Below are 115,343 nucleotides of genomic sequence, written 5' to 3'. Positions count from 1 at the left end.
GGGCGGACGCTGGCCGTCGCGACGACCGAGCCGGGGCTCCAGCTGTACACGGGCGACCACTTCGACGAGACGCTGCCGTTCGCGCCCGGCTCCGGGATCGCCCTGGAGACCCAGCACTTCCCGGACTCCCCCAACCGGCCCCAGTTCCCGTCGACGGAGCTGAGGCCGGGTGAGGTGTTCAGGTCGGAGACGGTGTACGGGTTCGGCACCCGCGCCTGAACCGCCGGGCCCGGAACCCGCGCCCCCTGCAACGGCCCCCGGCGAATCCGGTCAGAGCACGACCCTCGTGCTCACGCGGCGGTCCGCGACCGAGCGACCCGCCTCGACCTCGTACGCGCCCGGCCGGTGCGCCCAGGCGCCGGCGTTCTCGTCCCAGATCTCGAAGGCGCGCCGCGGCAGCGCGAGGGCGACCTCGGCGCTCTCGCCGGGCGCCGCCTCGACGCCCGCGAAGCCGGCCAGCCAGCGGGCCGGGCGGGCGGGGTCGGCCTGTTCGGGCGCCAGATACACCTGGACGACCTCACGGCCCGTGCGCTCCCCGGTGTTGCGAACCCGGACCACGGCCGTCGCGCCCTCGTCCCGCACCTCGATCGACTCGTACCTCCACTCGGTGTAGCCGAGGCCGTGGCCGAAGGCGTACGACGGGGTGGCGCCCGACCTCTCCCAGGCGCGGTAGCCGATGAACACGCCCTCGGTGTAGGCGAGTCGGCCGTCGGTGGGGGCGACCTCGGTGACGGGTGCGTCCTCGAACGCACCCCAGGTGGTGGGCAGCCGGCCGCCGGGCTCCTCGGCTCCGGTGAGGACGTCGGCGAGTGCGTCGCCGCCCTCCTGGCCGGGGAACCAGCTCAGGAGCACGGCCGCGACGTCCTCGCGCCACGGGAGTTCCACCGGGGAGCCGGAGTTCACGACCACGACGGTGTTCGGGTTGGCGGCGGCAACGGCGCGGACGAGGTCGTCCTGACGGCCCGGCAGGCGCAGGTCCTTGCGGTCGAATCCCTCGGACTCGACACGTTCGGTGGTGGCCACCACGACGACCGCGGTGTCGGCGGCCCGCGCGGCCTCGACGGCTTCGGCGATCAGCTCGTCGGGGTCGCGCTGCGGCTCGCGGTGGACGAGTGAGAACGCGACGGCCTGGAGCGGGGCGCCCGCGGGCTTGAAGACGGCGTAGCGCAGGGATACGTCGACGGGCTCGCCGGCGACGAGGTCGACGTCGCCGCGGCCGACGGGGCTGCCGAAGAACGCCGCGAACGGGTCGGCGGCGGAGGCGAGCGGCTGCTCCCCGTCGAAGACGGTCCGTCCGGCGACGGCGAGGGTGAAGCCGCCGATGCCCTGGGTGCCGAAGGTGTGCGGTCCGGACGCGCGCGGGGTGAAGGTGCCGGTGATCTCGACGGTGTGCAGGGTGTCGTGGGTGACGCCGTCGGGCAGGTCGGCGCCGATCCACTGGATGCGGCCACCGGGCACGGAAGCGGTGCCGATGAGGTCGCCTGCGGCGTCCAGGCAGCGGGCGCGCAGCTCGAACCCGGCGCCCGCGGCGGCGAGTTCCTCGTTCGGGTCGGCACCGACGGCGTAGGTGAGCGCGCCCTCGGGGAGCGCGGCGGTCAGTCCGTCGAGGGGGGAGACGACGTGGGCGGGGAAGACGGTGGCCGAGCCGCCGCCGAGGACGCGGGCATCACGGGCGGCGGAGCCGATGAGGGCGACGCTGCCCGAACGCAGCGGAAGCGCACCGGAGTTGCTGACGAGGACGAAGGCGCGGCGGGCGATCTCGCGGGCGAGCGCCTCGCCGTCGATCTCTGCCGGGGCCTCGGTGACCACGGGCTCGGCGCCTTCGAGGATGCCGACGCGGGCGGCGAGGCGCAGCACGTTGCGCACGGCCTCGTCGACGGTGGACTCCTCGACCTCGCCGGCGCGGACGGCGGCGGCGAGCGCCGGGCCGTAGACGGTGCGCGGGCCGGGCATCGCGACGTCGAGGCCGCCCTCGATGTCACCGGTGGTGGAGCGGGCGGCCATCCAGTCGGAGACGTTGAAGCCGTCGAAGCCCCATTCGCCGCGCAGCACCTCGTTCACGAGGTAGCGGTGTTCGGTCATCGTCGTGCCGTTGACCGTGTTGTAGGCGGTCATGATGCCCCAGGGGTGGGCGTTCTCGACGATGGCCTCGAAGGGGGCGAGGTAGAGCTCGCGCAGGGCGCGGGCGGAGACGATGTTGTCGACGGTGAAGCGTTCGGTCTCGGCGTCGTTGGCGACGAAGTGCTTGACGGTGGTGCCGACGCCGCCGGACTGCACGCCGCGTACATAGCCGGTGCCGATCGCGCCGGTCAGGTACGGGTCCTCGCTGTAGGCCTCGAAGTGCCGGCCCCCGACGGGCGAGCGGTGCAGGTTGACGGTCGGGGCGAGCAGCACGTGGACGCCCTTGCGGCGGGCCTCCTGGGCGAGCAACTGCCCGGCCCTGCGTGCGAGTTCAGGGTCCCAGGTGGCGGCGAGCGCGGTCGGTGACGGCAGGGCGATCGAGGGGTCGTCGGCGGTCCAGCGGATGCCGCGGACACCTACGGGGCCGTCCGACATCACGAGGGAGGCGAGGCCGATGCCGGGGACGGCGGGCAGCGACCACATGTCCTGCCCGCCGAGGAGGCCCGTCTTGGTGTCGAGGTCGAGCTTGCCGAGCGCGGCCTCGACGACCGCCTCGCGCGCCTGGTCCTGCTGGGTGTCCGCCACGACGGCGCCTCCTCATTGAAGTCCGGCCCTTGCCCGCCATCCTGCACCCGCTACCTGTAAGCCGGTAGATTTCGTTATGTCGCCGTTATAAACGATGTCGTACGGTGACGGCATGGGTACGAGAACCGCCAGGAGCGAGGAACGGCGCGCGGAGATCCTCCGTGCCGCCCTGGAGGTGATCGCCGAGCGCGGGTACCGCGGCGCGACGCTGGGGGCGGTGGCCGAGCGCGTCGGGCTCACGCAGCAGGGGCTGCTGCACTACTTCCGCACCAAGGAGGCGCTGCTCGTCGCGGTCCTGGAGGAGCGCGACCAGTGGGACGCGGTGCCGGACGGCCGATGGCGGCTCGACCTGCTCGCCTCTCTGGTCGAGTACAACGCGATGCGGCCCGGCATCGTGCAGACGTTCTCCGCGCTGCTCGGCGAGAGCGTCACGGAGGACCACCCGGCGCGCCCCTACTTCACCCAGCGGTACGGGAACGTGCGGGAGAACATGGCCGCGGTGCTGCGCACCGAGTACGGGGAGCGGCTGCCGGGCGGCCTCACGCCCGAGCGGGCGGCGCCGCTGCTCGTGGCGGTGATGGACGGGCTGCAGTATCAGTGGCTGCTGGACCCCGAGTCGGTGGACATGCCGGGCGCGTTCCGCGACTTCCTGGCGCTCGTCGAGGGGGACGCGGGGGACCCGGGCCCCGGCTGAACTCAACTCGCTTGTGCGCGGCGGCTACTGGTTCCAGGCAACCGCGAGCGTCTTGCTCACCACACACACCAGGGCGAAAGCGATGGCCCAGCCGACCGCCCCGCTCAGCAGGAGCGCGGCCACGCCCGCCCCGAACCACACCAGCTCGAAGGCGACCCGGCCGGCGCCCCGTGTCTTGTACGACGCCTTCTGGGACCCGAACAGCGCCCACAGCGTGATCATCACCGCGATGGCACCGAGGCCGAGCAGCCAGGCGAGCGGCGCCGACACGTCGCGGGTGAACCCCCAGCGGCCGACGGCCCCGAGGGCGGCCAGTTCGATCAGGAAGAGCACACCCAGATTCGCCGTCTTCATGGGCGCAGTATGGCCCGGCCTACCGCTCGCGGATACGGGTGACGGCCCGCGCGATGTCCTCGTGGGCGAGGGCCGGGTCCGCCGCGACCTCCTTGAAGTGGCCCAACACGGCTTCCATCGCGGGGAGTTCGGTGGTTCCGGTGGCCAGGGCGATGTCCTTGACGGCGAGGTCCGAACCGAAGTGCACCCCCTGCGCGAAGGCGCGGGCGACGGCTCCGCCGAGGGGTCCCGCGGCGAGGGCGCCCTTCGCGACGTCCTCGGGCAGGCCCAGCGCGTCCGCGAGCGCCATGGCCTCGGCGACCAGGCCGACGCTGCCGATGACCGCGGTGTTGACGACGAGTTTGAGGGCGGCGCCGGAGCCGGGCGCGCCGGTGCGGGTGACCGTCCCGAGGTGCGCGAGTACGCCTTCGATCCGGTCCGCGTCGCCGCCCGCGAGGATGCCGAGCTCGCCTGCCTCCGCCTTGTCGGTGCTGCCCATGACCGGGGCGTCGACGAGGGTCACCCCGTCACCGAGGCGCGCCGCCAGCCGGCGTACGGCGTCGGGCCCGATGGTCGACATCTCCGCCCAGTACGTGCCGGGACGCAGCTCGGGCACGATGGCGTCGGCGACCTCGGACACGGCGTCCGGGGTGGCGAGCATCGTGATCACCACGTCCGCGTCGCGCACGGCGTCGGCGGGGCTGTCGGCGAGTACGGCGCCCCGTTCGACGAGCGGGGCGGCTTTCGCCGGGGTGCGGTTCCAGACGGTCAGCGGGTGTCCGGCGTCGAGGAGATGGCGGGCCATGGGCGCGCCCATGTGACCGAGGCCGAGGAAGGCGATCTTTTCCATGGTCCGACGCTAGCCCGCGTCCGGGGTCCCCGGCGTCAGTACGTGGCCGGCTCCCCGGGCTCCGGTGCCGGTTCCGGGGTCGTCTCGCCGAGCAGGTCCCGGGCCATCAGGGTCGCGCCCGCCACCGCTCCCGGCATCAGGAACACCGCGACGACCGGCACCAGGAACGCGAGGGCGAGTGGCGTGCCGAAGCCCCAGGCGAGGCCCTTGCGGGAGCGCAACAGGGCGAGGCGCTCGCGGAATTCGACGCTGCGGCGCTGGAGCGCGACCGCGGCGAGTTCCTCGGTGAGGAAGAAGCCGGTGACGAAGAAGCCGATCACCGGGACGACGGTCTGGCCGACGAACGGGATGAACCCGAGGCCGAAGAGCAGGATGCCCCAGAGCGCGGCGCGGACCAGCACCCGCAGGCTGTCGCGGGCGGAGATCCACAGCTCGCGCCAGAGCGGGAGGCCCGACTCGGGGGCGTGGCCGCCTTCGGCGAGGTCGACCTTCTCCGACAGGGACTCGTAGAAGGGCTGGCCGATCAGGAGAGTGACGGCGGTGAAGGTGAGGACGGCGAGCAGCAGGACGAGGGCGAAGAGCACGGCCGTGAGGAAGCCGCGGAACAGGCCGGCCCACGGCGACGTCCAGTCGTCGGCGAAGGGGGTCGCCCAGGTGACGAAGTCGTCGCCCCACAGGGCCAGGCAGACCAGTGCGGCCGCGTACAGGACCAGGGTGATCAGGCCGGGCAGGAGACCCATGCCGAACTGCTTGCCGTGCTGGGAGACCCAGCGCTGGCCCTTCATCAAGTAGCCGAAGCCCGCACCGAGATCACGCATGGGCACCACCCTATGGGACCGGCCCGCACCCCTTGTGCGGGGTACGGGCCGGGACCGGGTCGCACCCGTCAGACGGAGAGCGTGACCGTGATGTTGCCGCGGGTGGCCTTGGAGTACGGGCACACCTGGTGGGCCTTCTCGACCAGGGACTTGGCGGTGGCCTCGTCCACGTTCGGGATCTTGGCGGAGATCTCGACGATGAGGCCGAAGCCCTCGTCGTTCTTGCCGATGCCCACGTGCGCGGTGACGGTCGAGCCGGAGATGTCGGCGTTCTCCTGGCGGGCGACCACGGCGAGCGCGCCCTGGAAGCAGGCGCTGTAGCCGGCGGCGAACAGCTGCTCCGGGTTGGTGCCGGCGCCGCTGCCGCCCTGCTCCTTGGGCGGGTTCACGACGACGTCGAGCTTGCCGTCGTCCGTGGAGACGCGGCCGTCACGGCCGTTCTCCGCGGTGGCTACGGCGGTGTAGACGACGTCCGACTGCTGGATGGGCATCCCGTACTCCCTCATTCGATCTCGCTTGATCCGGTAGGCGGAAAGAGATTACCGAATCCCGGAAGGAACGAGGGTGACCGGGGTCACTCCCCCAGCTTGACGATCATCTTTCCGATGTTGTCGCCGCGCAGAACCCCGAGGAACGCCTCCAGGTTGTTCTCGATGCCCTCGACGACGGTCTCGCGGTACTTGAGCTCGCCGGAGCGGATCCAGGCGCCGACCTGCTGCACGAACTGCGGCTGCAGGTCGTAGTGGTCGCCGACCAGGAAGCCCTCGATGCGGCCGCGGGTCTGGATCAGGCGCGCCAGGTTGCGCGGCCCCGGGGCGGCCTCGGTGTTGTTGTAGACCGAGATCGCGCCGCAGATCGCGATGCGTCCGTCGCGGTTGAGCTGGCCGATCGCCGCTTCGAGGTGGTCGCCGCCGACATTGTCGAAGTAGACGTCGATACCGTCGGGGGCCGCCTTCTTGAGCTGCTCGAAGACGGAGCCGTCCTTGTAGTTGAAGGCGGCGTCGAAGCCGTACTCCTCGACGAGGAGCTTGACCTTCTCGGCCGAGCCCGCCGAGCCGACGACGCGGCCCGCGCCGAGGAGCTTGGCGATCTGGCCGACCTGGCTGCCGACGGCACCGGCCGCGCCGGAGACGAAGACCGTGTCGCCCTCCTTGAAGGACAGGGTGCGCAGGAGACCCGCGTACGCCGTCAGGCCCGTCATGCCGAGGACACCGAGGTACGTCGACAGGGGCGCGGCCTGAGGGTCGACCTTCACGGCCTGCTTGGCGTCGAAGGTGGCGTACTCGCGCCAGCCGTTGAAGTGCAGCACATGGTCACCGACGGCCACACCCTCGTCGTTCGAGGCGACGACCACGCCGACCGCGCCGCCCTGCATCGCCGTGCCGAGCTCGTACGGGGCGACGTACGACTTGGCGGCGCTCATGCGGCCGCGCATGTACGGGTCCACGGACACGTACAGGTTCTTGACGAGCACCTGGCCGGGGCCGGGCTGGGCGATCTCCACCTCGCTGAGCTGGAAGTCCTCGGGCTTGGGCCAGCCGACCGGGCGGCTGGTCAGCTGCCACTCGCGGCTCGTGGCGGGGATCTGGGGGGTGTCGACAGACATGACGGGGGCCTCCTGATTGCTTCACTTACTGAAACAACCATGCTCCTCGATATTTCATAGTGTCAAGTAAATGGGTACTCTGGAGTACATGGCCGCAAGCAGCTCCGCCCCGGACCCCGTGACAACCGACCTCGGTACAGCCGATCTCGGTACAGCCGATCCCGTGACAGCCGACCTGGTCGAGCTGATCGGCACCCTGGTCTCGCGGCACTACAAGGAGTACGAGCAGGCCGCCTCGGGCCAGGGGCTCACCACGGCGCAGGCGCGGGTCCTCGACCTGCTCTCCCGCGAGCCGATGCCCATGCGGCGCATAGCCCAGCAGGTGAACTGCGAGCCGTCGAACATCACCGGGCTCATCGACCGCCTGGAGACACGCGGCCTCGTCGAGCGCCGCCCCGACCCGGCCGACCGGCGCGTGAAGCTGGCCGCGCCGACGGAAGAGGGCGTGCGGATGGCGCGCGGCGTGCAGGGGAACCTGGGCTTCGCGCGCGGCGCCATCGCCGCGCTGACCGGCGACGAGCGGGAATCCCTGCGCAGACTTCTCGCCAAGATGATGGACACCGACGCCACGGCCTGACGCCGGCCGCACAGCGCGCAGCCCTTGGACACACACCCCGAAGGCGCGCGTGCCCGTAAGCGCACATCCCGAAGGCGCACATCCCGAAGGCGCACGCCCCGTAAGCGCACGCCCCGTAAGCGCACGCCCCCGTAAGCCCAACAGGGCGCAAACCCTTAGGTGCACCACCACAGGAAGCGGTCGCACGTCTCCGTCGGGGCGGGCTGCGGCGGGGGCGGTGTCGTGGTGGGGCCGGGAGCGGGCGTACCGGGGCCGGTCGGCGTGCGCGGGGTCGAAGTGGCGGCCGGCGCGGAGGGGTCGCCGCCCGCCGCCTCGCCCTTCGCCTCCCCCGTCTCCTTGTCCTTGTCCTTGTCGTTCTTCGCGTCCTCGGACTCCGACGCGGACGCGGAGGGGGACGCCGAGGCGGCGCTCGACGCCTGCGGGTCCGCCGCGGCGGACCCGGTCGGGGACCCGGCCGCCGAGGAAGCGGCGGCCTCGGCCTCATGGTCGGCGGCCTCCTCGGCGGACGTGGACGCGCCCTGCGCGTCGCCGTCCGCCGACGACTCGGTGCCGAGCTCCGCGAAGCTGAGGCCGCCCGCGGCGAGCGCGAGCCCCGCGGCGGCGATCACGATCTTGTTGCGCCGGCGCCGGTGGGCCCTGCGGGCACCGCGTTCACGGCGTTCCCTGCGGGAGCGGCGGGTGTGCGTGGGTTCGTCGACGGAAGGGGTGCCGGCGCTCTCGGCCGACTCCTGTGCCGCGAGCGCCTCCGCGTGCGCGCGGCACGCTTCGGCGGGCGTGCCGCACCCAGGGCAGGCGAGGGCGCCGTTGAGGTGCCTTCGGCACGCGTGGCAGTAATCCATGACGCATGGAGGCTAGGCGCCGCACAGGTAACGGAAAAAGCCGGGGCTGTGAATGTTCTGTGCAGGGCCGCGTGTTCCGAAGAATTGACCCGCCATACGGCTTCTGCGCACGGCGTACCGGGCCGTCCACTGCGCGAACCATTGACACTCCACACGCACCTCCTTACTGTCACGCCAAGATTTCGAACGCATGACGAAATATCGAACGTCGCAGGGGGCAACTGCCGTGCGCATCACGGGAATCAGCACACACGTGGTCGGGACGCCTTGGCGCAACCTGACCTACGTCCAGGTGCACACCGACGAGGGGATCACCGGGGTCGGCGAGACCCGGATGCTGGGCCACACCGACGCGCTCGTCGGCTACCTGAAGGAGGCTCAGGCCAACCACATCGTCGGCTCGGACCCCTTCGCGACCGAGGACCTCGTACGGCGCATGAAGTACGGCGACTACGGGCGGGCCGGAGAGATCGTGATGTCCGGCATCGCGGTCGTCGAGATGGCCTGCTGGGACATCAAGGGCAAGGCGCTCGGGGTGCCGGTGTGGCAGCTGCTCGGCGGCAAGGTGACGGACCGGGTCAAGGCGTACGCGAACGGCTGGTACACCACCGAGCGCACCCCGGAGGCGTACCACAAGGCGGCGCGGGCCGTGATGGAGCGCGGGTACAAGGCGCTGAAGATCGACCCGTTCGGGACGGGGCACTACGAGCTGGACCACGAACAGAGCCTGTACGCCGTGTCGTTGATCGAGGCGGTACGCGACGCGATCGGGCCGGACGCCGAGCTGATGCTGGAGATGCACGGCCGCTTCTCGCCCTCCACCGCGATCCGGCTCGCGCGCGACCTCGCCCCCTTCAGGCCCGCGTGGCTGGAGGAGCCGGTGCCGCCGGAGAACCTCAAGGCGCTGGAGAAGGTGGCAGCGAAGGTGGACATCCCGGTCGCCACGGGTGAGCGGATCCATGACCGGACCGAGTTCCGCGAGCTGTTCGAGAGCCAGGCCGCGGACATCATCCAGCCGGACGTCGGCCACATCGGCGGCATCTGGGAGACGCGGAAGCTGGCGGCGACGGCGGAGTCCCACTACGTGCTGGTCGCCCCGCACAACGTGGGCGGTCCCGTGCTGACCGCGGCCTCGCTCCAAGTCGGGTTCTCCACACCGAACTTCAAGGTTCTGGAGCACTTCAACGACTTCGCGGACGCGGCCATCAAGAAGGTCGTGAAGGGTGCGCCGCAGGTCGACCCGGAGACCGGGTGCTTCGAGCTGTCGCACGCGCCGGGACTCGGGGTGGAGCTGGACGTGGACGCGGCGGCCGAATTCCCGCAGCAGCAGGCGCGGTTCGACCTGTGGGCGGAGGGCTGGGAGCAGCGCCGCCCGCAGGGGACGTGATGAGCGTCGCGGTCGTCGTCGAGGCACCGGGCGCGTTCCGGATCGTCCCGCACGAGCCGACGCCGCCGGGGGCGGGTGAGGCGCTGGTCCGCGTCCACGCCGTGGGCATCTGCGGCAGCGACCGCGAGGTGTACCAGGGCAACCGGCCCGAGGGATACGTGCGGTACCCGCTCACTCCGGGGCACGAGTGGTCCGGCACGGTCGAGGCCGTCGGGCCGGGTGCGCCCGAGTCGCTCGTCGGCAGGAAGATCGTCGGCGAGGGCTTCCGCAACTGCCAGGTCTGCGACCGCTGCCATGCCGGCGAGACGACGCTGTGCGCGGCGGGATACGAGGAGACCGGGTTCACACGGCCCGGCGCCATGGCCGCCACGCTCACCCTGCCCGCCCGGCTCCTGCACGTCCTGCCGGACGACGCCGACCTGACGGCGGCCGCGCTGCTCGAACCCGCGGCCTGCGTCGCCGCGGCCGCGCTCAAGGCGGACGCGCGGCCGGGCGAACGGGTCGCCGTCGTCGGCGCGGGCACCCTCGGCATGCTCGCCGTGCAGTTCCTCGCGGCGGGCTCCCCCGCAGAGCTCCTCACCGTCGACACCCGGCCCGAACGGGCCGCCCTCGCCGGGCAGTTCGGCGCGACGGACTTCCGTACGCCCGACCAGGAGCTGCCCGGCGGCTTCGACGTGGTGATCGAGACCGCCGGGTCCGTGGACTCGGCCCGCACCGCGGCCTCGCTGCTGCGGCGCGGGGGCCGGCTCGTCCTCACCGGGCTCCCGGCGTCCGGCGCGGCGGGGCTCGATCCGACCGGCCTCGTCGTGCGGCAGCTGGACGTGCGGACCGTGTTCGGGGCGCCGCCCGCCGCGTGGGCGCATGCCGTGCGGGTCTTCGGCGCGGGGCTGCTTGATCCGTCGCCGCTGGTGACGCACGAGCTGCCACTGGATCAGTTCCCGTACGGCATCGAGCTGGTGGGATCCGGGGACCCCGAGGTGGGCAAGGTGCTGCTGCTCCCCCAGAGCCTCCCGTAAGCCCTGGCTCCTGCCTCCCGGCACGTTCCGGGCGTACCCACTCCCACCGATCCGAACTTGGTTCGAAATACCGAACAACACCGAACGTGAAGGACTGCCCGTGACCGACTCCCCCTCTCCCCGCCGCCCCGGCGAACCCGCCCTCGCGGCCCTGGGCCTGTCCGCCCCCTCCACCGCCGAAGCCGACACCTCCCCGCACGCCTTCCCCGACGGCGGCACCTGGCGCACCGAGATCCCCTCCGTCGAGGGGCCCGAGGCGCTGGCCGTCGTACTCAAGGAGGCCTCGCGCCTCGACGTGCCGGTCCACCGGATCAGCCAGGGCAGCGGCGTGTGGATGCTCACCGACGCCGAGATCACCGAGATGGTCGAGTCGGCCGCCGAGCGGGACATCGAACTGTGCCTGTTCACCGGGCCGCGCGGCACCTGGGACACCGGCGCCTCCGTGCGCACCGACTCGCACGGCGCGGGCCTGCGCGCCCGCGGCCACGACGCCGTCGCCGGATGCGTGGAAGACGCCGTCCGGGCCACGGAGTTGGGCGTGAAGTGCCTGCTCGTCGCCGACGAGGGCGTGCTGTGGACGCTGCACCGGGCCCGCGAGCAGGGGGTGATCCCCGGTGACACCACGCTCAAGGTCTCCGCGCTCATCGGCCCGGTCAACCCGGCCTCGTACGCCGTCTTCGAACGGCTCGGCGCCGACTCGCTCAACGTGCCGAGCGACCTCACCCTCGCCCACCTCACCGAGATCCGCCGGGTCTCCGCCGCGCCCATGGACCTGTACGTCGAGGCGCCGGACGACCTCGGCGGCTATGTGCGGATGTACGAGATCGCGGAGCTGATCCGCCGCGGGGCGCCGCTGTACCTGAAGTTCGGGCTCGCGAAGGCCCCCGCCATCTACCCGTACGGCGCCCACCTGCGCGACGTCACTCTCGACACCGCCCGTGAGCGCGTGCGCCGCGGCCGGCTCGCGCTCGACCTGCTGGCCCGGCACGGCGCGGACGGCGGCATGTCGCCGCTCGGCTCGCGGCTGCCGGGCGCTCTCGACCGTTTCCCGCTGACCGTCTCCCACTGAATTCCCCGCCGGCGTTTCCCGCTGACGATTCCGCTCCCCCGACGCGACCGACAAGGACTGATGACCATGCGCAACCGCAGAAGTGCCGTTTCCGCCGTGGCGGGAGCCGCCGCTCTCGCCCTCGCCCTGACCGCCTGCGGGCAGAGCAGTGAGGGCGGCAGCAAGGAAGCGAAGGACAAGAAGGAGATGACCGTCGGCATCGCCATGCCGACCAAGTCGTCCGAGCGCTGGATAGCCGACGGCAAGAACATGGTCGCCACGCTGCACAAGGCCGGCTACAAGACGACCCTCCAGTACGGCGAGGACGACGTCGACCAGCAGGTCCAGCAGCTCGAGGGCATGATCACGCAGGGCGTGGACGCGCTGGTTATCGCGGCGATCAACGGCGACGCGCTCTCCAACGTGCTCAAGGAGGCCCATGACGCGAACATCCCCGTCATCTCCTACGACCGCCTCCTGCTCAACTCCCCCTACGTCGACTACTACGCCTCCTTCGACAACGAGAAGGTCGGCCGACTCCAGGGCACGTACATCACCGAGAAGCTGGGTCTGAAGGACGGCTCCAAGAAGGGGCCCTTCAACATCGAGCTGTTCGCGGGCTCGAACGACGACAACAACACCAAGTACTTCTTCAACGGCGCGATGAAGGTGCTCCAGCCCTACATCGACAAGAAGCAGCTCGTGGTCAGGTCCGGCCAGACGGCGCTCAACAAGGTCACGACGCTGCGCTGGGACGGCGGCACCGCGCAGAAGCGCATGGACGACCTGCTCACGTCGTCGTACTCCTCGGCCAAGGTGGATGCCGTCCTCTCCCCGTACGACGGCATCTCGATCGGCATCCTGTCCGCCCTCAAGTCCGACGACTACGGCTCCGCGAGCAAGCCGCTGCCCGTCGTCACCGGGCAGGACGCCGAGGTCGCCTCGGTGAAGTCGATCGTCGCGGGCCAGCAGACCCAGACCGTCTACAAGGACACCCGGGAGCTCGCCAAGGTCGCCTCCAGCATGGTCGACGCGGTGCTGAAGGGGAAGAAGCCGCAGGTCAACGACACCACTTCGTACAACAACGGCAAGAAGGTCGTGCCGTCCTATCTGCTCCAGCCGGTGAGCGTCGACAAGAGCAACTACCAGAAGGAGCTCATCGACACCGGCTACATCAAGGCGAGCGACCTCAAGTAGCCCGCCCACACACCACCGGTTCACACGGAGCAGAAAGGCACGACCATGGCGGGACCCGTCCTGGAGATGCGCTCGATCGTCAAGACCTTCCCCGGCGTCAAGGCGCTCGCGGACGTCTCCCTGAGCGTCCGCGCGGGCGAGGTCCACGCCGTCTGCGGGGAGAACGGCGCCGGGAAGTCGACGCTGATGAAGGTCCTCAGCGGCGTTCACCCGCACGGCAGTTACGAGGGGGAGATCCTCTTCGAGGGCGAGCCGTGCCGGTTCAAGGACATCGGGGCGAGCGAGAAGCGCGGCATCGTGATCATCCACCAGGAGCTCGCCCTGGTGCCGTACCTCTCGCTCGCCGAGAACATCTTCCTCGGCAACGAGCACGCCACGCGGGGCGTGATCAGCTGGGGCGAGACCCTCAAGCACGCCACGGCCCTGCTGCGGCGGGTCGGTCTGGACGAGCACCCGCAGACCCGCGTCGCCGACATCGGCGTCGGGAAGCAGCAGCTGGTCGAGATCGCCAAGGCCCTGTCGAAGGAGGTGAAGCTGCTCATCCTCGACGAGCCGACGGCCGCGCTCAATGACGAGGACAGCGGCAAACTCCTGGATCTGATCCTGGAGTTGAAGGGCCAGGGCATCACCTCGATCATCATCTCGCACAAGCTCAACGAGATCGCCCGGGTCGCTGACTCGGTGACGGTCATCCGCGACGGGCACTCCATCGAGACGCTGGACGTGAAGGCCGCGGAGACGACCGAGGAGCGGATCATCCGCGCCATGGTCGGCCGCGACCTCGACCACCGCTTCCCGGAGCGCACCCCGCACCCGCAGGACCCCACCGCGGCGCCGGCCCTGGAGATCCGCGACTGGACCGTCTTCCACCCCATCGACCAGCAGCGCAAGGTCGTCGACTCGGTGTCCCTGAACGTGCGCCGCGGGGAGATCGTCGGCATCGCGGGGCTGATGGGCGCGGGCCGCACGGAACTCGCGATGAGCGTGTTCGGGCGGGCCTACGGGAAGTACGCGGGCGGCAGTGTCCTCAAGGACGGCACCGAGATCCGCACCCGCACCGTCCCCGAGGCGGTCGGGCACGGCATCGCGTACGTCACCGAGGACCGCAAGCACTACGGCCTCAACCTCATCGACTCCATCAACCGCAACATCTCGCTGAGCGCGCTGCGCAAGGTCGCCCGGCGCGGGGTCGTCGACGAGCACGAGGAGCGGAAGGTCTCCGAGGGCTTCCGGAAGTCCATGAACATCAAGGCCCCCAACGTCTTTGAACCCGTGGGCCGGCTCTCCGGCGGCAACCAGCAGAAGGTCGTCCTCAGCAAGTGGATCTTCGCGGGGCCCGATGTGCTGATCCTCGACGAGCCGACCCGCGGCATCGACGTGGGCGCGAAGTACGAGATCTACACGGTGATCGACCAACTGGCCGCCGAGGGCAAGGCCGTTGTCTTCATCTCCTCCGAACTGCCCGAGCTGCTCGGCATGTGCGACCGGATCTACACGATGTCGGCCGGACGGCTCACCGGTGAGGTCCCGCGAGCGGAGGCCACCCAGGAAGTGCTGATGCGGCACATGACCAAGGACAAGAGGTAGGACCGATGAGCACGAACCTGAAGGCCGGGTCGCCGTCCGGCGCCGCGGCCCCGGAGGAATCCGGAGACACCGGGCACGCGACCGGCCTCGGCCGGCTGATCATCGACGGCATGCGCCGCAACATGCGGCAGTACGGGATGCTCTTCGCCCTCGGCCTGATCGTGATCCTTTTCGAGGTCTGGACGGGCGGCGACCTGCTGCTGCCGCGCAACGTCTCGAACCTGGTGCTGCAGAACAGCTACATCCTGATCCTGGCAATCGGCATGATGATCGTCATCATCGCGGGCCACATCGACCTGTCGGTCGGCTCCATCACCGCGTTCACGGGGGCGCTCGCCGCGGTGCTCATGGTCACGCACCACTGGTCGTGGCCGGTGGCCGCCCTCGCGGTCCTCGCCGTCGGTGCCCTCGCCGGGGCCATGCAGGGCTTCTTCATCGCCTACCTCGGCATACCGTCGTTCATCGTGACCCTGGCGGGCATGCTGCTCTTCCGCGGTCTGACGGAGATCTTCCTCAAGGGGCAGACGCTCGGCCCGTTCCCCGAAGGGCTGCAGAAGGTCGCCAACGGTTTCCTGCCCGAGGTCGGCCCCCACACCAACTACCACAACCTCACCCTGCTCCTCGGCCTGGGCCTCATCGCCCTCGTCGTGTGGCAGGAGGTGCGCGACCGCAAGCGCCAGCAGGAGTACGCGCTCGACGTGCTGCCCGCGAAGCTGTTCGCGCTGAAGCTCACCGCGCTGGTCGCCGCCGTCCTCGTCTTCACCCTGCTGCTCGCCAGCTACAAGGGCGCGCCCGTGGTGCTGATCGTCCTGGCCGTGCTCCTCGTCGCCTTCGGCTATGTGATGCGCAACGCGGTGATCGGCCGCCATGTGTACGCGATCGGCGGCAACCTGCCGGCGGCGAAGCTCTCCGGCGTCCGGGACAAGAAGGTCACCTTCGCGGTCTTCCTCAACATGGGGATGCTGGCGGCGCTCGCGGGCCTGGTCTTCGCGGCCCGCTTCAACGCCGCGTCGCCGAAGGCGGGCGTCAACTTCGAACTCGAGGCGATCGCCGCCTCGTTCATCGGCGGCGCGTCGATGAGCGGCGGTGTCGGCACGGTGCTCGGCGCGATCATCGGCGGCACGGTCCTCGGCGTCCTGAACAACGGCATGAACCTCGTCGGCGTCGGCACCGACTGGCAGCAGGTCATCAAGGGCCTGGTCCTGCTCGCGGCGGTCGGCTTCGACGTGTGGAACAAGCGCAAGGTCGGTTCGTAAATCTTCCAGGAGGCCCTCCTTGGAGCTCAGCAGACGCTCCTTCACCGCCCTCACGGGGGCGGCCGCCCTCGGCGGGGCACTCGCCGGCCCGTCCGGCACGGCCCAGGCGGCCGTGCCGGACGCACGGCCCGCGCCACCGGTGGCCGACGGCACCGCGCACACCGTCGCCTTCGACAAGTACTCCATGATCATCGACGGCCGCCGCACGGCCCTGTGGTCGGGCGAGGTCCACCCCTTCCGGCTGCCGAGCCCGTCCCTGTGGCGGGACGTCCTGCAGAAGCTGCGCGCCCACGGCTACAACAGCGTGAGCATCTACGTGGCGTGGAACTACCACTCCCCCGCGCCCGGTTCGTACGACTTCACCGGCGTGCGGGACCTCGACCTGTTCCTGCGCACGGCCGCCGAGTGCGGGCTGTACGTCATCTTCCGCCCCGGCCCGTACATCAACGCCGAGGTCGACGCGGGCGGCTTCCCCGGCTGGCTCACCACCACCGCGGGGACGGCCCGCACCTCCGACCCGACCTATCTGGGGCACGTCGACGAGTGGCTGACGGCCGTGGACGAGATCGCGGCCCGGCACCTGTACACCAAGGGCGAGGGCACGGTCGTGCTCTACCAGTTGGAGAACGAGTACGCCTCGAACGTCACGAGCGCGGCGGGCCGCGACTACATGACTCACCTCCACGCCAAGGTGCGCGCCGACGGCATCGACGTCCCCCTCTTCCACAACGACAAGGGCCGCAACGGCTACTGGGTCCCCGGCTCCTTCCCCACCGGCGGCGAGAGCGGCCGCTACATGTACGCCTTCGACGGCTACCCCTCGCCCTCCGGGAACCCTCCGGACTGGGGGTACTTCGGTACCGGCGGCGCGAAGGGCGGCTCCACGGCGAGCCCGGACACCGCCGGATTCCTGGCCGAGTTCGGCGGCGGCTGGTTCGATCCGTGGGGCGGCGGCGAGTTCGCGGGCAAGGGCTACGAGGAGGCGCGCAGGACGCGCGACGCCGCGTACGAGCGCAGGTTCTACCTCACCAACCTCGCCAACGGGATCAAGGTCCACAACGTCTACATGACGTTCGGCGGCACCTCATGGGGCTGGCTGCCGGCGCCCGTCGTCTACACGTCGTACGACTACGGGGCAGCCCTCGACGAGGCTCGCGGCATCACGTCCAAGCTGGTCCCGATGCACCAGATCGGTCAACTCCTCGCCACGGTGCCGGACTTGACGCAGCTGGACCGGGCCGCCGACACGGCCGCCGGGGACGACCGGATCAAGGTCTACCACCTGGTGAACCCCGAGTCGGGCGCGCACGTCTACGTCCTGCGCAACGACACGACAGCCGAGGTGACGTCGACCCTCGACGTCACCCACGACGGGGGCTCCACGACCGTGGACGTCACGGTCGGCGCGCGCGACGCCAAGCTCCTCGCGACCGGGATCGCCGTCGGCCGGCGGCGGCTGCGGTACTCCACCGCGCAGCCCATGCTCCAGCTCGGCGCCGCTCGCCACGACATCGCCGTCCTCACGGGCCGGGCGGGCGAGGCGACGGTGACGGCCCTGGAGTGCACGGGCGAGCCGAAGGTCACGGTCCTCGACGGGGTCGCCACGTCCGCGTACGACAGCGGGAGCGGTGTGCTGCGCGTGAGCGGCACGCTCGGCGGGCTGACGCGTGTGCTGGTCGAGGGCGGCGGTGCGGAGACGCCGTTGCTCCTGTTGCTCGCCGACGACGAGGCCACCGCTCGCCTGTGGCGCCATGACACACCCTCCGGTCCTGTCCTGGTGCGCGGGCCCGCCCTGCTGCGCACCGCCGCCCTGCACGGCGCGAGCGTCCACCTCGAGGGCGACACCGTCGAAGCGGCCGACCTGGAGGTGTGGGCGCCGCGCGGGATCGGCCGGGTGACGTGGAACGAAGCGCCCGTGGCCATGCGCCCGACGCCCAGTGGCAGCCTGCTGGCCAGGGCGCGCCTCGCCGGGGTGCCCGACGTCGCACTGCCCGCGCTCACCGGCTGGCGCCGCCGCGGCGAGAACCCGGAGGCGGACCCCGCCTTCGACGACTCGGACTGGCAGGTCGCCGACAGGACGTCCTCCCACAGCACGACGCCCGTGCCCGCCGGCCGGCCCGTGCTCTTCGCGGACGACTACGGGTTCCACTACGGCGACGTCTGGTACCGCGCGGCCTTCGACGACGCGAGCGGCGCCGAGTCGGTGTCCCTGGCGTACACCACTGGGACGCAGGGGCTGCTGATGGCGTGGCTGGACGGGGAGCCGCTGGGCACGCACCGGATGCCCGTCCCGGACAAGTCGCAGAGCACGCAGGGCACCTGGACGGCCACCGCCACCCTCACGGTGCCCGCGTCGCTGCGCACCCCCGGCCGGCACACCCTGTCCGTGCTGGTGCGTCGGATGCAGCACGACGAGGACGGCGGGGCGCGCGACTCCCACAAGGCGGCGCGCGGCCTGACGGCGGTGACGTTCACGGGCGCGGCCCCGGCCCTGACCTGGCGCATCCAGGGCGAGAAGGCGCCTGATCCCGTGCGCGGTCCGCTCAACAACGGCGGCCTGTACGGGGAGCGGCACGGGTGGCACCTGCCGGACTTCCGGGACGACGACTGGCATCCGGCCACGCTGCCGTCACCGGCGGACGGACAGCAGCAGGGAGTCACCTGGTACCGCACCGGCTTCCGGCTCGGCATCGACCACGACGTCGACGCCGCCGTCGGCCTCACCTTCACCGACGACGTGAGCCGCGCCTATCGCGTCCAGATCTTCCTCAACGGCTGGAACATGGGCCAGTACATCAACGACGTAGGGCCGCAGCACACCTTCGCCCTGCCGAACGGGGTGCTGCGCACAAGGGGACGCAACACACTCGCCCTGGCCGTCCTGTCCGACGGGACCACACCGACCGGGCCGGGCGAGGTGAAGCTGACGCTCATGCGGAGCGCCGCGGGAGGGGTGCGGGTGGAGCCGGTGGAGTCGCCGGGCGCCGCTCGCTGACGCATCCTCACGCGCAGGCGAAAGCGGGCCGGTCCACGGGGGGTCGGCCCGCTTTCGCGTGCGCGCGTCAGGCCAGTCGGATCACGTTCCAGGACAGGGGCTCCAGGGTGGCCGTGAGGGTGCCGTCCGCCAGGGCCGTGCCGGTCACCGGGTGCGGGGTGACCCGTTCCGGCTCCGTTCGCGTGTTGCGGGCCTCCGGGTCGGCGTCGGCGAGGACGCTGTGCTCGACGACCGACGTCAGGTCGAGCCCGTTCAGGGCGACTTCGAGGGGCAGGGACTCGCCCTGGCTGCGGTTGACCGCGAAGACCGTGACCGTGCCGTCCTCGGCGCGCACCGCCGTCGCGTGCAGCAGATCGGCGGTGCCGTGCCGCTTCGTGTCGTAAGTGGGCGAGTCCACGCGGACGTCGAGGACCTGGCCGCGCCCGTACGCCGACGCGGCGGCGAACGGGAAGAACGTCGTCTGCCGCCAGGCCGGGCCGCCGGGCTCCGTCATGATCGGCGCGATGACGTTGACGAGCTGAGCGAGGCAGGCGACGGTGACGCGGTCCGCGTGGCGCAGGAGCGCGATGAGCAGCGAGCCGAAGACCACGGCGTCGGTGACGGAGTAGACGTCCTCCAGGAGCCGGGGCGCCTCGGGCCAGTCCAGGGCCGAGACCTCGGCGTTCGTCCGGGACATGTACCAGACGTTCCACTCGTCGAAGGACAGGTTGATCCGCTTCTTCGACTTGAGGCGGGCACCGATGTGGTCGCAGGTCGCCACTACGTTCTCGATGAACGACTCCATGTCGACGGCGGACGCCAGGAACGAGTCGCGGTCGCCGTCGTGCTCCTCGTAATAGGCGTGCAGCGAGATGTGGTCGACGAGGTCGTACGTCTCCGCGAGGACGGTCGCCTCCCACTCGGCGAAGGTCTCCATGCCCTGCCCCGACGAGCCGCACGCGACGAGCTGGACCCCGGGGTCGATCTGACGCATGGCGCGCGCGGTCTCGGCGGCCAGCCTGCCGTACTCCTGTGCGGTCTTGTGGCCGGTCTGCCAGGGCCCGTCCATCTCGTTGCCCAGGCACCACAGGCGGATCCCGAAAGGGTCCTTGTCGCCGTGGGAGGCGCGCAGGTCGGACAGGGCGGTGCCGGAGGGGTGGTTGGCGTACTCCTGGAGTTCGAGGGCCTCGGCGACGCCTCGGGTGCCGAGGTTCACGGCCATCATGGGTTCGGCCTGGGGGCCGATCTTCTTCAGGAACGCGATGTACTCGGACAGGCCGAAGCGGTTCGTCTCCGTGGAGCGCCAGGCGAGGTCGAGGCGGCGGGGCCGCTCGTCCACCGGGCCCACCGAGTCCTCCCACTTGTAGCCGGAGACGAAGTTGCCGCCGGGGTAGCGGATCGTGGTGACGCCGAGCTCGCGGACGAGTGCGAGGACGTCGGTGCGCAGGCCCGCCTCGTCGGCGGCCGGGTGGCCGGGCTCGTGGATCCCGGTGTAGACGCAGCGGCCGAGGTGCTCGACGAAGGACCCGAACAGGCGCGGGTCCACCTCACCGACGGTGAAGGCGGGGTCGAGGGTGAAGCGTGCGGTGTGCATGGGTTCCTTCCCTTACTGGCCGGCCAGGCCCGTGTGGGCCACGCCGCTGACGATCTGGCGCTGGAAGAAGACGAAGACGACGATCAGGGGCAGGCCCGCCATGAGGCCGCCGGCCATCAGCTGGGCCCACTGGATGCCGTACGAGTTCATGACGGTCGCGATGCCGTTCGGCATGGTCATCAGGTCGGGGTTGTTGGTGACCATGTACGGCCACAGGAAGTTGTTCCACGACGCGATGAAGGTGAAGATGCCCACCGCCGCGAGCGAGGGCCGGGCGAGCGGCACGACGATGGTGAAGAAGACCCGCCAGCGTCCGGCGCCGTCGATGAACGCGGCCTCCTCCAGCTCCTTGGGGATGCCCTGGAAGAACTTGTAGAGGATGTAGACCATCGCGGCCGGCGCGCACTGCGGCAGGATCATGCCCCAGTACGTGTCGACCATCCCCATCTCCTGGACGGTGGTGAACAGGGGCACGCCGAGGACCGCCGGGGAGACCATGAGCCCGGCCATGACGACGCCCATCAAGACGTTCTTGCCGCGGAACTCGGTGCGGGCGAATCCGTAGCCGGCGAGGGCGCTCACCGTCAGCACGATCGCGGTCACACAGACCGACACCACAAGAGAGTTGACGAACCAGTCGGTGATGTTGCCGGTCTCGAAGAGCGCCTTCCACGCCTGGCCGGTCCACTCCTTCGGCAGCCAGTGCGGCGGCACCTCGACGGCCTCGGTCTCCGACTTCAGCGAGGTGAACAGGGCCCAGGCGAGCGGCGCCAGGAAGACGGCGGAGACGGCGACGCCGAGGAGGGTGAGCACGATCTGGCTGGGCGTCCAGGCTTTGCGCGTACGGGACTTGATGCGTATCTGCGCGGCGTCGGTGGTCATCGCGCGCCCTCCTCACGGTTGCGCAGCAGCCACATCCGCGCGAGGGCGACGGCCGCGATGATCACGAAGAAGATGATGGAGATGGCGGAGGCGTAGCCCACGCGGTAGCTGGTGAAGCCCTGTTCGAGGGTGAACTGCACGAAGGTGCGCGTCGATTCCTCCGGACCCGGCCCGAAGTCCTGCATCACGACTGCCTGGTCGAAGACCTGGAGTGAGGCGAGGATCTGGAGGGCGATGACGAGGCCCGTGATATTGCGCAGCATCGGCAGGGTGATGTGGAGCATGCGGTGCCAGGCGTTGGCGCCGTCCAGCTTCGCGGCCTCGTAGAGGTGCGCGGGGATGCCCTGGAGCGCGGCGAGGTAGAGCAGGAAGCTGAAGCCGACCGTCCACCACAGGGTCGTGATGACGACGGCGAGCATCGCGTACGACTTGTCGGTCAGCCAGGGGGTGTCGATGCCGAAGACGTGGTTGACCATGCCCGTACCGGGGTTGAACAGCCACTGCCACAGGTTGCCCGCGACGGTGGAGGGCAGCAGGAACGGCAGGAAGAAGCACAGCCGCCACAGCCATGTGCCGCGCTCTATGTGGTGGGCCAGCATCGCGAGCAGGAAGGCGAGGACCGTGATGCAGGGCACGACGAGCAGCGTGAAGAAGGCGCTGTGGCCGAGCGAGTCCCACATCAGCGGGTCGTGGAGGGCCTCGCGGTAGTTGTCGAGGCCGATGAAGCCCGCGCTGTCGCCGGAGATGTTGGCGTCCGTGAGGCTGAGGTAGACGCCACGCAGCAGCGGCCAGATCACGAAGAGCGCGAACAGTGCGAGGAACGGGGCGACGAACCAGCCGCCGTGCTGGAAGCCCTGCTTCCTGCCGACGGTGGCGGCGCCCGCCGCGGCGGCCTGCGCGCGCGGTGGTGCGATGACGGTCTCGGCGCTGGTCGTCATGCGGCCGCACCTCCTTGCGCTGCGGTCTTGCCGTCCATGGGGTTCTTCATGGCGAGGAGCTGGGCGAGCACGCCCTTCATGCGGCGGGCGACGGCCTGAGGCCTGGCGGAGCCCAGAGTCGAGGAGACGACGATCGGGCCGATGCGCTGGGCGAGGATGCCGGTGGACCCGGCGAACCACACCTTCGGCTCGTTCGCCTGGTGGTCCATCGCGGAGACGTACTCGTTCTGCGGGCTCAGCTTCTTGTACGCGGCCGTGGACAGGGTCGGCGTGTACGCGGGGATGTGGCCGCCGGCCGCCCACTGCCGGGCGTGCTTGACGACGTACGCGGCGAGTTGGTGCGCGCCCTCGTTGGTGGCGCCACCGCGGCCGGCCTGGTGCGGCAGCACGAAGGAGTGCGACTCGGCGTGGGTGGCCTGCTTGCCGAAGACGGGCGGCAGCGGGGTCGCGCCGTACTCCAGCTTCGCGCCGGAGAAGACCGGCACGGACCAGTTGCCCTCCCAGGTGAAGGGGGTGCCGTTGACGAACTGCTCGGCGCCGACGGACCCCATGCCCGGGTTGGCGTACCCGTCGGCGACGTGCTGACGCAGGAACTCCAGGACCTGGGTGGCCTTGTCGGTGTCGAAGGTGACCTCGGTGTTGTCGGCGTTGAACCAGGTGCCGCCGAGCTGGGTGTAGAAGGCGACGAAGAACCACCACTGGAAGTTCTGGTCGTTGACCCACAGGCCGATGGTCTGAAGCCCCTTCCTGGTGGCCTTCTTGGCCTCCTTCAGCATGTCGAACCACTCGTCGGTGGACGTGACCGGGACGAGCCTGCCGTCGTCGCCGATCAGGCCCGTCTTCTTCAGGACGTCCTTGCGGTAGAAGCAGAGCTGGACGTGGATGTCGAGCGGGAGGGCGTAGAGCTTGCCGCCGATGACGGCGCGCTTCCACAGCGCGGGGTTGAAGTCGGCTTCCTTCACGCCGTACTTGGCGAGCAGGCCGACGTCCCACGGGTCCAGGAGACGGCCGGGCGAGAACCCGGTGACCCGGCCCAGGTGCATCACGCCGAGGTCCGGTGCGCGGTTGCCCGCCGCGGCCATGGCGAGCTTGGTGTAGAAGGGGCTGCCCCACTGGAGGGTCGAGTCCTTCACGTCGATGCCGGGGTGCTCCTTACGGAACGCGTCCAGCATCGCGATCATGTTGTAGCCGTCGCCGCCGCTGAAGAGGTTCCAGTAGCGCACGCGCGTGCTCGCGCTGGAGGCGAGCGCGTCGGCCCCCGTGCCCAGCGCCGCGAATCCGAAGCTGCCCGCCACCGTCAACCCGCCGATTCCGGCCAGGAGTTGCCTGCGGTTCAGGCCAGGTCGTCCCATTCCCTGCCCTTACTGTTCGATATATCGAATGATGCTCGTAACTTCGAACGGGACCGTAGATTCGGGACGCAGCGACGTCAATGGGTTGCGCAACACAAAGGTGCGGGACCCCCACCCGCGTGGGGGGTCCCGCACCTTCGAAACGCTCGCTCCGGGCTCAGCCCTCGAACGCGGGTTGCGCCAGACCGCGGCCCATGTCGCGCAGGACGAGCAGTGAACCGGCGTACGGGGACGGGGCGTCGAGGCCGACGCGCGCCGACGTGACGTACAGGTCGGTGAGGTCCGCGCCGCCGAAGGCGCAGGCAGTGGGGCGCTTCACCGGCAGCTCCACGACGCGGTCGAGCGCGCCGGACGGGGTGTAGCGGCGCAGCGCCGAGCCGTCCCAGAGGGCGACCCACACACAGCCGTCGGCGTCGACGGTCAGCCCGTCGGGGTGACCCGCACCCTCCTCGACGACCGCGAACTCCCGCCGCCCGACGACCCGTTGGTCCTCGACGTCAAAGACATCGATACGCCGTGTCGGGGTGTCGACGTAGTACATGAGCGTGCCGTCGGGGCTCCAGCCGGTGCCGTTGCTGACCGTGACGTCGCCAAGGATCTCGGTGGTGGTCCCGTCGGGCGCGATCCGCAGGAGGTTGCCGCCGCCCGGCGTCTCGTCGTACGCCATGCTGCCCGCCCAGAGCGAGCCGTCGGGGGCGACGGCGGCGTCGTTGCCGCGCCGGCCCGGCACGGGGTCCCGGTGCAGCCAGCGGAAGTCCTTGCCGCCTGGCCCGTACAGGCCGATGCCGTCACGGAGGTTGACGACGAGTCCCGCGCCGCCGGCCCGCGGTTTGGCAGCGCCCACGTGCTGCTCGGTGGCCATGACCGTGCGGCGGCCGGTCGCGGGTTCGTACGTGTGGACCCGGCTGCCGAGGATGTCGACCCAGATCAGCCGGCCGGCCGCCGCGTCCCAGGTGGGCCCCTCCCCGAGCGTGGCCTCCGCGCGGACGGCCACCTCGGGCCTCATCGGCCGGCCCCCCGGTACCCGAGCCGCTCCGACAGGTCGGCGGCGCCCTTCACGGCGAGCTGCGCCAGCTCGTCCTCGCGCGACTCGCTCCAGCGGATCATCGGCACCGACACCGAGAGAGCCGCGACGACCCGTCCGGAGCGGTCGCGCACGGGGGCGGCGACGCAGCTGACGTCCGGATTGGACTCGCGGCTCTCGACGGCGACACCGCGCTCCCGGATACCGGCGAGGGCCTCGCGCAGGACGGCCGGGTCGTTGATGCTGTTCTCCGTCATCGCCATCAGCTCGGCGTCGTCGGGGACGCGGGCCGCCAGCTCGGGCTGCGGCAGCGAGGCGAGGAGCATCTTGCCGACGGAGGTGCAGTGCGCGGGCAGCCGGCGCCCCGCGGCGGAGACCATCCGCACGGCGTGGGTACTGTCGACCTTCGCGATGTAGATGACGTCGGTGCCCTCGAGGATCGCCACGTGCACGGTCTCGTCGCAGGTCTCGGCGACCTCGCGGGCCACCTGCTGGCCTTCGGCGGCGAGGTCGAGCTGCTCCGCGTACCGGCTGCCGAGCTGGTAGGGGCGCACGCCCAGACGGTAGCGGCCGGGCTCGCCCGGGACGGGCACCAGGTAGGAGCGGGCGGTCAGCGTCGTGACCAGTTCGTGCACGGTGGTGCGCGGCAGCTGGAGCTTGCGGACGATGTCCGGGGCGGACAGGGTGCCGTCCCCGTCCAGGAACAGCTCGAGTATGTCGAGAGCCCGGGTCACGGCGGGTACGAGACGCCCCACGGCCGGCCCCCTCTCTATGTTCGAAATTTCAACAGCCGGTCGGTATCGCGAACATAGGCTACTCACAGCGGCATGGGGCGGGCAATGGACCCGGGGGCGCCGCGGATCCCGGCGGCGGCCTTGCGACGGGGCTCGTACGCCCCGGACGCGTGGCGGGCAGGCCGGTCACGGCCCCCCGTGCAGATCCCTCAACCGCCGTGCCCGCAGCACCAGTTCCAGCTCGAAGCGGCGGTCCGGGTCGTCGATCTCGTCGCCCCACAGCTCGCGGATCTGGCGCAGCCGGTAGCGGACGGTCTGCGGGTGGACGCCGAGGCGGGCGGCCACTTCGGGTGCGCCGCCGCGTGTCTCCAGCCACGCGAGGAGGGTGTCGGCGAGGCGGCGTGCGTGCGTGGGGCCGCAGTGGCCGAGGGGCGCGAGCGCACGGCGCGACAGGTCGTCGATGAGCTCCTCGGGCTGGAGGAGCACGAGGGCCTGGGTGTGTTCGGTGCAGTGGAGCACCTCTCCCGCCGGGAGCAGCCCGCGCTCCACGAGCCGGACCGCGGCCTCGGCCCAGCGCAGGGACTTCGCCGCGTCGGACAGCGGCACCGGCGGGCCGATCGCGCCCGACCAGCCGGTCATGGCGCGGCGCAGGAGTTCGGGGCGGCCCGCCGCGTCGGGGTCGGGCACGACCATGCGGGGCTGCTCGGTCTCCATGTCGAGGAGCACGCCCTGTCCGACGGCGGGTGCGACCGCCTCGCGCGCGGGGCGCAGGAGGACTCCGACACAGACCCGGCCGGGCAGGGGCCAGCCGATGCGGGCGGCCCGCTCGGCGAGGGCCCGCGCGGGGTCGGGCGGGGCGGCGGCGCCCCGTCCCGTGCGGTCGGCGTGGTCGGCCTGTTCGGTGAGCAGCAGGTCGATGAGTTTGCGCTGGAGGCGCAGGCGTTCGCCCGCCTGCCGGGCGGCGGCCTCGGCGTAGCCGCGTACGGACTGGTCGACGAGGCCGTCGAGGTACTCGAATCCCGACTCGGCGAGTTCGTACATGGCGGGCGGCGGGATGAGGGCCCGCTGGCCGAGTTCGGCGAGGCGACGCCAGGCCAGGCGTACGCCGAGCCGGTACATGGCCTGGAGGGAGTCGAGGCTGCGGCCGTGCAGGCTCTGGCCGCGGCCGAACTCCTGGAAGACGGCCGGATGGGAGCGCGGCCGGTCCTCCGCGTCGGCGAGCTGGAGCTGCACGAAGCCCTCGATGGCCCTGCGGATGCCGACGAGTGCCATGGGTTCGCCGGACTCGTCGAGCACGAGGGGTAAGTGGGGGTATTCGCGGCGGATCTCCCGCAGGATGTCCTCCGCGAGGGCGGGTGCCTCGGCCATGGCGAGCCCGGCGAACCGTTTCACCTGGAGTCGGGGCACATCGCGCCAGGCCGAGCGCTCGGGCCGCACGGTGCTGTGGGCGGCGGGGCCGCCGGACGGAACGGGGGTCACCGCTCAGCGCTCCCCGTCCGGCGTCTCGTACGTCACGAGCGGCACGTTCGGCTGGTCCGGAGTGGCGTTCAGGAGGGCGACGACGCCGAGGGAGGCGCCGAGGGCGAGCACGGCGCCTGCCGCGACGGTCAGGGCGGCGGCGAGCAGTCTGTTCATCGCAGGGTCAGCCTCTCGTTCGGAGGTCGAATCCCCACCCTGTGCGCAGTCCCTGCCGGGCCCCGTTCCGGCAAGTGCCCAGTCTCTGCAATGCATTGACACTCCGTCAAGGGTGCGCCTACGGTTCCCGGCCCAAAGCCGCGTTGCGCCCGCACCAGACCTCCCTCCCCCACCCCAGGAGTGCCGGATGCGTCGTACAGCCTCACCATTTTCCCTGCTCGCACTGGGTCTCGGCGCGTTCCTGCTCGCCCTGGCCCCGCTGCTCGCGTGGTACATCGAGCCGCGCGCCGAACGCACCCCGGTCGACGTCGACACGACGACCGTCTTCACCGGAAACGGAAGCTACTTCGACACCGGCGCGGTGAAGACCGTGCGGGGCAGGAGGATCACCGTCACGCGCCAGGTGCGCGGCGATGTGGCCGCGTCCGAGAAGAGCGGCCGGGCGGTGTGGGACGTGTCCACGTCCGTCGACACCGACGCGACGCTGCCCGCGGCGGACCCGCACGACGCGCTCCAGTGGACCGTGGAGCGCTGGGTCACCGACCGCAGGACCAACGCGCCCGTGCACTGCTGCGGCGAGCAGCCGTCCTTCGAGGGGGAGGCCTACCTCAAGTTCCCCTTCGACGTGCAGAAGCGTGCCTACCGCTGGTGGGACAGCACGCTCGGCGCGACGGTCACGCTCTCGTACCGGGGCACGAAAAAGGTCCAGGGCTACGAGGGCTACCGCTTCACCGGCACGGTCCCCGCCACGAGGACCGGGTCGCGTCTGGTCCCCGGGACGATCGTGGGACAGCCGAAGCGGAATCAGGTGCTGGCCGAGGAGTGGTACGCGAACCACGGCATCGAGCTGGTCGTGGACAAGAAGACGGGCCGGATCGTCTACGCGGCGATCGGCCCGCGCAAGACGCTGCGCGCACCCGGATCGGCGAAGGACGCGGTGGTGCTCCTGGACAGCGGGCGCATCGCGTTCACCCCGGCCACGCAGCGGCAGCAGGTCGCTCTCGCCGACGACGACAGCGGCCGGCTCCACCTCCTCGGCACGACGCTCCCGCTCGCGGCGGGCGCGTCCGGCCTGGTGCTCGCGGCACTGGGTGCCGTGTTCGTCGTACGGGGCAGGGGCGGACGGGGCGGTTCGGGCGGGAGGGAGCCGTCGAATCCCGATTCGTCCCCAACAGTGCTGGAACCCTCCACGATGTGATGAGACGTCAGCTCCGGAAAGCTGAGAATTTGTCACCTCGGTGAGTAGCCGCATCGAACAGCTCGGCGAAAACTGTCCCACCCCACCCCCCGCACAGTTCATGCACGGCCCCCGCACAGCCCCGGCACAGCTCCTCCGTGACCGCCCTCCCCGGCACCCCGTTCCGCAGCCTGAGCCAGCCCCGTAAGGCCCCGTGCACAAGGCCACGCGTACAAGGCCACGCGCACAAAGCCCCGCGCACGTCCCCCCACACCGTTCCGCACCCCGAGACGAGTTGGAGCACCCATGCCCCAGCACGTGCCCACCCCCCTGCGCACGCCCCACCCGGGCGAGGCGCGTCCCCACCCGGCGCTTCCCCCACCGCCGCGCCGGATCGCCTTCCTCGCCCGCCGCGACCTCGGCAATCCGGCCGCGGGCGGCTCCGAACTCCTCGTCGACCGACTGGCCGACGGGCTGACCCTGCTGGGCCACGAGGTGACGCTCCTGTGCGGCGGGCCCGCCGCGTTCCGCGACTACCGCGTCGTGTCGGCGGGCGGCGACCTCGGCCACTACCTGCGGGCACGCTCCGCGTTCGCCCGCCAGGTCGGCGACTGCGACCTGCTCGTGGAGGTGTGCAACGGCATGCCCTACCTGGCGCCGCTGTGGCACCGCGGTCCGACGCTGCGCCTGGTCAACCACGTCCACACCGACCTGTGGCGCATGCGCTTCGGCGGGCCGCTGGCGCCGGCCGCGCGGCTCGGGCGGAAGCTGGAGCACTGGGCGCTGTCCGGCGCCGAGCGCCGCGGCCTGATAGTGGCGGTCTCCCCGTCGACGGCGACCGCGCTGCGGGCGATCGGCGTCGAGCGGGAGCGCATCCGCGTCGTCCACAACGGTGTGGAGGAGCCGGGCCCGCGCGCGGACCGCTCCCGCGAGCCGCTCTTCCTCGCCATGGGCCGGCTCGTCGAGTACAAGCGGATCGATCTGCTGCTGCGGCTGTGGGAGCGGGTGCGGCCGGTCACCGGCGGCCGGCTCCTGATCATCGGCGACGGGCCCGAGCGGGAGCGGCTGGAACAACTCGCGGGCGAGGGTGTCGAGTTCAGAGGGCATGTCTCGGAGGCCGAGAAGAACCGGCTGCTGTGCGAGGCGTGGCTGCTGCTGCACCCCTCCGCCGTGGAGGGGTGGGGACTGGTCGTGACGGAGGCGGCCGCGCGCGGGACCCCGGCGATCGGCTTCGACGTGCCGGGCCTGCGCGACTCTGTGGAGGACGGCGTCACGGGTCTCCTCGCGCGCGGCGAGTCGTCGTTCGCGGCGGCCTGGTGCGCGCTGGCCCTGTCCGGGCAGCGACGGAGGCTGATGGGCAAGGCCGCCGAGGAACGCGCCGCGACCTTCCGCTGGGCGCACACGGTGCGCCAGTTCAGAGCCGTGGCCGCCGAGGCGGTGCGGAGCCCCGCGCCATGACGCACCCGACATGGACGTCCCCGCCCGACCCGTCGCTGCGCCGCTCACTCGCCCTGTTCCGCGCGTTCCTGCGCGAACAGCAGGACCCCGAGGCCTGCTACTCGCTGCTGGCCCGCGACGCCGCCGACCAGGTCGAGGCGGTCTGCGGCGACCTACGCGGAAGAGTCGTCGTCGATGTGGGCGGCGGGTCCGGCTACTTCACGCGGGAGTTCCGGCGGCGCGGCGCGCACGGCTTCCTCTTCGAGCCCGACGCAAGTGAGTTGGGCGAGCGGCCCTCCGCTCCCGCGGTCGTCGCGGACGGCTATCTGCTGCCGCTCGCGGAGGGCGCGGCCGACGTCACGTTCTCCTCGAACGTCCTGGAACACGTCGATGACCCGCAGACATTTCTCAGCGAGCTGGTCCGGGTGACGCGGCCCGGCGGGATCGTCTATCTCTCGTTCACCAACTGGCTCTCCCCATGGGGCGGTCACGAGTGGGCGCCCTGGCACTACCTGGGCGCCGACCGGGCCCGCGCCCGCTACCAGCGGCGCACGGGCAGGCCGCCCAAGCACACGCTCGGCGAGAACCTCTTCGCGCATCACATCGGCCCGACGCTGCGCCAGGTCAGGGCCCGTGACGACATCACCGTCGTCTCCGCGCGCTCCCGCTACTGGCCGTTCCTCGCGGCGACCGTCGCGAAGGTGCCGGGGGTGCGCGAGTTCGCCACCTGGAACCTCCTCCTCATCCTCCGGCGGTGTTCTCCATGACGAGCACGGTCCAGGCACCGCCCCCGGCGGCGGCCCGCCCCGCCCCCGCCCGGCCAGGACACGGGCCGGGGCCGCGCTCGCGGCGCTGGCTGCTGGCCTTCTGGGCCACGCTGTTCGTGCTGTTCGTGGCGGTGTCGCCCGGACGCATGACGTTCGACACGAAGCTGGGCGTCGCGCTCGACCCGTGGAAGTTCCTCACGGACCTGGGCGACCTGTGGCACGACCGGGCTGGCTTCGGCGGGATCTTCGACCAGTACGTGGGCTACTCGTTCCCGATGCTGCCCTACTACGGGCTCGCGCGGCTGACGCACCTGCCGGTGTGGCTGGCCGAGCGGCTGTGGCTGTCGATCATCGTGACCGTGGCGTTCTGGGGCGCCCTGCGCCTCGCGGAACGCCTGAACATCGGCAGCCCGCGAACCCGGCTGCTCGGCGCGGTGGCGTACGCGCTGTGGCCGGCGTTCACGATCGTCGTCGGCTCGACGTCCGCGGCCGCCCTGCCGGGCGCGTTCCTGCCGTGGGTGCTGCTGCCGCTCACGAACGACCGCACGAGCGCGCGCGTCGCGGCGACGCGCTCGGCGCTCCTCATCCCCTTCATGGGCGGGGTGAACGCGGCGGCCACCCTCGCCTCCCTCCTCCCGGTGGGCCTCTACCTCCTGTCCCGCCCGCCGGGCCCGCGCCGCCGCAAGCTGATCGCGTGGTGGACCCCGTCGGTGATCCTCGCGACGGCCTGGTGGATCCTGCCGCTGCTCCTCCTGGGCTTCTACGGCGAGAACTTCCTTCCGTACGTGGAGACTTCACAGACCACGACGGGCACCATGTCGGCCGCCGAATCCCTGCGCGGCGCCGGGAACTGGGTGGCGTATCTGCACTTCGGCGAGGCCTGGCTGCCGGCCGGCTGGACGGTCGCGACGGCGGCCGTGACCGTCGTCGGCTCGGCGCTCGCGGCGGCCTGCGGGCTCGCGGGGCTCGCCCGCCGCGATCTGCCGGAACGCCGCTGGCTCGTCCTGACGGTCCTCACGGTCGCGCTGATCACGCTCGCGGGCTACGGCGGCGCGCTCGGCGCACCCTTCCACTCCACGGTGCAGTCCTGGCTGAACGGCGGCCTGGTCCCGTTCCGCAACATCTACAAGTTCCAGACCGGCCTCGGGCTCGCCCTGGCCTTCGGGCTGATGCACGTGACGGCGGTCGCGGCCGATCCGCGCGGCGCCCGCCCCCTGCGCCACCGCCGGTACGCACCCCTCCTGGCGGCGCTGCTGATCCTGCCGGGACTCGCCTGGCCGTACCTCAACGGCTCGATCCTGCAACCCGGTTCGTTCCGGTCCCTGCCCGCGTACTGGGACACGACCGCCCATTGGCTGAAGAAGCACTCGTCCGACTCCCGCGCCCTCGTCGTGCCCGCCACCGCACACGGCATCTACACCTGGGGCTCCCCCATCGACCAGCCCCTCGACGTCCTCGCCGACTCGCGCTGGGCACAGCGCGACTACGTCTCGTTCGGCACACCCGGCAACCGCCGCGCCCTCGACGCCGTCGAGCAGGCCCTGACCACCGGCGGTGAAGTCCCCGGCCTCCAGGACTACTTGAGCCGGGCGGGCCTGCACTATGTCGTCGTACGCAACGACCTCGATCCCGACCAGCTGGGCTACGTACCGACTGCGACCGTCAAGCGCACCCTGGAGGAGTCCGGGTACCGGCGCGTCACCGGTTTCGGGCCCGTCACGACCGGCGGGCGCATCGCCGAGGGCACCCCGCTCCAGGTCGAAGGGCTCTATCCGCGCCAACGCGCCGTGGAGATCTACGCGCCCGGCTCCGCGCGGCGCCCCGGCCAGGCCGCCCTGCTGCCGGTCTCCGGCACCGCGGAGGTCAGCGGCGGCCCCGAGGCGCTCCTGCCGCTGTCCGCGGACCCGGCGATGCGCGGCCGGCCCACCGTCCTGACCGGCGACAACCACCCCGGTATCGGTACGCCCGCGCTGCGCACGGCCGGTGACGGCCTGCGCCGCGCGGACACCCGGTTCGGTCTTGTTGACTCCAACACCTCTTACACGTACACGCCGACCGAGCGGAACTCCCCTGACAGCACGCAGGACCCGGGAGCGAAGCCGCGCCAGATCCTGCCGAGTGAGGGGGTACGCCATCAGACGACCGCCGTGCTGCGCGGCGCCGCGCGGGTCACGGCGTCGTCGAGCGGGAACTGGCTGTTCCACCTGCCGCAGTACGACCCGGTGAACGCGTTCGACGGCGACCCGGACACGGCGTGGGCGGAGGGCACCCCGGGCACGCCCGACGGCCAGTGGCTGCGGATCGCGTTCTCCGCGAAGACACCCGTGCCCGGCACACTTCAGGTGACTCCCCTGCCGCAGGAGGGGGTACGGGCCGCGCCGACCCGGATCCGCGTACAGACGGAGACCGGCTCGGCCACCTCGGCCCTTCAGGCCAACGGCAGGCGTCAGACCGTCAAGGCGCCTGCGGGAAAAAGCAGTTGGATGCGGATCACGATCCTGGACGCGCAGGCCAGGCACACGGGTCTCGCGGGCGCGGGCTTCTCGGACGTCGACATCCCCGGAGTCCGGGTGACCCGGCTCCTTCGGCTGCCCCAGGACTCCACGGACGCGCAGCAGTTCAGCTTCCACGCGACGACGGAGGAGCCTAACCTCGGTCGCCGGTTCACGACCGCCGAAGGCGGCACGTACACCCTCAGGGCGAGCGCGCGGCCCGCGCCGGGCGACGCGCTCGACAAGCTCCTCTACGACGTGGCGCCCGACCAGCGCCGCCGCATCACGGCCACCGCGGACTCCACGTCCGCACTCGGCGGCGACCTGTCGGCACGCAACCTCACAGACGGCGACCTGACCACGGCGTGGATCGCGGGCGAGAGGCCCACCATCCATCTGCGCTGGCCGGACAAGCAGCCGGTGGGAGAGGTCGTACTCGCCGCCGCGGGCGGCCTGTCCACCCGGCCCGAGAAGATCGGGATCAGTTCGCCGGACGGGGCCGCGGTGGCGGGCGTCGACGAGAACGGCGTGGCCCGCTTCGACCCGATCACCACGGACCGCCTGGACATCACCGTCACCGCGACGGCGCCCCTCACCGTCCACAACCCCGTGGCGGACGCCGATCTGCAACTGCCGGTGGGGCTGACGGAGGCGTACCTCCCGGCGCTCGACCAGTACCGCACCCCGCGGCCGTCCCCCACCCGCACGTTCGCGCTGCCCTGCGGCAAGGGCCCCGAGGTCACCGTCGACGGGACGCGGTACGCGACGCGCGCGAAGGGGACGGTCAGGGACCTGGTGGAACGCCGCCCGATCGACGTGACGCTGTGCGGCGCCGCACGCGAGCTCGACCTCCCCGCCGGCACCCACACCCTGGAGGCACCACAGGACAAGAGCCCCCTGCGGCTCACCGACACCACCCTCACCCGCACCGACGCACCGTCCACCACCCCACCGGCCGGCCGCGACCTGCGCATCCGTGACTGGCAGGGCAACCGCAAGGAAGCGACCGTCGGCTCCGGCCCCGCCACCTATCTGACGACGTACGAGAACGTGAACGACGGCTGGACGGCGACCCTCGACGGCAAGGAACTGACGCCGTTGCGTCTGGACGGCTGGCAACAGGGCTTCCTCGTCCCGCAGGGCGCGGGCGGCACCGTGAAGCTGAGTTACGAGCCCGCGCAGACGTACGAGGCGGGGCTGTTCGGCGGGGCCGTGGGCGTGCTCGCGCTGGCCGGGATCACCCTGTTCCGGCGGCGCGCCACGACTACAGACGTGACGCCGCCCGCCCCGCCGCCCGGACTGCTCCTCGGCACGGTGGCGCTCACACTCGTCGGCCTGGCGATCGCGGGCCCGCTCGCGCTGCTCGTCCCGGCGCTCGCGCTCGTGGCATGGCGGCGGCACACGCTCCTCGTCCCCATCGCCTTCCTGGCGATGGCGGGTGCCGGGGTGGCCGCCGCGGTGGGGGCCGGTGAGCCGTCCCGCTCGTCCGCGGGCGCGTTCGGCCCCGTGGCCCAACTCCTCGCACTGGCCGCCCTGTTCGCGGCACTGGCGACCACCCGCAGACCGCCGGACACCGCGGCCGGCCCGTCGCAGGAAGGCGAAGCATGAGCGTTCCGGCCCCGCCCGCGCCGCGGCGCGTCCCGTTTCCCGTGGTCGACGAGGTCTCCCGGCACTGTCTCCAGGACGAGGAGCCGGAGACCGTCCACATCGAGGTCCACCTGCCGGGCGCACCGGACCCCGCCCGCCTGAAGGCCGCGTTCGCCGAGGCGCTGAGCCGCCATCCGCGCATCCTGATGCGGGAGGCGGCGGGCCCCTGGTACCGGCGGCGCTACGAGTGGGAGCTGACCCGTGGCCCCGATGTGGACGTGGTCGCCTTCCCGCCGCCGGGGCCGGACGCGCTCAAGGACGCGAGGACGCGGGCGCTGACGCACGCCCCGCCGCTGACCGCGTCGCCACCGATCCGTCTGGAGGTGGTGCGGGAGCGGGAAGCGGGTCCCGCGGTCCTCTTCCTCACCATCAACCACACCGCTCTGGACGGCCCGGCCTGTCTGCGCGTACTCGCGACGGCGGCCGAGATCTACGGGGGCCACGACAACGGCCCCGGCGCGCCTCCGCCACACAGGGCGCCGCCCGGGGCGCCGGGGCCCACCCTGCGCGGGCCCTCGCCGTGGACCCCGCCCGCCCGCGTCGCCCCCGGCACCCCCGATCCTTCGCCCGCCCTCCCGCCCGAACTCTCACCCGGAAACGGACTCCTCGTCGCGGACCTGCCCGTGCCGAAAAGGCCCGCCGACGCTCCGTACACCGTCAACGACCAGCTCATGGCCGCCACCGCCCTGATGATCAACCACTGGAACAGGGAGCACGGCGCGCGCCCGCGCCCCCTGCGCATCACGATGCCGGTGGACGACCGGCCCCGGGGCGCGGACATGCCCATCGGCAACGGCACCCGGCTCGTCGAAGTCACCTTCGAACCACAGGAATTGGCGCCTACGGGCATCCCGCTCCTGCTGCACCGCACCTCGGTCCGCACCCGCGCGCTCAAGGCCCTCGACCGGCCCCAGCTCGGCCACGGCGCCGCCCTCCTCACCGCTCCGCTCGCCCCGGTCGCCTGGCGCGCCGCGGTCACGCGCGGGCTGCGCAGGGCCGCCGCTCCCTGGACGTCGACCACGCTGCTCAGCAACATCGGCCGCGTCCCCTACCCGCTCGACTTCGGCGACGCGGGCCGCGCCCACGCCGTCTGGTTCTCGGCCCCCGCGCGCATGCCGCGCGGCCTGACCGTGACGACCGCGTCCACGGCGGGCCGGCTGCACCTCGCCCTGCGCTGGTCGCGCACGCTGCTCGGACCGGGCGACGGCGACCGGCTGCGGGACCTGTTCGAGCACTACCTGCACGCGACGCAGGAGGCGACGCCATGACCACCACGTCCGCCCCGCCGGGTCTGCGGGATTTCTACGAGGACCCGGCGACCCCGGTCGCCTCCGGCGTACAGCGCTCCCACCGCCAGGCCCGCGCGCTCGCCGCCGCCCTCGGCAGGCCCGCGCCCCTCCCCGCCACGGTCGTCGACATCGGCTGCGGCGACGGGCAGGCCGCGGCCACCGCGGCGCCGCTCCTCGCGGGCCACCGCATCGTCGGCGTCGACTGGTCGCAGGACGCCCTCAAGCGGGCCAGAACCCGCATCCCGGACGTCGTGCGGGGTGAACTCACCGCGAGCGGGCTGCCGTTCGCGGCGGGATCCGCCGACGCCGTCCTGTTCAGCGAGGTGATCGAGCACCTCGTCGACCCCGATGCCGCGCTGGACGAGATCCGCCGGATCCTGCGCACGGGCGGCCATCTCATGCTGTCCACGCCGAACCTCGCCGCCTGGTACAACCGGGCGCTGCTGCTCGCCGGTGTGCAGCCCGTCTTCTCCGAGGTCAGCCTGCGCGCGGTGCACGGCCGTCCGGGCAGCGAGGTCGTGGGCCATCTGCGGCTGTACACGGCCCGCGCGCTGCGGTCGTTCGTGACGGCGGCGGGCTTCGACGTCGTACGGGTCACGGGCGCGCCCTTCCACGGCGTGCCGCGCCCGCTGCGCCCCCTGGACCGGCTCGCCTGCGCGGCGCCGTCCCTCTCCTCGATCCTCCTGCTGCACGCCAGGAAGACGTGAGCGCGATGCCCGCGATGTGGTGGGGGGTCGGCGCGGCGCTCCTCGCGAACGTCCTCTACAGCACCGGGTTCGTCCTGGAGAAGCGGGCGCTCGCCGCGCTGCCGCAGATCAGCGTGCGCCGCCCGGCCCACCTGGTGCGCCTCGTCGCCGGCAGCCCCCTCTGGCTGGGCGGCTCCCTGGCCCTGGCCGCCGGGTTCGGCGCACAGCTCGCCGTCTACAGAACTCTTCCCATCGCCGCCGCGCAGGCCATCTTCGTCTCCGGCCTCGTCCTCCTGCTGCTCCTGTCCTCGACGCTCCTCGGCGAGCGGACGACAGGGCGGGAGCGGTACGCGATCGGGGCGATCCTCGCCGCGCTCCTCATGGTCGTACTGTCCCTGCGCCAAGGCAGCGACACGGTCAGCAAGGGCGCTCCCGCCGCGCTGATCCTCGGGGTGTGCGTGCCGACGCTCGCGGCGGGGCTGCTCCTGTACGGCCTCGCCGAGCGCAGGACGCGCCGCCGGCACCGCCTCCCGACGACCGGCGTCGAGTACGGGGTCGCGGTGGGCCTGCTCTACGGCGTGAGTTCGCTGGCCATCAAGGGGGTGGCCGGATACCTGACCACGGACCGGCTCGGCGCCGCCGCGCTGCACCTGCTGACCTCGCCCTACCCTTATCTCCTGCTGTGCACGGGCGGGTTCGGGCTCGTCATGTCGCAGGCGGCGCTCCAGCGGTGCCGTGCCTCACTGATAGTGCCGGTGTGCTCGACGGTGACGTGCCTGTTCACGGCCGTGCTCGGCACGCTCGCGTTCGGCGAGTCTCTGCCGCGCGAGCCGGTGGCGCTCGCGCTGCGCCTGACCGGCACGCTCCTAGCCGTCTCCGTACTCCTCCTCATGCCGAAGCACGACGACCAGCCGCCCCAACCACCCTCACCTGCCAAGGAGTTGGCCGACCGTGAAGCCCGATGACCCGCTGCTGAGGATCCTGGCCTGCCCGCTGGACAAGGGCCCGCTGCACCTCCTCCCGCCCGGGGACGACGCCCTCCTGTCGGGCGAGGCCCTCTACAACCCCCGGCTGCGGCGCCGCTACCCGATCGTCGACGGCATCCCCCAGCTCCTGCCCTCGTCGGGCGAGCAGGTCCCGGAGGACGAGCACGAGCGGCTGCTCGATCGGATGTCGCCCTGACGGCGCGGCCGCCGTGCGCGACCATGGACCGTATGTCAGCGCGACGCACGCCCGCCCCCACCGGCGAGCCCTTCACGGTCACCGACTTCCAGCTGGTCCTGCTGCGCCGCATGGCGGACCACAACCCGGACCTGGTGGAGGACGCCCGCCGGGAGCTCGGCGCGTCGGTGGCGCAGATGCGGGAGGCGAACCGCCGCTACCAGGCCAGGCGACATGTGCGAGGACCGCTCGCCACACGGTCCCTGTACCGCTCGCTCCTCGGCGCCCCCGAGCACACGGTCACCCGGCACATCGGGGACCTGACCTGCGAGGCCCTGCAATGGCGGGTGCCGCTCTGGCCCGGTCTGCTCTTCGAGGCGCTGGCCGGCCCGAACGGCGCGGTGTGGAACGAGTGGCTGGTCCGGGCCCCCGGCGCGCCCGCCCCCACGCTCCGCACCCTCGACGACCTCGTCCCCTGGTCCTGCACCGTGGACGAGGTGTCCGAGGCGTTCGCACCGGCCCGCCCGCTGGAGGGCTCGGCGCCCACGCGCTGGGGTCTCGCCTTCACGGCGCCGGACACGGAGGGGACGCCCCGAGAGGTCAAGGCGGAGTTCACCTACGGACTGCTCCAGCGCTGGACACTCACCGGCTGACGCCGACAGGGCAACAACCCCCTTGCGGGGACCGGTTACTCGCTCTCGCTCTCGTCCGGGTCCCAGTCCAGGAGCCGTACCTTCGCCACGGTCCTCACGTGGCGGCGCATCGCCGCCGCGGCCTGCGCCGGGTGGCCCGTCTCGATCGCTTCGAGGATCGCCCGGTGCTGGGCGAGGGAGCGCGCGGGGCGGCGCGGCTGGCGCAGGGACTCGGTGCGGGACTCGGTGACCTGGTCGGCGATGGACCGCATGAACTCGGCGAGGAGAGCGCTGTGGGCGGCCGCGGTGACGGCCGCGTGGAAGAGCCGGTCGCCCTCGACGCCGTGGCCGCCCTGCTCGATGTCGGCCGCCATGCGGTCGAGCGCCGTGTGCAGTGCGGCGAGGTCCTCGTCGGTACGGCGTTCGGCGGCCAGCTCGGCGAGCTTCGTCTCCAGGGCCTCGCGCGCCTCCAGGACGTCGGGCAGCCGGCGTCTGCGCTCCACCATGCGCTCGACGGGCTCCGCGTCGAGGCTGTCGCGCATGAGGTACGTGCCGCCGCCGTGCCGGGCCTCCACCAGGCCCTGGACCTCCAGGACGGTGATGGCCTGCTTCACGGAGGCGCGGCTCACGCCGAGGCGGGCGGCCAGGTCGCGCTCGGGCGGGAGGCGGTCACCGGCGTGCAGGCCGCCCTCGGCGACGTAGGCGCGCAGCCGGTCGAGGACCTGCTCGTACAGGCGCGGCCTGGCCGTCATCGGCCGCAGTGCGTCGGTCATGGGGCCTTCCTCCCTGGGGTTCCGCAGCGTAACAGCGAGCCCGACAAATGGCCCAGTGGCTGAACCAATCTTCCGGCGCATCCTTGACGTAGGGGTGACGCCACCCCCACATTGGTTCAGCCACTTGGCCACTGCCGTCTACGTCGTCACCGTCAAGCCGCTAGGAGCGCCACCCGTGTCCTTGCTCTTCCCCGCCCTGGCCCACGACCCCGACCGCCCCGCCCTGCGCTTCGGCGACCGCTCCCTCACCTACGGGGAGCTGGCCTCGGCGGCCGGAGCACTCGCCGCACGCCTCGACGGCGCGAGCCGGGCCGCCGTGTGGGCGACGCCCACCCTGGAGACCGCCGTCGGCGTCGTCGCGGCGCTGCTCGCGGGCGTGCCCGCCGTGCCGCTCAACCCGAAGTCCGGCGGCGGCGAACTGGCGCACATCGTGTCCGACAGCGCCCCGGACGTCGTGCTCGCCGCACCGGGCACCGAACTCCCGGACTCACTCGGTGACTTGACGTTCATCGGCATCGACGTGGCGGCGTCGGGTGCGGCCCGCGAGTGGCCCGAGCCGGAGGCTTCGGCGCCCGCGTTCGTCGTCTACACCTCCGGCACGACGGGCCCGCCCAAGGGCGCTGTCCTGCCGCGCCGCGCGGTCACCTCGACCCTCGACGCGCTCCAGGACGCCTGGGAGTGGACCGGCGACGACGTCCTGGTGCACGGCCTGCCGCTGTTCCACGTGCACGGCCTGATCCTGGGGATCCTCGGCCCGCTGCGCCGCGGCGGATCCGTGCGCCACCTGGGCCGGTTCAGCACGGAGGGGGTGGCACGCGAGCTCGGCAGCGGGGCGACCATGCTGTTCGGGGTGCCGACGATGTACCACCGCATCGCCGAGGCTCTGCCCGCCGAGCCGGAGCTGGTGAAGGCCCTGTCGGGGGCGCGGCTCCTGGTGTCCGGTTCCGCGGCGCTGCCCGTGCACGACCACGAGCGGATCGCCGCCGCGACGGGCCGCCGCGTCATCGAGCGGTACGGGATGACGGAGACCCTGATGAACACGAGCGTGCGCGCGGACGGCGAGGCGCGGGCGGGCACGGTCGGCGTGCCGCTGCCGGGCGTCTCGGTGCGGCTCGTGGAGGACGACGGCGTCACGGAGATCCCGGCCGGCGACCCGGAGGCGGTCGGCGAGATCCAGGTCAGGGGCCCCAACCTCTTCACCGAGTACCTCAACCGGCCCGACGCGACGGCCGGCGCGTTCGCCGAGGGCGGCTGGTTCCGCACCGGCGACATGGCGGTCCGCGACCCGGACGGCTATGTCCGCATCGTGGGCCGCAAGGCCACCGACCTCATCAAGAGCGGCGGCTACAAGATCGGCGCGGGCGAGATCGAGAACGCGCTCCTGGAGCACCCCGGGGTGAGCGAGGCCGCCGTCACCGGCGAGCCCGACGACGACCTCGGCGAGCGCATCGTGGCCTGGATCGTCCCGGCCGACGCCGAACAGCCCCCGGCCGCCGACGAGCTGGCCTCCCATGTCGCCGACCGCCTCGCCCCGCACAAGCGCCCGCGCGTCGTGCGCTACCTGGAGTCGCTGCCCCGCAACGACATGGGCAAGATCATGAAGCGGGCGCTCCCCCGTGGGTGACACCGTGCGGCTCTCCGCCCGCGAGGTGCTCGCCGCCGTCACCGACCCCGGCACCTTCACCGAACTGCCCGCCCCCGACGGCACGTACGCGCCCGACGGGCCGCTCTCCTGGGAGGGCTACGACGCGGCGCGGGCTCGCGCCACCGCCCGCACCGGCGAGGCCGAGTCCGTGGTGTGCGGGACGGCATCGGTCGGCGGGACCCGGGCCGTACTGGTCTCCTTCGAGTTCGGCTTCCTCGGCGGCTCACTCGGCGAGCGCACCGGCGACCGGATAGAGGCGGCGTACACCTTCGCCCGCGCGCACCGGCTCCCCGTCGTGCCGCTGGTCGCGACGGGCGGCAGCCGGATGCAGGAGGGCATGCGGGCACTGGCCCAACTCCAGCGCGTGGCAAGGCAGTCGGTGCTCACGCGGGAAGCCGGCCTTGCGCAGGTGGCGGTCCTGCGCGACCCGACGACCGGCGGCGGCTGGGCGACGCTCGGCGCGGGCGCCGACGTGATCCTGGCGCTCGACTCGGCACAGGTGGGCTTCGCGGGCTCGCGGGTCAGGCCGGCGGACGCGGACCCTGCGGCGTACTCGGCGCGTGGCCAGTTCGCGGCCGGCGCGGTCGACGCGGTGGTGCGCCCGGACGATCTGGCGGTGACCCTCGCCGGATGGCTGCGCCTGCTCACCCGCCCGTCCGAAGCCCCCGCCCCGGTCCCGTACGCGCTCGGCCGCGGCGACCTGCCCGCCACGGGCCGCGACGCGGTACGCCACGCACGTGCGCCCGAACGGCCGCGCGCCGACGCCTACTTGGACGCCTACTTCGCGTCCCGGGTCACCGTCAGCGGTGACCGCTGCGGCGGTACCGACGACGGTGTGCTGTGCGGTTTCGGGGAGAGCGCCCGGGACGGCAGGACGGTCGCGTACGCCGCGCAGCTCGGCACGGCGACGCGCCCGGCCGGTTACCGGACGGCGGCGCGCCTGGTGCGGCTCGCCGGCCGGCTCGGCGTGCCGGTGCTGACACTGGTGGACACGCCGGGCGCGGCCAACGACGCCCAGGCGGAGCGGTCCGGGGCGGGCGCCGCCATCGCGGACCTGTTCACGGCGCTCGCCGCGGCGCCGGTCCCGGTCACCACGCTGGTCGTGGGCGAGGGCGGCTCGGGCGGCGCGCTCGCCCTGGCCGCGCCGGAGAACACGTGGGCGACGCCGGACAGCTACTTCTCCGTGATCGCACCCGAACTCGCCGCCGCGATCCTCAAGCGCGACCCGGACGAGACGGACGCGACAGCAGATCAGCTCCATCTCAGGCCGCAGGACCTGGTGGAGCTGGGTGTGGTGCGCGGCATCGCGGGGACGGCGCCGTGAGTGACTCCGCACGGCACGACGGAGCATCGCGAGGTGTCGCAAATACGAACAGGGGAGCAGTTGTTCCCTGGAACAGGTGATCGTGCCGCCAGGAATTGCATGAGGCGTCGGTGACCAACGATGCTTACGGAGCGCAAGCAACGGGCTGCAGACCGTAATTGCGAACCCGGCCCATGTCCCATACGTGGCCGGGGAGTTGGTCCCACACATGCAACACCGCTAGGAGAAGCGCCACCATGAACCTGCTCACCGACATCCTCGCCGGCCTCGTCCACTTCGTCGGCTGGCTCGTCTGACACCAGCCCGCGGAGGTCACGCGGAGTCAACACGGCGGCGCCGTCTCCCCCGGTCCCACGGGGGAGGCGGCGCCTTCGCACGTCACGCTCCGCAGACCGCGGCCGCGTCCGTGAGGGCACGCAGCCGCGGAAGGATCTCGCCGGCGACGCGGGCCGGCTCGCCGGGAGACGGACAGCCGTACAGGACGAACTCGTCGATGCCGAGCTGCCGGTAGGCGAAAAGCCGCCGCGCCACCTCGTCGTACGCGCCGACGACCCCGTCGCCCGCCGGCCCGCTCCTGCCGTCGTCCAGGATCCGGTCCGCCGCGTCCCGCGCCTCGGACGCCCCGGCGCGGCCCACCAGACGCAGGCGGAGCCCGTACCGCAGCCTCGGATTCCGGTCCCGCGAGCGAGCGACACGCTCCGCGACGACATCCGGCGACGCGCTACGCATCAGCCGCACATCGGCCCGCCGGGCCGCGATGCCGTCGGCGGCCGGGGACTCGCCCCCGAAGTAGAGCGGCACCGGATGCTCGACGGCCGGATCGCTCAGCTGGGCGCCCTCGACCTGCACGTGCTCCCCCTGGAAGTCGATGCGCCTGCCGTCGAGCAGGTCACGCACGACGGCCATCACCTCGTCGGTGCGCCCGTAGCGCTGGTCATGGGTCAGCCCGGCGCCGTGCGCGCCGACGTCCAGCCTCAGGCGGCCGCCCGCGAACCGGCGGAAGGCGTCGGCCTGTTGGGCGATGACGGTGGGGCCCGCGCCGCCGGTGGGCAGCGCGACGAGGAAGCCGATCCGCTCGGTGCGACGACAGAGCCCGGCCGCGAGCGCCCACGGGTCGGGGCCGCCGGCCGGGGTCGAGAGCGAGTCGAACCCGGCGCGCTCCGCGGCCAGGGCCGTGGGGGCCAGCGAGTCGATGTCGGCCGGCCGCCGGGCGGGCAGGTACCAGTGCAGCAGAGGGTGGTTCTCGGGCATGACGACACCTCGGGAATCGCGCGCGGGAGTGAACGGCGTGGACTACTGCGGGAACGGAAGCGGGGGCCGCGGGGGCGGCTCACGGGACGCGGGACGCGGGCGGGCCGGGCGAGGGGACGCCTCCCCGGCGCGCTTCAGAAAAGGGCGTCGGTGCCGGAAGCAGCCCGACAGAGCATCGTCGACACACGCAGAAGATCCACGTGGCGGCGCGAGACGAGCACGCGCGAGACGAGTACCGGAGCCATGCAGGCATCCTGTCCGCGGCCACAGCGCCCCACAAGTGCGTTCCCGCATGGCGGACAGATGCGTATCACTGGATGGACGCCGCGGGCATACGCGAAGGCCCGGCGCGGCATGCTGCCGCACCGGGCCTTCGCTCAGAACACCCTGACAAGGAGGGCTACTTGACCCCCACCGCCCGGATGATCTCCTGAGTGACCTTGCCGCCGCGGTCGTCGCTCGCCGAGGCGCGCAGCGACACGTACTCCGCGTCGCCCGGCACCTTCAGCGTGCCCTTCCAGGACGCGCCGTGCCCGTCGAGCGCGACCTTCGTCCAGGTCTTCCCGTCGTCGTACGAGACCTCCAGGCTGCCGCCGCCGATCTTCCCGGTGTCCGGGGCGCCCTTGACGTACTCGGAGCTGATCCCGACGGAGACCCGGTGTCCGCCGCGCACGTTGCCCGCGAGGTCGGTGTCGACGTCGAAGCCGAGGTTGAGCAGCGGCAGGAACGTGTAGCGGTCGGACGGTGTCTCGGCGGACTTGAACGTCCACTCCGAGTGGCCCTTCGTGGACAGCTTCCAGCGCCCGGGGTCGAGCGTCGTGTCCGTGACGACCTTGTACGTGTGCTCGGCCGGGTCGGCGTCCCACACGTACACGCCGGAGCTCTGCTTCTTGTCCGCCAGCACCCCGTCGACGTACACCGAGGAGAACTGCGTCTGGGTGCTGTCGCTCCACACGTCACCGAAGCCGGTGTGGTCGGGACCGGAGTCGCCCCAGCCCGGCACGTTGAACTGGAGGTCGTTGCCGGCGCGCTGCTGGCCCCAGCCGAGACCGGTGCCGAGCCACGGGTGCCAGACCGGCTTGAACCAGTCGAGCTCGGAGTGCTTGCCGCCCTTGTACGTGATGAGGCCGCTGCGCTGCTCCAGGTCGGTCGGGCCCGTCTGGACGGACTCGTGCCACTTCTGGCCGGTGCCGGTGGAGACGTAGTCGGTGCGCTCGGCCGGGTAGTCGATCTTCTCCAGGAAGCCGAGGCCGATGGGGAAGGTGTCGGTGATGGAGTAGCGGAACTCGCCGCCCGCCTGGGGCTTCACGGCGTGGAACTTGGCGTCCAGGACGGCCAGTTCGGACTTGCCGGGCCGGTAGGTCAGATCGCCGCCCGGGACGGCTCCCTTGTGCTCGTCGGTGAGGTCGTACACCCAGGGCGTGTTGCGGGTGCCGGTCGTCGTGACGCTGCGGCCGGCCTTCGCGGCCGCGGCGAGCTTCGCGCCGTCCGCGGCGTCGACCGTGGCGATCTGCAGCGGCCGGTCGGTGTCGTCGTCCGTGCCGAACCAGGCGTTGAGCCGGCCCGCCGCGCCGTCGGTGACGAACAGCGACTTGGCGCCCGCGTCCTGCGCGGCCTGGGCGAGCTCGGCCGGGGTGAGCGCGTCGGTGCGGCGCACGAGGACGGCCTTGCCGCGCACGTTCTTGCCGGCGTAGTCGGCGGGTGCGCCGGCGCCCGCGTCCACGACAGCGAGCTTGCTGCGGCCCTCGGTCAAGGTGCCACCGCCCTGGACGACGGCCTCACGGAGCCCGTCCACCTGGAGCGTGGGCTTTCCGAGGCGCCACACCGTGCGGTACTCGAAGGACCCGTCGGTGACCTTGTGGGTGGGTGCCGCGAAGATGCTGTCGTACTTGATGGGCAGCTGGACCGCGGTCATGTAGTCGGCGCCGCCCGCCTTGCGGTCGGCCTCCATGACGAGCTGGCGGGTCTGGGCGGTCCGGCCGACGTCGGCCCTGACCTCCTTCAACTGCCGTCCGTCGAGGGTTATCTCGCGGTCCCGGTCGAGGTTGACCGCGGGGTCGGCGAGGTAGCCGAGCCCGAGGGAGTCCTTGCCGTGGCTGCCGTGCACGTCGAGGAACGTGTCCACGTAGTAGTTGCCCGGCTTCAGGCGCAGCTGGATCGTGCCGGAGTCACCGACGGACGCGGGGAACGGGTCGGTGTTCTTCACGAGCTGCTGCACGCCGAGATACGCGGCCGTCGCGGCGCCGTCCCGGTCCTTCACATGGACGGTGAGCGTGTACCGCTCCTCCTCCTTGACCAGGCCGAACGCGGTGTGCGCGACGGGCTTCCCGGCCACGGACGCGACGATCCGCCCGCTGGTGTTCCCGACGGCGGCCTTGGCTCCGTCGCCGGTCACGGTCGTGGAGGCGGTGCCGTGGGCGGGCACGGTCAGCTTGCTGTCGGCGAGCGAGACGACGCCGTCGGACGCGCCCTCCGCGGCCAGCGTCAACTCCACGGCGCTGCCGGAGGAGTTGCTGTAGGTGACCGTCTTCGTGACCGGCTTGTTGCTGTCGTACGGCCACTTGTAGTAGCCGAGGTCGGCGCTGCCCGTCGCGGTGATGTCCGCGGTCACGGCGTCGGGCACGCTGACGCGCCCCGAGCCCAGGTCGTAGGCGGAGTCGGCGAGCTCCTTGGACGTCGACATCAGCCCGTCCTTGAGCTGTGCGCCCGTCCAGTCGGGGTGCTTCTCGGCGAGCAGGGCCGCGACGCCGGCGACGTGCGGCGTCGCCATCGACGTACCGCTCATGGTGGTGTACGGGCCGCTGCCGGAGACCAGCGAGGAGCGGGCGGCGAGGATGTCGACGCCGGGCGCGGACAGGTCGGGCTTGAGCCCGTTGTCCCCGAAGCGGGGGCCCTTGCTGGTGAAGTAGGCGGCCTCGTCGGAGGAGTCGACGGCGCCGATGGTGAGGGCGGAGTCGGCGGCGCCGGGTGAGCCGATGGAGCCGGGGGCGCCGGCGTTGCCCGCCGCGATGACGAAGAGGGCGCCGGTCTCCTTGGACAGCGAGTTCACGGCGGCGGCCATCGGGTCGGTGCCGTCGCTCGCCTCGGACGAACCGAGGCTCATCGAGACGACCTTGGCGTGGATGTCCTTGGCGGCCCACTCCATACCGGCGATGATCTGCGACTCGCTGCCGGAGCCCTCGTTGCTGAGGACCTTGCCGACGGCGAGGGTCGCGCCGGGGGCGACGCCCTGCTCCTTGCCGTCGGAGGCCGCGCCGCTGCCGCCCACGGTCGAGGTCACGTGGGTGCCGTGGCCGTTGCGGTCAGCGACCTCCTGGCCCTCGATGAAGGACTTGGACTCGGTGACGCGGGACGCCAGGTCGGGGTGCGTGGCGTCGTAACCGGTGTCGAGGACGGCGACCTTGACGCCCTTGCCGGTGAGTCCGGCCTCCCAGGCCTTCGGGGTGCCGATCTGCTCGTTGCTCTCGGCCATGTCGGCCTTGACGCGGCCGTCGAGCCAGATCTTGCCGATGCCGTCGGCGAAGTCCTTGCCCTCGGGCGCGGTCACGGCGTTCCAGAACGTGCGGCCCTTGCCGGCGTCCACGGCGGCGCCGCCGATGCTGGCGAGAGCGCGGGTCCGGTCGGCGCCCTTCGGGGTGCGCGCGGCGGACCGGGCACTCTTGCCCGCGTACGACACGATGAGCGGGGTCGCGTCGGCCTTGCTGTCGGAGAGGCCCTGACGTATCAGCTCGCTGACGTCGAAGAGCCGCGCGTCCAGCGTTCCGGCCGCGAGGTAGGGGCGCGCCTCGTCCGGTACGACGGTGATCTTCCCGTCGTTCACCTGGGTCCTGACGGCGCCGGTCGCGCCCTTCGCGCGGTCGACGGTGACGGCCTTCTTGTCGCCGCCGAGGTCGGTGACGGTCACCTTGTCGCCGGTCACCAGGGTCACGGTGTGGGCGGCGCGGGCGGCGGGCGTGGTGGCGTCGGCCGCCGGGGTGGTGGCGTCACCGGCGACGGCCTGCCCGCCCGGAAGCAGCGCTAGCGCGAGCCCGGCCGACAACAGGGCCGCGCCCCGTCTCGCTGGTCCTCTGGTCATCGTTGCCTCTCTTCGTAAGCCTCGGGCAGGGGGTGTGACCCGAGCGCTGCGAAGAGTGTGAAGTGCCCACTGTTACGGCGACATTGACGGAACCTGGCGGAAAGCTGCCCTGGCGCCTTCCCGCCAGGAACCGACCCGGAGCCGATCCGGACGCGATCCGGTCGTGGCATCCGGGTGGAGCTGACAGCCTCAACGCCCCTCGTCCACAATGGCGTTAGGCATGTGCCTTACGTTTCGACCGGTTTCACGGGGGCGGTATGGACGGTTTGGTGGAGTACGAGACCGAGGACGGCGCGCCCGTCGTCTTCGAGGCGTCCGACGAGACGGGGACCGGGGTGCGGCTCGTCTCGCGCGGGGGCCTGCCCACGGCGCAGGCGGTCGGCACGTTCGAGTCGGCGCTCGACGGGGCGCGCTCGGCGGCCGAGTCGGCGCTGCGGGTCTTTCGCGAGGGCCCGCTCAAGCCGGACGGCGTGGAGATCGAGTTCGGCGTGAAGATGTCCGCCGAGGCGGGCGCGGTCATCGCCAAGGGCACGGCCGAGGGCCATCTGGTGGTGAAGCTCAGCTGGTCGGCGGCGGACCGTACGGCCACGGACGGCGCGTGAACAGCGCGCGATGGCACGCCAGGATCGAGTGCGGGCGGCAGATCGGGGCGGGCTTCCTGGTGACCGGCCGCAAGGTCGTGACCTGCGCCCATGTGATCGCGGACAGCGGCGCCGCGCCCGTCACGGTCACGTTCCCGCACCAGGCGGGCGCGGCCGCGGTGCCGGCGCGGGTCGTGTCGCACGCCGGCTGGGGCGGCCGCCCCACCGACCCCGGCGACCTCGCCGTCCTCGAACTCGACGAGGACGCGCCGGTGGCCCCGGCCGCCTTCGCCCCGGCGGACGCCGCGTTCGGCGAGCCGCCGCGCAAGCTCGTCGCGTACGGCTTCCCGCGCGGCTACGACGAGGGGACGCTCGCCGAATACCGCGCCACCGCAGCCCAGTTGATCGGCGGCGAGTGGATCCAGCTGGAGGCGTGGAACGGGCACGGCCAGCCGCTGGAGGCCGGTTTCAGCGGCGCCGCGGTCGCGCTCGCCGGCACCGGCGAGGTCGTCGGCATGGTCACGGCCACCGGCGGGCGCGGTGTGCGCAACGGCCGGATGCTGCCCACCGACGTCATGGCCCGCTACTGGCCCGAGCTCGGCGGGCGGCTGCCCGCCCCGGCCCACGAGGACGCGGACCGGGACCGGCTGCGCGTCCTCGTCGAGAAGGCGGCGCGCGCGGGCCTCGACTGCTCCCCCGAGCGCCTCTACCTCGACGCGGCGGGCCCGTTCGGCCCGCCCGTGCCGCCCGGGGGCTTCCACTCCCTGTGGGCCGCCGCCTGGTACGTCCTGTGCGAGCTCGACGACCCGGAGTCGGTGACCCGCTTCGCGGACCGGCTCGACGCCCTCCTCGACGCGCCGCGGACCGGTGCCGCCGCACGCCACGCCCCGCCCGACTGGTCGCCGATCCTCGTCGAGATCGACCGCAGCGGGGCGGGCGGCGACCAGGTGGTGGTCGAGGTGTCGGCGTACAGCGCGGGCCGCCGCCACCCGGTGGACTCGCGCACCGTGGCGCAGGGCGAGCTGCGCCCGTACGTCCGCGAGCGCATCGACGAGGCCTTCGCCCATCTCGCGCCGGGCACCGACGAGTTGATCGCGTTCGCGCTGCCCCGCGAGTGGCTGAACTGGCCCGTCGACCAGTGGGAGAGCGGCCCCGACGACCCCACGCCGCTCGGCTGCTCGTACCCGCTCGTCGTCACCGACCACGCGCGGCGCAGGGGCGGCCTGCGGCACCGGCTCACCCGCCGCTGGCAGGGGATCGACGCGGGTGCGAACGCGCTGGTGCACCGCGTCGAGTGCGGCAGCGGCGAGGAACCGAGAAAGCTGCGGCTGCGGCTGCGCGAGGCCGATGTCGCGGGGTTCGCGGCGCCGCCCGCGGCCGGACACTCCCGCCCCCACTTCGACACCGCGCTGACCAAGCCGGTGCCGGTCCTGCTGTGGCCGCGCTCGGGGTGCGCCGGCGAGCACGCGGTGGACGGCGAGCAAGCTCTTCAGGGGGCGGGCGAGGGCTGCGCGGGCTCGGCGTTCCTCGACGCGATCGGACCGTACGTCTGCGGCGTGACGCCCGCCGAACTGCCGCGCCACATCCTCTCGTTGCGCGAGAGTGCCGACGCGGCGGACGACCCGGACGGACACTGGGCGAGGGACGTCCAGCTCCTGTGGGACGACCCGCGCTGCTTCCCCGACCCGCACACCACGACCGCCCACCTGCGCTCACCCGTCGCCTGACCGCCACCCGAAGACCCACCACCCACCCACCGCCACGCCGCCCGTTACGGAGATCCGGATCATGCCCCTGTGGCCCGTCTACACCGGTACGACCGAGCCGCACGACGGCATCGACCAGCTCCCCGCTCCCCCGCCGTGGCGTGCCTTCGACGGCGGGCCCGCACTGCCCGCGCCCTCCGAAAGCGACGACACGGCGGCGGTCTCCCCGGACCGCGTGCACCGCGCCCACACCTACCGGGCCACCCCCGAGAGCGTCCAACTCGTCAACGCCGCCCTCTACTTGCGCCGCCCCCTCCTCGTCACGGGCCCGCCCGGCACCGGCAAGTCGTCCCTCGCCTACGCGGTCGCCCACGAGCTGCGCCTCGGCCCGGTCCTGCGCTGGAACATCACGAGCCGCAGCACACTCGCCGACGGCCTCTACCAGTACGACCCGCTGTCACGCCTCTACGCGGCCCGGGGCGCCGACCAGCCTCTGACGGGCGGCGACACCGGGGTCGAGGACCATCTGCGCCTCGGCCCCCTCGGCACGGCGCTCCTCCCCTGCACCCGCCCCCGCACGCTGCTCATCGACGAGATCGACAAGAGCGACCTGGACCTGCCCAACGACCTCCTCAACATCCTGGAGGAGGGCCAGTACGAGATCCCGGAGCTGGCCCGCGCCGCGCGGCACGTGCCGGACGGCCGCGCGCAGGTGATGGCGCACGGCACGGACGCGCGGGTCCCGGTCGTGCGCGGCCTGGTCCGCTGCCGCGCGTTCCCGTTCGTCGTCCTGACCAGCAACGGCGAGCGCGAGTTCCCGCCGGCGTTCCTGCGCCGCTGCGTCACGCTGCGCCTGCGCCGCCCCGACGAGACCCACCTGGCTGAGATCGTCCGTGCCCACCTCGGGGAGCCGGACGAGCACGTCCGGCCCCTGATCGCCCGCTTCCTGGCCCGCGCGGGCAGCGGCGAACTGGCCACGGACCAGCTCCTCAACGCGATCTACCTGACGGGCGCGGCGGGCCTGGACGAGAACTCCCGGGACGAGCTGGCGGAGCGCCTGATGCCGTATCTGAGCCGGGCGGCCGACCCCGATGCGCACTGAACTCGCCCAGCTCGCCGACCTCGCGGCCGCTCTGACGGCGGCGTCGGGCGGCACGGCACCGACTCCGGTGGAACTTGCGGAGCTGCTGTGGCTGGCGGGGCGGCTGGAGGACGCCGACCGTCACCGCGAGCCGGAGGCCGGCGCCCCGCCCACCAGCGCTCCCCCGGCTCCCCCGGCTCCCGCCCCAGGAGCAGCACCGGCCCCACACGCCCAGCCCCCCAGACCCGGCCCGCCCCCGAAGGCACCCACCCCCAAGCCTCCCCCACCCCGAAATCCCGACCGGGTGCCCCTGTACATGGACCGGGCGGAGGACCTCGGCGCGGACACCCCTGCCTCCCTGCTCGCCCCGGCACCGCCCATGCTGCGCCACCCGCTCCCTCTCCAGCGGGCCCTGCGCCCCCTGAAGCGCAGCGTCCCGTCGCTCACGGGCGGCCGGGTCCTGGACGAGCGGGCCACCGCCGACCGCATCGCCCGCCTGGGCGCGCACCCTTCGTCCTGGGTGCCCGTCCTGCGCCCCGCTCCCGAACGGTGGCTGCGGCTGATCCTGCTCCACGACACCGGCCCCACGATGCCCGTCTGGCGGCCGCTGGTCCGCGAACTGCACGCCGCGCTCGCCCAGTCGGGCATCTTCCGCACGGTCACCGCGCACCGCGTCACGCCCGACGGCCGGGTCGAGCATCTGGCCGTACCGCACGACGGCCGCACGGTCGCTCTCCTGCTGAGCGACTGCACGGGCCCGCAGTGGCGGCAGGGCGAGGCGGGCCGGCGCTGGCTCCGCACGCTCCACACCCTCGCCTCGCGCATGCCCCTCGCCGTGATCCAGCCGCTGCCCGAGCACCTCTGGCACACCACAGCACTCCCGGCCCGACCGGGCCGCCTCACCGCGCCGTACGCCGCGGCCCCGCTCTCCTCACTCGGCTTCGCCCCGTACGACGGCGGCGACGCCGGCCCGCCCCCGCATCCCGACGCGGTCCCCCTGCCGGTCCTCGAACCCGCCCCGGCCTGGCTGGCGAACTGGTCCCGTCTGACCGCGACCGCGGGCGGCGTCCAGGTCCCGGGCGCGGCGGCCTGGCTGCCCCCGTCACCGGTCACGGAAGAGCCCCGCGAGGACGTCGCGTCGCTCAGCCCCGAGGACCTCGTCCTGCGGTTTCGCGCGACGGCGTCCCCGCAGGCCTTCCGCCTGGCGGGCCACCTGGCGGTCGGGGTCCCGCACCTGCCCGTGATGCGCCTGGTCCACGCGGCACTGGAACCCGAACCGCGCCCGCAGCACCTGGCCGAGGTGATCCTCAGCGGCATGCTGGCCACGACCGAGGGGCCCCCGGGCTCGTACGTGTTCCGGGACGGCGTACGGGACCTGCTGCTGCGCTCCCTGCCGCGCACGGCCCGCGGGCGTACGTCCGAACTCCTGGGCCGGGTGGGCGCGTTGATCGACGAGCGGGCCGGGGTGGCGGCCGGGGAGTTCCGGGCGGCGACGCGGGGGGCGGACGGGGAGGAGTTCGCGACGGTCGGCCGGGAGACCGTCCGGCGCATGTCCGGCCGCGAGCGGGCACTGGGCGACCGGTACCGGCTGGTGCGCAGGCTGCTGCCGAACGGGACCGTGTGGGAGGCGCGCGACCTGGACCTGGGGCGCACCGTGGCGGTCAAGCTGCACGGGCCACGCAACGAGGAGCCGTTCCTGCGGGCGGCGCGCATCCTCTCGCGCATAGACCATCCGAACGTGGTGGAGGTGCACGACTACGGGGTCGATGACGGTGTCCCGTACGTGGTGATGGAGCTGCTGGACGGCGTCGCGCTCAACACACTGGCCGCCCCCAACGGCTACCGACTGCCGCCGGCGCTCACCGCGTCGGTCACCCGCCAGCTCGCGGCAGGACTCGGCGCGGTCCACAGCGTGGGAATCACACACGGCGGCATCGGCATGACCCGCACGGCCCTGCTGCCCGACGGGACCGTCAAGCTCACGCTCTTCGATCCGGGGGCAACCGGCGGAACGACCGGGGGCGTGGCAGACCTACGGCAACTCGGGCGCATGCTGGGGATGCTGATCCCGGCAGACGGACAGGGACCTCTCGCGGAGTACGGCGCCGCCGCAGCCGGTCTCGCCCAGGGCGACCCGGCCGCGCTCAGCCGCGCTGCGGGGCTGCCCGCCCCGTCCGTCCCGAAGGGGCACTTCGGCCTCCTCGGCCCCCTCACCCCGGGCTCCGTCCCCCTCGACGGCCCCGCCCGTGCGATGTTCTGCATGCTGCTCCTCAAGCCGGGCCGCCCGGTCACGCACGCCGAACTCATCGAGGGCATCTGGTCCGCCGCCGAACGCCCGGACCGCCCCGAGGCCGAACTCGGCCGGTGCGCCGCCCGGATCCGCGACGCCCTTCCCGGCATCCTCGCCACCCTCCCGGACGGCTACGCGCTGCACACCAGCACCCACCACGTGGATGTGGTGGAGTTCCAGGCCCTGGTCAGGGCGACGGATTCGGAACGCACGGACAACAACCCCCAGCACGCCCTCTCCAACATCGACCTCGCGCTCTCCCTCTGGCGCGGCACCCCCCTCGACGGAGTCCCCGGCCCCGCCGCCCAGACGGCCCGCACGCGCCTCACTCAGCTCCACCTCACACTCCTGCGCACCCGCGCCGAACTCGACCTGGACCTCGGCCACTTCGAGCGCGCCGCCGCCGACCTCGCGGTCCTCGTCCACGACCACCCCTCCCGCGAGGACTTCCGCCGCCTCCAGATGATCGCCCTGCGCCAACTGGGCCGTATCGACGTGGCGTTGGAGGCGTTCGAGGAGTACGTGGCGCTCGGCGGCCGTACGGGTCCCGCCCTGGTGGAGCTGTACCGCGACCTGCTGGAGGCACAGGGCGACGCGGGGGCGGCGGCCCGCGCGCATGCGTCGGTCACGTTCCGGTTCGCCGAGGAGCCCGTACATCCGGACGCGCACACCGCGCTCGGCCGGACCGTGGCGCTCCTGATCGGCGAGGCGGGTCTCGGCGCCCGCGAGCACGGCCTGCTGCCGCGCCCGGACGGCCACGAGGTCCTGGTGAAGACGGAACTGGCCGCGCACCAGCTGCTGATGGCGACCCTGGACCACTTGCAGGCCCGCCTGTGGGAGGTGCCGGGCTGCCCGCGTCTGCTCGTGACGTTCTGGCCCACCGCCGGGCCGGACCGGCCGGACGCCGACACCCTGCGCGCCGACCTCGACGCCGCCGACGCGGACGCCGTGATCGCCGTCTCCCCCGCGCTGCGCGCCACGCTCCCCGAGAGCGCGTCCGCCGCCGGTACGGCGGCCGCAACGTACTGGCGCTGGTTCCAGCACCTTCCGCAGACCGTGGTCGAGGAGAGCACGCAGCACCCCGTACGCGGCCCGCTGTCGATGCCCCCGGACGGCGAACCACCGCGCCCCGCCCACGCACACTCCGTCGTCGTGTACCGCCGCCCGGACCGCAGCCTCACCCTCACCCCGCCCGACGCGACCGAACTGACCTGGGAGCACTACGAGGTCGACGTCGCCCAGCGCAGCCTGTTCGTCGACGTGGGCCCCGGCGCGCGGGTCTCCGTCCGCGTCACGGACCCCATGGAGGCCGTGCTCCACGCCGACCTGGACCTGACGGACGAACTGACCGACCGCCTGGACACGGAGCTCCGGCGCCCGGCCACCGCCCTGGACCGGGCGGAACTCGAACGCCGCCTCGCGAGCCGACCCCTTCCCGGCTACGCGGTCCGCTGGCACCTGCTCGACACCGAGCCCCCGCCCGGCCCCCGCGCCCTGAGCTTCACCGAGGCGCTCGACGTCGCGGAGTCCGAGGACGTGCAGGCGCTCGACCTGACCCTCGGCATGCAGACGCGCCGCGCCCCGTCCCTCGCGGACACGCTCGCCACCGCCGAGGCGTTCCTCCTGGGCTTCGACGGCCCGCTCCTCCAGCTCTACGCCGGCACACGGGCGGCCCGGGACGCGGCCAGGGAACTCACCGAGCTGGCCACCGAACTCCGCGACCCGGACGAGGCGTTGTCCGGCGACCCCCTGCTCGCCGTCGCCACGCCCATGGAGGTGGACGTGCACCCCCTGGACGTCCTGCGCACCTTCGCCCGCCACCGGCGCCTCGCCCAGCCCCTGCGGGAACGCCTCGACGCCATCGAACTCCGCGCCCTGCGCACGGCACGGCCCACCCGCGACGCGGACCTCCTGATCCGCACGCTCAACTCCACCGGCCGCCCGGTGTCCGTGGTCAGCGACGTGTCACCGCACGTCGTCTCGGCCCACCTCCAGAACCGTGCCCTCGCCGTCCGCGCGGGTGTCCACGGCCGCTCCGACGACCCCCGCCTCCTCATGCCGAACCCGGACGCCCTGCACCGCGCCCTGCACCAGCCGGGCTCCCCCACCCCGCTCGGCGTCCTCATCGGCTCGTCCCCCGCGGAGCTGACGGCCGCCCGGACGACAGGCCTCCCCTTCATCGGCTACGCCCCGAACCGCCGCACAGCCACCCGCCTGACCGACGCCGGCGCCGGCGCCCGCCACGTCATCCACAACCTGACGGAACTGCTCGACGCCCTGCACGGCTGACGCCCCTCAGGCCCCGGTCGGCGCCACCGGCAAGGGACTGATCCCCGGCTCGAAGTACGACCGCACGTAGATCCGCGTCCGCTCGCCGGAGTACCGGTGCGCATAGAGATCGACACAACGCTTGAGGCCGACGCCGTTGGGATCCTTGGTGTCGCCGGGGCAGAAGCCGCCGATGAGCATGCCCTTGACGATCGACTCCGGCTCCGGAAGCCCCAGGTGCTCGAACTCGCCCGGCCTGCCCTTGGACCCAGGAAGACTCCCGTTCGGAATCCACTCCGAACCCTCCGGGTGGAGCGGTTCCAGATAGGCGTCCGCCTCGGCCCTGGGCAACGTAAAGACGAGAAGCCCGGTATCGAAGCGAGACGTGATCTTGTACCCGGCCCGCCGATCCGTGGCCTGCCCGGGAACCTTGAGCCCCACCTGCTCACTCATCCACCCGGGCGTGATCCCCCCGGCCCACTTCGGCTTCTCGCTCTCACTCTCGGCCAGCATCTTGTCGGCCCCGGGCCCGAGCAGGTAGTAGATCCCACCCCCCAAAGCCCCGAGGACGACCAGCACAAGACCCACCACCCAGGCGACGATCCGCCGCCGACGCCGCTGAGCCGCCGCGCCACCGCCGGGATCGCCCGCGGGCCCCGGGAAACCGTAGATGTCACCCACGCTTGGCGGCCCTTTCCGTCGTGTCACTCGTACGGTCCTGCTGCTGCTCGCGCGTCGGGTTCACCCGCTCGTCCGGGCGGTCGTATTCCGGTCCTGGCAGCGGGTCGCCGTTGGGCGCCGATGTTCCCAGGTCGTAGTGCTTGACAGTGCTGCTGCCGCGCATGTCGAACTCCTGCGCAAGGCCCGCCCGGTGCAGTTTGGCCATGTCACCGTCCGGGATGTCCAGCGGGCCGACGTTGACGCCCTTGCCCTGGTCCCAGTTGTACCGGTCCCAGACGTTGGCCTGGTAGTCGAGGGAGACCTTGGGGTTGCCGTCAGCGTCGGGTACCGCGGTCACCACACCCGTCACGTTCGAGTTGGCGCCGCCCACGGCGTAGAACCAGTTGGAGTCACGGTCCTCGGAGAAGTAGAAGCCTTGGTCCGCCTTCGCGTCGACGGGGATCGCCACGGGCTTCCCCCCGTTCTTCCTGAACTCCTCCAGGGCCTGATTGCGCCAGTCGCCCTGCTTCGACCGCACGATCGCGGCGACATACCTCTCGAAATCCGGCACATCCTTCATCATCTTGTCCACCGGCAGCCTCATGTCGCTGCCGCTGTTCCCCAGGTAGTGCGCCATGTGCCGCGACGCGTCGGTCATGCCCTGCCAGTCGGCGCCCTCCACCAGCAGTTCCATCTTCTGCTTGGTGACCCAGTCGCCGAAGCCCGCCGACTGTGACCCGTGGCGACCCGCGCCCCCGTCCGCGGCGACCTGCGGCGCGGTGGGACTCATGATCCCGGCTTCCAGCAGGTCGTCCTTGTGTGCCAGCCAGAGCTTCGCCCGCGCCTCGGGGCTCAGCGACTCCCACAGCCTCCGCAGTTCTGCCCGCTCCTTCGGATTCGCGTCCTCACCGCGCTTGGCGAGCTCCGTGGCGCGCGGCAGCTGCTCCTCGTCCAGTGACGTGTACGTGGCGTGTCCCGCGTTGTACTGGTCGTTTCCGTGGCTCTTGCGTAACGCGCGCTGCGCCGCAGCGTCGACTTCGGCTGCGTGCGTGACGATCCCGGTCAGCGTGTCCGCGTACCACTGAAGGCGGTCCTGGGTGCGCTGGTTGGGGCCCTCGGGGGTGCACATCGCCTCCATGACCTTGACCGTGCCGTTCGGCCCGTCGGCCACGATGAAGGCGGGGTCAGGCGGGTTGTGGGAGGGGTCGCCCTTGCCTGCCGATTCGGTGAGAGTCCTGGCCTGCTGCTGGTAGCGCGTCAGCTCGGCGTGCGCGTCGGTCAGCACACCGGCGATGCTCCGGGCCTCCAGGTGAAGGTCCGTGAACTCCTTGGCCGTCTTGTGTACGAAGTCCTTGGTCACCGTCGCATTGACGCCCTGCCAGTGGGCCGTGTCCGACTTCTTGACCAGGCCGTCGCGGACGTCCGTCATGAGCTTCGACAGTTCGCCGGCCATCGTCGTCCAATCGGACGCCGCGGTGCCGAGCTTCCCGAGGTCCATGCCCATGAGATCCGAGTAGGAGAGGTGCCCCATGAAGACCGCCCCCTACTTGAAGTAGTCGTTGAGCGCGGACACCGGCAGGGGCCCGGTACGGCCTCGGACATCGGCGGCGATCAGAGCATCGTCATTGGCGTGCATCTTCTTGCTGTAGTCCAGGTGGTTCGAAATGTGCCCGCACGCCTGGAGAACGGACTTCACCTGCGAGGTCCACATCTCCACCGTCGTCTCCAGCTCGGAGCCCAGCGTGAAGTGGTGACTCTTCAGCGCGGCGGCCGCGCGCATCGTGGCCCCGGCCCCGTCCTTGTCCGCCCCGACACCCGCGATATCGGCCCTCTTGGCCAGCTCGCCGTGCAGGACGAACGCCTCGTGCCCCACGGCGCCGAGGTCGTCCTGCCGCACCACGAGGTCCCCGTCACCGCCCGCGGTGCCCGCCTCGTTCAGCTGCATCCGAGCGGCCTGCCGCTGAGTAGCGGCGCCCTTGCTCTGCTCCCACTCGTCCCAGGCCATCTGCATCCCCCGTTGCGCCGTCGTTCGTTCCGGGCGCACCGGTCACAGCGCACCCCCGACCTGCGCCAACTTACCAAGCCTTTACCAAGTGCCCTGGCGCATCAAGGGAGTTCGTTACGAACCGGAGACGCCCGCACAGCCCTCACGCCGTAGGCCTCCTGCCGTCGTAGCTCAGGAACTTGCGCCACTTCAGGGCGAGGAGCAGGACCGCCACCACGCACGCCGTGCCGCCGCCCGTGATCGCCACCGTGGGGGACGCGAGGTCGGCGGTCGAGCCCGCGACGAAGTCGCCGAGGCGGGGGCCGCCCGCGACGACCACGATGAAGACGCCCTGGAGGCGGCCCCGCATCTCGTCGGGGGCCGCGACCTGGAGCATCGTGCCGCGGAAGACCATCGAGACCGTGTCCGCGCAGCCGGCGAGCGCGAGGAAGAAGAGGCCGAGCCAGAGATTTCGGGTGAGGCCGAAAACGGCGATCGCGAGGCCCCACCCGCACACGGCGAGGACGATCGCCAGGCCGTGCCGGTGCACCCGGCCGAGCCAGCCCGAGAACACCCCGCCCAGCAGCGCGCCCACCGCGGGAGCGGCGACGAGCAGGCCGGTCGTGCGGGCGTCCCCGCCGTACCAGAGCAGCGCGACGGCCGGGTACAGCGCCCTCGGATACGCGAGGACCATCGCGCACATGTCCGTGAAGAAGGTCATCCGGAGGTTGGGGCGCCCGGCCAGGAACCGCAGGCCGTCCACGACGGAGGCCCGCTTGCGCCGCTCCCCCTGAGGCGCGTCCGGCAGCATCGCCGGCAGCCGCCACATCGCGTACAGCGCCGCCGAGAAGGTGACCGCGTCGATCAGATACGCCGTCTGGTAGCCCCACAGGCCGACCACGACGCCGCCCAGCATGGGGCCGATGAGCGTGCCGGCCGTGGTGGTCATGGAGTTGAGCGCGTTCGCCGCGGGCAGCTGTTCCGGCGGCAGCAGGCGCGGGATCATCGACGTGCGCGCCGGGGAGTTGAGCGCCGCGCACATCGCCTGGAGGGCCACGACCGCGTAGAGCAGCCACACGCGGTGGTAGCCGGCGAGCGCCGCGACGGCCAGTGCCACGGACAGCGCGCACGAACCGGACGCGCTGTACAGACCGAGCTTGCGCCGGTCCATCGTGTCCGCGATGGCACCCCCGTAGAGGCCGAAGACGACCAGCGGCACCAGCGAGAACAGGCCGACCAGGCCCACGGAGAAGCTGGAGTGCGTGATGTCGTACACCTGGAGGGACACCGCGAGCGCGGTCATCGCCTGGCCGGTCCAGGACACCGTGTTGCCGACCCACAGGCGCCGGTAGTCGACGGAGATACGCAGCGGGGTGAGATCGGCGAGAATCCGGCGGCGACCGCCCGGCGCGGGGTCCTTCACCGGTGCGGGAGCGGATATGGCAGGGGTCTCGGAGGCGTCTGCCTGGTCCGGCGAGGACGGGGTGCTGGTCACACGGGATGCTAACAACGCCCGGCAAGACCACCCGTCCGGCGGAACCCCGCCCGGCTCATTCCAGCGCGCGCCCCGCGCCGCCCCGCCGCAGGATTTCAGGAGGGCCGTTATTTGACGACCCGTCACGGTCTGCGCTCTCGGGAGGATCTGCCATGACCGTCAGTCTGGAGCAGTTGCGCCGCTGCCATCTCGCCGTCGACCTGGGGGCCGCGCGGACCCGGGTGTACGTGAAGGGCTCGGGCCTCGTCGTCGACGAGCCGAGCGCCGCCGCCGTCAACACCCGCACCGGCGCCCTGATCGCGGTCGGTGAGCTCGCCGAGAAGATGACGGGCCGCACCCCCGACTACATCCGCGTCATGCGCCCCGTCTCCGGCGGCACTGTCATCGACATCGACATGGCCCAGCGCATGCTGCGCCACCTCATCGGCGAGAAGCTGCGCCGTGCGCTGCGCCGCAAGCCCCGACTGCGCGCCGCCGCCTGCACCCCGCACGACGCCGACCCGCTCGCGCAGCGCGCCACCGTCGAGACCCTGGTCGGACTCGGGGCGCGCCGCGTCGAACTCGTCGACACCCTCATCGCCGCCGCCGTCGGCTGCGACCTGCCCGTGGAGCGCCCCGAAGGCACGATGATCATCGTGTGCGGCGCGGCCACGACGCAGATCGCCGTCCTGTCGCTGGGCTCGATCGTGACCGCCGAGCGCATCCCGGTCGGCGGCGACGCCATCGACCACGCGGTGGTCCAGCACCTGCGCCAGCACCACGAACTGATGCTCCCGTCCCAGTCCGTACGTCCCCTGCAGATCGCCCTCAGCGGCAATGGCCTCACCCCGTACGGCCCGGAGTCGACGGAGATCCACGGCCGGGACGTGGCGACGGGCCTGGCCCGCTCGGTGGTGGTCGACACGGCGGCCGTGCGCCACGCGATCCACACCCCGCTGACCGCCGTCCTCGACGGCATCGGCAAGGTCCTGCGGGACTGCCCGCCCGACCTGGTGGCCGACCTCGCCGACCGCGGCATCATGATGGTCGGCGGCAGCGCGCTGCTGCCCGGCTTCGACCAGATGCTGCGTGACGCCACGGGCGTACCGGTCCATATCGCCGAACGCCCGGACGTGTGCGCGGTCCTCGGTCTCGGAGCGATGCTGGAAGGAAAGATCCAGCCGCTCACCCTCAGCCCGCTGGCCGGCTGAACCGGGCGGCAGGTCCGACGGGGCGCGGGGGCGTCCCTTGATGTCGCGTGCCGCGGGCCTCTGTCACGCCGGCCTGACTGAGGAACTCGACGAGGTCGGCATCACTCCGGGCGATCCCGGCGACGTGCCCCTGGATTGCCACCCGCGGCCCCCACTGGGGGTGGGCGGGTGCACGACTATCGGCGTGGAGTCCATACGGCGAACGGTGCTACGGACCGGCCGATCCCGCGCGCGTGCGCTCCGGTGGGAACGCCGCGCTGTTCGCGTGACCGGACACATCGATCGGATACAGCGCCCGGGACCGCCTCATCACTTGGCGGATCGCCGGGCCGCCGCACCACTCCGTCCGGCCGGGCCGAGCCCGTGTGCGTGACGGATGCAAGGGCGCGCAGGGCACTCTCCGCTCAGCCGATCGGCTGACTGCGGCTGACTCGTCCCCTCGACGCGCGAGTGTGTCCGGCCCCGTACGACTCGTCGTCGTACGGGGCCGGACACACCGTCATGAGCGGCGGCATCGTCACATTCGCCGCGCCGGACCGGACAGCTTCGAGAGAAACGACTGAGCCGTTGCCGAGAGGCGGTTTTCGTCACGCCTTCCCGAATCCGGAATTCGTGAGGTCTCGAATGGCAAGGCGGGCTGCCAGTGCTGTTCGAAGCGCCCTGCCGAACCCTGCTCGCAGAACTCGGGCTGAAACGAAGACGGACGACGGGCGAACTCCGCCGCTGAAGCGTGATTCTGCGGCGTCAACTGATTCGCCACGAGGTAGATGAGCGTGGCGACCGAGTCCTGATCCACGACCACCGTACGACCACTGCCCACCGGCTCCGCGGGTGCCGAACTCCTTGAATACGTTCTCGGTCCGATCGGAACGGACTGCTCTCGCCGCCCGACCCCGCCGGCCAGCGGAACACCGGATGCACTCACCCTTGAGGGAATCGGGCGAATTCCGAGGGAGTCCCTGCATTCTTCGATGCGGTCGAACCGTCCGTAGAATCCGGGCAGTTGAGACGTGTTCGTCTCGGATCCCTCGGCGATCTGCTCTCTGCCGCGCACGAGTTCGCGATGCATTTCCCCGTACACACTGCCCAGCTTGATGGAGTCCTCGCCGCGATCACTCAGGCCGCTCGCGTAGGGGGCGGCAACGACCAGCGCGGCCAGGCCCGACAGCCCGGAGATGAGAACCTGCGCCGTGAGCATCGAGGACTCGGCGACCAAAGGCCAGGCCAGCAGGCCGGTGAGGAGACTGACACCGCCGGCGGCGACGCCGTAGAGGCGCTCCTTGCGTACCAGGCGCACGGCTTCGCGCGGCATCCTCCTCGCCCAGTATTCGGAGCTGTCGATGGTCTCTTCAAGTCGTTGCGAAACTGCTGCGGCGGCCGGAGTCTTCGACTTCCTGAGCGAGCTGTGCGGCATTTTTATGCATCCCTCAAATCCAAAGGGGCGGATTCGGTGTCACGGATCGACGGAGCAAGGCGGTCCGTGGCCTGGTGTGCGCTCAGCCCGTGCACGGTCGGCCATCCCGCCCGCTGCGGTGTTCGGCTGGTCGGCCATGGCGCCGTTTCGTATACCCCCGTCCATATTCGGAGTGCGCCATATGGCCGACGACAGCCGACTTTCCGAAGGTTGGAATGTAAGCGCGGGCGTGCAGGATCGCCCGCGCTTACGGCCGCCTGAAGAATCTGCGCGTTCCCGGCGAGCGAGTCGACGCGGAACGGTGCGAAGCCCTTCAGGCGGCCGGACCCTGTAAGGCATCCCGATTCGGAAGCAACGGTTCGAGGCCCTCCGTCTGGCCTCGATCGAGCCCGAAGAACTGGACATACATCGGCGCGCCTTCGACGATGCGCGACATGCCCACGGGAGCGCCCGAAATCACCTTCATGCCAGCACGGATGTGAGGTGATCCGTGCAAGCATTAAGCCATCTCGGGCGCGTCGTGCCCGACTGGGATAAGCTTTCGTTGACTGCCCCGGCCCGATTCCGACGGGCCGGGGCCTCAACTATTCCTGCTGCAGTTGTTACCAGCTACCCTTGCCGCCGCCGTTGCCGCCGCCGTAGCCGCCGCGGTGGTCCTCGACGACGCGGAAGCTGCCCACGACACCGTTCTTGACGAAGACGCCACCACGGACCTTGTGGGGGTAGACGCTGTTGCTGGTGCTCCACGGTCCGACCGTGGCAATGGGAGACCCATTGTCGCAGGTCGCGCCACGGAAGACCTCAACAGTCTTGCGGCTGTCGTTGCGGACGTTGAAGCTGTTCGAACCGAGACCGCTGACCACGGTGATGCAGCCATCCGACTCGGACGAGTACGACCGCTCGTTGAAGTGGATACGACCCTCGTGCCGGTAGCCGCCGCCACCGTGGCCGTAGCCCTCGTCTTCCTTCTCCTTGCCCTGGCCGGAGTCGCCACCGAGGGGCGCCGCCGCCTGACGAACAGCCGGAGCAGCCGGGGCGGCCTCCGTGCCAGCAGCAGCGGCGTAGTTGATGCCGGTGGCGGCGAGGGCTGCAGCGCCTGCAATAGCGGCGGTGACAGCAATGGAGCGCTTGCTCATGTCAGTTTCTTCCTTCTCGGAGAGATCGGCCGGACAGCCGCTCTGTGAAGGAAGATACATAAATCAACCCAGACATCGCTTATCGGACATGCTGAAAATGCGAGAAATCGGCCGTGTGGGCGTATGCCCCCGGAGACGCCCCGTCGGCCGCGGCATCCACATGGACTCCCAATTGCCCATTCAGGCAAGGAAGTTGATGCCTCATAAGCTCCACCCGAGGACTCGCTGACAGCTGCTCAAACTTCTGATGTCGTGTCGCGGATTCCGCGTGGCGCGCCGTCGCTCGTGTCGCCCTGGGTGCCTCAGGCGTCCAGAGCGACCTCGGCGGTCACGCCCATCACCACGTTGACCGGGCCGATTCACGACCTGCCCACCCCCGATCCTCACGACGACGTGGACCAGATCGCCGGGCCTGCCGCGTTCGCAGCGGCGGATCACCTGCCCGGCGGGGCGGTCGAGGAAGGGCAGCCGGTTCAGGCCGTGGCGGACCAGGACGCGCCGGTCCGGGTCGAGGACTTCGGGGGACGACCGCTACCCGCAGGGGCGGCAGTCGGACTTCTCGCTCACACGCGTCACAGTCGCCCGCCCCGAGCCCCCGGGCATGGACGGCTGGCGCTGCCGACGGGCTTGCCGCCCGCGGCCTCCAGGACCGCCTGGCGGGGCTCGAACGCCCGTCGGGCTGTCGGGGGTCCGAACGCCCGTCGGAAGGCCCCGTAAGGGCGCGTCTCCGCCCACCGAATCGTCCCCGCGTCCACTGGATCCTGGCAAACGAGTGACAGAAGGCCCGTCGCCGTTTAGGTGACGGGCCATCAGGCTACGTAACCGCAGGTCGTATCGTTTCCTCACCGACCTGCTTGGGTGGGGCGGGTGGGACTCGAACCCACGGCCGACGGATTATGAGTCCGCTGCTCTAACCGGCTGAGCTACCGCCCCGTTACGGCGTGGCGCGTACAGATGTACGCGCCGTCTGCCGCAGCATAGCCGCTCATACGATCTCCTGCTCCGGATGGTCGGCCTTGCTCGACGTAGAGGACTTCGCGCGCCCGCGGACGGTTCCACCTGGTGGAGAAGACGACACGAAAAGACCCCCGGGGGTTCCCCGGGGGTCTTGTCCGTCAGCTCTCCCGACTGGACTCGAACCAGTAACCTGCCGATTAACAGTCGGCTGCTCTGCCAATTGAGCTACAGGAGATCGAGCTCCCCCGACTGGACTCGAACCAGTAACCTGCCGATTAACAGTCGGCTGCTCTGCCAATTGAGCTACAGGGGAATGTCTCGTTGCACCGAACGCATCTACCTGGGGACTTGCCAGGGGGCGTGCGCTCGCTGCGACACATACATTAGCGCAAGCAGGGGGGTGCTCCGCCAATCGGTTCCCCCGGTGATCACAAGGGAAGGGTGGCAGCCATGCGCTACCGGCTCACATTCGTCGCCGGTCTGGCCCTGGGATACGTGCTCGGGACCCGGGCCGGACGCGAGCGGTACGAGCAGCTGAAGAAGTCCGCCCGCTCGTTCGCGCAGAACCCTGCCGTCCGGAACACGGCGGAGTCGGCGGCCCAGCAGACGCGTCAGTTCGCGGGCAAGGCACTGCACTCCGTGAGCGAGAAGGTCGAGAGCCGGGTCCCCGACTCGGTGGCGGGCCGGGTGCGCTCGCTGCGGGAGCGCGGCCAGGGCGGCGACGACGCGGACGACTGGGGCACCACCAACACCTGAGCGCCGCGGCCCTGGCGAGAGCGGGTCTTCGGCCCGGCCCCGGCCCGCGGGACGGGGCCGCCGCGGAGTGCGGCAGAATTCAGTCATGGGGATAGTCGCCGGGCTGGACAGTTCGCCCGATTTCACTCGGATCGTGGTCTGTGACGCGGACTCCGGTGCCGTGCTCAAGCAGGGCTATGCCCCGCACCCGCTCGAATCCGCCGAGGGCGGCAGCCGTCCCGCCGATGTCGATCCACAGGCGTGGCTCCTCTCACTCGGCGAGGCCGCGGGCGGCGGCCTGCTCGAAGGCGTACAGGCCATCGGGGTCTCCGCGCAGCAGAACGCGCTGGTGCCGCTGGACGCGCAGGGCAACACCGTGCGGCCCGCGATGCCCGGGGGCGACAAGCGGACGCAGGCCTCGGCCGCGGATCTCATCGACCGCCTCGGCGGGCGTGAGGCGTGGGCGCAGGCCGTCGGGTTCGTGCCGCAGGCCGCGCATCCCGTGACGAAGCTGCGGTGGCTGGCAAAACACGAGCCGGAGGCCGCGCAGCGGGTCGCGCTCGTGCTCCAGGCCCACGACTGGCTGGTGTGGCAGCTCCTCGGCCGGCCCTCGCGGCGGACCACCGACCGGGGCGGGGCCTCGGGCACCGGCTACTGGTCGGCGGCGAGCGGCTCGTACCGTCCTGACCTGGTCGAGCTGGCGCTCGGGCACCAGGCGATGCTGCCGGAGGTGCTCGGCCCCGGGGACGCGGCGGGCACCACTCCGGAGGGGCTGATCATCTCGGCCGGTACGGGCGAGACGATGGCCGCGGCGTTCGGGCTCGGGGTGCGGCAGGGTGACGCCGTGGTGTCGCTCGGCGCCTCGGGGTCGGTCATGACGGTGCACCACGAGGCGCTCGTCGATCCGTCCGGGACGATCACCTCGCTCGCCGACGCGACCGGGATGCACCTGCCCGTCGTCCATACGCTCAATGCGGTGCGGACCCTGCGGGGCACGGCCGACATGCTCGGCCTCTCCGGGATCGAGGAGCTGTCCGACCTGGCGATGAAGTCGACCCCCGGGTCGCACGGCCTGGTCATGCTGCCGTATCTGGAGGGCGAGAAGACGCCGAGTCTGCCGCACACCGCCGGCACTCTGAGCGGGCTGCGGCGGGAGTCGATGAAGCCGGAGCATCTCGCGCGGGCCGCGTTCGAGGGCATGCTGTGCGGGCTCGCGGACGCCATGGACGTACTGCGGGCGCGTGGGGTCGAGGTGCGGCGGATCTTCCTGCTCGGGGCGGCGGCCGAGCTGCCGGCGGTGCAGGCCGCGGCGCCGATGCTGTTCGGGACGCAGGTCGTGGTGCCGCAGCCCGCGGACTACGCGGCGCTCGGAGCGGCGCGGCAGGCGGCGTGGGCGCTGAGCGGGCGGCTGCCGCAGTGGCAGGGCGCGGCCGCGCAGGTGCTGGAGCCGGGTGAGGAACTGCCCGTCGGGCAGGCGGTGCGGCAGCAGTTCACCGCCGTACGGGAGCAGACGCACCCCGGAGCGTTCGATTCCACGGGGGCGTGACCGTTTCGCCCCGTTCCACGTGGGTTACTTGGTGTGCTCTTGGCTAAATCGCTTGAGGTAACGCGGGTGGAGTGTCGGACGATGGGGGTCGTGCACCACTGACCCCCTCATGACGGCCGACTTCGAGAGACCGAGCGTGCTCATACGACTCCTTCGGACCTACCTCAGTCCGTACAAGAAACCCATCGGCGTGCTGGTGCTGCTGCAGTTCCTGCAGACCTGCGCCGCGCTCTATCTGCCCACCCTCAACGCGGACATCATTGACAACGGTGTCGTGAAGGGGGACACGGGCTACATCCTGACTTTCGGCGCCATCATGGTCGCGGTCACCGTGGTCCAGATGGTCTGCAACATCGGCGCCGTGTACTACGGCGCCCGCACCGCGTCCGCGCTCGGACGGGACGTCCGGGCCTCCGTGTTCGACCGCGTGCAGTCCTTCTCCGCGCGCGAGATGGGCCAGTTCGGGGCGCCGTCCCTGATCACCCGCACGACGAACGACGTGCAGCAGGTCCAGATGCTCACGCTCATGACGTTCACGCTGATGGTGTCGGCGCCGATCATGTGCGTCGGCGGCATCGTCATGGCGCTGGGGCAGGACGTGCCGCTGTCGGGCGTGCTGCTCGCCGTGGTCCCGGTCCTCGGGATCAGCGTCAGCCTGATCGTGCGGCGCCTGCGCCCGCTGTTCCGCACCATGCAGGTGCGGCTCGACACGGTGAACCGGGTGCTGCGCGAGCAGATCACCGGCAACCGCGTCATCCGCGCCTTCGTGCGCGACGACTACGAGAAGGAGCGCTTCCGCGAGGCCAACGCCGATCTGACCGCGGTCTCCCTCGGCACCGGCAAGCTCCTCGCGCTGATGTTCCCGATCGTCATGACCGTGGTGAACGTCTCGTCGATCGCCGTCGTCTGGTTCGGCGCGCACCGCATCGACAGCGGCGGCATGCAGATCGGCGCGCTCACCGCGTTCCTCGCCTATCTGATGCAGATCGTGATGAGCGTCATGATGGCCACCTTCATGTTCATGATGGTGCCGCGCGCCGAGGTCTGTGCCGAGCGCATCCAGGAGGTCCTGGCCACCGAGTCCAGCGTCGTGCCGCCGACCTCGCCGGTGCGGGCGCTGCGCGACCACGGCCACCTGGAGATCCGGGATGCGGGCTTCCGCTATCCGGGGGCCGAGGAGCCCGTGCTCAAGGCCATCCAGGTCACCGCACGCCCCGGCGAGACGACCGCCGTCATCGGCTCGACCGGCAGCGGCAAGTCCACCCTCCTCGGCCTGGTGCCGCGCCTGTTCGACGCGACCGACGGCGAGATCCTGGTGAACGGCGTCGACGTGCGCACCATCGAGCCCGCGCTGCTCGCCAGGACCGTCGGGCTCGTGCCGCAGAAGCCGTACCTCTTCGCGGGGACGGTCGCGACGAATCTGCGGTACGGCAATCCGGAGGCGACCGACGAAGAGCTGTGGCACGCCCTGGAAGTGGCGCAGGCCAAGGACTTCGTGAAGAAGCTGGAGAACGGGCTCGACTCCCCGATCTCGCAGGGCGGCACGAACGTGTCCGGCGGTCAGCGCCAGCGGCTCGCGATCGCGCGGACCCTGGTGCAGCGGCCCGAGATCTATCTCTTCGACGACTCGTTCTCCGCGCTCGACTACGCCACGGACGCCGCGCTGCGGGCCGCGCTGGGTCACGAGACCTCCGAGGCGACCGTGGTGATCGTGGCCCAGCGGGTCTCCACCATCCGCGACGCGGACCGCATCGTGGTCCTCGACGAGGGCCATGTCGTGGGCACGGGCACCCATCACGAGCTGATGGCCGGCAATGAGACGTACCGGGAGATCGTTCTCTCCCAGCTGACGGAAGCGGAGGCGGCCTGATGGCGGGGCCAGGCGGGCGGATGATGGCCGGGGGCGGCCCCGACCAGCGTTCGATGGACTTCAAGGGCTCGGGCAAGCGGCTCATCAGGCAGTTCAAGCCCGAGAAGACGACGATGTACGCGATGGTCGCGTGCGCCGTCCTGAGTGTGGGCCTGTCGGTGCTGGGCCCGAAGATCCTGGGCCGGGCGACCGACCTGGTCTTCGCGGGCATCATCGGGCGTGAGATGCCGCACGGGAGCAGCAAGGCGCAGGTCATCGAGGGGATGCGGGCCAAGGGTGACTCCGGGGTCGCCGACATGCTCTCCGGGATCGACTTCACGCCCGGCCAGGGCATCGACTTCGGGGCCGTGGGCTCCGTGCTCGGTCTTGCCCTCTGTACGTTCCTGGGGGCCGGGCTGCTGATGGCCGTGACGACGCGGCTGTCCAACCGGGCGCTCAACAAGACCGTCTTCCGGATGCGCGAGGACATCCAGGCGAAGCTGTCGCGCCTTCCGTTGTCGTACTTCGACAAGCGGCAGCGCGGTGAGGTCCTCAGCCGCGCCACGAACGACATCGACAACATCGGGCAGACGCTCCAGCAGACGATGGGGCAGCTCATCAACTCGCTGCTCACGATCATCGGCGTGCTGGTGATGATGTTCTGGATCTCGCCGCTGCTCGCGCTGGTGGCGCTGGTGACGGTGCCGTTGTCGTTCCTGATCGCGACGCGGGTCGGCAAGCGCTCGCAGCCGCAGTTCGTGCAGCAGTGGAAGACCACCGGCAAGCTGAACGCGCACATCGAGGAGATGTACACCGGCCACAACCTGGTGAAGGTGTTCGGGCGTCAGAAGGAGTCGGCGCAGGCGTTCGCCGAGCAGAACGACGCGCTGTACGAGGCCGGGTTCAAGGCGCAGTTCAACAGCGGGATGATGCAGCCGCTGATGTTCTTCGTGTCGAACCTGAACTATGTGCTCGTCGCCGTGGTGGGTGGCCTGCGGGTCGCCTCGGGTTCGCTGTCGATCGGTGACGTGCAGGCGTTCATCCAGTACTCGCGCCAGTTCTCCATGCCGCTGACACAGGTCGCCTCGATGGCGAACCTGGTGCAGTCCGGCGTCGCGTCGGCCGAGCGGATCTTCGAACTGCTCGACGCGGACGAGCAGGAGGCCGACCCGGTGCCGAGCGAGAAGCCGGATCTGCTGCGCGGGCTCGTCGAGTTCGAGAACGTGTCGTTCCGCTACGAGCAGGACAAGCCGCTCATCGAGGACCTGTCGCTCGCCGTGGAACCGGGTCACACCGTCGCCATCGTCGGCCCGACGGGCGCCGGCAAGACGACGCTGGTCAATCTGCTGCTGCGCTTCTACGAGGTCACCGGCGGGCGCATCACCCTCGACGGGGTCGACGTGGCGAAGATGTCGCGCAACGAACTCCGTTCCGGGATCGGCATGGTGCTCCAGGACACATGGCTGTTCGGCGGCACGATCGCGGACAACATCGCGTACGGCGCGGAATCAGGAGGGGCGGCGCGCAGCGCCTCGGGCAACGGCGGTGGTGGGCGACGGGAGGGCGTGACCCGGGAGCAGATAGAGGAGGCGGCGCGGGCCGCTCACGCGGACCGGTTCATCCGGACGCTGCCCGAGGGCTACGACACCGTGATCGACGACGAGGGGTCGGGGGTCAGCGCCGGTGAGAAGCAGCTCATCACCATCGCGCGCGCGTTCCTGTCGGACCCGGTGATACTCGTCCTCGACGAGGCGACGAGCTCGGTCGACACCCGTACCGAGGTGCTCATCCAGAAGGCGATGGCGCGGCTCGCGCACGGACGGACCAGCTTCGTCATCGCTCACCGGCTGTCCACGATCCGCGACGCCGACACCATCCTGGTGATGGAGAACGGGGACATCGTGGAGCAGGGCACCCACGATGCGTTGCGCGCCGCGGGTGGGGTGTATGAGCGGTTGTACGAGGCTCAGTTCGCGCAGGCTGTGGCTGAGGTGGAGTAGGCACCATCGGGGTTCGCGGGGACTGTGCGTGCGGGTTGTTCGTGGCTGAGCGCACAGTTCCCCGCGCCCCTCAAGGGGGCGGCGGCCCCCATCAGTCCAGATAGCCCCGGAGCTGGTCCGCGAACGCGTGGTCCCTGAGTTTGTTCAGGGTTTTGGATTCGATCTGGCGGATGCGTTCGCGAGTCACCCCGAAGATGCGGCCGATCTCCTCCAGCGTGCGAGGGCGGCCGTCCGCGAGGCCGTAGCGGAGCTGGACCACCTTGCGTTCGCGTTCGCCGAGGGTGGAGAGGACCGCCTCCAGGTGTTCGCGCAGGAGGAGGAACGCGGCCGATTCGACGGGGGACGCCGCGTCGCCGTCCTCGATGAGGTCGCCGAGCGCGACGTCGTCCTCCTCGCCGACGGGCGCGTGCAGCGACACCGGCTCCTGGGCCAGGCGCAGGACCTCGCTGACCCGCTCGGGCGGCAGTTCGAGGTGGGCGGCGACCTCTTCGGGGGTGGGTTCGTAGCCGCGTTCCTGGAGCATGCGGCGCTGGACGCGCACGACCCGGTTGATCAGCTCGACGACGTGCACCGGGACACGGATCGTGCGGGCCTGGTCGGCGAGGGCCCGTGACATGGCCTGCCGGATCCACCAGGTCGCGTACGTCGAGAACTTGTAGCCGCGGGCGTAGTCGAACTTCTCGACCGCCCTGATGAGGCCGAGATTGCCCTCCTGGACGAGGTCCAGCATGGTCAGGCCACGGCCCACGTAGCGCTTGGCGACCGAGACGACCAGGCGGAGGTTGGCCTCGATGAGGCGGCGCTTGGCCATCCGGCCCATCACGACGAGTTTGTCGAGGTCGATGGCGAGCTGGGAGTCCGGGTCGGTGGTGCCCGTCAGTTTCTCCTCGGCGAAGAGTCCGGCCTCGACCTTGCGGGCCAGATCGACCTCGTCCGCGGCCGTGAGCAGCGGGATCCGGCCGATCTCACGCAGGTACTGGCGGAACAGGTCCGACGAGGGCCCGCCGGTGTCGGTGCGGCCGCGCGAGGGCGGGGGCTCGGGAGTCTCGGCGTCCACGGTGTCGAGGAGGAGGGCGACGGACGGGCGGGACCCGGCTTCCCGCGGTTCCGGATCCGATTCCGAATCCGGCTCGTGCCGCTCGACCGTATCGGCCGGTTGCGGGGTGCCGGCGGGATCGTCGGGCGGGTCGGAGTCCGGGTGGTTCTCCGGCCCCCTCTGCTGGGGGACGGCCGGGAGTGCCTCCGCGTCCGCGTCCGGCGCGGGGGCGCCCTGGGCGCTCTGACGCGCGGCATCGGTCTGGCTGAGGGTCTGGGTCTGCACGGGGGCGACCTCCAAGGTGATCGCTGCTGAGGCGTGCGGCAGGGGTACACCGGGATCGGCGACGGCGGCCACACCGCTGTCCGTCCCGTACGCGATAGGCGGAACCGCGGGAGTGTCGGACCCGTTGTCGGGGTTCCGGCCGCGCTCCGAGGACTCAGGCACCGGACCCAGTGTGCTGTACGACACAACGCCGCCACGAGGGGCGTGCGGTGACTTTTTGAGTCCGGTGCGTGACCGCGCGGTTACCGTGCACGACGCCTGCCCCTGCGGGGCGGGACGAAACCGGCTGGGGGTCCTCGTCCCGGGCCGTCGGGGCGGCGGCGGTCAGAGCGCCTGCGCGCCGAGGTCCTGCAGTGCCCTGTCGTAGCGCTGGAGCACCATCAGCTCCTCCTGGACGGCGGACAGGCGCGCCGGGTCGCCGTGCGTGCCCAGGCGGGTCAGGGAGCCCTGGACGTCACGGATGCGCCGGTCGACGGCGCGGCGGCGCACGGCGACGAGCTGCTGGCCCGCGTACACCTCGTCGACGGATCTGCGCAGGATGGCCTCGACGGCGAGCTCGGTGACCATGGCGCGCACCGCGTCGTCGGGGGCCACCTCCCGGACCCGTACGAGATACGCCTGCGGGTCCTGGGTGCCGAGGTCGGCGCCGCCCGCCTCGATGATCGCCTCGCGCACCGCGGCGTACGGGGCGGCGGTGAACTCGTCCACGCCGTACGCGTCGAAGGCCGGGGAGACCAACTCGGGCCGCTGCAGGGCGAGTTTGAGCAGCTCGCGCTCGGTGGCGTACACGGGGTTGCGCAGGGTGAGGGCGGGGCCCGCGGCGGACGCGCGCGCCGCCGCGGCCTCGTAGGACTGCTGCGGGCGGGCCGGGGCGGGGCCGCGGCCGCCGCGGTCGCGGGCCCAGCGGGCGAGCTGCGAGACGCGCTTGACGACGAACTGGGTGTCGAGGATGCCGAGCATGCCGGCGAGCTGGACGGCGACCTCGTGCTGCGCGCCGCTGTTCTTGATGCGGGCGACGACCGGGGCGGCCTCGTCCAGGGCGGCGGCGCGGCCGGCGGGGGTCTCCAGGTCGTACCGGGAGACGATGTGGCGCAGGGCGAACTCGAAGAGCGGGGTGCGGGGTTCGACGAGGTCGGCGACCGCCCCGTCGCCCTTGGCCAGGCGCAGGTCGCAGGGGTCCATGCCGTCGGGGGCGACGGCGATGTACGTCTCGGCGGCGAACTTCTGGTCGTCCTCAAAGGCGCGCAGGGCGGCCTTCTGGCCCGCCGAGTCGCCGTCGAAGGTGAAGATCACGCGGGCGCTGCCGTTGTCCATGAGGAGGCGGCGCAGGATCTTGATGTGGTCGCCGCCGAAGGCGGTGCCGCAGGTCGCGATGGCGGTGGTGATACCGGCGAGATGGCAGGCCATCACGTCCGTGTACCCCTCGACGACGACCGCGCGGCTCGACTTGGCGATCTCCTTCTTCGCGAGGTCGATGCCGTAGAGGACCTGGGACTTCTTGTAGATCGGCGTCTCTGGCGTGTTCAGGTACTTCGGGCCGTTGTCGTCGTCGCGCAGGCGGCGGGCACCGAAGCCGACGACCTCGCCGCCGATGTCGCGGATCGGCCACATGAGGCGGCCGCGGAAGCGGTCGATGGGGCCGCGGCGGCCCTCCTGGGAGATCCCGGAGGTGATGAGCTCCTTGTCGGTGAAGCCCTTGCCGCGCAGGAAGCGCGTGAGGTGGTCCCAGCCGGCCGGGCTGTAGCCGACGCCGAAGTGCGCGGCAGCGGCCTGGTCGAAGCCACGCTCGGCGAGGAACTTGCGGCCGATCTCCGCCTCGGCGCTCTCCAGCTGGTCCACGTAGAACTGGGCGGCCACCTTGTGCGCCTCGACCAGGCGGATGCGCTCACCGCGCTGGTGCGAGGGGTTGTAACCGCCCTCCTCGTACCGCAGGGTGATGCCCGCCTGGCCGGCGAGGCGCTCGACGACCTCGGAGAAGGAGAGGTGGTCGACCTTCATCACGAACGTGATGGTGTCGCCACCCTCCTGGCAGCCGAAGCAGTGGAAGAGGCCCTTGCTGGGGCTGACCTGGAAGGACGGCGACTTCTCGTCGTGGAAGGGGCACAGGCCCTTGAGGTTCCCGCCGCCCGCGTTGCGCAGTTGCAGGTACTCGGACACCACGGCGTCGATCGGGACCGCGTCCCGGACCGCCTTCACGTCCTCGTCATTGATCCTGCCTGCCACGCAAGAATTCTACGGTGACCCGCCGACACTCACGTCACCCCTCCTCCCCCTCCAGCAGCGCCGTGAGCGCGACGGACGGATCCGACAGGCGTTCCGTCCCGGGCCTGGCACCGGAGCGGATGAGGGCCTGGATGGTCTCCGTGACGTCCCACACGTTCACGTTCATCCCGGCGAGCACCCGCCCGTCCTTGAGCCAGAACGCGATGAACTGCCGCTTGCCCGCGTCCCCACGGATGACCACTTGGTCGTACGAGCCGGGGGGCGCCCAGCCCGAGTATTCGAGGCCGAGGTCGTACTGGTCGGAGAAGAAGTACGGCACGCGGTCGTACGTCACCTCCTGGCCCAGCATGGCGCGGGCGGCCGCCGGGCCGCCGTTGAGCGCGTTGGCCCAGTGCTCGACGCGCAGCCGGGTCCCGAAGAGGGGGTGCTGCACGGCCGCCACGTCACCGGCCGCGTAGATGTCCGGGTCGGAGGTGCGCAGCGAGGCGTCGACGGCGATGCCGCCGCCGTGCGCCCGGTCGGCGAGTGCGATCCCGGCGGACTCGGCCAGCGAGGTGCGCGGGGCGGCGCCGATCGCGGCGAGCACGTCGTGGGCCGGGTGCTCCTCGCCGTCGTCGGTGAGGGCGGCGAGGACCATGCCGTCCTGGCCCGTGATGCCGGTGAGACGGGTCCCGAAGTGGAAGCGGACGCCGTGTTCGGCGTGCAGGTCGGCGAACATCTGGCCGATTTCGGGGCCTAGAACCGCGTGCAGCGGGGTTGCCTCGGGCTCGACGACGGTGACCTCGGCGCCGTACTCGCGGGCCGCCGCGGCGACCTCCAGGCCGATCCAGCCCGCGCCCGCGATCACGAGGTGGCCGTTGTCCCGGCCCAGGGAGGCGAGGACGCCCTTGAGGCGCTCCGCGTGGGCGAGTCGGCGCAGGTGGTGCACGCCGGCCAGCTCGGTGCCCGGGATGTCCATGCGGCGCGGCTCGGCGCCGGTGACCAGGAGCAGCTTGTCGTAGTGGACGACCGTGCCGTCGCCGAGCCGGACGTTCTTCACGGCCGGGTCGACCGCGACGACGGTCTGGCCGAGGTGCAGCTCGATGTCGTTCTGTGCGTACCAGGCCGGTTCGTGGACGAAGACGCTGTCCCGTTCCTCCTTGCCCTGGAGATAGCCCTTGGACAGGGGTGGGCGTTCGTACGGATGATCCCTCTCGTCCCCGATGAGGATCACTCTGCCGTTGAAGCCCTCGGAGCGCAGCGTCTCGGCCGCTTTCGCTCCGGCGAGCCCGCCTCCGACAATGACGAACGTCTGATCCGCGTCGACCACGTGATGCCTCCTCTTTGCCATGGCGCCATATGCGAGCGTCCCGCACGGAGCGTGATGCGGGAAGGGGGCATGGCCCGAACAGGGCATCTTTTCGTCACGCCCAGTGGTCAATGGCCAGTTTCACGACCAGGACGACGACCGTGCGCAGGAGCGCGACGCGCACGAACCCCGCTCCGCGGCGCAGCGCGGTGCGCGCCCCGAGGACCCCGCCGGCCGCGTTGGCCACGGCCGGCGGGGCGTCTGGGTCTTCCGTGGATCAGGCCGGATCAGGGAGCGGGGCATGGGGGTCCCCTGCTCGAGCGAAGCCGAGAGCCTGGGGGAGCGTGCATCGCAAGGCGGAAGACCCGTGGCGCCGGTCGATCCGCTGCTCGACCCCGTCCTCGTGCACCCGCCGGCACCCGCGCCGGGATGGCTGGCGCGGGCACGCGACAAGGGGGCGGGCGGTGCGGCGGCCCTGCCGGTGGGTCAGCTGATCGGGCCAACCCGGGCGCTGGTGCTCGACGCCCTCGAACATCCGCGTACGACCACACAGTTGGCCCGGCTGCTGCGACTGACCGCGTCCACGGCGAGCCGGCACACCACGGTCCTGCGGGAGGCGGGCCTCGTCGATTCGCTGCGGCGCGGCAACACCGTCCTGCAACGCCGCACCCCGCTGGGCGACGCCCTCATGGACGGGGCCCCGTGAGCCGCGCGTGCAGCTCGCGGGCCGAGGCGTCGGTGAGGGAGGAGATCTGGTCGACGATCACTCGCTTGCGGGCCCGGTCGTCGCCCGCCGTGTCGAACAGCGCGCGGAACTGCGGGTCGAGACCGTCCGGCGCGCGCCGGGTGAGCGCTTCGGCGAGCTCCGCCACGACGATGCGCTGGTCGGCGCGGAGCCGCTCCTGCTGCGGGCGCTGCATCACGTACCGGTCGGCCACCGCCTTGAGGACCGCGCACTCGTGGCGGGCCTCGCGCGGCACCACCAGCTCGGCCTCGTAGCGCGTGAGGCGGCCCGAGCCGTACCGGGCGCGCGTGGCGCCCTCCGCCGCGAGGCAGAAGCGGCCGATGAGCTGGCTCGTCGCATCCTTGAGGCGGGCCTGCGCGACGGCCGTGCCGTCGTAGCCGTGCGGCCACCACTCCTGGTCGAGGAGCCGGTCGAGCGCCGCCGCGAGCTCTTCGGGGTCCGTGTCCGCCGGAACGTACCGGCCGATCGCGACCGCGTAGATGTCACGGCGCTCGGGCTCGGCGTGCAGCACGTTCGGGTCGAGATGGCCGGCGTGCAGGCCGTCCTCCAGGTCGTGCACCGAATACGCGACGTCGTCCGCCCAGTCCATGACCTGCGCCTCGAAGCAGGTGCGTCGCTCGGGTGACTCCTTGCGGATCCAGTCGAAGACCGGGCGGTCGTCCTCGTACACGCCGAACTTGGGCGAGGCGGGGTCGGTGGGGTGGCCGCCGCGGGGCCACGGGTACTTCGTCGCGGCGTCGAGCGCGGCGCGCGTGAGGTTCAGGCCGACGCTGACCAGCTCGCCCGTGCCGGTGCTGTCGACGCTGCCGGTGCTGGGGACAAAGCGCTTGGGTTCGATGCGGGTGAGCAGGCGCAGCGACTGCGCGTTCCCCTCGAAGCCGCCGCAGTCCTGCGCCACCTCGTTGAGTGCCTGTTCGCCGTTGTGCCCGAAGGGCGGGTGGCCCATGTCGTGCGACAGGCAGGCCGTCTCGACGAGGTCCGGGTCGCAGCCGAGCGCCGCGCCGAGCTCCCGGCCCACCTGCGCGCATTCCAGGGAGTGCGTCAGACGGGTGCGAGGGCTGGCGTCCCAGGCCCGGTTCATGGTGCCGGGCGTGACTACCTGGGTCTTGCCCGCGAGGCGGCGCAGGGCCGAGGAGTGCAGGACGCGGGCGCGGTCGCGCTGGAAGGCGGTGCGGCCGGGGCGTTTGTCGGGCTCGGGTGCCCAGCGCTCCACCGCCGCGGCGTCGTAGCCGGACTGGTCGATGGGGTGGGATGGGGTGGGGGGGATGGACGGGATGGACGGGTCCGGAATCGCTGCGGGTGTCTCGTGCGTGCCTTCCATGGACTGACAGTAAAGGCACGCGGTGACAAACGGTCAGGCCGACGTGAGCTGCCGCTGTACGGGAGCGGGTCGCGCCGGGGACGCGAGCGTCGTGTCGTAGCGGTGGAGCAGGAGGCGCGCCATCGCCGTGTGCGCGCCGAGCGGGGCCGCGGCTATCCAGGGGGCAGCCTGCGCGCACTGGGTGGCGAAGCGGCCCGGAGCCGTGAAGTACGCGGCGACGGCGGCGCGGTGCCGTCCTCTGACGGCGAGCGCACGCAGCGCGGCCGGGACGGTGGGCGAGGCGGCACTGGCGTAGGCGGGCACGACCGGGACGCCGAGCCGGGCGGCGAGGAGCGCGGCGGTGCGGGCCGTGTCGACGGCCGAGTCGGGGTCGCGGGAGCCGGCCGCCGCGAGGACCACGCCGCTGGTCCTGCGCGTACGGGCGTCGGGCCGCGGGTCCCAACCGGCCTCTACCAGGCGGGCGTACAGCGTTTCCACGAGGAGCGGGTGGGGGCCGAGCGGCGGGGCGACGCGGGCGTTCAGGTGCGGGGCCGTGGCCAGGGCTGCCGGGATGTCCTGCTTGACGTGGAAGCCGCGGGACAGGAGCAGCGGGGCGAGGACGGCGCGGCCGGGGGCGAGGGCCGCGAGCGTGTCGGTCAGGAGCGGTTCGTTCAGCTCGATGTGGCCGAGGTGGACGGGGAGCCCCGGGCGTTCCTCGCGCACCTTGTCGAGCAGTGCGTGGGCCGTGGCGAGCGCCCTCGGGTCGCGGCTGCCGTGTGCCACGACCACCAGGGCCGGCGGGGTGGGCGGGACCTGCGAGGGTGTGCGGCGGCTGCCGTCGAGCCGGACGTGGCTCAGCTGGGTGCCGAGCTGACTGGTGATCCTGGTCATGAGTTGCGCCGTGCTGTCGAGGTGGGCCGTGCCGGTGGGCTCGTCGCGCTGATGTTTCGACGCCGTCATGAACCGATCCTGTCCGGGGGAGGTTGCGGCGTCGTTGCGGGGCGGTGACGGGTCGCTTCCCCGGGGCTCACCAGGTGTTCGGGCGGATGTGAGGTGGGGTGTGGTGTGTGGGGTGGGGTGGGGTGTGGCGGTGGTGGGGTCCCAGCTTGTCGCGTGAACCGGTCGGCGGAAACGTGCGTCCAGTCGTGCGACGACGTTTTCTAGCAGGGGCGGTCAGTGGTGCGGATCCGGTTGCCGCGTACGCGGCGGGGGTGGCGGCGGTTCGTGCAGGGCGCTGTGGCCGTGTGTGTGCTGGCGCTGTTGCCGGCTACATGGCTGTTCGTCGTCACCGGGGACCGGCTGCGTGCGGTCGGCGATGCGCCGCGCACCGATGTCGCCGTGGTGTTCGGGGCCGGGCTCTGGGAGGGCGAGCCGTCGCCGTATCTCGCTCACCGGCTCGACGCCGCGGCCCGGCTCTACCTTGACGGGCGGATCCGGGTCGTTCTGGTGACTGGCGACAACAGCCGCGAGGACTACGACGAGCCCGACGCCATGCGCGCCTATCTGACCCGGCACGGGGTGCCGGACAAGGCCGTTGTCAGCGACTACGCCGGGTTCGACACGTGGGATTCGTGTGTGCGGGCCAAGAAGATCTTCGGGGTCGACCGGGCCGTGCTGATCAGCCAGGGGTTCCACATCCGGCGCGCGGTCGCCCTGTGCGAGGCGGCGGGCGTCTCGTCGTACGGCGTCGGCGTCGACGACCGGCACGACGTGACCTGGTACTACGGCGGGGCCCGTGAGGTGTTCGCGGCGGGGAAGGCTCTGGTCGATTCCGTGTTCCGGCCCGATCCACGGTTTCTCGGGGAACGGGAGCCTGGGGTTCAGGAAGCTCTGGAGGGTGGTCGGGGGGCTCGGGGGGCTCTGGAGGTCGGGCGTCGCTGATGCGCCGGGTGTGACGTGGGGCGGGGCCGCGGGGGTGTGTCCGTCCTCGCCATCGTGGCGCCTCCGCCCTGTGTCCCTTCACCGGCGCCTGCACCTCCGTGCCCCGGGCGGACACACCCCCACGTCCCCTCGCGACGGTTTCGCGGCTGATCCGCCGTTGTTCTCACCGTCCCGCCGGTGCCGCTAAGAGGGCGTCGTGCCTTGCGTGTAATCGGGCGTGGGCTGTCACGTAACAGCGTGCGCGCAGTGTGGGCCACATGCTCACTGTCACGCCCACCCACTGCCCCTACTGCTCCCTCCAGTGCGGGATGAATCTCGTCCCGACCGCCTCTGGTGCTGTCGAGGTCTCGGAGCGTGCCGGGTTTCCCGTCAATCGTGGTGCCCTGTGCGGGAAGGGGCGTACGGCCGCTGCCGTGCTGGAGCCGGGGGTGCGGTTGAGTGGGCCGCTTGTCCGCAAAGGGGGCGCGCTCGAGGCCGCTTCTTGGGGTGAGGCACTTGATCGTGTCGCCGAGGGGCTCTCCCGTACGCGTTCTGCTCATGGCCCGGACGCGTGCGGGGTCTTCGGCGGGGGCGGGCTCACCAACGAGAAGGCGTACGGGCTCGGGAAGTTCGCCCGGGTCGTGCTCGGGACCTCGCAGATCGACTACAACGGGCGGTTCTGCATGTCTTCCGCCGCGGCGGGACAGCTCGCCGCGTTCGGACTCGACCGGGGGCTGCCGTTCCCCCTGGAGGACATTCCGCGTACGGGATGTGTGGTTCTGGTGGGATCGAACATGGCCGAGACCATGCCCCCTGCGGTCCGCTATCTGAACGAACTGCGGGAGAACGGCGGCACGTTGGTCGTCATCGACCCCCGCCGCACGCGCACCGCCGAGCTCGCCGACCTCCATCTCGCGCCCCGGCCCGGGACCGATCTCGCCCTGGCTCTCGGGATGCTCCATCTCGTGGTCACCGAGGGGCGGGTCGACGAGGAGTTCGTGCGCACGCGCACACGCGGCTGGGAGGACGCGCGGGCCGCCGTGATGGCGCACTGGCCCGAGTACGTGGAGCGTGTGACCGGGGTCGCCGTGCCTCAACTGCGCGAGGCCGTGCGGATGTTCTGCGAGCCCGAGGCCGCGATGGTGCTCACCGCCCGCGGGCCCGAGCAGCAGTCCAAGGGCACCGACACCGTGGGCGCCTGGATCAACCTGTGCCTCGCGACCGGGCGCGCCGGGCGGCCCCTTTCCGGGTACGGGTGCCTGACCGGGCAGGGCAACGGGCAGGGCGGGCGCGAGCACGGGCAGAAGGCCGACCAGCTGCCCGGGTACCGGAAGCTGACCGACGCTGCGGCGCGTGCGCATGTGGCCGGCGTGTGGGGCGTGGACCCCGACTCCCTTCCCGGGCCCGGCCGTTCCGCGTACGAACTGCTCGACGCGCTGGGGCGTGACGTACGGGCTCTGCTGGTCATGGGGTCGAATCCGGTGGTTTCGGCTCCGCGTGCCGCCCATGTGGAGGGCAGGCTGCGGTCGCTCGACTTTCTGGTGGTGGCGGATGTGGTCCTTTCCGAGACCGCCGCTCTTGCCGATGTGGTGCTCCCCGTTACCCAGTGGGCCGAGGAGACGGGGACCGTGACCAGTCTGGAGGGGCGTGTGCTGCTGCGGCGTCGGGCGCTCTCGCCTCCGGACGGGGTACGGAGCGATCTGGAGGTGCTGCGTGAGCTGGCGGGGCGGCTGGGGGTGGAGAAGGGGTTCCCGGCCGATCCGGAGGAGGTTTTCGAGGAGTTGCGGCTGGCTTCGGAAGGGGGGCCTGCCGACTATGCAGGGATCTCCTATCGGCGGCTCGTCGAGGAGGACGGGGTGTTCTGGCCCTGTCCCGAAGAGGAACATCCGGGCACGCCCCGGCTCTTTCTGGAACGGTTCGCCACCGAGGACGGGCGGGCCCGGTTCGTCGCCGTCTCGCACCGGGCCGCCGCCGAGGAGCCGGACGCCGAGTTCCCCGTCCATCTGACGACCGGGCGCGTCGTGTCGCAGTACCAGTCGGGTGCGCAGACCCGGCGCGTGGCCGAGCTGAACGCTGCCGCGCCCGGCCCCTTCGTGGAGCTGCACCCGCGGCTCGCCGCACTGATCGGGGTGGCGGAGGGCGAGCCGGTCGCCGTCGTCTCCCGGCGCGGGCGGGCCGAGGCACCCGCCCGGATCACCGCGGGCATCCGGCCCGACACGGTATTCATGCCGTTCCACTGGCCGGGCGCCGGGCGCGCCAATAACCTGACCAACCCCGCGCTCGATCCGACGTCCCGGATGCCGGAGTTCAAGGTGTGCGCGGTACGGGTCGAGGCGGCCGGCACCGGGGCCGGTGACCGCCGGGGCGGTGTGGCCCACGTTTGAAACATGGCGGGCGGACGGTTAGCTTGGGTCGTAGCTTGAAAGTTCAAGCATATCGATTCCGAGTCAGGAGAACCCCACGTGACCTCCCTCGCGAACCAGCTCGGCCCGCTCCGCGCGCCCGGCTCACCCACCCCCGCCGCGCCCGCCCACGCCTATGACCTCGGCCTTCTCGTACTGCGCCTCGCCCTCGGCCTGACCATGGCCGCGCACGGCGCACAGAAGCTCTTCGGCTGGTTCGGCGGGGGCGGGATCGACGGCACCGGGCAGTTCTTCGCCGCGTCCGGCTACCCGTCACCGAAGGCGTTCGCCGTGGTCGCCGGGCTCAGCGAGACCCTCGGCGGGCTCGGCCTCGTGCTCGGCCTGCTCACCCCGCTGGCCGCCGCAGCCGTGGCCGGCACGCTGGTGAACGCCATCGCCGTGAAGTGGGGCGGCGGCTTCTTCGCGCCGCAGGGCATCGAGTACGAGCTCCTGATCGCACTCGGCGCGGTGGCGCTCGCCCTGACCGGCCCGGGGCGCATCGCCTTCGACCGCTTTCTGCCGGGGCTTCGGTCCCACCGCCTCGGCTACGGCGTCAGCGCCGTGGTGCTCGGCGTGGTCGTGGCGGGGATCACTCTGTTGTTGCGTAAGTGAGTCGGGTTGAGTTGAGCTGGGTTTAGTTGGGTTTGAGTTGAGTTGATCGGCCGGTGAGTTCGTCAGCCGGTGACGGCCCGGGTGCTGAAGCGCTCGGGCCGTTCCGGCGTTTCCGGCACCCGCACTCAGGCGCCCCCCGTCTCCCCCGCGATCCACGCCAGGTACCCGGCACTCCCCCGCACCACCGGCGTCGCGATGATTTCCGGGGTGTCGTAGTCGTGCGCCTCCAACAGCCATGACTCCAGAGCCTCGTAGCCGTCGGCCGTGGTCTTGAGGAGCACCTGCCACTCCTGGGCGGTCTCCGTGTTGCCCTGCCAGCGGTAGACCGACGTGACCGGGCCCGCGATCTGCGCGCAGGCCGCGAGGCGGGCCTCGACCGCCCCCGTCGCCAGGGTGTGGGCCTTGCCTTCGTCGTCGGTCGTGGTGAGGACCGTCAGGGCCAGTGCGTTCCCGTCCATCGCGTTCATGTCCCTCTCGTTCGCGTCCGTTCCTTTCACGGGCCGTGCGTGCAGATTCTGCACGTGAACACCTATTCACAGCTCCACCACGGGGGCGCTATGGACATGACATGTCATGGACCTTTAAATCTGAGACGTCATCAGTGTGACCCCCCTCAGCGCGCCCGCGCGCCGTCACTAGGAGCCCGATGAGACCTGCCCGGACCACATCGCGACTCACCACCGCCGGCATAGCCACGGCGGCCGCCACCCTGCTGGCCGCCGCCCTCGCCCCCACCGCGGGCGCCGACTCCGGCGACCGCACCCCACCGACCCGGGCCGACGCCGTCCGCCACGCGACGGCCGCGCTCACCGCCGAGGCCGCCCACCTCGGACTCACCGGCGCGCAGGGCGCCTCCGTGCGGGACGTCGTCGTCGACCCCGACGGTACCCAGCACGTGCGCTACAACCGCACCTACCGTCAACTGCCCGTTCTCGGCGGTGACTTCGTCGTCCATCTGAACCGCGACGGCGGCTACCGCTCCGCGAACCGCGCGGTGCGCGGCGACCTCGCCGTGCCGAGCGTGACGCCGGATCTCCCCGCCCCGAAGGCCGCCGACATCGCCGCCGCCGCCCTGCGCGCCGCCAACCCGGGCGAGCTGCTGCGCAAGGTCGTCGCCAAGCCCGCGCTCGTCGTGGACGCGCTGCACGGCGCGCCGAAGCTGGCATGGCGCACGGACACCGCGGGCAAGGACTCGCTCGGCAACCCCGTCGCCCGCGTGGTCCTCACCGACGCCACCACCGGCAAGCAGATCGACGCCTGGGACAGCATCGAGACCGCGACCGGCGACGGGAAGTCCCTCTACGCGGGCACGGTGCCGCTGGAGACGACCCAGTCCGGGTCGACGTACCAGCTCAAGGACGCGACGCGGGGCGGCACCTACTCGGGTGACGCGCAGAACAAGACCGACGGCTGCATCCTGACCATCTGCTGGAGCCGGGCCCCCGCGGTGGTGTTCACCGACGCCGACAACCACTGGGGCACCGGCGCGAACGCCGACCGCTCGTCGGCCGCCGTGGACGCCCAGTACGGGACCGACACGACGTGGGACTACTACAAGAACGTCCACGGCCGTAACGGCATCGGCGGCGACGGCAAGGGCTCGTACAACCGCGTCCACTACGGCAGCAACTACAACAACGCCTTCTGGGACGACACCTGCTTCTGCATGACGTACGGCGACGGTGACGGGTCGACGTTCGGGCCGCTCGTGGCTCTCGACGTCGCCGGACACGAGATGTCGCACGGTGTGACGTCGAAGACGGCCGGGCTCACGTACTCCGGCGAGTCCGGTGGCCTGAACGAGGCCACCTCCGACATCTTCGGCACGCTCGTCGAGTTCTACGCGAACAACGCCTCCGACCCGGGCGACTGGCTCATCGGCGAGAAGATCGTGAAGCCCGGCTTCGGCCAGGCGGCGCTGCGCTTCATGGACCAGCCCAGCAAGGACGGCAACTCCGCCGACTGCTGGAGCTCGTCGGTCGGCAACCTCGACGTGCACTACTCGTCCGGGGTCGCCAACCACTTCGCGTACCTGCTCGCCGAGGGCAGCGGGCCGAAGGTCATCGGCGGCGTCCAGCACAACAGCAAGACGTGCAACGGCTCGACGCTGAGCGGCATCGGCAAGGACAAGCTCGGCAAGATCTGGTACCGGGCCCTGACCGTATACATGACGTCCTCGACGAACTACGCGGGCGCCCGCACGGCGACGCTGAGCGCGGCGAAGGACCTGTACGGGGCCGGCAGCGCGGAGTACGCGGCCGTGGCCGCGACCTGGTCGGCCGTGTCCGTGGGCTGACATCGCGCATGAGTGAGAGAGGCCCCCGTAGTCGTCGACTGCGGGGGCCTCCGGCTGCCCAGCCTCAACTGCCGTACGGGCGCACCCCCTTCGCGTCCCGCAGCGCCTTCGCCCACCACGCCAGCTGGTCGAGCATCGACTTCACCGCGGCGGCCGGGGCCTCGGGGTCGCGGTGGGCGCCGGAGTCGTCGAAGAGGCGGCCCGCGTTGGTGAGGGAGACGGTGTCCCTGACCGTGACGGCGTGCAGCTCGGCGAAGACGGTGCGCAGGTGCTCGACCGCGCGCAGGCCGCCGGAGATGCCGCCGTACGAGACGAAACCGACGGGCTTGGCCTGCCATTCGGCGTGGTGCCAGTCGATGACGTTCTTGAGGGACGCCGGGTAGGAGTGGTTGTACTCGGGCGTGAGGACGATGAAGGCGTCGGCCGAGGCCAGCTTCGGGGTGACCTTGGCCAGCTCGGCCCGTACCCCGGCGGACGGGTCGTAGGAGAGGGCGGTGGGCAGGTCGGTGGCGGCGACGTCGATCACGTCGACGGCGAAGTCGGGGCGCTCCTTGAGCAGGGACAGGATCCAGTCGGCGACGACGGGGCCGAAGCGGCCCTCGCGGTTGCTGCCGATGACCAGGGCGACCCGGACGGGGGCCTCGGTGCGGACGGAAACGGGGGCTGCGGCCTGTACGGCTGTGGTGTTCATGGCGCCACCCTGATACCTGAAGCTTTGTTGAGGTCAAGCGGGCGCCGCGCGGGTCGGGTCACCCGTTCACAGGCGCCCGCCGCCCCTTTCGGGCACTCTCCTCCGATACGTCGGTGACCTGCTGGAATGCACCTGTCGAGGTGTCAGGTGACGCCCTTTCACCGGATTTCTGATGGTTCACCAGGAGGCGTTCCGGGGCGATTGCCTTTTATCTCGGTAGGGCAGGGGCGTGACCGACGCAGCGGCACTTGAAGGTGCCGCGGGCCGTGCCCCCTCGGAGGAGCACGACACGATGCGCACACCCCGTCTGCTGACCGCTGCCGCGCTCGCCGCGGCCGCCGCGGCACTGACCGCCGCGCCCGTGTACGCCGGTAAGGGCGGCCTCGAGGTGTACCCGGCGAACGCCACCGCGGGCGACACGGTCACCGTCAACACCACCGCGTGCGGCGCGGCCCGCAGCGCCGCCGGGGACGCGAGCGCGGTCGGCGCGGGCGTCTTCACGCTCGCCCCGGGCACGCAGGAGAAGGACGCCGTGGGGCGGTTCCAGGTGCCGCCTTCGGCGCAGCCCGGCACCTACGAGATCGTCGCGAAGTGCTCCGGCGGCGGGCAGGTGACGGGCGATCTGATGGTCGCGCTCACCACCTCCCAGGGCCAGGTCCCTCCCAAGGGCCATGTGAAGACGGGGGTCGGCGGCGCACTCGGCACCGATCCCGGGAAGACCGCGGCGGGAGTGGCAGCGCTTGCCGTCGCCGCCGCGGGCGGTACCTGGCTCCTGCACCGCCGGGCGAGAGGCGAAGGGTTCTGACGGGTGCCGGACGGACGGCCTCCGCTGTCCCTTCCGGCCCCCTGGTACCGCCTGTCCTCTCCTCCCCCGGCCGTGCACCCCCCTCGCGCGGCCGGGGGAGGAAGGCGACCCCCACACCCACTTCGATCTGGAGAAGCCGATGCCTCAGGCGCGCCGCCGCACAGTCGGCAACGGGCTCATAGCCGCGCTCACCACTCTCGCCCTGTGTCTGGGCACCTGGCTGCTGAGCCAGGGCACCGAGGCGCACGGACCGCCGCAGCCGTCCGCCGCGCAGGCCGCACCCACACACCCCGGCACCGGCCGCGAGCCGCCCGGCGCGGCCCCCCTCTCCTCCTCGCCTCCCGACCGCATCCGCATCCCCTCGATCCGCGTGAACGCACCGCTGATGGGGCTCGGCCTGACCCCGCAGGGCAGCCTGGACGTGCCGCCGCCGAAGGAGAAGAACCTGGCCGGCTGGTACGAGGCCGGGACCGCGCCCGGCGTACGCGGCACGGCGATCGTGGCCGGGCACGTAGACAACGCCGAGGGGCCCGCCGTCTTCTACGACCTGGGCGCCCTGGCCAAGGGCCACACCATCGAGGTCGACCGCCGCGACGGCTCCGTCGCCGTGTTCACCGTCGACGCCGTCGAGGTCTACGACGCCCGCGCCTTCCCCGACGAGAAGGTGTACGGCGCGGCGGACCGGCCCGAGCTGCGTGTCATCACGTGCGGGGGCGGCTACTCGAAGAAGACCGGCTACCGGGGCAACGTCGTGGTGTTCGCCCATCTGACGGGCAGCCGCTGAGCCCTCACACTCCCCCCTCGCGCTCGCTGAGCGCAGCGTTCCCCGTGGGAAACGGGAGGGATGCGGCCGGGTAACACCGGCCCCGCAGGCTGCCGTGCATGACCTTCGTGACGGACCCCGGGCGCGTGGTGGTGATCGGCACCGGCCTCGCCGGTACCCGGCTCGCCCGGCGCCTCGGCGCTGCCGCCGTACTCATCGGCGAGGAGGCGCACGCCCCGTACAACAGGGTGCTGCTCGCCGAGGTCCTCGCGGGCAGCTACGGCGCCGATGTCATCGCGCTGCCCCGCCACACCGGAACCCACCTGCGGACCCGCGCCGTCCGCATCGACCGCGACGAGCGGCTGGTGCGCTGCGAGGACGGCTCCGGCGTCCCTTACGACACCCTCGTGCTCGCCACCGGATCGAACCCGGTCCTGCCGCCCCTGCGCGGACTGTTCGCGCCGGGCGCGGCGGAGCTGCCGGGCGGGGTGTACGCCTTCCGCACCATGGACGACTGCCTGGCCCTGTCGCGGGCGGTGGCTCCCGGGGTGCGCGCGGTCGTCGTCGGCGGCGGGCTCCTCGGGGTGTCCGCGGCCCGTGCGCTCGCCCGGCGCGGCGCCCAGGTGGTGCTCACGCAGCAGTCCGAGCGCCTGATGGAGCGCCAGCTCGACCCGCGGTCCTCGCACCTCGTGCACGAGCACCTCACCGCGCTCGGCGTCGAGGTGCACACGCAGTGCCGGGTGCGGGGTGTGGGCGTCGTCGACGGGGCCGTGTGCCGCGTCGAGCTCGCCGACGGCTATGTCCTCGGCACGGATCTGACGGTCCTCGCGTGCGGGGTGCGTCCCCGGACGGGGCTCGCGGCGGCGGCCGGGCTCGACGTGCGCGAGGGGATCGTCGTCGACGACGAGCTGCGCACCTCGGACCCCCGCGTGCGCGCGGTCGGGGACTGCGCCCAGCACGCGGGCCGCGTCTACGGGCTCGCGACCCCGGCCGTCGAACAGGCCGACGCGCTCGCCGAGAACCTGCTCTCCGGGCGGCGGCGCCCGTACACGGGCACCCGCACCCTCACCCGGCTGACCCTGCCGCACGAGGCGGGACCGCTCGACCTCGCGGCGTTCGGGGAGCCCGAGGCGCTGCCCGGTGACGACGTCGTGCAGCTCGCCGACGCCACCCGCGGCACGTACCGCAAGGTCGTCGTCCGCGGTGACCGGCTCGTCGGCGGGGTCCTGGTCGGCGAGCTCGGCACGGTCGGGGCGCTCGCCCGCGCCTGGGAGGCCGACGACCCGCTGCCCGCCGACGGCGCACCCCTGCTCCACCTGCTCACTCACGACGGAGGCCTCTGAGATGCCCACCATGCCCACACTCGTCCTCGTCGGCCACGGCATGGTCGGCCAGCGCTTCCTGGAGGCCCTGGCCGAGCGCGGGCTCACGGAAACGCACCGCGTCGTCGTGCTGTGCGAGGAGCCGCGCCCCGCCTACGACCGGGTCCGGCTCACCTCGTACTTCTCGGGCCGCACCCCGGACGAACTCTCGCTCACGGACGCGGAGTTCATCGCCCGGAACGGCATCGAGCTGCACCTCGGGGACCCCGCCGAGCACATCGACCGCGATATGCGGACGGTCACGGCGCGCTCCGGTCTTCGGGTCACGTACGACACGCTCGTCCTCGCGACCGGCTCCTACCCGTTCGTGCCGCCCGTGCCTGGCAAGGACGCGACGGGCTGCTTCGTGTACCGCACGATCGAGGACCTCCTCGCGATCGAGGAGTACGCGAAGGAGCACGCCACGACCGGGGCCGTGGTGGGCGGCGGGCTGCTCGGCCTGGAGGCGGCGGGCGCCCTGCGCGGCCTCGGCCTCGACACGCATGTCGTGGAGTTCGCGCCGCGCCTGATGCCGGTGCAGGTCGACGAGGGAGGCGGCGCGGCCCTCCTGCGCACCATCACGGACATGGGCCTGAGCGTCCACACCGGGGTCGGCACGCAGGAGATCCTGACCGGCGGCGAGAACGGTGAGGACGGCGCGGTGCGCGCCATGAAGCTGTCCGACGGATCGGAGCTGGCGACGGACCTGGTGGTGTTCTCGGCGGGCGTACGGCCGCGTGACCAGCTTGCCCGCGACATGGGGCTCACGGTGGGCGCGCGCGGCGGCATCACCGTCGACGAGCGGTGCCGCACCAGCGACCCCGCGGTGTACGCGATCGGCGAGTGCGCGCAGGCCGTGGACGGCCGCGTGTACGGCCTGGTCGCGCCGGGCTACGAGATGGCGCAGACGGTGGCCGCCGCGATCGCGTCGGAGGACGGGCAGTTCACCGGTGCCGACCTGTCGACGAAGCTGAAGCTGCTCGGCGTGGACGTGGCGTCGTTCGGCGACGCGCACGGCGCGGCCGACGGCTGTCTCGACGTCGTCTACTCGGACTCGCGCTCGGGCACGTACAAGAAACTCGTCGTGGGCCCGGAGGGGGAGCTGCTCGGCGGGATCCTGGTCGGGGACGCGGAGGCGTACGCGACGCTGCGCGCGCTGACCGGTTCGGTGCCGCCCGTGGCGCCCGAGCAGCTCGTGCTGCCCGCGGGGGCGGGGGCGCCGGTGGCGCTGGGCCCGGAGGCACTGCCCGGCGACGCGGTGATCTGCTCCTGCCACAACGTCACCAAGGAGGCGATCCAGGCGCACGCCACGCTGCCCGAGGTGAAGAAGTGCACCAAGGCCGGTACGGGCTGCGGCAGTTGCGTGAAGCTCATCGGCCGGCTCCTCCCGCAGAGCGGCGACAAGGGCCTGTGCGGCTGCTTCCCGCACACCCGCGCCGAGCTGTACGAGATCGTCCGGGTCAAGCGGATCGCGTCGTACGCGGACCTGCTCGACGCGCACGGCCGTGACGGCGCGCGCGGCGGCGAGGGCTGCGAGGTGTGCAAACCGGCGGTCGGCTCGATCATCGCCTCGCTCGCCCCGACGATCGGCGCCGACGGTCATGTCCTCGACGGCGAGCAGGCGGCGCTCCAGGACACGAACGACCACTTCCTCGCCAACCTCCAGAAGAACGGTTCCTATTCGGTGGTGCCCCGCATTCCGGGCGGCGAGGTCACCCCGGAGAAGCTGATCGTGATCGGTGAGGTGGCGCGCGACTTCGGCCTCTACACAAAGATCACCGGGGGCCAGCGGATCGACTTGTTCGGCGCGCGGGTCGAGCAACTGCCGTTGATCTGGGCACAGTTGGTGGCCGCCGGTTTCGAGTCGGGCCACGCGTACGGCAAGGCGCTGCGGACGGTGAAGTCGTGCGTGGGACAGACGTGGTGCCGCTACGGCGTCCAGGACTCCGTGCGCATGGCGATCGACCTGGAGCTGCGCTATCGAGGCCTGCGGGCGCCGCACAAGCTGAAGTCGGCCGTGTCGGGCTGCGGGCGCGAGTGCGCGGAGGCCCAGTCGAAGGACTTCGGGGTGATCGCCACGGCCAACGGCTGGAATCTGTACGTGGGCGGCAACGGCGGCGCGACCCCGCGCCACGCGGACCTCCTCGCGCAGGACCTCTCCGACGCGGAACTGATCCGGCTGATCGACCGGTTCCTGATGTTCTACATCCGCACGGCCGACCGTCTCGAGCGGACGGCGAGCTGGCTGGAGCGGATCGAGGGCGGCCTCGACCACGTACGGGACGTCGTCGTGCACGACTCCCTCGGCCTCTGCGACGAACTGGAGGCCCTCATGGCCGACCACGTCGCGCACTACCGCGACGAGTGGGCCGACACCCTCGACGACCCGGAGCGCCTGGAGCGCTTCGTGTCCTTCGTGAACGCGCCCGACGCGCCGGACCCGCTGGTGCGGTTCGTTCCGGAGCGCGACCAGATCAAGCCCGACCTGCCCCTGCTGTCCATCGGCTCCCGCCCCCTGGAAGGATCGTCGACGTCATGACCGTCGCTCCCGAGAAGACCGCCGTGATGGTGCAACTCCGCCTGGCGGACGCCTGGTTCACGGTGTGCGAACTGGCCCGGCTGACCCCGGGCCGCGGGGTCGCGGCGCTGCTCCCCGACGGCCGGCAGGCCGCCGTGTTCCTGGACCGCGCGGGCCGCCTGTACGCGGTGGGCAACCGTGACCCGTTCACGGGCGCCGCGGTCCTCTCGCGCGGCCTGATCGGTTCGGCCGAGGGCCGTCCGTTCGTCGCGTCGCCGCTGCTCAAGCAGCGCTTCGACCTGGAGAGCGGCGCGTGCCTCGACGACGAGGCGTACGCGGTCACCACGTACGCCGTGCAGACCACGCCCAGCATTTCTTGACCGATCATTCCACTTTCACCTAGTCTCCCTTTCGTGGCCAGGACCAAGGAATTCGATCCGGACGCCGCGCTCCAGTCGGCCCTAGAGCTGTTCTGGCGGCGCGGCTACGAGGCGACGTCGATGGCGGACCTCGTCGGCCACCTCGGCATCGGCCGCGCCAGCATCTACGCGACCTTCGGCAACAAGCACGAGCTGTACCTGAAGGCGATGGACCGGTACACCGAGTCCGCCGACGCGGCCATCCTCGCGGACCTGTCGGCCGGCGGCCCCGCGCTGCCGGCCGTCCGCGCCCTCGTCCGTCGCTTCGCCGCCGAGGCGACGACCGAGGAACGGCGCCTGACCGGCTGTTTCGTCACCAACACGGCGGCCGAGCTGGCCCCGCACGACACGGCGGCGGCCCGCCGCGTGGAGCGCAGCTGGGAGCACATCGAGATGCTGCTGCACGCCTCGCTCACGCGGGCCCGCGCCCAGGGCGAGCTGCCCGCCGGCCGCGATCCGCGGGCACTCGCCCGTCTGCTGCTCGTCCTGATGCAGGGCATGCGCGTCGCCGGGAAGGCGTCGCCGGACCCGGCGCGCGTACGCGACGCGGCCGAGCAGGCACTCGGCCTGCTGGACTGAACCTCGACCGTTCTCGGACCCACGCGTCCGACTCTTCACACGTCTTCATAATGAACCAATCGTTCTAGATAAGGACTCGACTCATGTCCCGCAGTCGCTTCGCCGGCCAGAACGTCCTCGTCACCGGCGCCGGAACCGGCCTCGGGCGGGCCATCGCGCTCGCCTTCGCCGCCGAGGGCGCACGCGTCGTCGTCGCCGGACGGACCCGCGCCACCCTCGACGGGACCGTGGACCTCATCGAGGCGGCGGGCGGCACCGCCGTCGCGCGCACCGCCGACGTGAGCCGGGCCGGGGATCTTCAGGAGCTGGTGCGCGCCACCGTCGAGCGGTTCGGGTCACTCGATGTCGCCGTGAACAACGCGGGCGTCTTCCGCGGCGCGGGCCCGGTCGCCGAACTCGCCGCCGACGACTGGCAGACGCTGCTCGACATCAATGTCACCGGCGTACTCCTCGCTCTCCAGGCCGAGGTCGCGCAGATGCGGACGCAGGCGCGCGGCGGCGCCATCGTCAACATCTCCTCCAACCTCGGCCCCCACAAGTCCCGGGCGGGCGTGACGGGTTACGCCGTGTCGAAGGCGGCCGTCTCCGCCCTGACCAGGGGCGCGGCCCTCGACCACATCGGTGACGGGGTCCGCGTCAACGCGGTGAGCCCCGGCCCCTCCGCGACCGCCATGTCCCTGCTCCCCGGCGAGACCGAGGCCGAGCGGGCCATCCGCATGAAGGAGCAGTCACCGCTCGGCCGGGTCGCGGCGCCGGGCGAGGTCGCCGCCGCCGTGCTGTACCTGGCGTCCGAGGACGCCGCGTCCGTGGTCGGCGCCGACCTGGTGATCGACGGCGGCGCGGCGGCATAGCCCGTACGGACGGGGGTGGGGTCAGTCGTCGATGCCCGAGCGCTCCACCCCCGCCACGATCCAGCGCTGGAAGAACAGGAACACCACGAGCAGCGGCACGATCGACACGGCCGCCGCGACGAACAGCTCGTGGAGCCGGACCACTTGGGCCGTGGTGAAGGACGAGAGAGCCACCTGGACGGTCCACGCGTTGCGGTCCTGGCCGATGACCAGGGGCCACAGGAAGGAGTTCCACGCGCCGATGAAGACGATCGTGCCGACGGCCGCGAAGACGGGCCGCGAGTTGGGCACGACCACCCGCCAGTACGTACGCCAGTACCCGAGCCCGTCGACGCGCGCCGCGTCCTCCAGCTCCCCCGGGAACCCGAGGAAGGACTGGCGGAAGACGAAGCACGCGAAGGCGGAGAACAGCGTCGGGACGATCAGGCCGCGCAGCGTCGAGATCCAGCCCAGCGACGAGACGAGCACGAAGCTCGGCACGAACGTGACCGCGGCCGGGACCATCAGGGTGCCCAGGATCGCGTAGAAGACCTTGTTCGCGTGCCGGTAGGGGATGCGGGCCAGGCCGTAGCCGGCGAGCGAGGCGAGGAGCAGGGTGCCGAGTGTCGTCGCGACCGCGATGAGCGCGGAGTTGAGCAGGGAGCGGGCGTAGGGGACGGACGTGTCGGCGAAGAGTTCCCGCACGTTTCCCCAGCGCAGCGAGGACGGGAAGAACGTCCATTCGGGCGAGGTGATGTCGCTCTCTGCCGCGAGCCCGTTGCGTACCAGGAGGTAGAACGGGATCAGGAAGAGGAGCGCCAGCGCGATCAGCAGGGCGAGGCGCAGGGCGCGGCCCGCCCTGACGCGGGAGTCGTCCCTCACGGTGTCTCCTTCACTGTGCCTCCTTGCGGCCGAGGCCGAACCACTTGGCCTGCCCCACCGTCACGACCGCGATGATCAGGGCGAGCAGCACGGCGCCCGCGCTGCCGAGCCCCAGGTTCTGCCCCTGGCCGAGGGCCGTGTAGTAGAGGTAGACGAGCGGGGGCCTGGCGTACGGCGGATAGCCCCGGGCGTCCGAGAGCAGGTTGTAGAACTCGTCGAAGGCCTGGAAGGCGTTGATGACGAGGAGCAGGACCACGGCCACGGAGGTGGCCCGCAGCTGCGGGAACGTGATGTGCCGGAAGACCTGCCAGCCGGGCCGCGCCCCGTCGACGGCCGCCGCCTCGTAGAGGCTGGGGCTGATGCGCTGGAGCCCCGCGAGGAACAGCACCATGTAGAAGCCGGCCTGCAGCCAGAGCCGTACGGTGACGATGACGGCCCAGTACCAGGGCGGGTCGGTCGTCGACAGCCAGGCGATCTGATCGCCGCCGAACCAGCCGAGGACGGTGTTGGCGAGCCCGAACCGCACCCCGTTGAAGATCGACATCTTCCAGATCAGCGCGGCCACCACGTAGGAGCAGGCGGCGGGCAGGAAGAAGACCGAGCGGAAGAACGCCTGGGCGCGGCGCTGCCGGTTCACCATCAGGGCGAGGGCGAGCGAGAGCGCGTAGGTCGCGGGCACGATGAAGAGCGAGAAGACGAGGAACGTCCACAGGCTGTCGGTGAAGGCCTCGTTCCGCAGCATCGCCGTGTAGTTGCCGAGGCCGACGAAGTCGGTCGGGGTGACGGTGTTGCGCGCGTCGAAGAAGCTGAGGTAGACGCTCCAGCCGAGCGGGATGTAGGTGAAGACGCCGAGGCCGAGGAGGAAGGGCCCGACGAAGATCCAGAACCAGAGGGTGCGGTTCTGGACTCCGGCCCACTTCCGTGCCGTGCCGCCCTGCCCGCGGCCTCTCTGCCGAGGGATCGCCTGGCGGCGGCCCTCTTGCCGCAGGCTCACTTCTTCTTCACACGGTCGAGCTCGGCCGACACCTTCCGCACGACTCCCTTGAGCTCGCCGTCCGGGCTCGCGCCGTCCTTGATGATCCGGCTCAGGGCGTCCTGGTACGCGGTCTGGCTCGCGGGTGTCCACCTCAAGGGCTGGGCGAAGCCGTGGTCGGTCGTGAAGCGGACGGCGTCGGCCGCCGCGCCGTTGCGCAGCTTCGCGGCCTTCTTCGCCAGCGAGATACGGGCCGGGATGTGGAAGCCGTACGAGAGGGCGAAGTCCTCCTGGTGGTCGGTGCGGTCGATCCACAACCACTTGAGGTAGTCCTTCGCGGCCTGCTGGTGCTTGCCGCGGGTGGAGACCGCCGCGCCGTACGCGCCGACCGGCACCGACGGCTCGCCCGCGCCGTCCTTCGGGAAGGGCAGGACGCCGAAGTCGTCGCCGAGTTCCTTCTGCACGGTGGGCAGCGCCCACAGTCCTGACCACTGCATGGCGGTCAGGCCCTGGACGAACGCCGACGGGTCGGACCAGTCGGAGGGCGCGCCCAGGAGCAGCGACTTGTCGGCGTACAGCTGGTGGATCTTGCCGAGGGCGCGGGCGGCGGCCGGGTCGTCGAAGCCGACCTTGCCGTCCTCGGTGACGAGTTCGAGGCCGGCCGCGTACAGAGGCGTGCCGCCGAGGACGCCCGCGCCGCCGTCGTTGCCGAGGAAGAGGCCCTTCGTCTTCTTCGAGGTGAGCTTCTTCGCGGCGTCCACGAGCTCGTCGAGCGTCCCCGGGGGCTCGACGCCCGCGTCGGCGAGCAGGCTCTTGCGGTAGTAGAGCATCTGCATGTCGATGACCTGCGGGATCGCCCAGATCCTGCCGTCGTACGTCTTCGGAGCGAGGACCGCCGGGTTGAAGTCGTCCTTGACCCCCTCGAACAGGCCGGTGAGGTCGGCGATCTGCTTGCCCTGGATCTGGTCGAGGGTGGGCCCGTTGACCTCGAAGACGTCGGGCCCCGAGTCGGTGAGGAGCGCGGCGGCGGTCTGCTCGTCGTAGTTGCCGGGCCGCCACTGCACGGTGACGTGCGCCTTCCCGTACCCGGCGGCGTACTTCTTCACGGCCTGCTCGGTGCCCTGCTCGCCGTACTGGTGGTACCACTGCGCCAGCTCCGGCCCACCGCCCGAACCGCCGTCGTCCCGGCCGGTGTTGGAGCCGCACGCGGTGAGCAGCCCCAGCGCGGCACCGGTCCCGAGCAGTCCCCTGCGGCTGATGGTCATTGATCGTCCCCCTGCTGTTCGCTGCTTTACGGACGCCGGCTTCTTTTGGGCGTCCACGGATTCCGACGGCCCAACGATCAACCATGCAGCCGGATTACGACAGAGGGACTACGGCCGTATGTCGGCCCTCCCGTCAGCGGGGCGTCAACGTGCGCGGCAGCCGGATCAGCGACGCGTCAAGAGTGCTGACCTGGGGCACCGCGCGGGCTTACGGTGCGCTGCATGGAACGCGATACGAGGGCGGGATCCCGCGGGCGGGCGGCGACGCCGGCCTCGCGGGACGTGGTGGTGCGGGACCGGCGGTGGGCCGCCGATCTGCGGGCGGCGGTGTTCTGCGCGCTCACGCTGTTCTGCCTGATCCTGGTGATCGACACGGCCAACGGCACACTGAGCGCGGCGCGGGTCGGACTGTGGGCGGGGCTCTCGGTGCTGCTGCACGCCGTGCTGCATCCGCCGCTGGTCAGCGCGGGTCCCGGCTGGCTCGCCGTGCGCGGCGTCCGGGGGACGCGGCGGGTCTGCACGGATCTGCTCACGTCGGTGCGCCACAGCGACGGGGTGACGCCGCGGCTCGTGCTGCGGGACGCGCTCGGCGGGCGCGTGGAGCTGGACCCGAAGGTGCTCACCGACAACCCGGTGCTGTGGCACCGCTTGGAGACGGGCGCGCGCAGGGCCCGCACGAGCGGGCTGCTCCGCTGCGGCACCCCGGTCATCGACCGCCTCGCGGCCCGCATCGACGGCGACGCGGCCCGCGCGGTGTTCGAGGCCTCGGAGCTGGACTAGGGCCCCCGGCGGAAAGGCCTGGTGGTTCGCCCTAGAACGTCACGCCCGTCAGCTGTTCCGACGCCGCCCACAGCCGCTCCCCCGACACGTCGTCGAGGGTCCGCCCGGCCCGCCACGACTTCGCGGGCGCCCCGCGCCACATCATCAGGGACGGCCCGGTGAACGAGTCCGGGCGCACGCCGGGAGCCGTCGCCGCGTACAGCGTGGGCAGCGCGCCGGCCTCGGCGGACTGGGCCATGGCCCGGTTGCCGAGCTCGACGACGCGCTCGACCGCCTTGCGGCCCTCCATGCGCGCGCCCTGCGTCGCGAGGTTCGTGGACGCGTACCCGGGGTGCGCGGACGCCGCGACGACGTCCGACCCGCGCGCCGCGAGCTTGCGCGCCAGCTCGTGGATGAACAGCAGGTTCGCCGTCTTGGAACGGCCGTACGCGACCCAGCGCCGGTAGCGGCGCTCGCTGTTGAGGTCGGCCACGTCGATGTCGGCAAGGATGTGGAGCATGCTGGAGACGCTGACGACGCGGGCGCCGGGTGTGTCGAGGAGCCGGGGCAGGAGCAGGCCGGTCAGTGCGAAGTGGCCGAGGTGGTTGACGCCGAACTGCGTCTCGAAGCCGTCGGCGGTCCGCCCGAGGGGCAGCGCCATCACGCCCGCGTTGTTGATCAGCAGATCGAGTCGCTCGCCGCTGCCGTGCGATCCGGCGAACTTCCGCACGGACGACAGATCACCCAGGTCGAGCTGCCCGAACTCGGCCTGCGCGCCCGGCACTTCGGAGCGCAACCGCTCCAGGGCGGCCGTGCCCCGCGTCTCGCTGCGGCAGGCGAGGACGACGCGGGCACCCTTGCGGGCCAGCTCGCGAGCCGTGATGTAGCCGATGCCGCTGTTGGCGCCGGTGACCACGGCCGTGCGGCCGCTCTGGTCGGGGATGTCGCTAGCGTTCCAGCCGGTCATGGCTGTGCTCCCTGGGCGAGGGGATACGGGGGTGCCCGACTGTACTTACCCGCCAGTAGATGCGGAACCCCGCACCCCCGTTTCCCCTCTCGGAGTGCTCAGCCGCGCACTTCGAACCGGTACAGCGAGTACCCGTACGTCGTCTGCCGCTTCACCCCGAGCATCCGCACCCGCCGCGCCTGCACGGCGTCGAGCTCGACCGAGTCGACGCCGGCCGTGGTCCGGTCGCGGCGTGCGGCGACGGTGCGCCAGGACGAGCCGGTGGCGTCCTCGGAGACCTGGAGGTCGTAGTCCCGTCCCGCGGCCGTCTCCCAGTCGAGGACGATCCGCCGCACGGTCCGTGTCTGCTCCAGGTCGACGGCGATCCACTCACCGTCCGTGTACTGCGACGCCCAGCGGGTGCCCGGGTCGCCGTCGGTGGCGTTGGGCGCGGTGAGCGTGGCCGTCTCGGCGGAGGACGCGGTGGTGGGGCGGCCGAGCGCCAGGTCGGGGATGTCGTACACCTGGAGGCTCCACACCGAGTAGCGCGTGCTCGCGCGCTCCTGGCCGCGCAGGCGTACGTGGCGCGCGGTGGTCGCCGGGAAGCCGAGTTCGTCCCAGCCCGCGCGGTCGCGGCCGGTGCGCTCGGCGACGGTGCGCCACGCGACGCCGTCGTCGGACACCTCGACGGCGTACGCGGTGCCGTGGTCCTGGCCCCATTCGACACGCACCCGCTGCACGGGCCGCGACTGCCCGAGGTCGACGGCCAGCCAGGGAGCCCGCTCGCGGCCACTGGTCCAACGGGTGACCGGGCTGCCGTCGGTGACGTACGCGGGGCGGGACCCCGCGGCCGTGGAGGAGGCGGTGGCGGCCGCGTCCAGGGATATCTGGTCGGGTTCGGCGAGGGTGGGCGTGAGGGTGGTGAGCCCGGGTCCGGCGATCCCACGCCGCAGCTCGGCCGTGAAGTCGCGGTAGCTCAGGCCCGCCCCGGACCCGCTCCACATCTTCTGGGCGAGCGTCCCGAAGGTCTTCTCGACCAGGCCGTGGACGGCCTGCTGGGTGTACGTGGCGTGCACGAGGTCGTTCCAGACGGCGGACATGGCGCCGCGCAGCTTCGGGTCTTGCGGCTGGAGGCTCTGGTCGCCGGGGAAGACGTGCGGGGCCCAGCTCTCGTACAGATAGGGGCCGTCGAGGCCGAGCGGGTGGTAGTAGGTGGCGAACGGGACGATGTAGAGGAGCCCGTCGTTCGTGTTGACGATCTCGTAGCCGTCGGCCGTGGCCGCCTTGGGGCCGTACCAGCCGTTGTTCCAGCTGTGGATGGTGACGTCGCGGTCGTAGCCGGTGGTGCCGGAGGGCGCCATCTCGGTGAGGCTGCCCCAGGCGCGGGGGTGCTTGCCGAGGGTGCGGATGTGGGCGGCCATGGCGTTGAAGTAGCCGCGGTACTGCTCCTCGGGGCCGGTGTACTCGTCGGCGCCGTAGTGGATCTCGGGGCTGCGGAACCAGGGCGCGAACTCGTCGAAGACCTTCTTCATGAAGGCCGTCGTCTCCGGCTTGGCGAGGTCGAGGTGGTCGGAGTTGCCGCCCTTCAGGCCGAGTTCGGGGCGGAAGCGGACGAAGGAGCGGGCGTGCGCGGGCGCGTCGATCTCGGGGGTGAGCTGGACGGCGTGGGCGGCCGCGGTGTCCTCGAAGGAGTCCCAGTCCGCGCGCGAGTACGAGCCGTCGGGCGCGGCGAGCCCGGCCCATTCGGGCTTGTCGCTGCGCAGCCGGAACGCGTCGTAGGCCTTGGACCAGTCGCCGCCGGCCGGGCTGATCTCGTTGTCGTTCAGATGCAGTTGCAGGTCGTTGAGCTTGAACCAGCCCATCAGTCGCAGCTGGTCGCGGATGAAGCCCGGGGTGAAGAAGCGGCGGCCCGCGTCCAGCATGAAGCCGCGCAGCCGGTAGTCGGGCCAGTCGTGCGCGGTGCCGGTGGGCAGTTCGCGGCGCCCGTCGGAGCGCAGGAGGATCTGCAGGACCGACCGGGTGCCGTAGTAGAGGCCGGTGCGGGTGGGCGCGGTGACCGTGACGGCGGCCGCGGTAACGGTGAGGGTGTAGCCCTCCTCGGCGTACCGGTCGCCGCCGGGCGCGTGCCGGTCGGCCGGGTCGAGGACGAGCCGCAGGCCGCCCCGCACTCCGCGGCCGGCGCGGGGAGCGCCGGGCCTGATGCCGGTGACCTCTTCGATCTCGTCGGCGAACTGCCGGGCGAGCGGCAGGAGTTCACCCGCTCTCGCGGCCTGTACGACGACCGGGGCACCCGCTTCGAGGCGGTATCGGCCGGTGGATCCGGCCCAGTCCTGGAGGGCGGGGATGACGACGGGGCGTTCGTTGACCGCGTTCTTGCCCTCGGCGCGGGCGGCGGCGGACCCGAGCCCGATCGGCAGGGCGGTGGCTGCCGAGGTCACGGCGAGCGCGGTGACGAACGAGCGGCGTGACAGACGCGGTGAAGTCGTTCCGTTACTCGGAGGCATGAAGTGGACTACACCACTTGCCTCCCGGGCCTCACAAGGGAGCGGACATCACAGAACCCCCAAGACCGCCCGCCCCCGCGCACTTTCACACGCACACGCACACCGTCGTCGTCGCCGCGGTCGGTCGGTCGGCCGACCGACCGACCGACCGACCGACCGACCGACACACGAAAGGGCGACACCCCCCGCACAAGGGGTACCGCCCTCTCCTTCGGTGCACCGGAGCCGTTGTCTTTCGTGAGGGTCGGGCACCCAGACAACGGCCCCGGAGTATTGCGGACCGGTTCCTACCGGTCGTCCCTACTGGTGGTCCCTACCGGTGGTCGCTGCCCGTCGACGTCGACGCGGCACGGCCGGCCTCGAGGCGGGCGACCGGGATACGGAACGGGGAGCAGGAGACGTAGTCCAGGCCGACCTCGTGGAAGAAGTGGACCGACTCCGGGTCGCCGCCGTGCTCGCCGCAGACGCCGAGCTTGAGGTCGGGCCGCGTGGCGCGGCCGGCCTCCACGGCATTGCGTACGAGGCTGCCGACGCCGTCCTTGTCGATGGTCTCGAACGGCGAGACCCCGAAGATGCCCTTCTCCAGGTACGCCGTGAAGAACGAGGCCTCCACGTCGTCGCGGGAGAAGCCCCATACGGTCTGCGTCAGGTCGTTCGTGCCGAAGGAGAAGAACTCCGCGGCCTCGGCGATCTGCCCGGCCGTCAGCGCGGCGCGCGGCAGCTCGATCATCGTGCCGAGCGCCAGCTTCAGCTCGACGCCGGTCTGCTCCTGCACCTCGGCGATGACCTGCTCGGCCTCCTCGCGGACGATCTCCAGCTCCTGGACGGTGCCCACGAGCGGAATCATGATCTCGGCGCGCGGGTCGCCCTTGGCGTTCTTGCGCTCGGCCGCGGCCTCGGCGATGGCCCGTACCTGCATGGCGAACAGGCCCGGGATCACGAGGCCGAGACGGACACCGCGCAGGCCCAGCATCGGGTTCTGCTCGTGCAGGCGGTGCACGGCCTGGAGGAGGCGCAGGTCGTTCTCGTTGGCGTCCTGGCGGGACTCGGCGAGCGCGACGCGCACCGACAGCTCGGTGATGTCGGGCAGGAACTCGTGCAGCGGCGGGTCGAGCAGGCGCACCGTCACCGGGAGCCCGTCCATCGCCTCGAACAGCTCGACGAAGTCCTTCTTCTGGAGCGGCAGGAGCTCCTTGAGGGCCTCCTCGCGCTCCGTGTCCGTGTCGGCGAGGATCAGGTGCTCGACCATCTCGCGGCGCTCACCGAGGAACATGTGCTCGGTGCGGCACAGGCCGATGCCCTGCGCGCCGAAGCGGCGGGCGCGCAGCGCGTCCTCGGCGTTGTCCGCGTTGGCGCGCACCCGCAGCCGGCGGACGCGGTCCGCGTACGCCATGATCCGGTGCACGGCGCCGACGAGCTCGTCGGCGTCGTCGGCGCCGGCGTGCATGCGGCCCTCGAAGTACTCGACGACCGGGGACGGGACGACCGGCACCTCACCGAGGTAGACCTTGCCGGTGGAGCCGTCGATGGAGACGACGTCGCCCTCCTCGATGACCTGCCCGCCGACCGTCATCCGGCGGCGCTTGGTGTCGACCTCGAGGTCCTCGGCGCCGCAGACACAGGTCTTGCCCATGCCGCGGGCGACGACGGCGGCGTGCGACGTCTTGCCGCCACGCGAGGTGAGGATGCCCTCGGCGGCGATCATGCCGTCGAGGTCGTCGGGGTTGGTCTCGCGGCGGATCAGGATGACCTTCTCGCCCGAACGCGACCACTTGACGGCGGTGTACGAGTCGAAGACGGCCTTGCCGACCGCGGCGCCCGGCGAGGCGGCGATGCCGCGGCCGATCTTCTCGACCTTCGCGTTCTCGTCGAAGCGCGGGAACATCAGCTGCGCGAGCTGGGCGCCCGTGACGCGCTGGAGCGCCTCGGCCTCGTCGATGAGGCCCTGGTCGACGAGCTGCGTCGCGATGCGGAAGGCGGCACCGGCGGTGCGCTTGCCGACGCGGGTCTGCAGCATCCACAGCTGGCCGCGCTCGATCGTGAACTCGATGTCGCAGAGGTCCCTGTAGTGGGTCTCGAGCGTCTCCATGATCTGCATGAGCTGGTCGTACGACTTCTTGTCGATCGACTCGAGCTCGGCGAGCGGCACGGTGTTGCGGATACCCGCGACGACGTCCTCGCCCTGCGCGTTCTGGAGGTAGTCGCCGTACACGCCCTGGTGGCCGGAGGCGGGGTCGCGGGTGAAGGCGACGCCGGTGCCGGAGTCGGGGCCGAGGTTGCCGAAGACCATGGAACAGATGTTGACCGCGGTGCCGAGGTTGCCGGGGATGCGCTCCTGGCGGCGGTAGAGCTTGGCGCGGTCGGTGTTCCAGGAGTCGAAGACCGCGTGGATGGCGAGGTCCATCTGCTCGCGCGGGTCCTGCGGGAAGTCCCGGCCGGCCTCGGTCTTCACGATCTTCTTGAAGCGGGTGACCAGCTTCTTGAGGTCGGAGGCGTCGAGGTCGGTGTCGACCGTGACCTTCTTGGCCGCCTTGGCCTTGTCGAGGGCGTCCTCGAAGAGCTCTCCGTCGACGTCCAGGACGGTCTTGCCGAACATCTGGATGAGGCGGCGGTAGGAGTCCCACGCGAACCGCTCGTCGCCGGACTGCTTGACCAGGCCGAGGACGGACTTGTCGGAGAGCCCGATGTTGAGGACGGTGTCCATCATGCCGGGCATGGAGAACTTCGCGCCCGAACGGACCGACACCAGAAGGGGGTTGTCGGCCTGGCCGAGCTTCTTGCCCATCTTCTGCTCAAGGGCGTCGAGGTGCGCACTCACCTCGTCACGCAGTGCCACCGGCTCATCGCCACTGTCGAGGTAGACCTTGCAGGCCTCGGTGGTGATGACGAAGCCGGGAGGAACCGGCAGACCGAGGTTGGTCATCTCCGCGAGGTTCGCCCCCTTCCCGCCGAGGAGGTCCTTGAGGTCCTTGTTCCCCTCGGTGAAGTCGTAAACGAACTTCACTACGTGGGGATCTTTGTTTTCCGACACGGGTCTCGACTCCTCGATGACTCGGTGGCTGCCCTGACGGCGAGGAACATACCCAGATCGAAGGCATCTGGGTACGTCCACTTGTGCGTCATACGGCCGTAACCACCCGTCCGCCGCTAGATCGAAAGTAACTAATGGGTAGCGGCATCTTCGACCTTGTCTTCACTTCTTGAAGACACAACCCCCCGTAGGCCCGGGATTTCGCTCGGATGAGCGAGCTCCATACTCATCTGAGTTCAAGTCGTAAATGATCGACCGGTGGCACTCAGTGCCATGCCTTAGAAATGTACAGCCGCCCTCAAAGTGCTCATCTGAGCGCCACCCCTATCAGGGGTGGCGAGAATCACGCCGTTTCCGGACCCCACGATGTCAGCATCCGGACGGAATGCGGGCGTTCACAGGCCGAGCGCCACGAGCCGTTCCTCCGCCCGGTCCGGCGCGTACAGGTGCTCCACGACCAGCGCACCGGCCCCCACCAGCGCGGACCTCTCGCCGAGCCGCGCGGTGACCACGTCCAGATGAGCGGTGGAGCGCGGCAGGGCCCGCTGGTAGAGCAGTTCGCGTACGCCCGTGAGGAAGGGGGTTCCGGCCAGATCCCCCGCGATCATCAGGACCCCCGGGTTGAGCAGGGTCACCACCGTCGCCAGCACCTCACCCACGCTGCGCCCGGCCTCCCGTGCCAGGCGCACCGCCTCCGGGTGCCCCTCGGCGAGCAGCTCGCGCACATCTGAGCCCGACTCCGCCGGCACCCCGGCCTCGGTGAGTCGCCGCGCGAGCGCGCGCCCGCTGGCGACGGCGGCCAGACACCCGTACGAGCCGCACCGGCACAGCGTGCCCGCGCCCTCGGGCACCCGTATGTGCCCTATGTCGCCCGCTCCCCCGTCGATGCCCCGGTAGATCTGGCCGCCGACGACGACGCCCGCGCCGATGCCGGTGGACACCTTGACGAGGGCGAAGGCCGCGCAGTCCGGGTGGCCGGTGCGCTGCTCGCCGTAGGCCATCAGGTTGGCGTCGTTCTCGACGAGAACGGGCACGTCGGCTGCGTCGGCCGCGCCGCCCGTCCCCTCGGCGAAGGCGCGGCCCAGGCGGCTCCTGATGTCGTAGCCGTCCCAGCCCGGCATGATCGGCGGCTGCACGGCACGGCCCGTGGCGATGTCGACGGGCCCTGGCACGCCGACCCCGATGCCGCACACCGCGCCCGCGGGCCGCGCCGCCTCCTTCAGCAGTCCGGCGAACCAGCCGCCGAGCGCCCCGAGCACCTGCTCCGGCCCCTCGTCGACGGAGAGGGCGCCGGAGCGCTCGGCAAGCAGCTCGCCGGTGAGCGTGAGCACGGCGGCGCGCGCGTGCCGGGTGTCGAGGGAGACGGCGAGCACGACCGCGTGGGCGTCGTCGAACTCCAGGCGCAGGGAGGGCCGCCCGCCCGTGGGCGACGCGCCCGCGGTGCCCGCGCCCTCGCGCAGCCAGCCCGCCCGGAAGAGCCGGTCGAGGCGCTGGCCGACCGTTGCCCTGGAGAGACCGGTGGCCTCCTGGAGCGCGCCGCGCGTGGTCGCCCGGCCGCTGCGCACGAGGTGCAGCAGATCCCCGGCGCGCGCCAGGCTCCGCGGCCGCTCTCTCGTCCGGTCCCCGGCCATTCGCACCCCTTGCGTTCATCAACTGCGCGTTACATATTGGGTTTTGCTGGTTAAGTAGACGTAACTCTATGCTGGATACGGCTCAACTGACAGACCGTGGGAGTTCGCGTGGACCGCACAACCCGGCGGACCGGTGCGGCTGAGCGCCGCGCTTCCGTAGCCGCCGCCACGCCCTCAGGCGCGCGGGCCGCGCTGCGCGAGCGGGCGGCGCGGGTCCTGGAGACGAACTGGACGGGCACGTCCACGGTCCCCTCCCGCACCCTCTATCCGCACCAGTGGTCATGGGACTCCGCGTTCGTCGCCATCGGATCGCGTCATGTGTCGCCGCTGCGCGCCCAGTTGGAACTGGAGACGCTGTTCGACGCGCAGTGGGGCGACGGCCGGGTGCCGCACATCGTGTTCAACCCCGCTGTCCCTCTGGATGCCTACTTCCCCAGCCCCGACTTCTGGCGCTCCTCCACCCAGGGCCGGGCGGCCGGTGCGCCGCGCTCCGTGCAGACCTCCGGCATCGTGCAGCCGCCGGTGCACGCGCTGGCCGCGTGGCTCGTGCACCGCGCCGACCCCGGCCTGTCCCGCTCCCGCTCGTTCCTGGCCCGCATCCATCCGAAGCTCGCGGCCTGGCACCGTTACCTCCTGCACCGCAGGGACCTGGGCGGAGGCGGTCTCGCCTCGGTGGTGCACCCCTGGGAGCAGGGCATGGACAACAGCCCCTGCTGGGACGCCCCGCTGAGCCGGATCGCCCCGGCCCCCGCACGCGCGTTCCACCGCGCCGACCTGGAGCACGGCGCGGCCGACGACCGGCCCACCGACCTCGACTACGGCCGGTACGTGCGCCTGGCGACGGACTACCGGGACGGACAGTACGCCGACCGCACTGCCGGGCAGGGCGGCTTCGCCGTCGAGGACCCGTCCTTCAACGCCCTCCTGATCGCCTCCGAACACGCCCTCGCCCGCATCGCCTGCGAACTCGGCGCCGCGGGCACGGCCCGCCACGCCCGCGCCGAACGCCTCACGGCAGCGCTGGTCGAGCGCCTGTGGGACCCGGCCACCGGCATGTTCTTCTGCCGCGACCTGCGTGGCGAGACCGACGGGCACCACACCTCCCGCGCACCGGGCCACGACACACCCCGAACCGCCGGCCGGTCCTCACCCCCCGCCCTGATCCCCGAGTACGGCGTCTCGGGCCTGATCCCCCTCATCCTGCCGACGCTCCCCCGGCACGTGAGCGTCGCACTGCTGCGCACCGCCCGCGGCCCCCGCTTCGGCCTCGGCACCACCGTGCGGCTCGTGCCGAGTTACGACCTGACGGGACCGGCCTTCGACCCGCAGCGCTACTGGCGCGGACCGGCCTGGTTCAACACGAACTGGCTGATCGAGCGCGGCCTGCGGCTGCACGGCGAGCAGGCGGAGGCGGAGCGCCTGCGCACCGCGCTGCTCGACACGGCGCTCGACACGGCCTTCGCCGAATACGTGGATCCGTACACGGGGCGCGGCTGCGGCGCGCGCGGCTTCGCCTGGAGCGCCGCGCTCGCCCTGGATCTGCTGCAGGAGCCGCGGAAGCGGCACGAGGGAGGAACCTGGGGATGACGGACCGACATCAGCATCAACTGCTCGTGCGGGGCGCCACGTTCGCGGCGATCGGCCCGGGCGGTGACATCAGCGGCGTACGCGGTTCCGGCTCGCCCGACGGCCTGTTCGTACGCGACGGCCGGCACCTCAGCCGCTGGCAGCTCACGGCGGACGGCGCCGCACCCGAGGTGCTCACGCCCGCCGGAGCGCCGGGCCGGGACGCGGCCGGGCGGACCGGCGCCGAGGAGGGTGTGGCGCGCTGTGTGCTGGTGCCGCGCGGCGGACGCCTGGAGCCGCCCGCGTACACGCTCTTCCGTGAACAGGCCGTGGCGGACGGCGCGTTCGTCGAGGCTCTGCGCGTCGTCTCCAATCGCGCGGCGCCGACGACGGTACGGCTCGCGCTGACCGTCGACGCGGACTTCACCGACCAGTTCGAGCTGCGCGCCGACCACCGCACGTACACGAAGACCGGCGCGGTCCGCTCCCGGTCGCCCCTGGAGGACGGCGTCCGGTTCGGCTACCGGCGGGGCGAGTGGCACTCGTCGACGACGGTGACCGCCGAGCCCGCGCCCGACGCCGTCGAGGAGACCGGCACCGGCGCCCGCCGCCTCGTCTGGTCCCTCGAACTGGCCGGTCACGGCACCGCCGACCTGAACCTGCGCGTCGCGGCCCGCCCGCACGGCGCCCCCGGCACCCCGGTGCCCGCGTCCCCCGCCGACGTGACGGCCGAACTCGCCGCGCGCACCGAGGAGTTCACCCGGGACATCGCACTGCCCGCCGCCTGGCCCGGACTCGCGGCAGCATGCACGAAGGGCCTGGCCGACCTGGCCGTGCTCCAGATCCCGGCCACCGGCCCGGACGGCGAGCGGCTGAGCGTGCCGGGCGCGGGCGTCCCCTGGTTCCTCACGCTCCTCGGCCGTGACGCGCTCCTGACCTCCCTGTTCGCCCTCCCCTATCGGCCTGCTCTGGCCGCCGCGACGCTCCCGGTGCTCGCCGCGACGCAGGCCACGGAGTCCACCGAGGGCGCCGTCGCCCAGCCTGGCAAGATCGTCCACGAGGTGCGGCACGGCGAGCTGGCGCACTTCGGCCAGGTCCCGTTCGCCCGCTACTACGGCTCGGTCGACGCGACGCCCCTGTTCCTCGTCCTGCTCGGCGCGTACACGGACCGGACCGGCGACCTGGCCACGGCCCGCCGCCTCGAACCGCACGCGCGGGCCGCCGTCAGCTGGATGCTCGACCACGGCGGCCTCACCTCACGCGGCTATCTCGTCTACCGCGCCGACCGGGGCGGCCTCGCCAACCAGAACTGGAAGGACTCGCCGGGCGCCATCTGCTCGGCCGACGGCAGCCGCCCCACGGGACCCGTGACGGCGGCGGGCGCCCAGGGCTACGCGTACGACGCGCTGCGCCGCACGGCCTCCCTCGCGCGCACGGCCTGGGACGACCCGGTGTACGCGGACCTCCTGGAGCAGGCGGCGGCCGATCTGCGGGACCGTTTCCAGCGGGACTTCTGGATGGCGGACCGGGCGTTCCCCGCGCTCGCCCTGGACGGCGACGGGCGGCACGTCGACGCGCTGGCGTCCGACGCGGGCCACCTCCTGTGGTCGGGCCTGCTCGACAAGGAGTACGGGGAGGTCGTCGGCCGGCGTCTCCTGGAGCCGGACTTCTTCTCCGGCTGGGGGGTTCGCACGCTCGCGGCGGAGCAGCCCGCGTACCACCCGCTCTCCTACCACCGGGGCTCGGTGTGGCCGCACGACAACGCGCTGATCGCGCTCGGGCTCGCCCGCTACGGGCTGCACGACGAGGCGCGGACGGTGGCGCACGCGCTGGTGGAGGCCGCGACGGCGTCCGGCCACCGGCTGCCCGAGGTGCTCGCCGGGTACGCGCGGGAGGCGTACCCGGCGCCCGTCCCGTATCCGCACGCGTGCGAGCGGGAGTCACGCTCGGCGGCGGCTCCGCTCGCACTGCTCACGGCGGTCTTCTAGGACTTTCAGCCGGTCGCGGCGTTTGAGCGACCGGGGGTCCGGGGGCAGAGCTCCCGGTTTCGGGAAGGGGCGGGGTGGGGGAAGACAGCTCCCCGCGACCCGTCACCCCCCGGACGTGTCCAGCTCCGCGTCCTCGCTGACACCGGCGCAGTCCCACGGGTCCTTGAGCCAGCCGTCCGGCAGCACCACCCGGTTGTTGCCGGACGTACGGCCGCGAGGCCCGTCCGCGCCCACGGGCCAGGACTGGTCGAGGTCCAGCTCGTCGAGCCCCGCGCGCAGCTCGGCGAGCGACGACGTGACGGCGAGGCGCTTGCGCATCTCGGAGCCGACCGAGAAGCCCTTCAGGTACCAGGCCACGTGCTTGCGGAAGTCGATGACACCGCGCGCCTCGTCACCGATCCACTCACCGAGGAGCCCGGCGTGCCGCACCATCGCCTCGGCGACCTTGCGCAGGTCGGGCGCGGCGGGCGAGCCCGTGCCCTCGAACGCGGCGACGAGATCCCCGAACAGCCACGGCCGCCCCAGGCAGCCGCGCCCCACCACGACACCGTCGCAGCCGGTCTCGCGCATCATCCGCAGCGCGTCGTCGGCGCACCAGATGTCGCCGTTGCCGAGGACGGGGATCTCCGGGACGTGCTCCTTCAGGCGGGCGATGGCGTCCCAGTCGGCCGTGCCGCCGTAGTGCTGTGCCGCGGTGCGCCCGTGCAGGGCGATCGCGGTGACGCCCTCCTCGACGGCGATCCGGCCGGCGTCGAGGAACGTGATGTGGTCGTCGTCGATGCCCTTGCGCATTTTCATCGTGACCGGCAGGTCCCCGGCCCCGCTGACGGCCTCCTTCAGGATGGCCCGCAGCAGATTCCGCTTGTACGGGAGCGCGGAGCCGCCGCCCTTGCGCGTCACCTTCGGGACCGGGCAGCCGAAGTTCAGGTCGATGTGATCCGCGAGATCCTCTTCGGCGATCATCCGGACGGCCTTGCCCACCGTCGCCGGGTCGACGCCGTACAGCTGGATCGACCGGGGCTGCTCGCTCGCGTCGAAGCGGATGAGCTGCATGGTCTTCTCGTTGCGCTCGACCAGCGCCCGCGTCGTGATCATCTCGCTCACGAAGAGGCCCTTGCCGCCGGAATACTCCCGGCACAGGGTGCGGAAGGGCGCGTTCGTGATCCCGGCCATGGGCGCGAGGACCACGGGCGGCTGCACGAGGTGCGGACCGATGGTGAGCTGCTGGGACATCGGGCTGGCTCTCCGGAAATGTGGGCGGGCGGACAGGGGCAGTTCTCCATTGTCCCCCACCTGGCGGGCACCCCGGTCCCCCACCTGGCGGGCGCCCTCTCCCACGGTCGGGCTACCGTCGGATACATGCCCCCTCCACTGACGCAGCGCCGGCGAATGCTCGTCCTCGCGATCTGCTGCATGAGCCTGCTGATCGTCAGCCTCGACAACACCGTCCTGAACGTCGCGCTGCCGAGCATGCAGAAGGAATTCGGCGCGAGCGTCTCCGGCATGCAGTGGACCATCGACGCGTACACGCTGGTCCTCGCCTCACTCCTGATGCTCGCGGGCTCGACGGCCGACCGGATCGGGCGCCGAAGGATCTTCAAGGCGGGCCTGGTGATCTTCACCGTGGGCTCGCTGCTGTGCTCCGTGGCGCCGAACCTGGAGTCCCTCATCGCGTTCCGCATGATCCAGGCGGTCGGCGGCTCGATGCTCAACCCCGTCGCCATGTCGATCATCACCAACACGTTCACCGAACCCCGCGAACGCGCTCGGGCCATCGGCGTCTGGGGCGGCGTCGTCGGCATCTCCATGGCCGCGGGCCCCATCGTGGGCGGTGTCCTCGTCGACTCGGTCGGCTGGCGCTCCATCTTCTGGATCAACCTGCCGGTGGGCCTCGCCGCCCTCCTGCTGACCATGCGCTACGTCCCCGAGTCCCGCGCCCCCAAGCCGCGCCGACCCGACCCGGTCGGCCAGCTCCTCGTCATGACCCTCCTCGGCTCACTCACCTACGCGATCATCGAGGCCCCCGCAGCGGGCTGGACGTCCCCCGTCATCATGACGTTCGCCCTGCTCGCCCTCGCGGCCCTCATCGGCCTGATCGGCTACGAACCGCGCCGCGCCGAACCCCTCATCGACCTGCGCTTCTTCCGCTCGGCGCCCTTCAGCGGCGCCACCGTCATAGCGATCAGCGCCTTCGCCTCGCTCGGCGGCTTCCTGTTCCTGTCGACGCTCTACCTGCAGAACGTACGCGGCCTCGACGCCCTGGACGCCGGCCTGTGGATGCTGCCGATGGCGGCCATGACCCTGGTGTGCGCCCCGCTCTCCGGCCGCCTCGTCGGCAGCCGCGGACCCAGGATCCCGCTGCTCGTCGCGGGCATCGCGATGACCGCGAGCGGCATCCTGTTCGCCGCGTTCGAGGCGGAGACGTCGAACGTGACCCGGTTCATCGGCTACGTCCTGTTCGGCCTCGGCTTCGGCTTCGTCAACTCCCCCATCACCAACACCGCCGTCTCCGGCATGCCCCGCACCCAGGCCGGCGTCGCCGCCGCGGTCGCCTCCACCAGCCGGCAGATCGGCCAGACCCTCGGCGTCGCCGTCATCGGCGCGGTCCTCGCGTCGGGCGTCGGGTCGGCCGTCGGTACGTCCTCGTACGCGACCAAGTTCGTCGACGCGAGCCGCGGCGGCTGGTGGGTCATCGTGGGCTGCGGCGTCGCCGTCCTCCTGGTCGGCCTCCTCACCAGCGGCCGCTGGGCGCGCCGCACCGCACAGCGCACCGCCCGCTGCCTGCAGGAGCCGGAGATTCAGGAGGCCACGGCGGGCGCCAGCTCCTGAAGCCGGTCGAGCCGCTCCCGGGACTCCTCGTCGGCGGGCGTGTACGTCACCAGCCGGGCCCCCTGGTCCGGGCCGAGCCACAGATCGGTGTGGACCAGGGACAGCGGCCCGACATGCGCGTTGCGGAAGTATTTCGTCTTGCTGCGCGTGCCCACCACCTCGTGCAGCTGCCACGCCTCACGGAACTCCGGTGACTCGTCCTCCAGCCGCTTGAGCAGCAACTCCCAGGCGGGTTCGCCGAGATGACCGGCCATCGACCCGCGGAACTTGGCCGCCATCAGCCGGATCGTGTCCTCCAGGAACACGAACGACTTCCGCCACTGCTCGTTCGTGCAGATCAGCACCATGCAGTTGCGGTCCTCGGGCGCCACCGTGTCCAGGTCGCACAGCAGCCGCCCGTACGTGCGGTTGTACGCGAGGATGTCGTAGCGGCTGTTCTGGATGCACGCGGGCAGCGGCTCCAGTTTCTCCAGCATCAGACGCAGCGCCGGCGTGACCGTCTGGCAGCTCGCCGCGGGGGACGGGTCGACGGCCCCGGCGAGCTGGAAGAGATGCGCGCGCTCACTCGCGTCTAGGAGCAGCGTGCGGGCCAGCGCGTCCAGGACCTGCACCGACACCTGGATGTCCCGCGCCTGTTCGAGCCACGTGTACCAGGTGACGCCGACCGCGGACAGTTGTGCGATCTCCTCACGCCGCAGCCCGGGGGTACGCCGACGCCGGCCACGCGGCAGCCCGACCTGCTCGGGGGTGATGCGGGCGCGACGGCTACGCAGAAAGTCGCCGAGCTCATGCCGCCGGATCTCGGACTCCCGCTTGGGCGACTCCCGATTCGGCGACTGCTGCGTGGGCGACGCCGGTGTGGGCCCCGCGGCCTGCCCCTGCCCATGTGTCCGTGCCACTGCCGTCCTCGTCCGCGCCATCGTGGTCATGCCTCCAGCGTGCCGCGCCACAGAGCCTGTTGCCAGGTAGTCCTTCTACCAGGATAAGAACACTCTGGTACCAGTCTGAGAGCCCGACGACGCTGGTACCCATGACCGGAACCGGGACCCGTTCCCTCGCCGTCCACACCACAGCCCGCTCCACCACAGCCCGCTCCGCCACCGCCCCACCGGCACTCGGCGGACTCGGGCTCTTCACCGTGCTTCTCGGCGCTGCGCTCCCCCTCATCGACTTCTTCATCGTGAACGTCGCCCTGCCCACCATCGGCCACGACCTGGCCGCGGGCGAGGCGCTCCTCGAACTCGTCGTCGCCGGCTACGGACTCGCGTATGCCGTCCTGCTCGTCCTCGGCGGCCGGCTCGGCGACCTCTTCGGCCGGCGCAGGCTCTTCCTCGGCGGCATGATCGCCTTCGGCCTGACCTCGCTGGCCTGCGGCCTCGCCCCCGACGCCTGGTCACTCGTGGCCGCGCGCGTCGCCCAGGGCGCCGCGTCGGCCGCGATGCTCCCGCAGGTCCTCGCCACCATCCAGGCCACGACGACGGGCGGGCGCCGGGCGAAGGCCATGGGCCTGTACGGGGCCACGGCGGGCCTGTCCATGGTCGCCGGTCAGATCCTCGGCGGGGTCCTCGTCGCCGCGGACGTCTTCGGGACCGGCTGGCGGTCGGTGTTCCTGGTGAATGTCCCCGTCGTCCTCGTCGCACTCTTCCTGGCGGCCCGCGCCGTCCCCGAAACCCGCTCCCCGCACCCCGAGCCCGTCGACGGCCCCGGCACGGTGCTCCTCGCCGCGTCCCTGCTCACCCTCCTCGCACCCCTGACCGAGGGCAGGGCGGCCGGCTGGCCCCTGTGGACCTGGCTCTCACTCACCGCCTTCCCCTTCCTCGCGTACGCCTTCTACCAGGTGGAACGCCGGGCTGACCGGAACGGCCGCACCCCGCTCGTCCCGCCCAGCCTCTTCGCGCTCGTCTCGCTGCGCCGCGGCCTGATCATGATCGTGCCGTTCTCCATCGGGTTCAGCGGCTTCATGTTCGTGATCGCGGTGGCACTCCAGCAGGGCGAACGCCTCGGCCCCGTACCGGCGGGCCTGGCCCTCGCGCCGATGGCTGTCGTCTTCTTCGCGGTGTCCCTCGCGGGCCCGCGCCTCATCGCCCGGTACGGCACCCGGATCGTCACGGCGGGCGGCATCATCCAGGGCGTCGGCGTCGCCCTCATCGCCCTCGCGACCTGGCGGACCTGGCCCGACCTGGGCGTCCTCGAGCTGATGCCGGGCGCCGCACTCGCGGGCGCGGGCCAGGCGCTCCAACTCCCGATCCTCTTCCGGATCATCCTGTCCGAGGTCCCGACGGCGCGGGCGGGCGTGGGCAGCGGCGTCATGATCACCGCCCAGCAGTCGGCACTGGCACTGGGCGTCGCCACGCTCGGCTCCCTCTTCCTCACCCTGACCCCGAACCTGGGCATGCGAGACGCGCTGGTGACGACCCTGCTGGCGCAACTGGCGGGCATCGCCCTGACAACAGCACTGAGCGTGCGACTGCCACGAGTGGTGGGGTGAGGCGACAGGCGAGAGACCACAGCTGACGCATGACAGATGACAGATATTGAAATCTGTCATCTGTCATGCCATCGTGGATAGGGAGATACCGAACCATCGAACCGGCGACACCCATCCACATCCAAGGAGCGCCTGATGTCCCCCACCACCCCCGCCTCCCCGACTCTCCACCCCCGCTCCCTAGGCTCCACCGGTCCCGAGGTCTCGGCCATCGGGCTCGGCTGCATGGGGATGTCCGCGCTCTACGGCGAGGCCGACCGGGGCGAGTCCATCGCCACCATCCACGCGGCCCTCGACGCCGGCGTCACCCTGCTCGACACCGGGGACTTCTACGCGATGGGGCACAACGAGATGCTCATCGGGGAGGCCCTGCGGACCGCCCCCGCCGCATCCCGCGAGAAGGCGCTGACCAGCGTGAAATTCGGCGCTCTGCGAGACCCGGACGGCGGCTGGTCCAGCTACGACGGGCGGCCTGCCGCGGTGAAGAACTTCGCGGCGTACTCGCTCCAGCGCCTCGGCGTCGACCACATCGACGTCTACCGGATCGCCCGTATCGACCCCGACGTACCGGTCGAAGAGACCATCGGCGCCATCGCCGAACTCGTCGAGAAGGGACACGTCAGGCACATCGGCCTGAGCGAGGTCGGCGCCGACACGATCCGGCGGGCCGCGGCCACCGCCCCCATCTCCGATCTGCAGATCGAGTACTCCCTGATCTCCCGCGGCATCGAGGACGCGATCCTGCCGGTCACCCGCGAGCTCGGGATCGGCATCACGGCGTACGGGGTCCTGTCACGCGGCCTCATCTCCGGGCACTTCGGCCGCGACCGCAAGCTCGCCGCGAACGACTTCCGCGGGATGAGCCCGCGCTTCCAGGGCGAGAACCTCCAGCACAATCTCGACCTCGTCGAGTCGCTGCGCAAGATCGCCGAGCAGAAGGGCGCCAGCGTCGCGCAGGTCGCCATCGCCTGGGTGCTCAGCCGCGGCGACGACATCGTGCCGCTGGTCGGCGCCCGTCGCAGGGACCGGCTGACGGAGGCGCTCGGCGCCCTCGACGTCAGCCTGGACACGGCGGACCTCACCGCGATCGAGGAGGCCGTTCCCGCCGGTGCCGCCGCCGGCGACCGCTACCCGGAGGCACAGATGGCACACCTCGACAGCGAGCGCTGATCACCGCCCGGTACGGTCGGCATCATGGCAACCGAGACCCTGACCACCGAGCGCATCCTCGAGGTGACCGAGGAGGTCCTGCGCCGCCACGGTCCCGCGAAGGCGACCGTCGTCGACGTGGCCCGCGCGCTCGGCGTCAGCCACGGCAGTGTCTACCGGCATTTCGGCACCAAGGCACAGCTGCGCGAGGCGGTCACGAAGCGCTGGCTCGACCGCACCACGGACGAGCTGCAACTGCTGATGGCAGATGGGTCGCTGTCGTCGCCCGCCCTGTTGCGGCAATGGTTCTCGACGCTGTTCGCGGCCAAGCGCCGCAAGGCGGGCGACGATCCGCAGCTCTTCGCCACCTACCAAGTTCTGATCAGCGAGAACAGCCGGGTGGTCGAACTCCACGTCGGTGAGCTGATCACGCAGCTGGACCACATCATTCAAGACGGCGTCGCCAAGGGGCAGTTCCGCCTTCCGCACGCCGACCCCGCTCTGACGGCCCGCGCGGTATTCGACGCGACCAATCGCTTCCACGATCCGGCGTACGCGGGTGAGTGGCAGAAGGCCGGCATCGACGCGGAGTTCAATGCCCTCACGGATCTCGTTCTCCGCGGCCTGGACGCCTGACTGCACCCCGCACCGTATTCGGCGCGCAGCATTCGGCGTAACCGACCCTAAACGCAGAAAACCCCCGTAACAGGATTCTCATCCGTTACGGGGGTTTTCTTCAAAAATAGTTCGGCGGCGTCCTACTCTCCCACAGGGTCCCCCCTGCAGTACCATCGGCGCTGTGAGGCTTAGCTTCCGGGTTCGGAATGTAACCGGGCGTTTCCCTCACGCTATGACCACCGAAACACTATGAAACTGTCAACCGCACCACGCTCTGTGACAAACGTGGGGTTGTTCGTGGTTTCAGAACCAACACAGTGGACGCGAGCAACTGAGGACAAGCCCTCGGCCTATTAGTACCAGTCACCTCCACCCGTTACCGGGCTTCCAGATCTGGCCTATCAAC

At 71.7% G+C, this 115,343-nt stretch carries 91 protein-coding genes, 3 tRNA genes and 1 rRNA gene (1 of these 95 running past the window's edge); 49 read left to right on the top strand and 46 right to left on the bottom strand.

The annotated features are described in order from the left end of the window. Window positions 1-219, top strand: partial view of an aldose epimerase family protein gene (locus AC07EJ_RS04075; protein WP_389476144.1) — the 3' portion only. Its footprint begins 774 nt before the window's first position; 219 of the gene's 993 nt are visible here — the last part of the coding sequence; the start codon falls outside the window, past its left edge; the stop codon is at window positions 217-219. Window positions 220-270: 51 nt separating this feature from the next. Here AC07EJ_RS04075 and AC07EJ_RS04070 read toward each other — a convergent pair whose 3' ends face one another. Then, window positions 271-2,706, bottom strand: coding sequence for a beta-glucosidase (locus AC07EJ_RS04070; RefSeq protein ID WP_478883688.1), 2,436 nt, complete (start codon window positions 2,704-2,706; stop codon window positions 271-273). A gap of 94 nt (window positions 2,707-2,800) precedes the next feature. Here AC07EJ_RS04070 and AC07EJ_RS04065 point away from each other — a divergent pair, with 94 nt between their 5' ends. Further along, window positions 2,801-3,400, top strand: a complete 600-nt coding sequence (locus AC07EJ_RS04065; RefSeq protein ID WP_389476148.1) for a TetR/AcrR family transcriptional regulator — start codon at window positions 2,801-2,803, stop codon at window positions 3,398-3,400. Between the two features lie 24 nt (window positions 3,401-3,424). On the opposite strand, the gene AC07EJ_RS04060 is transcribed toward AC07EJ_RS04065, so the two are convergent. The 5 genes from AC07EJ_RS04060 to AC07EJ_RS04040 all read right to left on the bottom strand — a co-directional run bounded on the left by AC07EJ_RS04060 (window position 3,425) and on the right by AC07EJ_RS04040 (window position 7,007). Beyond that, a complete protein-coding gene (locus AC07EJ_RS04060; RefSeq protein WP_389476150.1) occupies window positions 3,425-3,754 on the bottom strand; it encodes a YrdB family protein in 330 nt (109 codons plus the stop codon). 19 nt (window positions 3,755-3,773) lie between these two features. Next, complete coding sequence (locus AC07EJ_RS04055) at window positions 3,774-4,583, bottom strand: NAD(P)-dependent oxidoreductase (protein WP_389476152.1); 810 nt, start codon at window positions 4,581-4,583, stop codon at window positions 3,774-3,776. A gap of 35 nt (window positions 4,584-4,618) precedes the next feature. Continuing rightward, window positions 4,619-5,401 carry an EI24 domain-containing protein gene (locus tag AC07EJ_RS04050; RefSeq protein WP_393582702.1) on the bottom strand — a complete coding sequence of 261 codons (783 nt, stop codon included), beginning with the start codon at window positions 5,399-5,401 and terminating at the stop codon, window positions 4,619-4,621. Between the two features lie 68 nt (window positions 5,402-5,469). After that, window positions 5,470-5,892 carry an organic hydroperoxide resistance protein gene (locus AC07EJ_RS04045; RefSeq protein ID WP_266564579.1) on the bottom strand — a complete coding sequence of 141 codons (423 nt, stop codon included), beginning with the start codon at window positions 5,890-5,892 and terminating at the stop codon, window positions 5,470-5,472. An 83-nt stretch (window positions 5,893-5,975) separates the two neighbouring features. Continuing rightward, window positions 5,976-7,007: an NADP-dependent oxidoreductase gene (locus AC07EJ_RS04040; RefSeq protein ID WP_393582705.1), complete on the bottom strand. Its 1,032-nt coding sequence runs from the start codon at window positions 7,005-7,007 to the stop codon at window positions 5,976-5,978. Window positions 7,008-7,095: 88 nt separating this feature from the next. Here AC07EJ_RS04040 and AC07EJ_RS04035 point away from each other — a divergent pair, with 88 nt between their 5' ends. Beyond that, window positions 7,096-7,584, top strand: coding sequence for a MarR family winged helix-turn-helix transcriptional regulator (locus AC07EJ_RS04035; protein WP_389476158.1), 489 nt, complete (start codon window positions 7,096-7,098; stop codon window positions 7,582-7,584). A 155-nt stretch (window positions 7,585-7,739) separates the two neighbouring features. Here AC07EJ_RS04035 and AC07EJ_RS04030 read toward each other — a convergent pair whose 3' ends face one another. Next, the gene (locus AC07EJ_RS04030; protein WP_389476160.1) at window positions 7,740-8,423 is read right to left on the bottom strand and encodes an SCO2400 family protein; all 684 of its coding nucleotides are present in this window, start codon (window positions 8,421-8,423) and stop codon (window positions 7,740-7,742) included. A gap of 226 nt (window positions 8,424-8,649) precedes the next feature. Here AC07EJ_RS04030 and AC07EJ_RS04025 point away from each other — a divergent pair, with 226 nt between their 5' ends. The 7 genes from AC07EJ_RS04025 (at window position 8,650) to AC07EJ_RS03995 (ending at window position 18,909) form a co-directional block, all read left to right on the top strand. Beyond that, complete coding sequence (locus AC07EJ_RS04025; RefSeq protein ID WP_389476162.1) at window positions 8,650-9,810, top strand: mandelate racemase/muconate lactonizing enzyme family protein; 1,161 nt, start codon at window positions 8,650-8,652, stop codon at window positions 9,808-9,810. After that, complete coding sequence (locus AC07EJ_RS04020) at window positions 9,810-10,826, top strand: zinc-dependent alcohol dehydrogenase (protein ID WP_393582711.1); 1,017 nt, start codon at window positions 9,810-9,812, stop codon at window positions 10,824-10,826. The genes AC07EJ_RS04025 and AC07EJ_RS04020 overlap by 1 nt, the downstream gene beginning before the upstream one ends. Before the next feature lie 100 nt (window positions 10,827-10,926). Then, complete coding sequence (locus AC07EJ_RS04015) at window positions 10,927-11,895, top strand: hypothetical protein (RefSeq protein WP_389476166.1); 969 nt, start codon at window positions 10,927-10,929, stop codon at window positions 11,893-11,895. A gap of 66 nt (window positions 11,896-11,961) precedes the next feature. Then, complete coding sequence (gene chvE, locus AC07EJ_RS04010) at window positions 11,962-13,071, top strand: multiple monosaccharide ABC transporter substrate-binding protein (protein WP_389476168.1); 1,110 nt, start codon at window positions 11,962-11,964, stop codon at window positions 13,069-13,071. Between the two features lie 45 nt (window positions 13,072-13,116). Then, window positions 13,117-14,658: a multiple monosaccharide ABC transporter ATP-binding protein gene (mmsA, locus tag AC07EJ_RS04005; RefSeq protein ID WP_389476170.1), complete on the top strand. Its 1,542-nt coding sequence runs from the start codon at window positions 13,117-13,119 to the stop codon at window positions 14,656-14,658. A gap of 5 nt (window positions 14,659-14,663) precedes the next feature. Continuing rightward, entirely contained in the window at window positions 14,664-15,914 is a 1,251-nt protein-coding gene (mmsB, locus tag AC07EJ_RS04000; RefSeq protein ID WP_389476172.1) for a multiple monosaccharide ABC transporter permease, read from the top strand. A 19-nt stretch (window positions 15,915-15,933) separates the two neighbouring features. Continuing rightward, on the top strand, window positions 15,934-18,909 hold the full coding sequence (locus AC07EJ_RS03995) for a beta-galactosidase (RefSeq protein WP_389476174.1): 2,976 nt from the start codon (window positions 15,934-15,936) through the stop codon (window positions 18,907-18,909). 67 nt (window positions 18,910-18,976) lie between these two features. Here the strand turns inward: AC07EJ_RS03995 and arfA are convergent, their stop codons facing one another. The 8 genes from arfA to AC07EJ_RS03955 all read right to left on the bottom strand — a co-directional run bounded on the left by arfA (window position 18,977) and on the right by AC07EJ_RS03955 (window position 27,047). Continuing rightward, window positions 18,977-20,482, bottom strand: a complete 1,506-nt coding sequence (gene arfA / locus AC07EJ_RS03990) for an arabinosylfuranosidase ArfA (protein ID WP_393582718.1) — start codon at window positions 20,480-20,482, stop codon at window positions 18,977-18,979. Window positions 20,483-20,494: 12 nt separating this feature from the next. Continuing rightward, window positions 20,495-21,364, bottom strand: coding sequence for a carbohydrate ABC transporter permease (locus tag AC07EJ_RS03985; RefSeq protein WP_393582720.1), 870 nt, complete (start codon window positions 21,362-21,364; stop codon window positions 20,495-20,497). After that, entirely contained in the window at window positions 21,361-22,302 is a 942-nt protein-coding gene (locus AC07EJ_RS03980) for a carbohydrate ABC transporter permease (RefSeq protein ID WP_389476180.1), read from the bottom strand. The genes AC07EJ_RS03985 and AC07EJ_RS03980 overlap by 4 nt, the downstream gene beginning before the upstream one ends. After that, a complete protein-coding gene (locus tag AC07EJ_RS03975) occupies window positions 22,299-23,654 on the bottom strand; it encodes an extracellular solute-binding protein (RefSeq protein ID WP_389476182.1) in 1,356 nt (451 codons plus the stop codon). The genes AC07EJ_RS03980 and AC07EJ_RS03975 overlap by 4 nt, the downstream gene beginning before the upstream one ends. 157 nt (window positions 23,655-23,811) lie before the next feature. After that, a complete protein-coding gene (locus tag AC07EJ_RS03970) occupies window positions 23,812-24,660 on the bottom strand; it encodes an SMP-30/gluconolactonase/LRE family protein (RefSeq protein WP_478883687.1) in 849 nt (282 codons plus the stop codon). Further along, on the bottom strand, window positions 24,657-25,433 hold the full coding sequence (locus AC07EJ_RS03965) for an IclR family transcriptional regulator (protein ID WP_389476186.1): 777 nt from the start codon (window positions 25,431-25,433) through the stop codon (window positions 24,657-24,659). Before AC07EJ_RS03965 ends, AC07EJ_RS03970 begins: the two co-directional genes overlap by 4 nt. A 165-nt stretch (window positions 25,434-25,598) precedes the next feature. Next, window positions 25,599-26,891 carry a PucR-like N-terminal domain-containing protein gene (locus tag AC07EJ_RS03960; protein WP_389476188.1) on the bottom strand — a complete coding sequence of 431 codons (1,293 nt, stop codon included), beginning with the start codon at window positions 26,889-26,891 and terminating at the stop codon, window positions 25,599-25,601. A 3-nt stretch (window positions 26,892-26,894) separates the two neighbouring features. Next, the gene (locus AC07EJ_RS03955; protein WP_389476190.1) at window positions 26,895-27,047 is read right to left on the bottom strand and encodes a hypothetical protein; all 153 of its coding nucleotides are present in this window, start codon (window positions 27,045-27,047) and stop codon (window positions 26,895-26,897) included. A gap of 187 nt (window positions 27,048-27,234) precedes the next feature. Between AC07EJ_RS03955 and pgfA the strand changes: the two genes are divergently transcribed. The 9 genes from pgfA to AC07EJ_RS03910 all read left to right on the top strand — a co-directional run bounded on the left by pgfA (window position 27,235) and on the right by AC07EJ_RS03910 (window position 38,356). After that, on the top strand, window positions 27,235-28,245 hold the full coding sequence (gene pgfA, locus AC07EJ_RS03950; RefSeq protein WP_393582726.1) for a cell envelope lipid trafficking protein PgfA: 1,011 nt from the start codon (window positions 27,235-27,237) through the stop codon (window positions 28,243-28,245). Between the two features lie 285 nt (window positions 28,246-28,530). Next, on the top strand, window positions 28,531-29,682 hold the full coding sequence (locus tag AC07EJ_RS03945) for a glycosyltransferase family 4 protein (protein ID WP_389476194.1): 1,152 nt from the start codon (window positions 28,531-28,533) through the stop codon (window positions 29,680-29,682). Continuing rightward, complete coding sequence (locus AC07EJ_RS03940; protein ID WP_478883686.1) at window positions 29,679-30,428, top strand: class I SAM-dependent methyltransferase; 750 nt, start codon at window positions 29,679-29,681, stop codon at window positions 30,426-30,428. The genes AC07EJ_RS03945 and AC07EJ_RS03940 overlap by 4 nt, the downstream gene beginning before the upstream one ends. After that, on the top strand, window positions 30,425-34,528 hold the full coding sequence (locus tag AC07EJ_RS03935) for a DUF3367 domain-containing protein (RefSeq protein ID WP_478883685.1): 4,104 nt from the start codon (window positions 30,425-30,427) through the stop codon (window positions 34,526-34,528). The genes AC07EJ_RS03940 and AC07EJ_RS03935 overlap by 4 nt, the downstream gene beginning before the upstream one ends. Further along, window positions 34,525-35,835 carry a condensation protein gene (locus AC07EJ_RS03930; protein WP_393582730.1) on the top strand — a complete coding sequence of 437 codons (1,311 nt, stop codon included), beginning with the start codon at window positions 34,525-34,527 and terminating at the stop codon, window positions 35,833-35,835. Before AC07EJ_RS03935 ends, AC07EJ_RS03930 begins: the two co-directional genes overlap by 4 nt. Beyond that, window positions 35,832-36,563, top strand: coding sequence for a class I SAM-dependent methyltransferase (locus AC07EJ_RS03925; RefSeq protein ID WP_389476202.1), 732 nt, complete (start codon window positions 35,832-35,834; stop codon window positions 36,561-36,563). Before AC07EJ_RS03930 ends, AC07EJ_RS03925 begins: the two co-directional genes overlap by 4 nt. A 14-nt stretch (window positions 36,564-36,577) precedes the next feature. Beyond that, a complete protein-coding gene (locus AC07EJ_RS03920; RefSeq protein WP_389476361.1) occupies window positions 36,578-37,507 on the top strand; it encodes a DMT family transporter in 930 nt (309 codons plus the stop codon). After that, the gene (locus AC07EJ_RS03915) at window positions 37,494-37,724 is read left to right on the top strand and encodes a Trm112 family protein (protein ID WP_389476204.1); all 231 of its coding nucleotides are present in this window, start codon (window positions 37,494-37,496) and stop codon (window positions 37,722-37,724) included. The genes AC07EJ_RS03920 and AC07EJ_RS03915 overlap by 14 nt, the downstream gene beginning before the upstream one ends. 23 nt (window positions 37,725-37,747) lie before the next feature. Further along, window positions 37,748-38,356, top strand: a complete 609-nt coding sequence (locus tag AC07EJ_RS03910) for a hypothetical protein (RefSeq protein ID WP_393582732.1) — start codon at window positions 37,748-37,750, stop codon at window positions 38,354-38,356. A gap of 35 nt (window positions 38,357-38,391) precedes the next feature. Here AC07EJ_RS03910 and AC07EJ_RS03905 read toward each other — a convergent pair whose 3' ends face one another. Next, window positions 38,392-39,108: a FadR/GntR family transcriptional regulator gene (locus AC07EJ_RS03905; protein ID WP_389476208.1), complete on the bottom strand. Its 717-nt coding sequence runs from the start codon at window positions 39,106-39,108 to the stop codon at window positions 38,392-38,394. A gap of 175 nt (window positions 39,109-39,283) precedes the next feature. Between AC07EJ_RS03905 and AC07EJ_RS03900 the strand changes: the two genes are divergently transcribed. Together AC07EJ_RS03900 and AC07EJ_RS03895 are read left to right on the top strand one after the other, a co-directional pair. Then, window positions 39,284-40,732, top strand: coding sequence for an acyl-CoA synthetase (locus tag AC07EJ_RS03900; protein ID WP_478883922.1), 1,449 nt, complete (start codon window positions 39,284-39,286; stop codon window positions 40,730-40,732). Next, window positions 40,725-42,077: a carboxyl transferase domain-containing protein gene (locus AC07EJ_RS03895; protein WP_389476212.1), complete on the top strand. Its 1,353-nt coding sequence runs from the start codon at window positions 40,725-40,727 to the stop codon at window positions 42,075-42,077. The genes AC07EJ_RS03900 and AC07EJ_RS03895 overlap by 8 nt, the downstream gene beginning before the upstream one ends. 378 nt (window positions 42,078-42,455) lie before the next feature. Here AC07EJ_RS03895 and AC07EJ_RS03890 read toward each other — a convergent pair whose 3' ends face one another. Next, complete coding sequence (locus AC07EJ_RS03890) at window positions 42,456-43,328, bottom strand: LLM class flavin-dependent oxidoreductase (protein ID WP_478883684.1); 873 nt, start codon at window positions 43,326-43,328, stop codon at window positions 42,456-42,458. Between the two features lie 400 nt (window positions 43,329-43,728). Then, window positions 43,729-47,403 carry a S8 family serine peptidase gene (locus AC07EJ_RS03885; RefSeq protein WP_478883683.1) on the bottom strand — a complete coding sequence of 1,225 codons (3,675 nt, stop codon included), beginning with the start codon at window positions 47,401-47,403 and terminating at the stop codon, window positions 43,729-43,731. 257 nt (window positions 47,404-47,660) lie between these two features. Between AC07EJ_RS03885 and AC07EJ_RS03880 the strand changes: the two genes are divergently transcribed. The 4 genes from AC07EJ_RS03880 (at window position 47,661) to AC07EJ_RS03865 (ending at window position 55,350) form a co-directional block, all read left to right on the top strand. After that, window positions 47,661-48,005, top strand: coding sequence for a CU044_2847 family protein (locus tag AC07EJ_RS03880; RefSeq protein ID WP_389476220.1), 345 nt, complete (start codon window positions 47,661-47,663; stop codon window positions 48,003-48,005). Continuing rightward, complete coding sequence (locus AC07EJ_RS03875) at window positions 48,002-49,711, top strand: VMAP-C domain-containing protein (RefSeq protein ID WP_389476222.1); 1,710 nt, start codon at window positions 48,002-48,004, stop codon at window positions 49,709-49,711. The genes AC07EJ_RS03880 and AC07EJ_RS03875 overlap by 4 nt, the downstream gene beginning before the upstream one ends. A 61-nt stretch (window positions 49,712-49,772) precedes the next feature. Continuing rightward, entirely contained in the window at window positions 49,773-50,792 is a 1,020-nt protein-coding gene (locus AC07EJ_RS03870; RefSeq protein WP_389476224.1) for an AAA family ATPase, read from the top strand. Beyond that, window positions 50,782-55,350, top strand: coding sequence for an SAV_2336 N-terminal domain-related protein (locus AC07EJ_RS03865; protein ID WP_478883682.1), 4,569 nt, complete (start codon window positions 50,782-50,784; stop codon window positions 55,348-55,350). The genes AC07EJ_RS03870 and AC07EJ_RS03865 overlap by 11 nt, the downstream gene beginning before the upstream one ends. Before the next feature lie 6 nt (window positions 55,351-55,356). Here the strand turns inward: AC07EJ_RS03865 and AC07EJ_RS03860 are convergent, their stop codons facing one another. The 4 genes from AC07EJ_RS03860 to AC07EJ_RS03845 all read right to left on the bottom strand — a co-directional run bounded on the left by AC07EJ_RS03860 (window position 55,357) and on the right by AC07EJ_RS03845 (window position 59,414). Then, a complete protein-coding gene (locus AC07EJ_RS03860) occupies window positions 55,357-56,010 on the bottom strand; it encodes a hypothetical protein (protein WP_478883681.1) in 654 nt (217 codons plus the stop codon). Beyond that, window positions 56,003-57,520, bottom strand: coding sequence for a hypothetical protein (locus AC07EJ_RS03855; protein WP_478883680.1), 1,518 nt, complete (start codon window positions 57,518-57,520; stop codon window positions 56,003-56,005). Before AC07EJ_RS03855 ends, AC07EJ_RS03860 begins: the two co-directional genes overlap by 8 nt. A 12-nt stretch (window positions 57,521-57,532) precedes the next feature. Continuing rightward, complete coding sequence (locus AC07EJ_RS03850) at window positions 57,533-57,994, bottom strand: hypothetical protein (RefSeq protein WP_393582801.1); 462 nt, start codon at window positions 57,992-57,994, stop codon at window positions 57,533-57,535. Window positions 57,995-58,136: 142 nt separating this feature from the next. Then, a complete protein-coding gene (locus AC07EJ_RS03845; protein WP_389476363.1) occupies window positions 58,137-59,414 on the bottom strand; it encodes an MFS transporter in 1,278 nt (425 codons plus the stop codon). 206 nt (window positions 59,415-59,620) lie between these two features. Between AC07EJ_RS03845 and mreB the strand changes: the two genes are divergently transcribed. Next, complete coding sequence (gene mreB / locus AC07EJ_RS03840; protein WP_389476234.1) at window positions 59,621-60,658, top strand: rod shape-determining protein; 1,038 nt, start codon at window positions 59,621-59,623, stop codon at window positions 60,656-60,658. 517 nt (window positions 60,659-61,175) lie between these two features. Here mreB and AC07EJ_RS03835 read toward each other — a convergent pair. From AC07EJ_RS03835 to AC07EJ_RS03810, 6 genes are all read right to left on the bottom strand, one after another. Further along, window positions 61,176-62,072, bottom strand: coding sequence for a hypothetical protein (locus AC07EJ_RS03835; RefSeq protein ID WP_389476236.1), 897 nt, complete (start codon window positions 62,070-62,072; stop codon window positions 61,176-61,178). A gap of 313 nt (window positions 62,073-62,385) precedes the next feature. Next, window positions 62,386-62,538 (bottom strand): hypothetical protein, encoded by a 153-nt coding sequence (locus AC07EJ_RS03830; RefSeq protein ID WP_393582746.1) that lies wholly within the window; start codon window positions 62,536-62,538, stop codon window positions 62,386-62,388. A gap of 136 nt (window positions 62,539-62,674) precedes the next feature. Next, window positions 62,675-63,208 (bottom strand): hypothetical protein, encoded by a 534-nt coding sequence (locus AC07EJ_RS03825; protein WP_389476240.1) that lies wholly within the window; start codon window positions 63,206-63,208, stop codon window positions 62,675-62,677. 859 nt (window positions 63,209-64,067) lie between these two features. Continuing rightward, window positions 64,068-64,141 (bottom strand) — tRNA-Ile (locus AC07EJ_RS03820). Window positions 64,142-64,327: 186 nt separating this feature from the next. Next, window positions 64,328-64,400, bottom strand: a tRNA-Asn gene (locus AC07EJ_RS03815). Window positions 64,401-64,405: 5 nt separating this feature from the next. After that, a tRNA-Asn gene (locus tag AC07EJ_RS03810) sits at window positions 64,406-64,478 on the bottom strand. Between the two features lie 137 nt (window positions 64,479-64,615). Between AC07EJ_RS03810 and AC07EJ_RS03805 the strand changes: the two genes are divergently transcribed. The 4 genes from AC07EJ_RS03805 to AC07EJ_RS03790 all read left to right on the top strand — a co-directional run bounded on the left by AC07EJ_RS03805 (window position 64,616) and on the right by AC07EJ_RS03790 (window position 70,295). Then, complete coding sequence (locus AC07EJ_RS03805; RefSeq protein ID WP_389476242.1) at window positions 64,616-64,921, top strand: YtxH domain-containing protein; 306 nt, start codon at window positions 64,616-64,618, stop codon at window positions 64,919-64,921. 85 nt (window positions 64,922-65,006) lie between these two features. Then, complete coding sequence (locus tag AC07EJ_RS03800) at window positions 65,007-66,446, top strand: FGGY family carbohydrate kinase (RefSeq protein WP_393582748.1); 1,440 nt, start codon at window positions 65,007-65,009, stop codon at window positions 66,444-66,446. Window positions 66,447-66,582: 136 nt separating this feature from the next. After that, window positions 66,583-68,316, top strand: coding sequence for an ABC transporter ATP-binding protein (locus AC07EJ_RS03795; RefSeq protein WP_478883679.1), 1,734 nt, complete (start codon window positions 66,583-66,585; stop codon window positions 68,314-68,316). Further along, window positions 68,316-70,295 carry an ABC transporter ATP-binding protein gene (locus AC07EJ_RS03790; RefSeq protein WP_478883678.1) on the top strand — a complete coding sequence of 660 codons (1,980 nt, stop codon included), beginning with the start codon at window positions 68,316-68,318 and terminating at the stop codon, window positions 70,293-70,295. Before AC07EJ_RS03795 ends, AC07EJ_RS03790 begins: the two co-directional genes overlap by 1 nt. A 91-nt stretch (window positions 70,296-70,386) precedes the next feature. Here AC07EJ_RS03790 and AC07EJ_RS03785 read toward each other — a convergent pair whose 3' ends face one another. From AC07EJ_RS03785 to AC07EJ_RS03770, 4 genes are all read right to left on the bottom strand, one after another. Next, entirely contained in the window at window positions 70,387-71,778 is a 1,392-nt protein-coding gene (locus AC07EJ_RS03785) for an RNA polymerase sigma factor (RefSeq protein ID WP_478883677.1), read from the bottom strand. 162 nt (window positions 71,779-71,940) lie between these two features. Continuing rightward, window positions 71,941-73,839 carry a DNA primase gene (gene dnaG, locus AC07EJ_RS03780; RefSeq protein WP_389476253.1) on the bottom strand — a complete coding sequence of 633 codons (1,899 nt, stop codon included), beginning with the start codon at window positions 73,837-73,839 and terminating at the stop codon, window positions 71,941-71,943. A gap of 34 nt (window positions 73,840-73,873) precedes the next feature. Continuing rightward, window positions 73,874-75,148, bottom strand: a complete 1,275-nt coding sequence (locus AC07EJ_RS03775; RefSeq protein WP_389476255.1) for an NAD(P)/FAD-dependent oxidoreductase — start codon at window positions 75,146-75,148, stop codon at window positions 73,874-73,876. A 94-nt stretch (window positions 75,149-75,242) separates the two neighbouring features. Further along, window positions 75,243-75,374, bottom strand: coding sequence for a hypothetical protein (locus AC07EJ_RS03770; RefSeq protein ID WP_389476257.1), 132 nt, complete (start codon window positions 75,372-75,374; stop codon window positions 75,243-75,245). A gap of 120 nt (window positions 75,375-75,494) precedes the next feature. On the opposite strand from AC07EJ_RS03770, the gene AC07EJ_RS03765 reads away from it, so the two are divergent. Beyond that, window positions 75,495-75,833, top strand: a complete 339-nt coding sequence (locus AC07EJ_RS03765) for a winged helix-turn-helix domain-containing protein (RefSeq protein WP_389476259.1) — start codon at window positions 75,495-75,497, stop codon at window positions 75,831-75,833. On the opposite strand, the gene AC07EJ_RS03760 is transcribed toward AC07EJ_RS03765, so the two are convergent. Both AC07EJ_RS03760 and AC07EJ_RS03755 read right to left on the bottom strand, forming a co-directional pair. Then, window positions 75,814-77,193: a deoxyguanosinetriphosphate triphosphohydrolase gene (locus AC07EJ_RS03760; protein ID WP_389476261.1), complete on the bottom strand. Its 1,380-nt coding sequence runs from the start codon at window positions 77,191-77,193 to the stop codon at window positions 75,814-75,816. The two genes, AC07EJ_RS03765 and AC07EJ_RS03760, sit on opposite strands and share 20 nt — an antisense overlap. A 33-nt stretch (window positions 77,194-77,226) precedes the next feature. Continuing rightward, entirely contained in the window at window positions 77,227-78,132 is a 906-nt protein-coding gene (locus AC07EJ_RS03755) for a sirohydrochlorin chelatase (protein WP_389476263.1), read from the bottom strand. A gap of 216 nt (window positions 78,133-78,348) precedes the next feature. Between AC07EJ_RS03755 and AC07EJ_RS03750 the strand changes: the two genes are divergently transcribed. The 3 genes from AC07EJ_RS03750 (at window position 78,349) to AC07EJ_RS03740 (ending at window position 82,046) form a co-directional block, all read left to right on the top strand. Beyond that, window positions 78,349-79,053 (top strand): SanA/YdcF family protein, encoded by a 705-nt coding sequence (locus AC07EJ_RS03750; RefSeq protein ID WP_478883676.1) that lies wholly within the window; start codon window positions 78,349-78,351, stop codon window positions 79,051-79,053. Between the two features lie 257 nt (window positions 79,054-79,310). Further along, complete coding sequence (locus AC07EJ_RS03745; RefSeq protein ID WP_389476267.1) at window positions 79,311-81,416, top strand: molybdopterin oxidoreductase family protein; 2,106 nt, start codon at window positions 79,311-79,313, stop codon at window positions 81,414-81,416. Window positions 81,417-81,494: 78 nt separating this feature from the next. Next, entirely contained in the window at window positions 81,495-82,046 is a 552-nt protein-coding gene (locus tag AC07EJ_RS03740) for a DoxX family protein (RefSeq protein ID WP_389476269.1), read from the top strand. Window positions 82,047-82,171: 125 nt separating this feature from the next. Here the strand turns inward: AC07EJ_RS03740 and cutA are convergent, their stop codons facing one another. Continuing rightward, on the bottom strand, window positions 82,172-82,504 hold the full coding sequence (cutA, locus tag AC07EJ_RS03735; RefSeq protein ID WP_478883921.1) for a divalent-cation tolerance protein CutA: 333 nt from the start codon (window positions 82,502-82,504) through the stop codon (window positions 82,172-82,174). A 188-nt stretch (window positions 82,505-82,692) separates the two neighbouring features. On the opposite strand from cutA, the gene AC07EJ_RS03730 reads away from it, so the two are divergent. Next, window positions 82,693-84,342 carry a M4 family metallopeptidase gene (locus AC07EJ_RS03730; protein ID WP_389476273.1) on the top strand — a complete coding sequence of 550 codons (1,650 nt, stop codon included), beginning with the start codon at window positions 82,693-82,695 and terminating at the stop codon, window positions 84,340-84,342. A gap of 64 nt (window positions 84,343-84,406) precedes the next feature. On the opposite strand, the gene AC07EJ_RS03725 is transcribed toward AC07EJ_RS03730, so the two are convergent. Beyond that, window positions 84,407-85,033, bottom strand: coding sequence for an NADPH-dependent FMN reductase (locus AC07EJ_RS03725; RefSeq protein WP_389476275.1), 627 nt, complete (start codon window positions 85,031-85,033; stop codon window positions 84,407-84,409). A 292-nt stretch (window positions 85,034-85,325) separates the two neighbouring features. Here AC07EJ_RS03725 and AC07EJ_RS03720 point away from each other — a divergent pair, with 292 nt between their 5' ends. From AC07EJ_RS03720 to AC07EJ_RS03690, 7 genes are all read left to right on the top strand, one after another. Then, on the top strand, window positions 85,326-85,838 hold the full coding sequence (locus AC07EJ_RS03720) for a hypothetical protein (protein ID WP_389476277.1): 513 nt from the start codon (window positions 85,326-85,328) through the stop codon (window positions 85,836-85,838). A gap of 139 nt (window positions 85,839-85,977) precedes the next feature. Continuing rightward, window positions 85,978-86,622 (top strand): class F sortase, encoded by a 645-nt coding sequence (locus AC07EJ_RS03715; RefSeq protein ID WP_389476279.1) that lies wholly within the window; start codon window positions 85,978-85,980, stop codon window positions 86,620-86,622. A 107-nt stretch (window positions 86,623-86,729) separates the two neighbouring features. Continuing rightward, window positions 86,730-87,944, top strand: a complete 1,215-nt coding sequence (locus AC07EJ_RS03710) for an NAD(P)/FAD-dependent oxidoreductase (RefSeq protein WP_389476365.1) — start codon at window positions 86,730-86,732, stop codon at window positions 87,942-87,944. Between the two features lies 1 nt (window position 87,945). Next, window positions 87,946-90,501: a nitrite reductase large subunit NirB gene (gene nirB, locus AC07EJ_RS03705; RefSeq protein WP_478883675.1), complete on the top strand. Its 2,556-nt coding sequence runs from the start codon at window positions 87,946-87,948 to the stop codon at window positions 90,499-90,501. Then, window positions 90,498-90,860: a nitrite reductase small subunit NirD gene (gene nirD / locus AC07EJ_RS03700; protein WP_389476283.1), complete on the top strand. Its 363-nt coding sequence runs from the start codon at window positions 90,498-90,500 to the stop codon at window positions 90,858-90,860. The genes nirB and nirD overlap by 4 nt, the downstream gene beginning before the upstream one ends. Window positions 90,861-90,893: 33 nt before the next feature. Then, on the top strand, window positions 90,894-91,478 hold the full coding sequence (locus AC07EJ_RS03695; protein ID WP_389476285.1) for a TetR/AcrR family transcriptional regulator: 585 nt from the start codon (window positions 90,894-90,896) through the stop codon (window positions 91,476-91,478). A gap of 83 nt (window positions 91,479-91,561) precedes the next feature. Continuing rightward, the gene (locus tag AC07EJ_RS03690) at window positions 91,562-92,329 is read left to right on the top strand and encodes an SDR family NAD(P)-dependent oxidoreductase (RefSeq protein WP_478883674.1); all 768 of its coding nucleotides are present in this window, start codon (window positions 91,562-91,564) and stop codon (window positions 92,327-92,329) included. A gap of 21 nt (window positions 92,330-92,350) precedes the next feature. Here the strand turns inward: AC07EJ_RS03690 and AC07EJ_RS03685 are convergent, their stop codons facing one another. The 3 genes from AC07EJ_RS03685 to AC07EJ_RS03675 form a co-directional block, all read right to left on the bottom strand. Beyond that, window positions 92,351-93,190, bottom strand: a complete 840-nt coding sequence (locus AC07EJ_RS03685; RefSeq protein ID WP_478883673.1) for a carbohydrate ABC transporter permease — start codon at window positions 93,188-93,190, stop codon at window positions 92,351-92,353. Between the two features lie 10 nt (window positions 93,191-93,200). Beyond that, complete coding sequence (locus AC07EJ_RS03680; protein WP_478883920.1) at window positions 93,201-94,070, bottom strand: carbohydrate ABC transporter permease; 870 nt, start codon at window positions 94,068-94,070, stop codon at window positions 93,201-93,203. Between the two features lie 110 nt (window positions 94,071-94,180). Continuing rightward, on the bottom strand, window positions 94,181-95,428 hold the full coding sequence (locus AC07EJ_RS03675; RefSeq protein WP_389476291.1) for an ABC transporter substrate-binding protein: 1,248 nt from the start codon (window positions 95,426-95,428) through the stop codon (window positions 94,181-94,183). Between the two features lie 222 nt (window positions 95,429-95,650). Between AC07EJ_RS03675 and AC07EJ_RS03670 the strand changes: the two genes are divergently transcribed. Next, a complete protein-coding gene (locus AC07EJ_RS03670; RefSeq protein ID WP_389476293.1) occupies window positions 95,651-96,208 on the top strand; it encodes a hypothetical protein in 558 nt (185 codons plus the stop codon). A gap of 31 nt (window positions 96,209-96,239) precedes the next feature. Here AC07EJ_RS03670 and AC07EJ_RS03665 read toward each other — a convergent pair whose 3' ends face one another. The 4 genes from AC07EJ_RS03665 to AC07EJ_RS03650 form a co-directional block, all read right to left on the bottom strand. Beyond that, entirely contained in the window at window positions 96,240-97,154 is a 915-nt protein-coding gene (locus AC07EJ_RS03665) for an oxidoreductase (RefSeq protein WP_389476295.1), read from the bottom strand. Window positions 97,155-97,252: 98 nt separating this feature from the next. Then, entirely contained in the window at window positions 97,253-99,637 is a 2,385-nt protein-coding gene (locus AC07EJ_RS03660; protein ID WP_478883672.1) for a galactose-binding domain-containing protein, read from the bottom strand. A 313-nt stretch (window positions 99,638-99,950) separates the two neighbouring features. Continuing rightward, window positions 99,951-102,668 (bottom strand): pyruvate, phosphate dikinase, encoded by a 2,718-nt coding sequence (gene ppdK / locus AC07EJ_RS03655; RefSeq protein WP_100591850.1) that lies wholly within the window; start codon window positions 102,666-102,668, stop codon window positions 99,951-99,953. A gap of 395 nt (window positions 102,669-103,063) precedes the next feature. Then, a complete protein-coding gene (locus tag AC07EJ_RS03650) occupies window positions 103,064-104,299 on the bottom strand; it encodes an ROK family transcriptional regulator (protein ID WP_389476300.1) in 1,236 nt (411 codons plus the stop codon). 108 nt (window positions 104,300-104,407) lie between these two features. On the opposite strand from AC07EJ_RS03650, the gene AC07EJ_RS03645 reads away from it, so the two are divergent. Continuing rightward, window positions 104,408-105,886, top strand: coding sequence for an MGH1-like glycoside hydrolase domain-containing protein (locus AC07EJ_RS03645; protein ID WP_478883671.1), 1,479 nt, complete (start codon window positions 104,408-104,410; stop codon window positions 105,884-105,886). Continuing rightward, window positions 105,883-107,853 (top strand): amylo-alpha-1,6-glucosidase, encoded by a 1,971-nt coding sequence (locus tag AC07EJ_RS03640; RefSeq protein WP_389476304.1) that lies wholly within the window; start codon window positions 105,883-105,885, stop codon window positions 107,851-107,853. Before AC07EJ_RS03645 ends, AC07EJ_RS03640 begins: the two co-directional genes overlap by 4 nt. Before the next feature lie 102 nt (window positions 107,854-107,955). Here AC07EJ_RS03640 and dusB read toward each other — a convergent pair whose 3' ends face one another. Further along, window positions 107,956-109,086 (bottom strand): tRNA dihydrouridine synthase DusB, encoded by a 1,131-nt coding sequence (gene dusB, locus AC07EJ_RS03635; protein WP_389476306.1) that lies wholly within the window; start codon window positions 109,084-109,086, stop codon window positions 107,956-107,958. Window positions 109,087-109,212: 126 nt separating this feature from the next. Here dusB and AC07EJ_RS03630 point away from each other — a divergent pair, with 126 nt between their 5' ends. After that, window positions 109,213-110,682 (top strand): MFS transporter, encoded by a 1,470-nt coding sequence (locus tag AC07EJ_RS03630; protein ID WP_389476308.1) that lies wholly within the window; start codon window positions 109,213-109,215, stop codon window positions 110,680-110,682. Here the strand turns inward: AC07EJ_RS03630 and AC07EJ_RS03625 are convergent. Next, a complete protein-coding gene (locus AC07EJ_RS03625; protein WP_389476310.1) occupies window positions 110,652-111,611 on the bottom strand; it encodes a helix-turn-helix transcriptional regulator in 960 nt (319 codons plus the stop codon). The two genes, AC07EJ_RS03630 and AC07EJ_RS03625, sit on opposite strands and share 31 nt — an antisense overlap. Before the next feature lie 101 nt (window positions 111,612-111,712). Between AC07EJ_RS03625 and AC07EJ_RS03620 the strand changes: the two genes are divergently transcribed. The 3 genes from AC07EJ_RS03620 (at window position 111,713) to AC07EJ_RS03610 (ending at window position 114,955) form a co-directional block, all read left to right on the top strand. Further along, the gene (locus AC07EJ_RS03620; RefSeq protein ID WP_478883670.1) at window positions 111,713-113,170 is read left to right on the top strand and encodes an MFS transporter; all 1,458 of its coding nucleotides are present in this window, start codon (window positions 111,713-111,715) and stop codon (window positions 113,168-113,170) included. 135 nt (window positions 113,171-113,305) lie between these two features. Continuing rightward, entirely contained in the window at window positions 113,306-114,340 is a 1,035-nt protein-coding gene (locus tag AC07EJ_RS03615; RefSeq protein WP_389476314.1) for an aldo/keto reductase, read from the top strand. Between the two features lie 24 nt (window positions 114,341-114,364). After that, window positions 114,365-114,955 (top strand): TetR/AcrR family transcriptional regulator, encoded by a 591-nt coding sequence (locus AC07EJ_RS03610; protein WP_389476316.1) that lies wholly within the window; start codon window positions 114,365-114,367, stop codon window positions 114,953-114,955. 109 nt (window positions 114,956-115,064) lie between these two features. On the opposite strand, the gene rrf is transcribed toward AC07EJ_RS03610, so the two are convergent. After that, a 5S ribosomal RNA gene (gene rrf, locus AC07EJ_RS03605) occupies window positions 115,065-115,181 on the bottom strand. Window positions 115,182-115,343: the final 162 nt, after the last annotated feature.

It is taken from the genome of Streptomyces sp. NPDC045026, from assembly GCF_056432625.1.
Note: the sequence above shows the minus strand (reverse complement) of the source record. Positions and strands in the feature narration are given on the sequence as shown.

Coding starts and splice junctions, on each gene's coding strand:
- AC07EJ_RS04065 (WP_389476148.1), top strand. CDS start 2,801: ATGTCGTACGGTGACGGCATGGGTACGAGAACCGCCAGGAGCGAGGAA.
- AC07EJ_RS04060 (WP_389476150.1), bottom strand. CDS start 3,754: ATGAAGACGGCGAATCTGGGTGTGCTCTTCCTGATCGAACTGGCCGCC.
- AC07EJ_RS04055 (WP_389476152.1), bottom strand. CDS start 4,583: ATGGAAAAGATCGCCTTCCTCGGCCTCGGTCACATGGGCGCGCCCATG.
- AC07EJ_RS04050 (WP_393582702.1), bottom strand. CDS start 5,401: ATGCGTGATCTCGGTGCGGGCTTCGGCTACTTGATGAAGGGCCAGCGC.
- AC07EJ_RS04045 (WP_266564579.1), bottom strand. CDS start 5,892: ATGCCCATCCAGCAGTCGGACGTCGTCTACACCGCCGTAGCCACCGCG.
- AC07EJ_RS04040 (WP_393582705.1), bottom strand. CDS start 7,007: ATGTCTGTCGACACCCCCCAGATCCCCGCCACGAGCCGCGAGTGGCAG.
- AC07EJ_RS04035 (WP_389476158.1), top strand. CDS start 7,096: ATGGCCGCAAGCAGCTCCGCCCCGGACCCCGTGACAACCGACCTCGGT.
- AC07EJ_RS04030 (WP_389476160.1), bottom strand. CDS start 8,423: ATGGATTACTGCCACGCGTGCCGAAGGCACCTCAACGGCGCCCTCGCC.
- AC07EJ_RS04020 (WP_393582711.1), top strand. CDS start 9,810: ATGAGCGTCGCGGTCGTCGTCGAGGCACCGGGCGCGTTCCGGATCGTC.
- chvE (WP_389476168.1), top strand. CDS start 11,962: ATGCGCAACCGCAGAAGTGCCGTTTCCGCCGTGGCGGGAGCCGCCGCT.
- mmsA (WP_389476170.1), top strand. CDS start 13,117: ATGGCGGGACCCGTCCTGGAGATGCGCTCGATCGTCAAGACCTTCCCC.
- mmsB (WP_389476172.1), top strand. CDS start 14,664: ATGAGCACGAACCTGAAGGCCGGGTCGCCGTCCGGCGCCGCGGCCCCG.
- arfA (WP_393582718.1), bottom strand. CDS start 20,482: ATGCACACCGCACGCTTCACCCTCGACCCCGCCTTCACCGTCGGTGAG.
- AC07EJ_RS03985 (WP_393582720.1), bottom strand. CDS start 21,364: ATGACCACCGACGCCGCGCAGATACGCATCAAGTCCCGTACGCGCAAA.
- AC07EJ_RS03980 (WP_389476180.1), bottom strand. CDS start 22,302: ATGACGACCAGCGCCGAGACCGTCATCGCACCACCGCGCGCGCAGGCC.
- AC07EJ_RS03975 (WP_389476182.1), bottom strand. CDS start 23,654: ATGGGACGACCTGGCCTGAACCGCAGGCAACTCCTGGCCGGAATCGGC.
- AC07EJ_RS03970 (WP_478883687.1), bottom strand. CDS start 24,660: ATGAGGCCCGAGGTGGCCGTCCGCGCGGAGGCCACGCTCGGGGAGGGG.
- AC07EJ_RS03955 (WP_389476190.1), bottom strand. CDS start 27,047: ATGAACAGACTGCTCGCCGCCGCCCTGACCGTCGCGGCAGGCGCCGTG.
- pgfA (WP_393582726.1), top strand. CDS start 27,235: ATGCGTCGTACAGCCTCACCATTTTCCCTGCTCGCACTGGGTCTCGGC.
- AC07EJ_RS03945 (WP_389476194.1), top strand. CDS start 28,531: ATGCCCCAGCACGTGCCCACCCCCCTGCGCACGCCCCACCCGGGCGAG.
- AC07EJ_RS03940 (WP_478883686.1), top strand. CDS start 29,679: ATGACGCACCCGACATGGACGTCCCCGCCCGACCCGTCGCTGCGCCGC.
- AC07EJ_RS03935 (WP_478883685.1), top strand. CDS start 30,425: ATGACGAGCACGGTCCAGGCACCGCCCCCGGCGGCGGCCCGCCCCGCC.
- AC07EJ_RS03930 (WP_393582730.1), top strand. CDS start 34,525: ATGAGCGTTCCGGCCCCGCCCGCGCCGCGGCGCGTCCCGTTTCCCGTG.
- AC07EJ_RS03925 (WP_389476202.1), top strand. CDS start 35,832: ATGACCACCACGTCCGCCCCGCCGGGTCTGCGGGATTTCTACGAGGAC.
- AC07EJ_RS03920 (WP_389476361.1), top strand. CDS start 36,578: ATGTGGTGGGGGGTCGGCGCGGCGCTCCTCGCGAACGTCCTCTACAGC.
- AC07EJ_RS03910 (WP_393582732.1), top strand. CDS start 37,748: ATGGACCGTATGTCAGCGCGACGCACGCCCGCCCCCACCGGCGAGCCC.
- AC07EJ_RS03905 (WP_389476208.1), bottom strand. CDS start 39,108: ATGACCGACGCACTGCGGCCGATGACGGCCAGGCCGCGCCTGTACGAG.
- AC07EJ_RS03890 (WP_478883684.1), bottom strand. CDS start 43,328: ATGCCCGAGAACCACCCTCTGCTGCACTGGTACCTGCCCGCCCGGCGG.
- AC07EJ_RS03885 (WP_478883683.1), bottom strand. CDS start 47,403: ATGACCAGAGGACCAGCGAGACGGGGCGCGGCCCTGTTGTCGGCCGGG.
- AC07EJ_RS03880 (WP_389476220.1), top strand. CDS start 47,661: ATGGACGGTTTGGTGGAGTACGAGACCGAGGACGGCGCGCCCGTCGTC.
- AC07EJ_RS03870 (WP_389476224.1), top strand. CDS start 49,773: ATGCCCCTGTGGCCCGTCTACACCGGTACGACCGAGCCGCACGACGGC.
- AC07EJ_RS03865 (WP_478883682.1), top strand. CDS start 50,782: ATGCGCACTGAACTCGCCCAGCTCGCCGACCTCGCGGCCGCTCTGACG.
- AC07EJ_RS03855 (WP_478883680.1), bottom strand. CDS start 57,520: ATGGGGCACCTCTCCTACTCGGATCTCATGGGCATGGACCTCGGGAAG.
- AC07EJ_RS03850 (WP_393582801.1), bottom strand. CDS start 57,994: ATGGCCTGGGACGAGTGGGAGCAGAGCAAGGGCGCCGCTACTCAGCGG.
- mreB (WP_389476234.1), top strand. CDS start 59,621: ATGACCGTCAGTCTGGAGCAGTTGCGCCGCTGCCATCTCGCCGTCGAC.
- AC07EJ_RS03835 (WP_389476236.1), bottom strand. CDS start 62,072: ATGCCGCACAGCTCGCTCAGGAAGTCGAAGACTCCGGCCGCCGCAGCA.
- AC07EJ_RS03830 (WP_393582746.1), bottom strand. CDS start 62,538: ATGAAGGTGATTTCGGGCGCTCCCGTGGGCATGTCGCGCATCGTCGAA.
- AC07EJ_RS03825 (WP_389476240.1), bottom strand. CDS start 63,208: ATGAGCAAGCGCTCCATTGCTGTCACCGCCGCTATTGCAGGCGCTGCA.
- AC07EJ_RS03805 (WP_389476242.1), top strand. CDS start 64,616: ATGCGCTACCGGCTCACATTCGTCGCCGGTCTGGCCCTGGGATACGTG.
- AC07EJ_RS03800 (WP_393582748.1), top strand. CDS start 65,007: ATGGGGATAGTCGCCGGGCTGGACAGTTCGCCCGATTTCACTCGGATC.
- AC07EJ_RS03790 (WP_478883678.1), top strand. CDS start 68,316: ATGGCGGGGCCAGGCGGGCGGATGATGGCCGGGGGCGGCCCCGACCAG.
- AC07EJ_RS03760 (WP_389476261.1), bottom strand. CDS start 77,193: ATGGAAGGCACGCACGAGACACCCGCAGCGATTCCGGACCCGTCCATC.
- AC07EJ_RS03755 (WP_389476263.1), bottom strand. CDS start 78,132: ATGACGGCGTCGAAACATCAGCGCGACGAGCCCACCGGCACGGCCCAC.
- AC07EJ_RS03745 (WP_389476267.1), top strand. CDS start 79,311: ATGCTCACTGTCACGCCCACCCACTGCCCCTACTGCTCCCTCCAGTGC.
- cutA (WP_478883921.1), bottom strand. CDS start 82,504: ATGGACGGGAACGCACTGGCCCTGACGGTCCTCACCACGACCGACGAC.
- AC07EJ_RS03730 (WP_389476273.1), top strand. CDS start 82,693: ATGAGACCTGCCCGGACCACATCGCGACTCACCACCGCCGGCATAGCC.
- AC07EJ_RS03725 (WP_389476275.1), bottom strand. CDS start 85,033: ATGAACACCACAGCCGTACAGGCCGCAGCCCCCGTTTCCGTCCGCACC.
- AC07EJ_RS03720 (WP_389476277.1), top strand. CDS start 85,326: ATGCGCACACCCCGTCTGCTGACCGCTGCCGCGCTCGCCGCGGCCGCC.
- AC07EJ_RS03715 (WP_389476279.1), top strand. CDS start 85,978: ATGCCTCAGGCGCGCCGCCGCACAGTCGGCAACGGGCTCATAGCCGCG.
- nirB (WP_478883675.1), top strand. CDS start 87,946: ATGCCCACCATGCCCACACTCGTCCTCGTCGGCCACGGCATGGTCGGC.
- nirD (WP_389476283.1), top strand. CDS start 90,498: ATGACCGTCGCTCCCGAGAAGACCGCCGTGATGGTGCAACTCCGCCTG.
- AC07EJ_RS03690 (WP_478883674.1), top strand. CDS start 91,562: ATGTCCCGCAGTCGCTTCGCCGGCCAGAACGTCCTCGTCACCGGCGCC.
- AC07EJ_RS03675 (WP_389476291.1), bottom strand. CDS start 95,428: ATGACCATCAGCCGCAGGGGACTGCTCGGGACCGGTGCCGCGCTGGGG.
- AC07EJ_RS03670 (WP_389476293.1), top strand. CDS start 95,651: ATGGAACGCGATACGAGGGCGGGATCCCGCGGGCGGGCGGCGACGCCG.
- AC07EJ_RS03665 (WP_389476295.1), bottom strand. CDS start 97,154: ATGACCGGCTGGAACGCTAGCGACATCCCCGACCAGAGCGGCCGCACG.
- AC07EJ_RS03660 (WP_478883672.1), bottom strand. CDS start 99,637: ATGCCTCCGAGTAACGGAACGACTTCACCGCGTCTGTCACGCCGCTCG.
- AC07EJ_RS03650 (WP_389476300.1), bottom strand. CDS start 104,299: ATGGCCGGGGACCGGACGAGAGAGCGGCCGCGGAGCCTGGCGCGCGCC.
- AC07EJ_RS03640 (WP_389476304.1), top strand. CDS start 105,883: ATGACGGACCGACATCAGCATCAACTGCTCGTGCGGGGCGCCACGTTC.
- dusB (WP_389476306.1), bottom strand. CDS start 109,086: ATGTCCCAGCAGCTCACCATCGGTCCGCACCTCGTGCAGCCGCCCGTG.
- AC07EJ_RS03630 (WP_389476308.1), top strand. CDS start 109,213: ATGCCCCCTCCACTGACGCAGCGCCGGCGAATGCTCGTCCTCGCGATC.
- AC07EJ_RS03625 (WP_389476310.1), bottom strand. CDS start 111,611: ATGACCACGATGGCGCGGACGAGGACGGCAGTGGCACGGACACATGGG.
- AC07EJ_RS03620 (WP_478883670.1), top strand. CDS start 111,713: ATGACCGGAACCGGGACCCGTTCCCTCGCCGTCCACACCACAGCCCGC.
- AC07EJ_RS03615 (WP_389476314.1), top strand. CDS start 113,306: ATGTCCCCCACCACCCCCGCCTCCCCGACTCTCCACCCCCGCTCCCTA.
- AC07EJ_RS03610 (WP_389476316.1), top strand. CDS start 114,365: ATGGCAACCGAGACCCTGACCACCGAGCGCATCCTCGAGGTGACCGAG.